This window comes from Paenibacillus terreus, from assembly GCF_042138595.1.
Lineage (GTDB): Bacteria > Bacillota > Bacilli > Paenibacillales > Paenibacillaceae > Paenibacillus > Paenibacillus terreus.
The window spans coordinates 1-115343 of the sequence record NZ_JBHIRX010000017.1 but is presented as its reverse complement, the minus strand read 5'-3'; the positions used below and the strand labels follow the sequence as shown (position 1 = coordinate 115343).

108 protein-coding genes, 1 rRNA gene, 2 pseudogenes and 2 riboswitches (1 of these 113 running past the window's edge) are annotated in these 115343 nt (G+C 50.3%); of the genes and pseudogenes, 61 read left to right on the top strand and 50 right to left on the bottom strand.

Annotation, left to right across the window (positions count from 1 at the left end):
• On the top strand, positions 1–141 hold the final stretch of the coding sequence (locus ACE5KN_RS24490) for a sensor histidine kinase (RefSeq protein WP_375525531.1). Its footprint begins 1656 nt before the window's first position; 141 of the gene's 1797 nt are visible here — the last part of the coding sequence; the start codon falls outside the window, past its left edge; its stop codon occupies positions 139–141.
• A gap of 175 nt (positions 142–316) precedes the next feature.
• Here the strand turns inward: ACE5KN_RS24490 and ACE5KN_RS24485 are convergent, their stop codons facing one another.
• Complete coding sequence (locus ACE5KN_RS24485; protein ID WP_375525530.1) at positions 317–1810, bottom strand: DUF4832 domain-containing protein; 1494 nt, start codon at positions 1808–1810, stop codon at positions 317–319.
• A 24-nt stretch (positions 1811–1834) separates the two neighbouring features.
• The gene (locus ACE5KN_RS24480) at positions 1835–2857 is read right to left on the bottom strand and encodes a LacI family DNA-binding transcriptional regulator (RefSeq protein ID WP_375525529.1); all 1023 of its coding nucleotides are present in this window, start codon (positions 2855–2857) and stop codon (positions 1835–1837) included.
• Positions 2858–3334: 477 nt separating this feature from the next.
• On the opposite strand from ACE5KN_RS24480, the gene ACE5KN_RS24475 reads away from it, so the two are divergent.
• From ACE5KN_RS24475 to ACE5KN_RS24450, 6 genes are all read left to right on the top strand, one after another.
• Complete coding sequence (locus tag ACE5KN_RS24475) at positions 3335–4621, top strand: ABC transporter substrate-binding protein (protein WP_375525528.1); 1287 nt, start codon at positions 3335–3337, stop codon at positions 4619–4621.
• A gap of 156 nt (positions 4622–4777) precedes the next feature.
• Positions 4778–5674 carry a carbohydrate ABC transporter permease gene (locus tag ACE5KN_RS24470; RefSeq protein WP_375525565.1) on the top strand — a complete coding sequence of 299 codons (897 nt, stop codon included), beginning with the start codon at positions 4778–4780 and terminating at the stop codon, positions 5672–5674.
• Entirely contained in the window at positions 5667–6491 is an 825-nt protein-coding gene (locus ACE5KN_RS24465) for a carbohydrate ABC transporter permease (protein ID WP_375525527.1), read from the top strand. Before ACE5KN_RS24470 ends, ACE5KN_RS24465 begins: the two co-directional genes overlap by 8 nt.
• A 28-nt stretch (positions 6492–6519) precedes the next feature.
• Positions 6520–9567: a beta-galactosidase, LacZ type gene (lacZ, locus tag ACE5KN_RS24460; protein WP_375525564.1), complete on the top strand. Its 3048-nt coding sequence runs from the start codon at positions 6520–6522 to the stop codon at positions 9565–9567.
• A gap of 350 nt (positions 9568–9917) precedes the next feature.
• Complete coding sequence (locus ACE5KN_RS24455) at positions 9918–11237, top strand: transcriptional regulator (RefSeq protein ID WP_375525526.1); 1320 nt, start codon at positions 9918–9920, stop codon at positions 11235–11237.
• A 290-nt stretch (positions 11238–11527) separates the two neighbouring features.
• Positions 11528–12208: a winged helix-turn-helix domain-containing protein gene (locus ACE5KN_RS24450; RefSeq protein WP_375525525.1), complete on the top strand. Its 681-nt coding sequence runs from the start codon at positions 11528–11530 to the stop codon at positions 12206–12208.
• A 47-nt stretch (positions 12209–12255) separates the two neighbouring features.
• Here ACE5KN_RS24450 and ACE5KN_RS24445 read toward each other — a convergent pair whose 3' ends face one another.
• Positions 12256–12969, bottom strand: coding sequence for a hypothetical protein (locus ACE5KN_RS24445; RefSeq protein WP_375525524.1), 714 nt, complete (start codon positions 12967–12969; stop codon positions 12256–12258).
• A gap of 117 nt (positions 12970–13086) precedes the next feature.
• Entirely contained in the window at positions 13087–13569 is a 483-nt protein-coding gene (locus ACE5KN_RS24440) for a hypothetical protein (protein ID WP_375525523.1), read from the bottom strand.
• 375 nt (positions 13570–13944) lie between these two features.
• Here ACE5KN_RS24440 and ACE5KN_RS24435 point away from each other — a divergent pair, with 375 nt between their 5' ends.
• Both ACE5KN_RS24435 and ACE5KN_RS24430 read left to right on the top strand, forming a co-directional pair.
• A complete protein-coding gene (locus tag ACE5KN_RS24435; protein WP_375525522.1) occupies positions 13945–14124 on the top strand; it encodes a Spo0E family sporulation regulatory protein-aspartic acid phosphatase in 180 nt (59 codons plus the stop codon).
• Between the two features lie 250 nt (positions 14125–14374).
• Positions 14375–14695, top strand: coding sequence for a hypothetical protein (locus tag ACE5KN_RS24430; RefSeq protein ID WP_375525521.1), 321 nt, complete (start codon positions 14375–14377; stop codon positions 14693–14695).
• 440 nt (positions 14696–15135) lie between these two features.
• Here ACE5KN_RS24430 and ACE5KN_RS24425 read toward each other — a convergent pair whose 3' ends face one another.
• The 4 genes from ACE5KN_RS24425 to ACE5KN_RS24410 all read right to left on the bottom strand — a co-directional run bounded on the left by ACE5KN_RS24425 (position 15136) and on the right by ACE5KN_RS24410 (position 18638).
• Positions 15136–15861 carry an ABC transporter permease gene (locus ACE5KN_RS24425; RefSeq protein WP_375525520.1) on the bottom strand — a complete coding sequence of 242 codons (726 nt, stop codon included), beginning with the start codon at positions 15859–15861 and terminating at the stop codon, positions 15136–15138.
• Entirely contained in the window at positions 15858–16784 is a 927-nt protein-coding gene (locus ACE5KN_RS24420; protein ID WP_375525519.1) for an ABC transporter ATP-binding protein, read from the bottom strand. The genes ACE5KN_RS24425 and ACE5KN_RS24420 overlap by 4 nt, the downstream gene beginning before the upstream one ends.
• Positions 16785–16899: 115 nt before the next feature.
• On the bottom strand, positions 16900–17967 hold the full coding sequence (locus ACE5KN_RS24415) for a sensor histidine kinase (RefSeq protein ID WP_375525518.1): 1068 nt from the start codon (positions 17965–17967) through the stop codon (positions 16900–16902).
• Entirely contained in the window at positions 17964–18638 is a 675-nt protein-coding gene (locus ACE5KN_RS24410) for a response regulator transcription factor (protein ID WP_375525517.1), read from the bottom strand. Before ACE5KN_RS24410 ends, ACE5KN_RS24415 begins: the two co-directional genes overlap by 4 nt.
• Before the next feature lie 203 nt (positions 18639–18841).
• Between ACE5KN_RS24410 and ACE5KN_RS24405 the strand changes: the two genes are divergently transcribed.
• Positions 18842–19432: a TetR/AcrR family transcriptional regulator gene (locus tag ACE5KN_RS24405; protein ID WP_375525516.1), complete on the top strand. Its 591-nt coding sequence runs from the start codon at positions 18842–18844 to the stop codon at positions 19430–19432.
• Between the two features lie 92 nt (positions 19433–19524).
• Positions 19525–19719: pseudogene (locus tag ACE5KN_RS24400) on the top strand (rhamnogalacturonan lyase family protein); the annotation flags it as partial.
• Between the two features lie 76 nt (positions 19720–19795).
• Here the strand turns inward: ACE5KN_RS24400 and ACE5KN_RS24395 are convergent.
• From ACE5KN_RS24395 to ACE5KN_RS24360, 8 genes are all read right to left on the bottom strand, one after another.
• Positions 19796–20914, bottom strand: coding sequence for a GerAB/ArcD/ProY family transporter (locus tag ACE5KN_RS24395; RefSeq protein WP_375525515.1), 1119 nt, complete (start codon positions 20912–20914; stop codon positions 19796–19798).
• Between the two features lie 22 nt (positions 20915–20936).
• Positions 20937–21170: a hypothetical protein gene (locus tag ACE5KN_RS24390; protein ID WP_375525514.1), complete on the bottom strand. Its 234-nt coding sequence runs from the start codon at positions 21168–21170 to the stop codon at positions 20937–20939.
• 5 nt (positions 21171–21175) lie between these two features.
• Entirely contained in the window at positions 21176–22369 is a 1194-nt protein-coding gene (locus ACE5KN_RS24385; RefSeq protein ID WP_375533171.1) for a Ger(x)C family spore germination protein, read from the bottom strand.
• Positions 22370–22380: 11 nt separating this feature from the next.
• Positions 22381–23907, bottom strand: coding sequence for a spore germination protein (locus ACE5KN_RS24380; protein ID WP_375525512.1), 1527 nt, complete (start codon positions 23905–23907; stop codon positions 22381–22383).
• Positions 23908–24328: 421 nt separating this feature from the next.
• The gene (locus ACE5KN_RS24375) at positions 24329–24796 is read right to left on the bottom strand and encodes a hypothetical protein (RefSeq protein WP_375525511.1); all 468 of its coding nucleotides are present in this window, start codon (positions 24794–24796) and stop codon (positions 24329–24331) included.
• A gap of 393 nt (positions 24797–25189) precedes the next feature.
• The gene (locus ACE5KN_RS24370; RefSeq protein WP_375525510.1) at positions 25190–26368 is read right to left on the bottom strand and encodes an MFS transporter; all 1179 of its coding nucleotides are present in this window, start codon (positions 26366–26368) and stop codon (positions 25190–25192) included.
• A gap of 72 nt (positions 26369–26440) precedes the next feature.
• Positions 26441–26719, bottom strand: a complete 279-nt coding sequence (locus ACE5KN_RS24365; RefSeq protein WP_375525509.1) for an ArsR/SmtB family transcription factor — start codon at positions 26717–26719, stop codon at positions 26441–26443.
• Between the two features lie 195 nt (positions 26720–26914).
• Positions 26915–27934, bottom strand: a complete 1020-nt coding sequence (locus ACE5KN_RS24360; RefSeq protein ID WP_375525508.1) for an alpha/beta fold hydrolase — start codon at positions 27932–27934, stop codon at positions 26915–26917.
• 144 nt (positions 27935–28078) lie between these two features.
• On the opposite strand from ACE5KN_RS24360, the gene ACE5KN_RS24355 reads away from it, so the two are divergent.
• The 3 genes from ACE5KN_RS24355 (at position 28079) to ACE5KN_RS24345 (ending at position 29554) form a co-directional block, all read left to right on the top strand.
• A complete protein-coding gene (locus ACE5KN_RS24355) occupies positions 28079–29011 on the top strand; it encodes a LysR family transcriptional regulator (protein ID WP_375525507.1) in 933 nt (310 codons plus the stop codon).
• Between the two features lie 72 nt (positions 29012–29083).
• The gene (locus tag ACE5KN_RS24350) at positions 29084–29209 is read left to right on the top strand and encodes a hypothetical protein (protein ID WP_375525506.1); all 126 of its coding nucleotides are present in this window, start codon (positions 29084–29086) and stop codon (positions 29207–29209) included.
• Positions 29210–29554, top strand: coding sequence for an SDR family oxidoreductase (locus tag ACE5KN_RS24345; protein ID WP_375525505.1), 345 nt, complete (start codon positions 29210–29212; stop codon positions 29552–29554).
• A gap of 335 nt (positions 29555–29889) precedes the next feature.
• On the opposite strand, the pseudogene ACE5KN_RS31130 reads toward ACE5KN_RS24345, so the two are convergent.
• From ACE5KN_RS31130 to ACE5KN_RS24330, 4 genes and pseudogenes are all read right to left on the bottom strand, one after another.
• Positions 29890–30220: pseudogene (locus ACE5KN_RS31130) on the bottom strand (IS1380 family transposase); the annotation flags it as partial.
• A gap of 493 nt (positions 30221–30713) precedes the next feature.
• Positions 30714–31382: a hypothetical protein gene (locus ACE5KN_RS24340; RefSeq protein WP_375525504.1), complete on the bottom strand. Its 669-nt coding sequence runs from the start codon at positions 31380–31382 to the stop codon at positions 30714–30716.
• Positions 31383–31882: 500 nt separating this feature from the next.
• Positions 31883–33286: a transcriptional regulator gene (locus ACE5KN_RS24335; RefSeq protein WP_375525503.1), complete on the bottom strand. Its 1404-nt coding sequence runs from the start codon at positions 33284–33286 to the stop codon at positions 31883–31885.
• 429 nt (positions 33287–33715) lie between these two features.
• On the bottom strand, positions 33716–34612 hold the full coding sequence (locus ACE5KN_RS24330; RefSeq protein WP_375525502.1) for an AraC family transcriptional regulator: 897 nt from the start codon (positions 34610–34612) through the stop codon (positions 33716–33718).
• Between the two features lie 264 nt (positions 34613–34876).
• Between ACE5KN_RS24330 and ACE5KN_RS24325 the strand changes: the two genes are divergently transcribed.
• Genes ACE5KN_RS24325 through ACE5KN_RS24315 form a run of 3 tightly spaced genes read left to right on the top strand, consistent with a single transcriptional unit; the run spans position 34877 to position 37953 of the window.
• Positions 34877–36178 (top strand): ABC transporter substrate-binding protein, encoded by a 1302-nt coding sequence (locus ACE5KN_RS24325; RefSeq protein ID WP_375525501.1) that lies wholly within the window; start codon positions 34877–34879, stop codon positions 36176–36178.
• 19 nt (positions 36179–36197) lie between these two features.
• Positions 36198–37070, top strand: a complete 873-nt coding sequence (locus ACE5KN_RS24320) for a carbohydrate ABC transporter permease (RefSeq protein WP_375525500.1) — start codon at positions 36198–36200, stop codon at positions 37068–37070.
• Positions 37060–37953, top strand: a complete 894-nt coding sequence (locus ACE5KN_RS24315; protein ID WP_375525499.1) for a carbohydrate ABC transporter permease — start codon at positions 37060–37062, stop codon at positions 37951–37953. The genes ACE5KN_RS24320 and ACE5KN_RS24315 overlap by 11 nt, the downstream gene beginning before the upstream one ends.
• A gap of 77 nt (positions 37954–38030) precedes the next feature.
• Here the strand turns inward: ACE5KN_RS24315 and ACE5KN_RS24310 are convergent, their stop codons facing one another.
• Positions 38031–38438, bottom strand: a complete 408-nt coding sequence (locus ACE5KN_RS24310; RefSeq protein WP_375525498.1) for a carboxymuconolactone decarboxylase family protein — start codon at positions 38436–38438, stop codon at positions 38031–38033.
• Between the two features lie 123 nt (positions 38439–38561).
• On the opposite strand from ACE5KN_RS24310, the gene ACE5KN_RS24305 reads away from it, so the two are divergent.
• The gene (locus tag ACE5KN_RS24305) at positions 38562–39035 is read left to right on the top strand and encodes an Lrp/AsnC family transcriptional regulator (RefSeq protein ID WP_375525497.1); all 474 of its coding nucleotides are present in this window, start codon (positions 38562–38564) and stop codon (positions 39033–39035) included.
• 47 nt (positions 39036–39082) lie between these two features.
• Here ACE5KN_RS24305 and ACE5KN_RS24300 read toward each other — a convergent pair whose 3' ends face one another.
• On the bottom strand, positions 39083–39238 hold the full coding sequence (locus tag ACE5KN_RS24300; protein ID WP_375525496.1) for a hypothetical protein: 156 nt from the start codon (positions 39236–39238) through the stop codon (positions 39083–39085).
• Positions 39239–39386: 148 nt separating this feature from the next.
• Complete coding sequence (locus ACE5KN_RS24295; RefSeq protein ID WP_375525495.1) at positions 39387–40217, bottom strand: helix-turn-helix domain-containing protein; 831 nt, start codon at positions 40215–40217, stop codon at positions 39387–39389.
• A 161-nt stretch (positions 40218–40378) separates the two neighbouring features.
• On the opposite strand from ACE5KN_RS24295, the gene ACE5KN_RS24290 reads away from it, so the two are divergent.
• The 5 genes from ACE5KN_RS24290 (at position 40379) to ACE5KN_RS24270 (ending at position 45247) form a co-directional block, all read left to right on the top strand.
• Positions 40379–41662: a Gfo/Idh/MocA family oxidoreductase gene (locus ACE5KN_RS24290; RefSeq protein WP_375525494.1), complete on the top strand. Its 1284-nt coding sequence runs from the start codon at positions 40379–40381 to the stop codon at positions 41660–41662.
• A gap of 114 nt (positions 41663–41776) precedes the next feature.
• A riboswitch (purine riboswitch) is annotated at positions 41777–41888 on the top strand.
• Between the two features lie 121 nt (positions 41889–42009).
• A complete protein-coding gene (locus ACE5KN_RS24285; protein ID WP_375525493.1) occupies positions 42010–42963 on the top strand; it encodes an EamA family transporter in 954 nt (317 codons plus the stop codon).
• A gap of 157 nt (positions 42964–43120) precedes the next feature.
• Complete coding sequence (locus tag ACE5KN_RS24280) at positions 43121–43573, top strand: XRE family transcriptional regulator (RefSeq protein ID WP_375533170.1); 453 nt, start codon at positions 43121–43123, stop codon at positions 43571–43573.
• A gap of 17 nt (positions 43574–43590) precedes the next feature.
• A complete protein-coding gene (locus ACE5KN_RS24275; protein WP_375525491.1) occupies positions 43591–44421 on the top strand; it encodes a hypothetical protein in 831 nt (276 codons plus the stop codon).
• Positions 44405–45247, top strand: a complete 843-nt coding sequence (locus ACE5KN_RS24270) for a hypothetical protein (RefSeq protein WP_375525490.1) — start codon at positions 44405–44407, stop codon at positions 45245–45247. Before ACE5KN_RS24275 ends, ACE5KN_RS24270 begins: the two co-directional genes overlap by 17 nt.
• A 35-nt stretch (positions 45248–45282) precedes the next feature.
• Here the strand turns inward: ACE5KN_RS24270 and ACE5KN_RS24265 are convergent, their stop codons facing one another.
• Complete coding sequence (locus ACE5KN_RS24265) at positions 45283–45684, bottom strand: hypothetical protein (RefSeq protein ID WP_375525489.1); 402 nt, start codon at positions 45682–45684, stop codon at positions 45283–45285.
• A gap of 813 nt (positions 45685–46497) precedes the next feature.
• Between ACE5KN_RS24265 and ACE5KN_RS24260 the strand changes: the two genes are divergently transcribed.
• Positions 46498–46845 carry a type II toxin-antitoxin system RelE/ParE family toxin gene (locus ACE5KN_RS24260; protein ID WP_375525488.1) on the top strand — a complete coding sequence of 116 codons (348 nt, stop codon included), beginning with the start codon at positions 46498–46500 and terminating at the stop codon, positions 46843–46845.
• Positions 46842–47225 carry a helix-turn-helix domain-containing protein gene (locus ACE5KN_RS24255; RefSeq protein WP_375525487.1) on the top strand — a complete coding sequence of 128 codons (384 nt, stop codon included), beginning with the start codon at positions 46842–46844 and terminating at the stop codon, positions 47223–47225. Before ACE5KN_RS24260 ends, ACE5KN_RS24255 begins: the two co-directional genes overlap by 4 nt.
• A gap of 221 nt (positions 47226–47446) precedes the next feature.
• Here the strand turns inward: ACE5KN_RS24255 and ACE5KN_RS24250 are convergent, their stop codons facing one another.
• The gene (locus ACE5KN_RS24250; RefSeq protein WP_375525486.1) at positions 47447–48229 is read right to left on the bottom strand and encodes a helix-turn-helix transcriptional regulator; all 783 of its coding nucleotides are present in this window, start codon (positions 48227–48229) and stop codon (positions 47447–47449) included.
• Positions 48230–48334: 105 nt separating this feature from the next.
• Here ACE5KN_RS24250 and pyk point away from each other — a divergent pair, with 105 nt between their 5' ends.
• The 5 genes from pyk (at position 48335) to ACE5KN_RS24225 (ending at position 51627) form a co-directional block, all read left to right on the top strand.
• Positions 48335–49750 carry a pyruvate kinase gene (gene pyk, locus ACE5KN_RS24245; protein ID WP_375525485.1) on the top strand — a complete coding sequence of 472 codons (1416 nt, stop codon included), beginning with the start codon at positions 48335–48337 and terminating at the stop codon, positions 49748–49750.
• 132 nt (positions 49751–49882) lie between these two features.
• A complete protein-coding gene (locus ACE5KN_RS24240) occupies positions 49883–50176 on the top strand; it encodes a hypothetical protein (RefSeq protein ID WP_375525484.1) in 294 nt (97 codons plus the stop codon).
• Positions 50143–50970: a mechanosensitive ion channel family protein gene (locus ACE5KN_RS24235; RefSeq protein WP_375525483.1), complete on the top strand. Its 828-nt coding sequence runs from the start codon at positions 50143–50145 to the stop codon at positions 50968–50970. The genes ACE5KN_RS24240 and ACE5KN_RS24235 overlap by 34 nt, the downstream gene beginning before the upstream one ends.
• Positions 50971–51152: 182 nt before the next feature.
• A complete protein-coding gene (locus tag ACE5KN_RS24230) occupies positions 51153–51362 on the top strand; it encodes a hypothetical protein (RefSeq protein WP_375525482.1) in 210 nt (69 codons plus the stop codon).
• Between the two features lie 61 nt (positions 51363–51423).
• Positions 51424–51627, top strand: coding sequence for a hypothetical protein (locus ACE5KN_RS24225; protein WP_375525481.1), 204 nt, complete (start codon positions 51424–51426; stop codon positions 51625–51627).
• Between the two features lie 750 nt (positions 51628–52377).
• Here the strand turns inward: ACE5KN_RS24225 and ACE5KN_RS24220 are convergent.
• Positions 52378–52761, bottom strand: coding sequence for a hypothetical protein (locus ACE5KN_RS24220; RefSeq protein ID WP_375525480.1), 384 nt, complete (start codon positions 52759–52761; stop codon positions 52378–52380).
• 252 nt (positions 52762–53013) lie between these two features.
• Here ACE5KN_RS24220 and ACE5KN_RS24215 point away from each other — a divergent pair, with 252 nt between their 5' ends.
• A complete protein-coding gene (locus tag ACE5KN_RS24215) occupies positions 53014–53967 on the top strand; it encodes a C40 family peptidase (RefSeq protein ID WP_375525479.1) in 954 nt (317 codons plus the stop codon).
• Positions 53968–54054: 87 nt separating this feature from the next.
• Here ACE5KN_RS24215 and thiE read toward each other — a convergent pair whose 3' ends face one another.
• The 3 genes from thiE to thiM form a co-directional block, all read right to left on the bottom strand.
• Positions 54055–54666, bottom strand: coding sequence for a thiamine phosphate synthase (gene thiE / locus ACE5KN_RS24210; protein WP_375525563.1), 612 nt, complete (start codon positions 54664–54666; stop codon positions 54055–54057).
• Between the two features lie 65 nt (positions 54667–54731).
• On the bottom strand, positions 54732–55553 hold the full coding sequence (gene thiD / locus ACE5KN_RS24205; RefSeq protein WP_375525478.1) for a bifunctional hydroxymethylpyrimidine kinase/phosphomethylpyrimidine kinase: 822 nt from the start codon (positions 55551–55553) through the stop codon (positions 54732–54734).
• Positions 55554–55558: 5 nt separating this feature from the next.
• A complete protein-coding gene (gene thiM / locus ACE5KN_RS24200) occupies positions 55559–56365 on the bottom strand; it encodes a hydroxyethylthiazole kinase (protein WP_375525477.1) in 807 nt (268 codons plus the stop codon).
• A 211-nt stretch (positions 56366–56576) separates the two neighbouring features.
• A riboswitch (TPP riboswitch) is annotated at positions 56577–56681 on the bottom strand.
• Between the two features lie 427 nt (positions 56682–57108).
• Here thiM and ACE5KN_RS24195 point away from each other — a divergent pair.
• Both ACE5KN_RS24195 and ACE5KN_RS24190 read left to right on the top strand, forming a co-directional pair.
• Entirely contained in the window at positions 57109–57309 is a 201-nt protein-coding gene (locus ACE5KN_RS24195; protein WP_017813974.1) for a cold-shock protein, read from the top strand.
• A gap of 107 nt (positions 57310–57416) precedes the next feature.
• Positions 57417–57632: a cold-shock protein gene (locus ACE5KN_RS24190; protein ID WP_355318760.1), complete on the top strand. Its 216-nt coding sequence runs from the start codon at positions 57417–57419 to the stop codon at positions 57630–57632.
• A 73-nt stretch (positions 57633–57705) separates the two neighbouring features.
• Here the strand turns inward: ACE5KN_RS24190 and ACE5KN_RS24185 are convergent, their stop codons facing one another.
• The 7 genes from ACE5KN_RS24185 to ACE5KN_RS24155 all read right to left on the bottom strand — a co-directional run bounded on the left by ACE5KN_RS24185 (position 57706) and on the right by ACE5KN_RS24155 (position 66362).
• Positions 57706–58524, bottom strand: a complete 819-nt coding sequence (locus tag ACE5KN_RS24185) for an alpha/beta fold hydrolase (protein WP_375525476.1) — start codon at positions 58522–58524, stop codon at positions 57706–57708.
• A 117-nt stretch (positions 58525–58641) separates the two neighbouring features.
• Positions 58642–59061, bottom strand: coding sequence for a TM2 domain-containing protein (locus tag ACE5KN_RS24180; protein ID WP_375525475.1), 420 nt, complete (start codon positions 59059–59061; stop codon positions 58642–58644).
• The gene (locus tag ACE5KN_RS24175; RefSeq protein ID WP_375525474.1) at positions 59062–59433 is read right to left on the bottom strand and encodes a TM2 domain-containing protein; all 372 of its coding nucleotides are present in this window, start codon (positions 59431–59433) and stop codon (positions 59062–59064) included.
• A gap of 87 nt (positions 59434–59520) precedes the next feature.
• Entirely contained in the window at positions 59521–60741 is a 1221-nt protein-coding gene (locus ACE5KN_RS24170; RefSeq protein ID WP_375525473.1) for an anaerobic sulfatase maturase, read from the bottom strand.
• A gap of 240 nt (positions 60742–60981) precedes the next feature.
• Positions 60982–61824: a hypothetical protein gene (locus ACE5KN_RS24165; RefSeq protein WP_375525472.1), complete on the bottom strand. Its 843-nt coding sequence runs from the start codon at positions 61822–61824 to the stop codon at positions 60982–60984.
• A gap of 119 nt (positions 61825–61943) precedes the next feature.
• On the bottom strand, positions 61944–62915 hold the full coding sequence (locus tag ACE5KN_RS24160) for a LacI family DNA-binding transcriptional regulator (protein ID WP_375525471.1): 972 nt from the start codon (positions 62913–62915) through the stop codon (positions 61944–61946).
• An 81-nt stretch (positions 62916–62996) separates the two neighbouring features.
• Positions 62997–66362, bottom strand: coding sequence for a GH36-type glycosyl hydrolase domain-containing protein (locus ACE5KN_RS24155; protein WP_375525562.1), 3366 nt, complete (start codon positions 66360–66362; stop codon positions 62997–62999).
• Positions 66363–66812: 450 nt separating this feature from the next.
• Between ACE5KN_RS24155 and ACE5KN_RS24150 the strand changes: the two genes are divergently transcribed.
• Genes ACE5KN_RS24150 through ACE5KN_RS24140 form a run of 3 tightly spaced genes read left to right on the top strand, consistent with a single transcriptional unit; the run spans position 66813 to position 69854 of the window.
• Positions 66813–68066, top strand: a complete 1254-nt coding sequence (locus tag ACE5KN_RS24150; protein ID WP_375525470.1) for a sugar ABC transporter substrate-binding protein — start codon at positions 66813–66815, stop codon at positions 68064–68066.
• 34 nt (positions 68067–68100) lie between these two features.
• Positions 68101–68982 carry a carbohydrate ABC transporter permease gene (locus ACE5KN_RS24145; protein ID WP_375525469.1) on the top strand — a complete coding sequence of 294 codons (882 nt, stop codon included), beginning with the start codon at positions 68101–68103 and terminating at the stop codon, positions 68980–68982.
• Between the two features lie 23 nt (positions 68983–69005).
• Positions 69006–69854 carry a carbohydrate ABC transporter permease gene (locus ACE5KN_RS24140; RefSeq protein ID WP_375525561.1) on the top strand — a complete coding sequence of 283 codons (849 nt, stop codon included), beginning with the start codon at positions 69006–69008 and terminating at the stop codon, positions 69852–69854.
• A 64-nt stretch (positions 69855–69918) separates the two neighbouring features.
• On the opposite strand, the gene ACE5KN_RS24135 is transcribed toward ACE5KN_RS24140, so the two are convergent.
• Complete coding sequence (locus ACE5KN_RS24135) at positions 69919–70626, bottom strand: DsbA family protein (protein ID WP_375525468.1); 708 nt, start codon at positions 70624–70626, stop codon at positions 69919–69921.
• A 344-nt stretch (positions 70627–70970) separates the two neighbouring features.
• Between ACE5KN_RS24135 and ACE5KN_RS24130 the strand changes: the two genes are divergently transcribed.
• The 9 genes from ACE5KN_RS24130 (at position 70971) to ACE5KN_RS24090 (ending at position 80625) form a co-directional block, all read left to right on the top strand.
• A complete protein-coding gene (locus ACE5KN_RS24130) occupies positions 70971–73076 on the top strand; it encodes a BglG family transcription antiterminator (RefSeq protein WP_375525467.1) in 2106 nt (701 codons plus the stop codon).
• 26 nt (positions 73077–73102) lie between these two features.
• Positions 73103–73558: a PTS sugar transporter subunit IIA gene (locus ACE5KN_RS24125; protein ID WP_375525466.1), complete on the top strand. Its 456-nt coding sequence runs from the start codon at positions 73103–73105 to the stop codon at positions 73556–73558.
• 25 nt (positions 73559–73583) lie between these two features.
• On the top strand, positions 73584–73850 hold the full coding sequence (locus tag ACE5KN_RS24120; protein ID WP_375525465.1) for a PTS sugar transporter subunit IIB: 267 nt from the start codon (positions 73584–73586) through the stop codon (positions 73848–73850).
• 18 nt (positions 73851–73868) lie between these two features.
• A complete protein-coding gene (gene ulaA, locus ACE5KN_RS24115) occupies positions 73869–75167 on the top strand; it encodes a PTS ascorbate transporter subunit IIC (RefSeq protein WP_375525464.1) in 1299 nt (432 codons plus the stop codon).
• Between the two features lie 68 nt (positions 75168–75235).
• On the top strand, positions 75236–76228 hold the full coding sequence (locus ACE5KN_RS24110; protein ID WP_375525463.1) for a phosphotriesterase family protein: 993 nt from the start codon (positions 75236–75238) through the stop codon (positions 76226–76228).
• Between the two features lie 13 nt (positions 76229–76241).
• Positions 76242–76988 carry a creatininase family protein gene (locus ACE5KN_RS24105; RefSeq protein ID WP_375525462.1) on the top strand — a complete coding sequence of 249 codons (747 nt, stop codon included), beginning with the start codon at positions 76242–76244 and terminating at the stop codon, positions 76986–76988.
• 6 nt (positions 76989–76994) lie between these two features.
• The gene (locus ACE5KN_RS24100) at positions 76995–77729 is read left to right on the top strand and encodes an SIS domain-containing protein (protein ID WP_375525461.1); all 735 of its coding nucleotides are present in this window, start codon (positions 76995–76997) and stop codon (positions 77727–77729) included.
• A 512-nt stretch (positions 77730–78241) separates the two neighbouring features.
• On the top strand, positions 78242–79759 hold the full coding sequence (gene arfA, locus ACE5KN_RS24095; RefSeq protein ID WP_375525460.1) for an arabinosylfuranosidase ArfA: 1518 nt from the start codon (positions 78242–78244) through the stop codon (positions 79757–79759).
• A gap of 125 nt (positions 79760–79884) precedes the next feature.
• Positions 79885–80625: a glycerophosphodiester phosphodiesterase gene (locus tag ACE5KN_RS24090; protein WP_375525459.1), complete on the top strand. Its 741-nt coding sequence runs from the start codon at positions 79885–79887 to the stop codon at positions 80623–80625.
• Between the two features lie 201 nt (positions 80626–80826).
• Here the strand turns inward: ACE5KN_RS24090 and ACE5KN_RS24085 are convergent, their stop codons facing one another.
• From ACE5KN_RS24085 to ACE5KN_RS24065, 5 genes are all read right to left on the bottom strand, one after another.
• Entirely contained in the window at positions 80827–81651 is an 825-nt protein-coding gene (locus ACE5KN_RS24085) for a class I SAM-dependent methyltransferase (RefSeq protein ID WP_375525458.1), read from the bottom strand.
• 85 nt (positions 81652–81736) lie between these two features.
• On the bottom strand, positions 81737–82630 hold the full coding sequence (gene galU, locus ACE5KN_RS24080; RefSeq protein ID WP_375525457.1) for a UTP--glucose-1-phosphate uridylyltransferase GalU: 894 nt from the start codon (positions 82628–82630) through the stop codon (positions 81737–81739).
• The gene (locus ACE5KN_RS24075; protein ID WP_375525456.1) at positions 82627–83040 is read right to left on the bottom strand and encodes a GtrA family protein; all 414 of its coding nucleotides are present in this window, start codon (positions 83038–83040) and stop codon (positions 82627–82629) included. The genes galU and ACE5KN_RS24075 overlap by 4 nt, the downstream gene beginning before the upstream one ends.
• A 5-nt stretch (positions 83041–83045) precedes the next feature.
• Entirely contained in the window at positions 83046–84146 is a 1101-nt protein-coding gene (locus tag ACE5KN_RS24070) for a glycosyltransferase family 2 protein (protein WP_375525455.1), read from the bottom strand.
• Positions 84147–84166: 20 nt separating this feature from the next.
• Positions 84167–86551 (bottom strand): glycosyltransferase family 39 protein, encoded by a 2385-nt coding sequence (locus tag ACE5KN_RS24065; RefSeq protein ID WP_375525454.1) that lies wholly within the window; start codon positions 86549–86551, stop codon positions 84167–84169.
• Between the two features lie 270 nt (positions 86552–86821).
• Here ACE5KN_RS24065 and ACE5KN_RS24060 point away from each other — a divergent pair, with 270 nt between their 5' ends.
• Together ACE5KN_RS24060 and ACE5KN_RS24055 are read left to right on the top strand one after the other, a co-directional pair.
• Positions 86822–87508 carry a response regulator transcription factor gene (locus tag ACE5KN_RS24060; protein ID WP_375525453.1) on the top strand — a complete coding sequence of 229 codons (687 nt, stop codon included), beginning with the start codon at positions 86822–86824 and terminating at the stop codon, positions 87506–87508.
• A complete protein-coding gene (locus ACE5KN_RS24055) occupies positions 87505–89046 on the top strand; it encodes a sensor histidine kinase (protein WP_375525452.1) in 1542 nt (513 codons plus the stop codon). Before ACE5KN_RS24060 ends, ACE5KN_RS24055 begins: the two co-directional genes overlap by 4 nt.
• Positions 89047–89157: 111 nt before the next feature.
• Here the strand turns inward: ACE5KN_RS24055 and ACE5KN_RS24050 are convergent, their stop codons facing one another.
• The gene (locus tag ACE5KN_RS24050) at positions 89158–93480 is read right to left on the bottom strand and encodes a S8 family serine peptidase (protein ID WP_375525451.1); all 4323 of its coding nucleotides are present in this window, start codon (positions 93478–93480) and stop codon (positions 89158–89160) included.
• 348 nt (positions 93481–93828) lie between these two features.
• Here ACE5KN_RS24050 and ACE5KN_RS24045 point away from each other — a divergent pair, with 348 nt between their 5' ends.
• Positions 93829–94761, top strand: coding sequence for a manganese-dependent inorganic pyrophosphatase (locus tag ACE5KN_RS24045; RefSeq protein WP_375525450.1), 933 nt, complete (start codon positions 93829–93831; stop codon positions 94759–94761).
• Between the two features lie 90 nt (positions 94762–94851).
• Here ACE5KN_RS24045 and ACE5KN_RS24040 read toward each other — a convergent pair whose 3' ends face one another.
• From ACE5KN_RS24040 to ACE5KN_RS24015, 6 genes are all read right to left on the bottom strand, one after another.
• Positions 94852–95394: a DinB family protein gene (locus tag ACE5KN_RS24040; protein WP_375525449.1), complete on the bottom strand. Its 543-nt coding sequence runs from the start codon at positions 95392–95394 to the stop codon at positions 94852–94854.
• A gap of 63 nt (positions 95395–95457) precedes the next feature.
• Positions 95458–96405, bottom strand: a complete 948-nt coding sequence (locus ACE5KN_RS24035; protein WP_375525448.1) for a helix-turn-helix transcriptional regulator — start codon at positions 96403–96405, stop codon at positions 95458–95460.
• A 58-nt stretch (positions 96406–96463) separates the two neighbouring features.
• Positions 96464–97435, bottom strand: coding sequence for a helix-turn-helix transcriptional regulator (locus tag ACE5KN_RS24030; RefSeq protein WP_375525447.1), 972 nt, complete (start codon positions 97433–97435; stop codon positions 96464–96466).
• 102 nt (positions 97436–97537) lie between these two features.
• Positions 97538–98035 (bottom strand): DinB family protein, encoded by a 498-nt coding sequence (locus ACE5KN_RS24025; RefSeq protein ID WP_375525446.1) that lies wholly within the window; start codon positions 98033–98035, stop codon positions 97538–97540.
• 132 nt (positions 98036–98167) lie between these two features.
• A complete protein-coding gene (locus ACE5KN_RS24020) occupies positions 98168–98941 on the bottom strand; it encodes a hypothetical protein (protein WP_375525560.1) in 774 nt (257 codons plus the stop codon).
• A gap of 206 nt (positions 98942–99147) precedes the next feature.
• Positions 99148–100101 carry an ATP-dependent DNA ligase gene (locus ACE5KN_RS24015; protein ID WP_375525445.1) on the bottom strand — a complete coding sequence of 318 codons (954 nt, stop codon included), beginning with the start codon at positions 100099–100101 and terminating at the stop codon, positions 99148–99150.
• Positions 100102–100472: 371 nt separating this feature from the next.
• Here ACE5KN_RS24015 and ACE5KN_RS24010 point away from each other — a divergent pair, with 371 nt between their 5' ends.
• From ACE5KN_RS24010 to ACE5KN_RS23995, 4 genes are all read left to right on the top strand, one after another.
• On the top strand, positions 100473–101315 hold the full coding sequence (locus ACE5KN_RS24010; RefSeq protein WP_375525444.1) for a basic amino acid ABC transporter substrate-binding protein: 843 nt from the start codon (positions 100473–100475) through the stop codon (positions 101313–101315).
• A 135-nt stretch (positions 101316–101450) separates the two neighbouring features.
• The gene (locus tag ACE5KN_RS24005) at positions 101451–102101 is read left to right on the top strand and encodes an amino acid ABC transporter permease (protein WP_375525443.1); all 651 of its coding nucleotides are present in this window, start codon (positions 101451–101453) and stop codon (positions 102099–102101) included.
• A 1-nt stretch (position 102102) separates the two neighbouring features.
• On the top strand, positions 102103–102834 hold the full coding sequence (locus tag ACE5KN_RS24000; RefSeq protein ID WP_375525442.1) for an amino acid ABC transporter ATP-binding protein: 732 nt from the start codon (positions 102103–102105) through the stop codon (positions 102832–102834).
• Positions 102835–103024: 190 nt separating this feature from the next.
• Positions 103025–103828, top strand: coding sequence for an NAD-dependent epimerase/dehydratase family protein (locus tag ACE5KN_RS23995; RefSeq protein ID WP_375525441.1), 804 nt, complete (start codon positions 103025–103027; stop codon positions 103826–103828).
• Between the two features lie 71 nt (positions 103829–103899).
• Here the strand turns inward: ACE5KN_RS23995 and ACE5KN_RS23990 are convergent, their stop codons facing one another.
• Entirely contained in the window at positions 103900–104328 is a 429-nt protein-coding gene (locus tag ACE5KN_RS23990; protein WP_375525440.1) for a chemotaxis protein CheW, read from the bottom strand.
• A 400-nt stretch (positions 104329–104728) separates the two neighbouring features.
• Between ACE5KN_RS23990 and ACE5KN_RS23985 the strand changes: the two genes are divergently transcribed.
• The 9 genes from ACE5KN_RS23985 to ACE5KN_RS23945 all read left to right on the top strand — a co-directional run.
• Entirely contained in the window at positions 104729–105292 is a 564-nt protein-coding gene (locus ACE5KN_RS23985) for a DUF420 domain-containing protein (protein ID WP_375525439.1), read from the top strand.
• 901 nt (positions 105293–106193) lie between these two features.
• A complete protein-coding gene (locus ACE5KN_RS23980; RefSeq protein ID WP_375525438.1) occupies positions 106194–107312 on the top strand; it encodes an AbrB family protein in 1119 nt (372 codons plus the stop codon).
• Positions 107313–107471: 159 nt separating this feature from the next.
• A complete protein-coding gene (locus tag ACE5KN_RS23975; protein ID WP_375525437.1) occupies positions 107472–108749 on the top strand; it encodes an ABC transporter substrate-binding protein in 1278 nt (425 codons plus the stop codon).
• Positions 108750–108786: 37 nt separating this feature from the next.
• Positions 108787–109677: a carbohydrate ABC transporter permease gene (locus ACE5KN_RS23970; RefSeq protein ID WP_375525436.1), complete on the top strand. Its 891-nt coding sequence runs from the start codon at positions 108787–108789 to the stop codon at positions 109675–109677.
• Positions 109678–109778: 101 nt separating this feature from the next.
• Entirely contained in the window at positions 109779–110570 is a 792-nt protein-coding gene (locus ACE5KN_RS23965) for a carbohydrate ABC transporter permease (protein ID WP_375525559.1), read from the top strand.
• A 13-nt stretch (positions 110571–110583) separates the two neighbouring features.
• Positions 110584–112176: a DUF4127 family protein gene (locus ACE5KN_RS23960; protein WP_375525435.1), complete on the top strand. Its 1593-nt coding sequence runs from the start codon at positions 110584–110586 to the stop codon at positions 112174–112176.
• A 78-nt stretch (positions 112177–112254) separates the two neighbouring features.
• Positions 112255–113172 (top strand): ROK family protein, encoded by a 918-nt coding sequence (locus ACE5KN_RS23955; RefSeq protein WP_375525434.1) that lies wholly within the window; start codon positions 112255–112257, stop codon positions 113170–113172.
• A 49-nt stretch (positions 113173–113221) separates the two neighbouring features.
• A complete protein-coding gene (locus ACE5KN_RS23950; protein WP_375525433.1) occupies positions 113222–114802 on the top strand; it encodes an FAD-dependent oxidoreductase in 1581 nt (526 codons plus the stop codon).
• 468 nt (positions 114803–115270) lie between these two features.
• Positions 115271–115343 (top strand): 16S ribosomal RNA (locus tag ACE5KN_RS23945); the annotation flags it as partial.

The window sequence follows — 115343 nt, the reverse complement described above, 5'->3', positions numbered from 1 at the left end:
ATTCAGAATGTGCACAACCGGATTACCCTGTTGTACGGCGAGGAATATGGTGTGAGCATCACGAGCACCAAAGGCGAAGGCACGAAGGTGAGAATTACACTGCCTCTGATCGAAAAGCTGCCAGACGACACAGAAGCATAATTTTATCAGTGGTGACAAGAAGACCCCTTCCACAAAAGCAACCAGCTTTAGAAGAGGGGGGATGAGAACTGTAGCGGCTTTGGCTTGCAAGCCCCCGAAGTCGGCAAAGTCCCTGGATATCCTATCCAAGGGCTTTGCCTTTTTTTCTTAACATATGTTGGATACTTTCCTCTTTCTAACGCTTGGTCCACGTACCTATTTTATAAGCTCCATCCGCAAGCCGGTCCGTATTGGCAAAATCAACCCCCGGCTGGTTTGTGTTTGGATCAAGGATCGCAATAGCCAGGTCATAGGTGCCGCTTGGCAGTGAACCGGTAGTGAGAGTGCCGGATACCGTATGCAAACCGGTTTTCCACGTTCTTAAATCTGCGGATACGGACTGACGGGCCACGATATTGTTCCCGCTGCGCAGCTGAATTTCAACAGGCCAGTTGAACGGGAAGTGCTGAACCCCTTTATTTTCCACATCGATGGATACATCCAGGGTGCCTCCGGTATTGTTTTGTGGATACGCAGCCTTGTTCACAACAAAGTGGTAGCCCATCCGTTTCTTGAGCCGGTCGATATTGCCTTGCAGCGGATTACCCTGCGCCAGGGAAGCCGGGGAATTCGGCCCCAGCCAGCTCGGCTTGCTGAGCTCGGTCTGCCGAAGCGTTTCATTGAAACCATTGCCTGTTGTGAGAGCGGCATTCATACCGGAGGCACCGCCGTAAAACTCCCCGCCAGAGATACGGATGTCCCAGAAGTTTGCATGATCCGGCTGCCGCTGTCCAATATCATCCCAATAACCGTTCTGTGTGCCTGTATACCAGCCCCATTCGGAATCGAAGCTTGGCTGATCTCCGAATACGTCATTATACATGCCGAGAATAAGACCTTTGTTATTATTTTTGGCCAGCTCCACGCTCCGTCTGATCATTAACTGCGTATGATCCTCCTGAGCGGCGAATGCGTCAATATAGTGTTGAATGTACTGGTTGGATATTTCGTTCGGAGGAAACACGCCTGTATAGTTGCTTTCCCCATTCGGTCCTGCATAGGGCCAGGTGTGGAATTCCGCCCAATGGCCGAGCGAGCCGATTTGTACAAAAGCGATCGGGCTGTCAGGGGTGTTGTAATGCTCAGCAATCGCTTCGATTGCAAGCTTGTGTCTGGAGATCAGATATTCGGAGCTGTAATTAGGAGAAAAGCCCGTATTGTTGCCTGTTCCCATACCGCCGGTATCATCCCGATAGGCTGTCCCCGGCGATTGCCCCATATTGACCATGTCGTTATACAGCCAGTCAGGAATATCCCGGTGAGGCGTACCGGAAGGACTGTCCATAATAAAGCGCAGCACCACATTGACTCCTTGGCTTCGCCAATAGTCAAAGTGATTGGATGCTTCGATCGCACTGAAATCATACTTGCCCTTTGTTGGTTCAAGCTCTTTCCAGGTGACGCCGGCATACACCAGGCGGTGTTTCTGCGGATAGCCGGTAGATTTCGCTGAAGGCGCCCAGCCCTTAAACGGGTTATTGAGCGGGTCATCCAGCTCGGTCGGGTGGAATTCGATCACGTCGCCTGCTGCAGCCGAAGTAAAGGCGGGAAAAGGGAATAAGGTAAGGAGCAAGGCCATCATGGTAAAAACGATCAACGTCATTTTCGTTTTATTGCCTCGTGTTCTCATTTCAAACCTCCTCTATACATCTTTCTAGGTAGAACTGCGCACCACCAGGCGGGTGGGCAAAATAATTTTCTTGGGCAGCAGCCGGTTTCCGTTGATTCTATCGATCAGGTTGTCAACAGCGACCATGCCGATTTCCCTGGTCGGCACCTCGATTGTAGATAGTGGAGGATTGGAATACTTGGATACCTCAATATTGGATAGACCTATAACAGCCACTTCATTGGGAACGGAAATGCCGTTATTATACAAGCCGTTAAGGGCGGCCATGGCCATCAAGTCGCTCCCGGCAAAGAAGGCGGTTGGGTAATTGCCGGTTTTGCATAAATGATTGATTTTGTCGATACAGACTGCTTCATCCCACAGGCAATCAATCACCCAATCGGGATTGACGGACATTCCGGCAGCATGCATGCTGGCATAATACCCCCGATAGCGGCGGCTGTCCTTCAAGTTGCCCGTTAACCCGCTTCCCCCGATATATCCAATTCGGGTGTGGCCTTTGTCAATGAGATGGTTTACGGCCATTGCAGCGACATTGTAGTGATCATAACCCACATTATCGATATCCCCGCGTTCTGTATCGACACCCACGATATGGGGAACCTGCTTGCATATATACTCGTAGGTTTCGCTTTTCAAAGATTCCATCAGAATCAGGCCGGTAATGGGTTCGCTGAAGGTACTGGATAAGATTTTGTGATCATTCAGTTCGATTCCGGTCCGAATAAAGAAAATGTTATATCCTTTACTAAGCAATCTCTCTTCCACGCCGGATAAGATGGACATGAAATAAGGATCGTTGTACTTGTCTTTTGTCACACTTAATACACATCCGATTTTGATATGCGGCTTGCTTGCGGTCTGGCCCTTCTGTGCAGTTTTTCGCTTTGGGCGCGAACTGATTTTATAATGAAGCTGAGTAACCGCTTGCCAGACTCTTTCTTTGGTTTCTTCCGTGATTTTATAGGTGGTGTCATTGTTTAAAACTCTGGATACGGTGGCTGTGGATACATTCGCTAATTTCGCAACATCCCGGATCGTACTCATGGATAAACACTTCTCCTTTGAAAATACTGGTGATCACCATTTAGAGTGTATAGGAATGCTGCATTGTTCAAACAATATTAGCCCTGAGTTGCTGATTGTTGCGTTGCTTTGTTGCGTGGATTTGTTTCGTAATTAAAATGTACAAGTATTTGCGGGTGAAATCAATATGAAATGACTAAACAAAATACGATTTTTACGCAACAAACAACGTAGATGGGAATGCAACAAAAACTGTGACCATGCGTTCAAAGTGACGTCCTGTTGAACAGGATGCTGCTAAAAAAAATGCCAAAATCAAAAGAAAGTACCATATGAAAGCGTTATCCAGCTGCATGACATAATAATAAAACAAATCTTAGCAAAGATATTTATAGCTGGCCCAAAAGCGCGGGTGGTAAGATGATCATGCTGAAGGGAAACGCTTTCAGTAAAGGGTTTCAAGGAAACTTACACTATATAGAAACAGGGGTTGAACACATGAAAAAAATGCTTTTGCTCTTGTTGGCATGCGTATTTGTATTGTCCGCTTGTTCGAGCGGCGGGGGCGCAAAAGAAGGGGCGGCTTCGGATCCCAATAAAAAAGAGATCACGGTCTGGGCCTGGGACCCTAACTTTAATATCGCCGCACTGAATATCGCGAAGGAATTGTACACTGCCAAAAATCCGGATGTGAAGATCAACATCGTGGAATATGCGCAGGCCGATATCGTGCAAAAGTTGAACACCGGCCTGAACTCCGGTACAACGAAAGGACTGCCAAACATCGTGCTGATTGAGGATTACCGGGCGCAGAACTTCCTGCAGGCTTACCCGGATGCATTCCATGACATGACGAACACGATTGATCCTGCAGCCTTCGCGGATTACAAAATCGGACCGACCAGCGCGAACGGCAAGCAGTATGGCGTTCCGTTCGACTCCGGTGTTACCGGATTGTATGTAAGAACGGATTACCTGGAGCAGGCAGGCTACAAGGTTGAAGATTTGACGAACATTACATGGGACCGTTACATCGAGATCGGTAAAGACGTGAAAGCGAAAACGGGCAAGGACTTCCTGTCACAGGACCCGAACGACCTCGGTCTGATCCGTATGATGCTGCAGTCCGCAGGCTCCTGGTATCTGAAGGAAGACGGCAAGACGCCTAACATTGCCGGCAACCCTGCGATGAAGGAAGCGCTGGAAACTTACAAGAAGCTCATGGATGCCAACATCGTGACCATGACGTCTGACTGGAGCCAATTCCTGGCCGCCTTTAACAGCGGTAATGTGGCAACCGTTCCGACAGGCAACTGGATCACACCTTCCATCAAGGCGGAAGCTTCCCAATCCGGCAAATGGGCTGTTGTACCGTTTCCGAAAATGGCCGGCAATAACTCTGTGAACGCTTCGAACCTTGGCGGCAGCTCATGGTATGTCATGAACATGGACGGCCAGGATACGGCGGCGGACTTCCTGAAGGAAACCTTCGGTTCGGACACCCAGTTGTATCAACAAATGGTTACGAAGATCGGTGCCATCGGCTCGCTGAAAGCAGCAGCCACCGGACCGGCTTATGATGAAGGACAGGAATTCTTTGGCGGACAAAAAATCTATGCTGACTTCGCCAAATGGTCGGAGCAAATTCCGAATGTCAACTATGGTCTGCATACGTATGCCATTGAGGATATCCTGGCTGTTGAAGTTCAAAACTTCATGAATGGCAAGGATGTTGACTCCGTCATCAATGATACCCAGGCACAGGCGGAAGCGCAGCTGAAATAACGCTGGCAGGCGCTGAAAACGAGCCATAGACAAAGAAAACAGGCACGCGACCCCTTGAGGAATGCTGGGCAGGGATATCGCGTGCCTGTTTAAACAAGGAGCTGAGTGTACATGAGAGAAGCCAAACCGGGTCTCGCCGGACCCGCCAAATCACAGATGGGAGCCCCCAAGTCCGGCCTGTCCGGACGGGTCAAAGCGGGCCTGACCGGCTGGCTGTTCATCGCCGCTGCGGTCATTATGATCTTCACTTTTTATTTTTATCCGATGCTGCGGGCTCTGATCCTGTCCTTCCAGACAGGAACGGGAACCAACCTTACGTTTACCGGCATTGACAACTATACACGGCTGTTTACGGACTCCATGTTCCTGACCGCCGTCAAGAATACGTTTATTTATCTTATTTTCCAGGTCCCGCTGATGGTGATTCTGGCGTTATTCATTTCCGTACTGTTGAATGATAAAAACCTGAAATTCAAAGGATTTTTCCGCACGGCGATCTTCCTGCCCTGCATTACGTCGCTCGTTGCTTACTCTGTCGTATTTAAATATCTGTTCTCCGGGGACGGGCTGGTGAACTCATTCCTGCTGAATCTGCATATTATTGGCGAGCCGATTCAGTGGATTACCGATCCGTTCTGGGCCAAGGTAACGATCATCATCGCGATTACGTGGCGCTGGACGGGCTACAACATGATTTTCTACCTGTCGGGTCTGCAAAATATCGATTCATCGATTTACGAGGCGGCCCGGATTGACGGAGCATCGTCGATACGGCAGTTTTTCAGCATTACCGTACCGCTGTTGAAACCAATCATTCTGTTTACGTCCATTACATCGACGATCGGTACACTGCAGCTCTTCGACGAGGTTGTGAATATTACCAAAGGCGGTCCCGGCAATGCCACGACAACCATCTCGCACTACATTTATAATCTATCCTTCAAATATTCGGCCGACTTCGGTTATGCGGCAACCGTGTCTTATTCAATCGTCATCATGATCATTATCTTGTCATTCATTCAGTTTAAAGCGGCAGGTGAGCGAAATGGGTAAAACCAAGACGGTTTTCACATATATATTTCTGAGTGTGGCGGCGTTTGTGTCCATTTTTCCTTTTTTGTGGATGCTGGTCAGCTCCACGAATACTTCGGTGGATGTGACGAAGGGCAGGCTGCTTCCCGGCTCCTTCCTGGGCGAGAACATCAGCAAGCTCCTGGGGCAGGTGGATATTCTGACGGCGCTGGGCAACTCGGCCAAAATATCGATCACGACCACCGTACTGGCTCTGCTCATTTCCTCCCTGGCGGGATATGGCTTTGAAGTGTACAGAAGCCGGGCGAAGGACGTCGTTTTCAACATTCTGCTGTTATCCATGATGATCCCTTTTGCGGCGCTCATGGTTCCGCTCTACCGGATGTTCGGGTCGATTACGAATTTCGTTCCAGCGATAGGTATCGATACGCTGGCGGCGGTGGTGATTCCAACGTTTGCGACGGCGTTCCTGATCTTCTTCTTCCGGCAAAGCTCCAAAATGTTCCCGAAGGATCTGCTGGAAGCAGGCCGGATGGACGGCCTGTCGGAGCTGGGCTTGTTCTTCCGGGTGTATGTGCCGACAATGAAGACGACCTATGCTGCCGCTGCCATCATTACGTTCATGTCGAGCTGGAACAATTACCTGTGGCCGCTGATCGTGCTGCAGACTCCTGAAAATCAGACGGTTCCGCTGCTCATTTCCAATTTGGGCTCAAGCTATTCGCCTGACTATGGGGTTATTATGATCGCGATTGTCATCTCGACGCTGCCGACCGCGCTGGTGTTCTTTGTGATGCAGAAGCATTTTGTAGCTGGCATGGTGGGATCGGTAAAATAATCTGCTTACATGGGAGTGAATTTCTTTGGTGGGAGTAAAGAACGCAAGAGTGAAAGAGTGGAGTCTGGACTGGTTGTCGGATGTGAGTGTGTTCGCGGTCAACCGGCTGCCCGCTTATTCGGACCACAAATACTACAGAACAGTACAGGAAGCGGAAGCGCAGGGGCCCATGGAAATGCGCCACAGCCTGAACGGTACGTGGAAATTCAACTATGCCGCAAATCCGGCCAGCCGTCCGCAGTCTTTTTACCAGCAGAATTTTGACGTGAGCGGTTGGGGCTACATTACCGTACCCGGGCATATCCAGACGCAGGGCTACGGGCAGATGCAGTACGTGAACACAATGTATCCGTGGGATGGACATCATGAGCTGCGGCCGCCGCAGCTTCCGGAGGGAGACAATCCGGTCGGCAGCTATGTGACGAGCTTCCGTCTGCCGGATTCCATGAAGGACCGGCCTGTTTTCATCTCCTTTCAGGGTGTGGAAACGGCGTTTTATGTATGGCTGAATGGTCATTTTGTCGGTTATGGGGAAGACAGCTTCACCCCTTCCGATTTCGAGCTGACTCCTTTCCTGCAGGAGGGGGAGAACCGGCTGGCGGTGGAGGTGTATCAGAGAAGTACGGGCGCATGGCTGGAGGATCAGGATTTCTGGCGTTTTTCCGGTATTTTCAGAGACGTGTACCTGTACACCATTCCTGACATCCATGTCCGTGATGTGAAAGTGCAGGCCGGGCTGGATGATTCCTATACGAACGGTACGCTGCAGCTGGATTTGACGCTGGAGCAGGAAGCAGCGGCTCGGGTGCGGGTGGACGTCAAGGATGCGGACCAGCAGATTGTTGCTTCGTTGGAGGGGGCTTTCTCGGGCGGAAAGTTGTCTCTCTCAGGAAGTATTGAGCAGGTCAGCCCGTGGAGCGCGGAGCAGCCTTACCTGTACACCTTGTACATCCATGTCTTTAACGAGGCTGGCGAACTTGTGGAAGTCATTCCGCAGAAAGCAGGCTTCCGCCGCTTCGAAATGATCAATAAAGTGATGTGCCTGAACGGCAAACGTGTCGTGTTCAAAGGCGTAAACCGCCATGAGTTCAACTGCCGCACGGGGCGGGCCATCACGAAGGAAGATATGCTGTGGGATATCAGGACCTTGAAGCAAAATAATATGAATGCGGTCCGCACCTCCCATTATCCGAACCAGACGTTGTGGTATGAGCTGTGCGATGAGTACGGAGTTTACGTCATTGATGAGATGAATCTGGAGACGCATGGATCGTGGCAGAAGCTTGGAGCAGTCGAACCATCCTGGAATATTCCGGGCAATCTGCCGGAATGGCAGGATATTGTCATGGACCGGGCGGTGTCGATGGTGGAGCGGGATAAGAACCATCCGTCCATTCTGATCTGGTCCTGCGGCAATGAATCGTATGCGGGCGAAGTGATTTTGAATGTAGCGAATTACTTCAGAGCGGTGGACCCAAGCCGGCTGGTGCATTATGAGGGTGTCTTCCACAACCGCGAGTACAACGACACAAGCGATATGGAAAGCCGCATGTATGCCAAGGTGGCCGATATTGAGCAGTATCTGAACGATAACCCGCAGAAGCCATATATCAGCTGCGAGTATATGCACGCGATGGGCAACTCTGTGGGTGGCATGCACAAGTATACGGAGCTTGAAAATAAATACGAGATGTACCAGGGCGGATTTATCTGGGATTACATCGATCAGGCTGTGGTGAAAAAGAACCGCTACGGCAAGGAGTACCTTGCCTTTGGCGGCGATTTCGACGACCGGGCGACGGATTATAACTTCTGTACGGATGGCATTGTCTACGCGGACCGGAAGCTGTCCCCCAAAATGCAGGAGGTTAAATTCCTGTATCAGAATATCAAGCTGTTCCCTGACCGTAGCGGAGTGACTGTGAAAAATGAAAACCTGTTCACGGGAACGGAAGCGTACGATCTCGTGTACAGCCTGCTGCATGAAGGGCGGGAAGTCTATCGTGGCGTTGTGCAGCCTGAGGTGGCCGCGGGAACTGAGGCATTCATCGCGTATGAGCTGCCGGATGTGGCTGCTGCTCCGGGCGAATATGTCGTTCATGCTTCGCTCGTACTGCGCGAGTCTGCGCTGTGGGCGCCTGCCGGACATGAGATCGCCTTCGGCCAGCATATTTTCCAGGTGGAGGATTCGGCACTTGCGCAGCTGCCTGCGGGTGAGCTGAAGGTCGTCCAGGGAGACGTGAACATCGGTGTACATGGCAGCAATTTCACGGTGATGTTCTCGAAGGGGGCCGGCAGCTTGACCTCGCTCCGTTACGGCGGACGGGAGATGATTGCCATGCCGCCGGCGCCGCTCTTCTGGCGGGCCACCACCGATAATGACAAAGGTTTTTCCTTGGGGTACGAGGCGGGTGCCTGGTTCGCCGCAAGCCTGGCGCGCAAATGCACGGATATTGTGCTTGAGGAAGGCGAGGGCAGCGTGACGGTTACTTTCCGTTACAGCTTCAGCGTGCATGCCGGGATTGAAGCGGCCACGGCTTATACGGTGTATGCGGATGGCAGTGTGCGGGTGAAGACTGCGTACAAGGGTGCTGCCGGGCTGCCGGATTTGCCGATTTTCGCCCTGACGTTCAAGGTACCGGCGGACTACCGCCATCTGGATTGGTATGCAATGGGGCCGGAGGAGAATTACGCGGACCGCGCCTTTGGGGCAAGGCTGACGACCTTCCGCAACGAAGCGGCGGACAATGTGTCCGGTTATGTCGTTCCGCAGGCATCCGGCAACCGCACCGGGGTGCGTCGTGTGGACATCACGGACGATCTGCAGCACGGCATCCGCATTACGGCACCAGCATCGGCTCCGGTCGAGGCCAACATCTCGCCGTACACCGCGTTTGAGCTGGAGAGCGCCTATCATCTGTATGAGCTGCCCGAGGTGCACTATACGGTGATCACGGTAGCAGGCCGGCAGATGGGCGTGGGCGGAGACGACAGCTGGGGAGCTCCGGTTCATGAGGAGTATCGTATTAAAGCGGACCAGTCGCTGGCGTTTGAATTTACGATTCAGCCGCTGTAAGCGTAGGCAGAAGAACAGCACATCCGAGTTCAGTCGGTTCTCGTATAATGGGACCGACCGAACATCGGATGTGCTTTTTTGTGTAAGTCGGGCTTTCCTAGTTCGTTTGGTGAAAGATATATTCTGTTTGCTTCTCATACGATTTGACGAAGTTGTATGAAGGTATTGAAGGAGCAGATACAAATCTACAAATAATAATTCACTTCATAAATACTGGTCATATATACTATAATATATGTATATAGTTTCCATAGATATATAAAAATTGAAATATAGAAAGGAGGATTCCATTGCACACAGCTACGATTCGGACGGAAGTCAGAAGCTATTTGCAGGAGCATCACCTGAACATGAGTGAATTTGGCGCCGTGGCCGGACTGAATCCGGGGACGGTGAGTGGCATTGTCATGGGTAACCGCTCGATAGCTGTACATCAACTGGACTGCATCACGAAAGCGATGGACAAGCCAGAAGATTATTTCTATAACCGTTATGTGCAAGAATATATGCTAGATGCGCCTTTGAATTGGCGGAGAGTCAAGCCTTTTTTGCAACGGTGTATGGAATTGAACAGATTGGACTGCATAGCAAAAGTCGTGGATGTGTTAATGGAGAACGTTACATACTATGCTCCACTGGTGTTTGAACTGGCAGAGGATTTTTTTGCCCAGGAACGATATGAGGCAGCGGCATTGCTCTATAAAAATGTTGCGTTTAGCGAGAAGCATCAGCATTCGGAACGACTGGCGGTGTGCCAATACAGGCTGTTCAAGATTCGGATTGGTGACGATCAGGTGCAGAATCTAAAGGCAGCAGTGGAATTCGGTCCTTATGCGGAACGACTCGATGAGCTGGAGCAACTGGACGCCTTAAAGGACTTGGCGAACCTGTACCGTTCAATGGGGCACTGGGATAAGGTATTCGAGCTAGCTCAGGATATGGGTCGTAAGGCGAGAATCTTATATGATCTTCGACATAATTCCGCCCGTTTAGATCACGATGTTTCCCACAAACTGAGCAGGCCGTTCTTCTTTTATGTAGCCTACTCGGATTTTTTAATGGCAAGTGCAAGTGATGAAAAAGGTGATTATGCCAAGGGTCTGGAGCATATCCGAGCTTATGCTGATTTGAGCTGGGTAAAGGAGCAGGATGAGGACACCAGGCAGTGGATGGCTTCTTTTCAGCAATGGGCTAATGTGAATACATGCGTAAATAGGCTAATGTCAGGAGACATCAGTGTGTTGCCAGAATATATTGAGTATATCGAAGGAAAGAAAGAAGTATTTGCAGAGCTTCTGAATGTAGTGGAAGTTGCCAATAGGCATAATCTAGATATCGATCCTATCCTAGAACGATTTGAGCATCAGCTTAAACAGGAGCGGGATCGGGAATCGGAGGATATTTACTCTTATCAGGTTCTTAATGAAGAAGAGGCTAAATACTGGTATGAGTTATCAAAATATCAGCTACATAGAAAAAATTACTCTCATGGTTTTAAAAATTTGATCGATTGTTTGCAAAGAGCGGATAAAATTAATAATAAGGTACTTATGATGAATTGTGTAGGCTTGTTTGAGTATTTCAGATCAGTTGCAACATCAGAAATCAAGACACAGTACAATGTTCTTATAAGAGAGGTGTGGGAAAGGAATGGTCAAAAAGGCGACTAATTACTTAGTAAGCTTAAGCCTTGTTCTAGTCATCTTTGTAGCATTACCTATCATAGATCAGATTCAGTTACCTAATATTATTCAGCCTATGGGCCATATAGGTGGCGGCTGATGCACAACTTATTAATGTTACCTGTTCTAGCCAGCCTTTTCGCTGGCTTTTTTATTTGCCCATATTCCAAAGTTATAAAATGACAAACTTTTTCATATGAGTACAAAATAAATACTAAACTATTGAAAAAATAGGTATAATTTCTTGTTTTTTGTCGTGATATGGAGGGATATCAGGAATGAATGTTGCTCTTTGTACAGATGAAGAAAGCATAATTCGATTTCTTAGTTATCTGCTTAATAATGCTCCTTTCACAGTGATTTCAAGAGATAATCTGACTTCTTCTAACTACGAAATATACAGTCATATTATACTTGGTGTAGATCAGATTAATGCGAAGGATTGGGAATTCCTTCGGATTGCTATAACAAGTGGGGCAAGAGTATATTTAATGATTCAGAACGATATTGCAATAAGTGAGGAGTTACGTGCTAAACGAATGGGGATCATTAGTGTACTAAAAAATCCTAATTATTATCTCATGCAAGATGATGTAAAGGACTTAGATAAGGTACTTTCTCAGTTGTCATATTCAGTACATACAGTTAGAGAAGATAAAAATACAGTTCCTATTCATATCGGGCGGGATACTTTTTTTCATCCCGAACAGCTTTGGGTGCAGTATGGTAACATGAAAAACGATTTAACGGAAAAGCAGGCAAAACTGCTCCAGTATTTTCTGGATCACGAAGGAGAAATTGTGTCTAAGTTTGATTTGGCAGACTACATATGGGGAGGATACATTAAGCCTGAAGGGATTCCGAAAGTCGTAACTCGTTTGAAGGATAAGCTTGGACCAGCAGCCGCTCTTATTAATTCCAGGGCTGTAGGTGGATTCATATATATCAGTGGGAAGTGACTCATTAGAGTAGATGTTATCTGTATGAGTCACTTTTTTGTCCCTCCCTAGGGATTGAACTCGTGGCTTTCGAGTAATAACAAATCTATCATCGATATGCTGTCAAGCCCGGCAATAGCTTGAAGATCGAATCTTGGCTTTTGTAATCTGACAGAGGTAAACCATACTTGATCGTGTTTGACCAAGGCGGTAACACATATACGATCAAATGCCGGCTGGAAATACTGCACAATGCTCACCCGCAGCTTGTCATCCAGTTTGCAGATAGGTGTGGCAAATACTACGAAATCAAGACCGTCTTTCTGTCCCTCCCAATAACGCATTAGCAGTAATTTAATAAGCGGGTTACTCAAGCTGGCAGGAACAGACTTGTGCCCATGATCCTCCTTTTCTCTATCGTAAATAACAATATCTGCGTACCTATCGTCAAAAGGATCATAATCCTCTAGCGTATCGAACAGTGTAAATAACTCAGCCCAATAAATATATTCTTCAGGTAGCTGTCTGGAACGAACCAGCTTTTGAATATCCCACCTTGGGCCAAGCTCCAAATTAATCAAGCTAACTTGATAATAATCTTCGTGCTTGTGTACCTGCACGTTCTTGAAGAAATTCTCGTACATTTTTAAATCCAGCTTGTGAAAATCATCCAAATCAATGTACAAAGCCGTGTTGTATTCATAGGTTTTATTGTTAACGAAATAATGGCTCATGATGATGTGTAGCGGGTAGGAATAGCCAGAAAAGATGGTAGTATCCATACAGATATCCTCCTTATTTGACTAAATCACAGCTATTATACCTCATTATGATACTAACAAAAATACCCAACCCCATCTTTATAAAAAGTAGATGAGGCTGGGATGGCTAATCTTAGTTTAAAGGACAACTGCTACATTAGCTGGTGTTACGTTAATTTGCTGCCACGTACCGGAGGTTGTTCTCACTTGAATGTTAACCGTAGGTTTGTATACCCCTGGTGTTGCGTAAACTAAGGTAAAATCGTCGCTCCATGTTTTTTTACCTATGGCGTCTGATCCTGAACCAGTAGTATACGCCCCGTCTCCCCAGTTTACACGGTATTGCAAATCAGTAATAGTCTCCGGCATCCATAGGATAACAGACAATTCAAATACATTGCTACTCCCATCAACACGCGATAGTGTGATTTGTCCGACTCCTATTGCTTGCGGACTAACTTCTGTATTCGGAGTTACAGCAGAATCTTGTTCAACTACTGTTGATTGAGAAGGCTCGGTGTAAGTTATCCCGGTTACAGATTGTTCACTGGCGAAAACTGAGAGCGCATTCATAATGGATAATGCTAATACAATTATGAAGCTAAAAAGTTTCTTTTTCATAAACAACCTCCCTGATCCAATTATTCATGCCGAAAAGCTGGGTTCTGAGTTCATATCCCTGTTGTTTATTAGTTTTTTCTTGTGCTTCCTGTCTTCGACAGACTTGTTTGGCTTGAATGTAATGACTTGAGGTTATTGATACATGTGCAAGCCTCCTTTGATTGTTAGATTATGGTATGGTCTTTATGTATACCATACTTTGATTTTATTTCATCTATTATCCAGTAGATACAGTCAAAGCAGGGACAAGTTGCAAGCAAAATAAGGACAAAAAGAAGACATATCATGGACACAGTATTTTCCAAAAAAAAATATGATAATAGAATTTTTCATAACCCTCTACTTTGAAAGCTAGCAAGGGAGGGGACGAAAATCATGATGACAGCGATCATGCAACAGATTGAAAAGGAACGTCAGAAATTGCATGACTTGCAGGCACAGTTTGGTACGCTTGATGAACGGGTACTATTGCAATCGATGCTACTCGATGAACTGATCAATAAGTACTACCGAATACGGACTGCAGAGCAACGTCGTTGCTCGTATAATAAGTAAAGACTATGCCTAGCTTAGAGGATTAAACCTAAATTCATGGAAATGAGCCAATGAAAAGTTTGGAAATAAGGACTGTGCTATATTGGGAAAAGCAGGGTTCAGAATCATATTAGCCAGGCTGCTCTCGATCTTTGATTCTTTACGGGTGACATACAAACAGGGTAAGGTTCATGTCCAGATCACCTTGTCAAGTACGGATTCAATAACGGAAATTAATAAAATATATCAAAAGTTGCATGAGGAATCCTGGTTGAACCCATTCATTTTATCCCTTTTAAGCAAAGGAAAGGGCCGTCACTCGGAAGGCATTCCTTATGTCGCGTACCAGTATCAGCCAGATGTAGCCGAACTTACTGGAATTGAAGTTAATGCGGAAGAAAGGATTTTCATAGTTTTCGTTCAACAACAACTTGAACTATCTCCCTATTTTCTATTCTACTGTGTAGGCTGGAGCGAAGAAGATATTACGGAAAGTAAGGAATTGAAGAAATTAGCCAAGTATTTCAAAAAGATATGTTTTCTTTCAACATCCAATCCTTTTCTGTCGCAGATGCTGATCATATACAACTAAATGGCAGGGATAGCCGAAATCGGAGCTTAACAAGAACAAGGCGGCGTACGTGATCATCTTAACGGACTGCAATGCCCTTATTTCGGCAAAATCAAGCGTTTATGGAATGTTAACGGACCCCATAGCCTTTATTTAGCATTTACAAGAATGCTATGGGCCATTTTCAGGCAAATAAGATCTTCCCGGTCCGTTAGGGCAATGATATTCCGCCTTTTGAGGTAAATAAGATCAATCGAGTCCGTTAGCGGTAAGGATGACGATTCCTCGCTTCATCAGTTTGTTGTTTCAGGTGGTTCATCACGTGCACAGAAAATTAACATGACCCAAAGAAGAGGTGTTTTGATCCCATTCGTTGTGGTCATGTTCTGTACACGCTTGAACGACCTTTTTCCACTGAGTGCAGACTTGTGATGTTTTTTAAGTTATATTTTTTCCATAATTTATCTCTGATCTGTATAACGCCACCATGCCAAGGTGCCGGCGAATCCGACAGCTCCGGTCACTAAAAGAATGGTATAGCTCGCACCATGCAATATTCCGACACCTGCCATCCCCGTTCCCCCAGAACTGAAATGCAGCGTTTGCAGCGCCGGAATGGCCCATGGTACATAGGGACCGACCGGGCTTGGCCCAAGAATTAACGCCGATACTAATGTCAGGAAAACAAACCCGATCGGAGCCAGCCACCCGCGTGACCAACATGCTATAAAAGCGACAAGTGTGCACAGCAGCATATTGAAAACAGCAGTTAAGCCGAACACGCCAAAGGCTTGCCAAATCATATCCACTGATAATCCGGGCAGTCCCACAATCATTCCCAAGCCAAGCACATAAACAAATAAGACCACTGAGATCAACACACAGCTCACGAGAACCGCTGCATATTTCGCCAGCACCATGTTCAGGCGCGACACAGGCAAGGCCAGCAGATCTTTTAGCGTGCGATCCGCATATTCGCGGCCGAATAACCAGCTTGTCAGAAAACCAAAGCCGATGGAGCCCAAAATCGTAAACCGATAGACCGCACCGCTCAGATAGGAATGCCAATCCGGTTGTCCTACTTCTTGTGAAACGACGGCCATGACAAACAGAAGTGTTAACCAGGGAACTAAAGAACGGCGTAATTTGTAAATTTCAACCCTGAGAGCAGCAATGAAATAGTTCATTTCGCATCTCCTCCAATCATCCCGACACTTCTCAAAAAGTACGACTCCAGACTTTCTTCTTCAACCTTCAGCAGCGATGGCGGCAGATCAGCATGCACTAACAGCTGCGCAATCTGTTCCGGATGCCGGATGGCATGCTCACTTGTGACTTCAAGCCATCCATTTTCGGACAAATGAACGGTATATCCCTCGTCCGCCAGCTTGGCTCTTGCCGCTTCTGTTTGCTGCGTATCTACCCACAGGCGTCTGTGGAATGCCTGGTTCAGCTCTCCTGCGCTCATTTCCTGAATCAAGCGGCCTTGATGGATAATGCCGATCCGAGACACCATCTTGGACATCTCCTCCAGAATATGACTGGATATAAAGATTGTGACGCCATGATTGCGGGCCAGATCCTGAAGCAGTTGCCTGACTTGAACAATGCCGGCCGGATCCAGGCCATTGGTAGGCTCGTCCAGGATCAGAATATCCGGATTATGGATCAGCGCTTTCGCGAGGCCGAGTTTCTGCGCATTTCCCAGGGACAGGTCTTTCGCCTTCGTGTGCTCATAGAAGGTCAGCTTCAGCTTCTCCAAGACTTCATCAATTGGTTTCGTACCGGAAAGCCGCCGCAGACGGCAGATGATCTCCAGGTTCTCCCGCACGGTGAATGAAGGATAAGCGTAAGGCGTCTCTACAAGGTACCCAACCCGCTGCCACAAACTAGGATCGCCGGCATCCACCGGTTTACCGTTCAGCAGGACAGTTCCGGAAGTAGGACGGATCATGCCCAGCAGAAGCCGAATGATCGTCGTTTTCCCTGCGCCGTTGAGCCCCAGAAAGCCATAGATTTCACCTTTTTTGACAGAAAGGGAAATGCTGTCAAGCACCTTCCGATCTCCATATTGTTTAATCAAGTTGCGTGTTTGAATCATTTCTGACATCGATCAGCACTCCTTGTTTTTAAGGTATCTCTCCTCGGAGTTATCGTACAACAAGTGAGTAAACTGAATTTAAATCGAAAACCCCAAATAATTACATTTTATATGCGTGTGGTGTCTAATTCGGCAACGTTACAGTAAAAGTTGTCCCCGCACCCGGAGTGCTGCGCACACGGACACCGCCGCCGTGCAAATCCACAATTTTTTTGGCGATGGACAGACCGAGCCCGCTGCCTTGATTCGAACGGTCTCTTGATTTGTCCGCTTTATGGAAACGCTCGAAAATTCGCTTTTGATCTTCCTCTGAAATACCTATTCCCGTATCCGATACGTGAACCTCGATCGTTTTGCCATGCTGGTGCAATTCAACCCGTATCCTGCCGCCCTTAGGTGTAAATTTAATGCTGTTGTGAATCAAATTGATCCAAACCTGGCTCATCCTGTCTTCATCCAGCATGCAGGTTACTTCGTCCAGGAAAGCCTCCACATCGACTTTTTTTCCTCTCCATTGCGGTTCACAGGCCAGAATCAGGTCCCTGATCTGCTTGTCCAGACGGTATGGCCGCTGCTGCAGGTTCATACTCTCCGATTCGAGAACGGCAAGCTGAAGCAAGCTGTCGCTTAGCTTGGACAGACGTGCGCTTTCGCTTTCAATAATGCTTAAATAGAGCTTTCTCTCTGCGATGCTTAATAGATCATTGCTCTGCAGGACCTGGGCAAACCCCCGGATGGATGCAAGAGGGGACTGGATTTCATGAGATACATTGGAGATAAACTCCTGCCTCATATTCTCCATCTGCTCTAAATCCGCAGCCATGTTATTCACGCTCTTCACCAATTCGTCGAACGATTTGTGTTCATTGAATGGTTCCTTCAGTCTGGCTTTGTAGTCGCCTTTGGCGATTCTCTCCAACACGTGGATGACGGCGTTAAAGGAATCGATATATTTTGCGATGTTTCCGTATTTCAGGTAGTACCTTGCCAGTAATAAGAGGGCTATCAAAATCAGCCAAGTGAGGCCCTGGCCATAAATAGATTCTTCTGCCGGAGCATGCCCAGTGGTAAAAAGAATGATGCGTGCAAAAAGTCCGGCCAGCGCGCCGCAGCCAATGATAATTGCGAAAATGACAATGAATAAAACGAACCCTCGAAGTATCGTATCTTTTCGCGAAAGCCCTTTTTTCACGAATAGACCTCCAGACAATAGCCAAGCCCCCGCACGGTTCGGATGGCAAACGAATGATTGGTTTCCGGAAAACGCTGCCGCAGCCGGTTGATGTGCACATCCAGCGTCCGTTCGTTTCCATCGAATTCATATCCCCATATGTCCGTTATGAGCTGTTCCCGCGAAAATGTTTTATTTGGATGACTGGCCAATTTGAACAAAAGCTCGAATTCCTTGAGTGGCAGAAAAACGATGGCTTTATCCACGGTAACTTCATAGTTTCTACGGTTGATAAACAATTCACCAATTTGCACCGTTTGGGACGATACAATTTGATAACGCCTCAACAATGCCTTGACCCGCACCACTAATTCCAGCGGCTCGACAGGTTTAACCAGATAATCATCGGTGCCGAATTGGAATCCCTTCACTTTCTGAGAGATTTCACCTTTAGCCGTGAGCATAAGCAACGGAAGATCATAGTGAGTCCGCAGTTCCCGACACAGCTGCCAGCCATCCATATTCGGCATCATCACATCAAGTATGACCAGATCAACTTTTAAGGTCTCCAGCAGGGAAAGAGCTTCGATTCCATCGGAGGCTTCGTACAGGTCACAGCCTTCGTTGTCCAAAATAGCTTTCACCAACTTGCGAAAGTGGGGATCATCATCGACGACCAATATTTTATTCATGATGACTTACAGCTCCTTTCCGGCAATGGACATCACAACTGTCAGGATACTTGAGACAGAAAAGCCGAATTGATAAACCGAAGTTATAAAGTGCATTTTGTATGTTATTTCGAATGGATTATACACTCCAAGTATATAAAGTACAAGTTGTACGCTAATTTGTGATATTCTTATTAAAAGAGATCAATCGGGAGGAAATACTGATGGCCATGGAACGAAGAAGAGGAGAAAAACTGGAAGTGGCAATTCTGGAAGCAGCATATGAAATTCTTTCAACAACAGGATATGAGCATATGACCTTTCAAAACGTTGCAAAACAGGCGAAAACGAGCAGAACCGTAATCTACGGGCGTTATCATAACCAGGCTGATCTCCTGTATGCGTTGGTGCAATACAGATACAGGCAGGCGCTCGGCGGGAAATTGATTGATTTGGTGCAGGAACAAGGGAGCCTGAGAGAGGATTTATTGGCTGCTTTAGAGCTGTACCAGCAATTTTTGGAGGCGGTGGGTCCGGAGCTTACGAGCGCTATTTTGTTTGAGTTAAGCCAGAAAAATGAACACTTCCGGGAGCTCTCCATCAGGGGACGTGAAAGCAATATGGACATGATGAAGAAAGTACAGGAGTTTGCCAGACAACGAGGGGAAATCAAGCATGAATTTTCGGTCATGCAAATGAGTTTGCCGTTTGATATTCTGCGTTTTGAGAATATGGTGCGTGGCGGGAACGTATCGAAAGAGTACCTGAATCAGTTGGTTGATGAGGTGTTAATGCCGGTTTATATGAATGAATGATAATTTTTAGGCTCAACCTAGAAATGGGGAGCTTGGTCCGTTAGATCATGAGGTATGCCGTATTGTCAAGCGCCGACCGGGGTGTGGCCACCAGCAGCGCGCTGAGAATTTATTCAACCACCGATATAGCGGATTACCGAATTCGTACGTTAATGCATGATCCGGTATATCGCCTTGCAATTGCGTGGCAGAATACAGGTTACAATCAGCCCCCGCATACCGGCTTCTACCTGGGAACAGGCATGGATACACCGTCGCGCCCGAACATCTACCTGACCAGCGACTAATCTTAACAGAGAGTTGAATGTCGGCTTTCGATGCTTCCGGAAGCCGTCTTTTTCTCAGCAGGAGGGCTTGACCCGACTATTGCTGAGTCTGGGGCTGTTTATTCCGCTTGCCGGATTGCTTAAGCGCATTTACTCCAAGAAGCAGCAGCGGAATAACCAGGCTGAGCGTGATATTCCAGCTGACCCAAAACGGCGGAATCGTTTTAATGTAAAAGATCATATCAGGAGATAGCAGCTCCACCAATCCGAAGGCCAGCAGGCCGGTTGGCAGAATCAGCAAGCGGCGGCTGTGCAGACGGAACAGCTGGGCTGTGCCAAGCGTGAAGCCGTAAAAATATAATAAGGTTTTGAAATAGGTGGAGATGAACCAGGCAAAACCCATCAAGGCCTCAATCCGCTGCAGAAATTCCCCGATGTTGATCTTCTGGGCAAGCACGTAGGCTGCAAAGAAATGCTGCTCTGTGAGATAGACGCCCAGCACCGTAGCGGAAAGCAGCACAATCAGGTTAAGTCCAAGAGCGCCCAGAATAACCCCGAAGAGAATGTCCCGGTTGGTGTGCTTCTGAACGCGTGCGTAAGGATAGATCATCAGAATGATCAACACTTCTCCAAAAGGGTAAAAGACGCCGAATTTGACAGCTTCCAGCAAGGTAGGAACAGGAGTGTCCATCATCGGCAGCAGCCGGTCCCAGTGTGCTTGCGGCAGCAGCAGGACAAGCAGCCCCACCAGAAAAAAGATAAACATCGGCAGAAAGACCTCGGCGGATCTGCCAATGACCTCCAGACCCAGATATACACCACAGACGACCAGAAACAGCACCATAAACCGGATCACGCTGCCTGGCGTGCGCTCATAGATCTGCGTACCTGTAAAATCCTCGATTTCTCTAATGTAAATGCAGCCTGCAATTATAAAATACTGCAGATAAAACAAGGCGACAGCGCCACCCGCCCATTTTCCCAAAATGGTTTGTACACTTTCGATCAAAGTCAATCCAGGGTGGAGACAGTACAGCTTGAGCAGCAGCCAGATCAGGGCAGTGCCCAACGGTATGCTTACCACAGCGGCAATCCAGGCATCCTGCTTCGCAATATAGCACATAATTTCAGGGTATACGAGCGCCATGTCCCCCACGAGTGTCAGCAATACCAAAATCGTCAGCTGCCTTGTGTTAATCCTCCCATTTTCCAACATCTGATATACCTCCGCCGTTTCATCATTGGAACCATGAGCCAAGCCAACTGTTGACGGGTCCGTACAGCCATAACAGAAAATTTAACAGGCTGGGAGTCCGCCTTTGCGGTGCTGCCAGCGATGTGCTGATTACGCCGGCTGCCAGGATAACGCCATAAACGAGCCAGTCCCTTTTGTGACGGGTACGGTTCAGTAAAGGTAAATCAAGCAGGAAGAGACATAGCGCCACCGCGAGGACTAATATCCAATATTTCAAGTCCATTACTCCTTCATGTCGCGTATGATGGAATTGCCTGTGACTCCTATTCTGTTGATCAGAACATTCGCGGCGTAATGGACCTCGATGTTCTTCAGATAGTCGGTGGCACCTTCTTTTCTGAGCTCACGCCATGCCTTGGGATCGTCCTTATAGATGAGCTGCCCGAACCCAAGCGCGTCCGAATTGTATTTATCGATCAAGGTATCCACAGTGGTTTCCATTAACCGGACCACCCGTTTCTCGCCTTCCTGCTCCAGCTTGGCAAGCGCCGAAGGGGTGGTGATATCCATGCCGCTTTGCACAGCCTGAATATTGGCAACCAATGAAGCATGAAGGTAAATATGCGGTTTGCCATTTATGATTTTGACCTTGCGCTTCGTATGACTGGATAACGCCTCCACCACAATTTTTTTGCCGTCGTTTCCGAAAATAGCCCCCGAATTGGTATACACCCGGTCCATTGCATAACTGAAGCCAATGCTTTCCAACTCATTCAGCCAACCGACAAGCCGATCCTTGCGGAATACCGCCACGTCGCCAAAATGCAGCTTGGTTGCGGGCTGAATATTCTGAATGTTTTTCACTTGACCGCCTCCGGACTTGCCGATAATCTCTACTCCTGTCAATACCGGCTGCTGGCCTTCCGTGACCAGGCTGTTCATGAATTCGTCCATCTGAACGGTAATGGTGGCGGCTGTAGCTTTATCGGAGGCCTTGGCAGATTTAAACATACTATTGGCTGGAATCTTCTCAAGCGGTGTGAACACACTGAGCACCTCGGAGGCTTTCGCGTGCTTGGCGACCAGGATATAATAATCCGTCCGCATCTCCCGGCTGCGCTTCAGGACATCAAGCGTTTCAGCCATTCCTGAACGTGCAAGCTCTTCACCGATGATCAGAACCCGGACGTGACCGAGATAGCTTTGCCGGGGACTTTTTAATGTGAAATTTCGAAAGGCTTCGTATACGGTTGGAACTTTGTAGGTGTACAAGGTTACGGGGGTTCCCCCGCCACCGCCCGCGGATTCAATTTGAGATGGGATCACCACCTGCATGGATACCTTGTAACCGTCTTTGGCTTTATCGATCCCGAGTCCGAGCACAAAAGCAATTTCGTTAAGCTCCTGGTTTTCCCAGCAGCCGGATAACAGGGGCAGGACGGTAAGAACGGCAAGCAGACGGAGGACAAGTCGCATAAGCTTCCCCTTCATGATTCCGAATCTCCTTTTCTGCCCCACTGCCGCTTCAAGGTCTTGGGTTGGTTTCCCTTGGGATATGTCCGCAAGGATGTCCAGGGGAAGCGGAACAGGGAATCCTTGAGATCATTGGGTACAATGGGGCCCAGAGGACTCATGTACGGCACCCCGAACGAGCGCAGCGAGGTAAGATGCAGGACCAGCAGAATCAGACCGAACAGAATGCCGTATAAACCGATAAACGCTGCCAGTGCCATTAAAATAAACCGGATGATCCTGGCGCTGATGGACATGCCCATCTCCGGAATGACAAAGCTTGCAATCGCGGTAATGGAGACGATGATCACCATGGCTGAAGAAATAAAGCCGGCATCCACAGCGGCCTGTCCGATGACAAGCGTTCCTACAATGGAAATGGCTTGTCCGATGTTTTTCGGAATACGCACGCCTGCCTCACGCAAAATCTCGTAGGTTATCTCCATGAACATGGCTTCCACAAATGCCGGAAATGGAACCCGTTCTCGCTGTGCCGCCAGACTGATGACCAGTGTGGTCGGAATCATCTCCTGATGGTAAGTGGTCAGCGCGATATAAACGGCTTGTGCGAGAATAACAATAGTGAAAGCCAAAAACCGGATGAATCGCAACAGGGTTGCGATATCCGAGCGTTGGTAGTAATCCTCCGCAGATTGCAGGAACGTAATGAAGAAGGTTGGGACCAGCAGCACAAAAGGAGTGCCATCCACAAGTATGGCAACCTTGCCTTCAAGAATATCCGCCGCTGCCGTATCGGGCCGGTCGGTGTTGTATATTGTGGGGAATGGAGTAATCCTTTTATCCTGAATGAACTCTTCAATGTAGCCGCTCTCCAGAATACTGTCCGTGTCAATGGCATTCAGCCGCCGGCGCACCTCTTCCAGCACCTCCGTGTTCACCAGATGCTGCAGATACATGATGGTCACGTTGGTTTTGGTGGTACGGCCGATTTCAAAGTTCTCCATCCACAGCCGGCTGTCTTTGATCCTGCGCCGGATCAACGTTGTGTTGGTCCGCAGATTCTCCGTAAAACCCTCCATGGGACCCCGGACAACCGCCTGCGAATTGGGTTCGCTGACAGCTCTCTCTTCCCAGCCCGGTGCTGTGATAGAAATAAACTTTGCGCTCCCTTCCAGCAGGAAAACGGCGCTGCCGGAAAGCAGGTTTTTCAGCAGGCTGCCGGAATCGGAAGCGATGTTTACATCAGCGGCCGCAAGCACGTGCTTCATCAAATAATCCAACTGCTCATCGGGGGATTGGGCTTTGAATACCTCGGCTGGCGCTTTCCCTACCAGTGCTCCCAGAACGGACTGATGCAGTACCTGCATGTCTACCATTCCATCCACATACAGCAGGGCCGCGCCTGTATGCTCTGCCAGAACGAGATGGCGGATGACCAGATCCGGGCTGCAGCCCATTGAGCCGCGGATCCCAAGGATATTTTGTTCCAGCGATTCTGTTAGCTCCGTAAACTCTGGGGTTCTACCGTCTGATGATCTCATGCCAGCCTCCTTGGAAGGTGGAGTTGTCGGTAGATTACCCCAAATTACGGTAATTATGCAGGAGATTTCTGATCAGGGAAATGAAAGAACAAACCGAATGGCATAAGATATGAGGTGCGAGCTTTGGGAGTGTGTGTTCAGGAGTATTAAGTGGGGACATAGCTCTTTTTATTCGACCATTAGGGAGATCCATATAAGTAGAATGTAAAAGATAATAGGGATAGCAATTTTATCCGCAGCCCAGCCAAAGAATGTAATCCCGAGCCTAAGAGCTACATCGGGTCTGGTGACAGGGCAAACTGTTTGTGTCCCCCCATACATACAAATGACAGGCCCGGTTTGGACCTGTCACTCTTGTCGCTTTATGTTTATAACCACCATTCTCTACATCAGTTACATCTTCCGGAACAGGAGGTATGTATTAATCTATGTCTTTGTATACTGTTCCACTGTAGGTTACTCTGACATAATTACTGTATTGGACTATGTTTGTTCTTTGCAGTGTGCCTCCCCAACGTCCATCTGAACCATTGTCTTCCGCATACACAATCGAAGAGGGGATGCTTTCATTTAAACCAAAATCTCGATATACCGAAACAAATTTTTGCTGATTCATAGTTGTAAAGCTGCTTTCTGAGGAAGTTTCCACCTTAGTAACATCGTTTTGCGTAAAGTGGGGAATCGGTGGAACTGGAGGCTCTGTAATCTCAAAGTTGGGAGATTCAAGTGACGACTCGGCTGTTTCTGCTACAAAAACGTATTCCGATGATGGCTGCAGACCTGATTCATCAGATGCCCAGGCTACTCCGCCTGATACGGAAACAGCAAGCAAGGATACGGCTAGTAGGCTCTTGGATGTTTTAATAGTACGTTCGCGTAGAAACTTCATAAAACACCGCCTTATATTAGTATGAACTACATTCCAGATTGTATGCCATAATTTATATAAATACAATCTTTTTTTCTACTTTTTTGGGTTAAAATATACTGATGTTCTTCAAATTCATATTTTAAAGGGGGAAGTAATTTATGATTATTGGCGCAATTATAATATTCGTTGCAGCTATGGTGCCCGTTATCTATCGAATAAACAAAAGACTTACGAATCTGGAAAATAGATTAAAAGAGCTTGAAAAAAACAATGAATAAGATGAGGAGAATCCGGAAGCCCAGGCAAGGTTCATCCCTCCCGGGATTGTCAAAAAAATAAGAAGCCCAAGAGAGTAGGATTCTAATCCTTCCTTGGACTTCTTATTAGCTATCTCCCGTTAAAAGGGAATGCTCATTCATTTACGGTACTGGTGACTGATCTGCCGGACAGCATGCGGCTCAGTATCATGACGCCCACTGCCGCAATTGCAACGCCAAGGGCTGCAAACCAGGTTACCGAAGCAAGTGATACCTGCTCTATAATAATTCCCCCCAGCCCGGCGCCGACGGCCATGGACAGCTGCATGGTGGACTGGTTCAGGCTGAGCATCACCCCGGAGGATTCAGGCACGAGTGAAGCAAGGTTATACTGCTGCGTAGGCCCGGTCGTCCAGGCTGCAAGCGACCACAGGATCAGGAAAGCAAAGATGCTGACGACCGAGTGAGCCATCGTAAGCAGAATCAGAGAGATGATGTGCAGCGTCATGCCTCCGAGCAGGGTAAAAGAAACTCCTCGCTTATCAGCGGAATAACCGCCTGCCTTCGAACCGACCAGACTGGCAATCCCGAACACCAGCAGGGCTACACTGAGCAGCGATTCACTTAATTTGGACACCTCAAGCAGATAAGGTGAGATGTAAGTATACGCCAGGGAATAACCGCCCAGCCAAAAGAATGTAATCCCGAGCCCAAGAGCTACATCCGGTCTGGCAAGCAGGGCAAACTGTTTGCGAAGAGGAACAGGCTCATCCCCTTTGATCCTTGGGATTGTCAGGGCAAGGACGATCAGGGCGAGAATACCCGCGAGCGCGATGCCCAGGAAGACCGCCTTCCATCCAAACTGAGACGACACCACCCGGCCGATAGGCACACCGATGATCAACGAGGCTGTAAAACCCATTACCACAGTAGCGAGAGCGCTGGCCTGCTTGCCGGGAGCAGCAATCTTGGCGGCAATGCTCAGTGCGGTGACCACGACAACTCCCGCTCCGAGCGCCATTACGATACGAGCTGCAATAAACATCCCAAATCCGGGCAGAACAAAGGAAAGAACGTTAGCCACAATAAACAGGCCAAGGGCGTACAGCAGCAGCTTGCGCCGGTCCAGCTGCGCGGTTATAGCCATCAGGATCGGAGTTCCGATCGCGTATGTCAGGGAAAACACGGTGATGAGCTGACCCGCCGCGGCAACGGATACGCCCAGCGTCTCTGCAATCTGATCCAGAATACCGGAGATGATATACTCCGAGGTTCCTACCAAAAAGCTGACCAACGCCAAAATGTACACCTTCCATGTGCTGTGGTTTACCACGTTTTCATTCACTCCTTCAAAATGTTGGAATAAGTATATTTCTAAAAATATCGAAATATTAACGAAAAAAATTTAGTTTAACAGGTAAGGGGCGTATTTCGCCGCCGTTTCTCTATCCAGACTGTAATATATAAAGGTTCCCTCTTTACGGAATGTGAGCAGTCCGCATTCAGCCATCTGCTTCAGATGATGGGACAGTGTGGAGATGGCAACCGTTTTAAGCTTGTCACCGAGCGCGGAGCAGCATTGGTCGTCTTCTTCTTTGAGCATGAGCGCAATTTTGAGGCGGGTAGGTTCTCCAAGTGCCTTATATATTTTCACGGCTTGCTGCATGTCGGCTGGTTCGTTCATAGTGTTGCCCTCCTCGCTAATATTTCGATATTTGCAGAAACATAATATCACATCCATCCGCAGCAGTAAACCCCTGATGTGGGCATCACGCATGATTTTTTCCTTCCACACAGAAAAGAGGTCGACCAGTAAATTCTGGTGACCTCATTATATGATCGGACAGGACAAATATTCCCACATTACCCGGAAATAAAGTTATGCTTTTGTACCAAGCTCCAGCAAGTGTTTCAGGTTGTCATCAATGAATTTATTATCGGCACGGTTGATTCCGCGGCCGGCAAAATGGCCCCAGATCGACTTGATCGGACTAAAAACAGCATTAGGTATACGCTTAGCCTCGTATTCATTATCGTCCGCCTTGCAGAAGAGATCCGTGCTCCCAGGCATAACGCAGGCAAGCGCTTTAATGCTTTTGAGCGCCTTATCGAAATCTCCGTTATAGGCGGGATTTGCACTGATATCTGCATTTTGGCCTGTCCATAACATGGCGAGGACATTGTGCGGATCCATCTTCATGAAGCTATCTTCCCAGACGCCGGCCATAAACCCTGCCAATGAGTCAAATCCCAGCTCACGATAAAGCTCCTCTCTGTAAAACGCATCCGATAAGCCCCATCCCGCATAGACCCGGCCAACAGCACGCATGTCTGCAGAAGTCAACTGGTTTAGTTTGCTTGAATCAAAGCGGACAGCAGCCATGAGCGCAGCTTTCATTCCGTCCAGGACCAGATACGTCTGGGGCCAAGTCTTGGCAACCCCGGCGAAAGGTGCAATTCGTTCCACCATATCCGGATAACTTGCCCCCCATTGGAAGGATTGAATACCTCCCATTGACCATCCTACTACGAGAGCGATCTTGTGAATGCCGAATTTCTCGGTCACCAGCCGATGCTGGAATTGAACATTGTCATAGATCGTTACCTGCGGAAAATGAGCCCGGTCGAATGGGGGAGGCGTATTCGTAGGAGACGAAGATAATCCGTTGCCCAGCAGATTGGGTACGATAATGAAATATTTCTGCGGATCCAGCGCCATGCCGTTTCCAATCAACCATTCATTTTGCACATGTGTGTCGCCAAAAGCCGTTGGATAGACGATGACATTATCTTTCTTTTCATTCAATGTTCCATAAGTCTTATAAGCAAGAAAAGCGCCCGGTAACGTCACTCCTGATTGTAGGGTTACGTCACCCAAATCGAAAATCTCATAATCCATCGTATTGTCGCTCCCTTCAAAATGAAACCACACAATTAAACATGTATTTCTTGTACTTAGTATAGGCCTGTGGTACTCTCAATAAAAGTGAATAGAATTCAAAGTAGTATTCAAAAATATTGAAAGTAAAAGGGGGATCGTATGATGGAATTGCGTCAACTCCATACGTTCCGCATGGTTGCCTCAACGTTAAATTTCAGCCGTGCTGCGGAAGTGCTGGGCTATGTCCCCTCCAACGTCACGATGCAAATCAAAGCATTGGAGGATGAGCTTGGTGTTCGTCTCTTTGACCGCTTGGGCAAGCAGCTCGTTCTCACAACGGCGGGTAAAAGCTTTTTAACTCATATTCAAAGCGTTCTGGACAAACTGGACGAAGCTCGCAGCGCCGTTCATGACAATGAAGTTCTAAGCGGCACTCTAACGATCAGTGCCAATGAGGTGATTTGCGCCTATCGGCTTCCCGTTGTATTTCGCCTGTTTCGTTCGCGCTATCCGGGAGTGCGTCTCATTTTCCGCTCCGTTCCCAATCAAGAGCTCAAGCAAACCCTCTTTGAGGGAACCGCAGATGTCGTCTTTATGCTGGACGAACCCATTCGCTCAAGCAGACTTGCCGTGGAACCGTTGGTGGAAGAAACCTTCCGCCTTTTTGCTGCTCCGGATCACCCGCTCGCACAACGAACTGAGCTGGAGCTGGAGGATTTTCACGGAGAAGTGTTCCTGACGAATGAAAAGGGCTGTCCCTACCGAACCATGTTCGACCGGTCATTTGAGAAAGAGGGTATAGATAGTATTACGTATCTAGAGTTTCAAAGTGCTGAAGCCATTAAACAATGTGCAATTTCGGGAATCGGCATTGCCTTTCTTCCTGAAATCGTGGTGGAAGCCGAAGTCGAACGGGGCGAGCTCGTTGCTCTTCCATGGCAAATTCCGGACCTGCACGTATATACACAGATGTCATGGCATAAAGACAAGTGGCTTTCACCAATCATATTATCTTTCATAGAAGCAGCAAGGGAGGTTATGGCTGTAGAGACACCTGATCCGCAACTGTTGGAGAGCAAGAACATAGCCCGATGAAGTATAACAGCCCAGCAATGAGGAGAGAGATTTTGAAGAACTTTCGAGGAATTGAAATTGTTGAAATGACTTTTGATCAATACTTGCCGCACGAAGTTGAGCCGGGACCGGATCGATTATCTCTTCAATAATGCGGGGCTTGGCGTGAGCATCCTGCTTGCGGACGCGACGGAAGAACAATTCGACAGCCTGATGTAAGTGCATTTCAAGGGTGTCTTCTTCCTGATCCAAAAGTTGTTTCCGTACATTACCGATAAAGGCTGCATCGTTAACCCTTCCTCTGGTCTGACCCGCGTTTCCTTTGAAGGCGGACATGGCACGTATACCGCGATGAAATGCGCGATCGAGGTGTTGACACGGTATATGACGAAGGAATGGGGTTGTAGAGGCATCAGGGTTAATACAGCCGCTCCGGGTACCATTGAAACAGACTTTGCCGGAGGAGCCAGTCGGAGCGCTGGAGTGAACGCGTCCGTCAGTTCGCAAACGGTAGTGGCAGAGTCGGCGTACCCGACGATATCGGGGGCGTTATCGCCTCATTGAGCACAGAGGAATTTAGATGGGTTAATGCCCAGCGGATTGAAGTTGCCGGCGGTATGGTGATTGAGATTGTGAAAATCCGATTGGTCTGGCCGCTCCTGCAGTTCTCTGTGAGGCGGCCGGAGGCATGAATAATGGACGTACCATAATAGGATTTCATGGAACGATCTTTGAGGCTGATTTTAAGCCATATCGAAATCGGATGGAGGTTAAAGAAAGAGGTTTGGGGGAACGGATACGTCATCGGAGGGTGCCAAGGCCTGTTTGCTGTATGGTTTTGGCTCATTGGGCTTTAATGATGTCTATAGCTTTGTCGCAGATATGAACCAATTGTCCCGAAGAGTTGGACAGGACCGACCCAGTCTGCCCAGTTCCTTGTACAACTGACTGTAACACGGGCATAGCCCGCCCAGAAATCAGCTGAGCAGCGCGTCATACTGCAGCTTACGAAAATGAAAAAATCCGCTCGCAACCAAGCATCCAGTCGATGATGAGGTAGGGCAAGATGCGATGAGAGGGAACAAAGCGTTATGTGGTTTGCCATCCGAGAGGTAGCGCATGGCCTAGGCAAACTTTTCGAAATAGTCAAGAAAGAGCTTGATGTCGCCGAAAGTCGCCGAAACTTGTTACGTTTTGTAGAGAAAATTCACTCTTAATCTTGCTGCTCATTGTGGTAGACAAAAGGTACTCCTCTCATTGGGTGATGTTGTTCGGACAAACACCATTCTATCAAAGATTTGGAGCCCTTTTCACGTGTTTAAGTATTTTTGCTTTCGCAATTCAGGATTAATTTAAAAAACCCACTGATAATCCAGTGGATTTATGGGAAGAATCATCATTTATAATAATTTTTGAAACCATCATATATCACGAGTAGACCAACTATTCCAGCTAAAGTTCTGACAGTAAACTCGACAGATAATAAATTGCCAATAAGACTTGTAATATCGTACCATCTTCCAGTTATTATAACGGGTACTAAAAAAATTACAATTCCTATAATAATACTTGACCACAATCGTTTCTTCATTTCAATTAACACCTCTTTCGCTTTTTCTAAAATTTAGGATACCATAAAGTATTTATTTGTAAATGTCTGGGGCTATAAATAAATTAAAAAGACCAAGACTAGAAAACAATCTTGATCTTTTTTAATAACAAATTAATAAAGGAAGTCCCCATCATCATAAAAATATGTGAAGTGGTTGGCATCACCTGAAATGCTAAAAGTAATCTCCCCCATACCTTTAAGGCCGATCGAGCCACCGCCTGAAATATTTGTATTCCCATTATGATAGAAGTCCCCATTCACAATCCAGTGTATTTTATTTGCATGTTCAAGATGGGCGAAAAGTGTACCGGAAAATTGCTTGGTAACATTACCATCTCGTCTGTCCATTTGATAATTAACTATTTGTACAATTCCTCTAAAGCTCCCGCCGCCTTCTGTAGTTTCACAATAAAATTTTATTTGGGGTTGGTAGACGGGACTAACGTCAAGATATTTGCTAAAAGTTCTATAGGTCGCAGCTGCCAACTGGGCGTCGCTTAAGGAATTCATACCATTACTATTTTTCACTATACTCGAAGCTTCACTTATAGAAATATTCATATCTTCGGACATTTCCTTAACAATCTCATCAAACGTCATTACATCACTAATAATTACATCGTCAGAACGGTTTTCTGGATCTAATGAAATAGTGCCATTAGAGGATATTTCCTCTGATGTAGTTCCGTATAGAGTAGATTCGTTTGCAGAGACTGGAACAGTAGCAGCTGTAGTAGCAAACAATGCGGCTGCCAGAAACGTGGTAGCAGACTTCTTCAAAGTGATCATTCTCCTTTGTTATTAGAATTAATTATACAAACAGAAATATAACAGATGATTACAAATTTTGTGGATATACATAAATGGAAACATATTCATAATGTGAAATATATAAAAATATAAATTCTGCACATACGGGCGACCGATAATTTATCGAGTTAATGACGAAGAGGTCTGCTCGACAGTTCCGTAAAGAAATCTTTTATTAGCCGTAGTTTATCTTAGGCAACCAGCAACTCATGCCAATAAAGACCCTTCTATGTGATGAATCAATGGGACTAGGTGAAATAGGGGAGAAGGGAGTTTGAAAAGTGCCAACTCGAACATTTAATAGCACAGAAGAACTTATAATGTAGAACAGTGCGCAGTAAAAAAGACAGGCTTTAAAAGCTGGCCTGTCCGCTGCGATTATGTAACATTTCTGTTAGGCTCCACCGGCGTGGTCATCTAACGTGTGGTAAACTGGCCCCGTCTCGTGTACCCCAACAGTAAATACAAGGCTAAAGGCGAGTAGAAGTAAGACGATTATTTTTTTCATTCTGGTACACCTCTCTAAAAAGTTTTTGATATTCTGACTGCATATCGGGGCCTGCATAGTCCCGATAAGTTTCAAATAACCCCACGCATTTCACCGTGTTGTTATCATAGTTTATTGTAGCCGATTTTGCTAAACTATTTAACAAATATTTAAATCCAGCCTCATACTCGCCTTTATGCAAGTAATATTCAGATAATCCATTAAGTAAACGTGTAAGCCGTTCTGCTTTCAATCTGTCATCATAATAGTTTCCCGGTGTGCTTTCTCCTTCTGTTAAATCCTGTATTTCCGACTTGAAATGTTCAAAAATTCCATCGACATTGATGTTAAAACGGTTAGCCAAGTCAGTAATGTTAAGTAACGACAAGAGGATGTCATCCTTTATTGTTTCCATATACGTTACATATTCCGGCAGCACGCTTAAATCCCCGGAAAACAATTTGGTTACATACGTATTCGTTTTTGCCCACTCGTGAAATAGACCCTTCCAGTGTAAAACCTCTTCATCATTTTCCTGAACCCAGTCCAAATCCGAATAGTTTAAAATAAATTGCAGAGCCTGCCCATATTCTCCACGCTTATGACATACCTCGCCACGAAGTAAATCACTATAAGCAATATACACAAACAACGGTCTGCTCAGCTTGGAATAAGGATTTTCTCCTCTACGATTGTGCCGGTTCTCTGCATAATAATGGAATCTTGCTTTGATTCCCATCTGTTCGGAAAACTTATCTACCTTGTCCCACTCGCGCAGGGATCGATAGACATTTGCTAAATCCTTGAGCGCATCAAGCTGCAGGATTTCATCCAATCGGTCTACATATAGCTCTAATTGGGCCGCTGCCTGTAAATTTTGCGCCTGATCGTCACCCAGCTTGATCGTAAACAAACGATATTGGCAGAGAGCCAGACGTTCGGAATGCTGGGAATGCTCGGTTACGGCCACACCTTCATATAAAATGGCGGCGGCCTCCTTTTTTCCTTCCTGCAGCAGCTCTTCCGCCGCATCAAACAGCACGGGGCAGTACACGATGTTGTCCAGCAGCCAACTCGTAACTTGTCGGATACAATCCAGCTTGTTCAATTCAGCGCATCTGAAAATAAAGGGTCTAAGCCGTCTCCAATTTGGCTGGGCTGCAGCCATATTGTCCTGTATGTATAGGTCATAGAAATGGCCTTCCGGGAGCTCCATCAGGCTGGTGATCCGGTCAAGCTGGTTCACCGACATGATCCTTCCGCCTGTGATGATCGAGCTGAGGCTTCCTACATTGAGTCCTGTTTTACGCCCTAAGTCACTAAGCGAAAACTTTTCACGTTCCATATATTTTTCGACTTCTGACCGTATTGTGGTTGTATTCTCCAAAGGGAACCACTCCTTCATCAGTTGACATTTCCTGCACATTCTTGATGTCAAACAAATGATAAAAAACCTATAGTAAACAAGGCTAGAATTTTATTCCTAATCAAGCTATTATACTACTTTTTCGTATGTATGTGTATGACACACTGAGCATAGAAAAGTAAAAAAAAACCAGCTCCAAAAGCTGGCCACAAAATAAGCATGTTCTTTATGCTGAATTTTTGTCAACCTTCTTTAAAAGCTTTGTTTTATGACGACTTCAAGCAAATGATCAAATAGCCCTCTTCCGAAAACAAGCCTAGTATATTATTCCTATCTGGAACAGTATACTGCTTTCTGACAGGGATGTGTATATTTATGAGGTGCATTTTAGATTAAAATTTGATTAAAATCTCGCAAGTCATCATCACTTCCACACTGCACCGTGCCGGGTTAGTCGAAAATAAAGCGGTTGGCAGAGGCCAGATCTTTGCCAAGCCGGAATTCGCCGGGAGAAAAGCCGATCCAGCGCCGGAACACCTTAATAAAATAGCTGGCATTCGCATATCCGACCTGCTGCGCAATCTCCTCCAGCGTAAGCTCTGTCTCACGGAGCAGCCGCACGGCTTGGGCCATGCGGATTTTGGTGAGGTATTCCATGGGGGTTGAGCCCGTCGCGCTTTTAAAAGCCCGGGTAAAGTAATATTTCGAAAGACCGGCCTCGTCCGCAATTTCCTCCAGGCTTTGCAGCGTGTTATAACGCTCCTCAATGGACAGAACGGCCTGCCTGATTTTGGGCGGCCACATCTCCTTCTTCTTTCTGTGCGGTGCACTGAACCGGTACAGCTCCATTACAAATTGATACACGATAGACGACGCGCGGAATCCGTCAGTGATATGATTTCTGGCTGCTGCGTAATACACTCCCTGAAGCAACTGCACGACAGAGCTGTCCTGGGGGATATGCACCACATGGCCCATGCGGGACATAAGATCAAGCCATTTCCCTTGCAGGTTGGCCGGACGGATTAAGATGAAATAGAACTCCCAGTGATCGCTGGACGAGGGAAGATAGTATTCGTGGGCGCTGGGGATATCGACCATGAAGGCCTGGCCTGGTCCGACCCGATGCAGCTTGCCGCCCAGCTCCAGATGACCGTATCCTGACACAGTGTATTGAAATAGATGCAGCGGTCCGTCGATCCGGGTCAGGCCGTTCCAGTAGTAGGCATGATCCGTTATTTTATCGAAGCCTACAGCTGAGAGCTGGCAGAAGGCGTCATTGTGAGTTTCAAAGAAACGAAATCCGTAGGTATCATATTTGGCAGATTTCCGGCTTTGTCCGCTCATCTTTTTCTCCCCCAAAGTTATTGGCAGTGCAATCGAGGACAGGGAAAGGAAAAACGTTACAATCCTCATCATAAGCGAACAAAGCTGGGCTTACCACCGCAAAAAATTGCGCGAAATGCCCTGATTTTCAGCCGTCGAGGGCAATATTTTACACCTCAGGGCAAAACATTATCATGGTCTCGTTCATGGAACAGCCATAAGATGGAATTATTGAAAGCGCTTCACCAATTAATAAAACGAAAATTAATGCGAGGAGGATCAGAAATGAGGCAATGGAGCAAGGCTGCTAGCAAGGCAATTCTGGCTGCAATGGTGCTGCTGCTTGCCGCGGGATGCGGTTCCTCGCCTTCGTCGGGGGACAACGCAGAAGGGGAGCGTGTGCAGTTGACGATGCAGGCGTGGGGGAACCCCGCCGAGTTGAAGGTTTACCAGAAAGCGCTGGACGCTTTTACGAAAGAGAATCCGCAGATCCACGTCAAGCTGGTGCCTGTGCCTAGCGATCAGTATGAGCAAAAGCTGTTGACTTCCCTTCAGGGGAACCGGGGGCCGGACGTATTTTATTCCAGTGAGCCGACCATGTCCCGTTTGATCGAAGCAGGCCAGGTTGAGCCGCTGACCGAATTTTTGCAGAGTGAAGAAAGTTATGTCAAAGTCGATGAATTTCCGGAAGGGCTATGGGGCCCCGCCAGGAAAGAGGGGGAAATATACGGGCTGCCGCCGGATATCAACCCGATTGTCCTTTATTACAACAAAAAGGTGTTCGAGGAAGCAGGCGTCAAATCGCCGCAGGAATATTACGATGATGGCCGCTGGAACTGGGATGCATTCAGGGAGGTTACCGGGCAGCTGAAGGCTGCGGGCAAGCAGGGCTTCATCATGGAGAACTGGTGGGCACACTGGTACAGCTGGGTGTGGTCGAATGGTGGGCGCATTTTTGACGAGCAGGGCAAGTTTGTGCTGAATGAAAACGAGCCCGCCAAGGAAGCGTTCACGTTCATGCATGATCTCGTGCAGGATGGCAACGCGGTGTACGCAGGCTCGCTTCCGAAGGGACAGGGGGCGGATGCGATGTTCATGTCGGGCCAGGTCGGCATGCTGGCTGCCGGACGCTGGCTGGAGCCGCTCTTCACCCAGAATAAAAGCATAGAGTTTGATTATATTGCCTTCCCGTCGAATACGGGGAAAAAGGAGCCTGTAGCTGTGCCCGCTGCCTATTTTGCGGTCAACAGTAAAAATCCCCATGTGAAGGAAGCCATGAAATTCGTCTCCTTCTACGTATCCAAGCAAGGGCAGGAAATCCGCCTGGCGGATGGCGGAAATGCGATTGCTGCGATTTCCGGGGCGGACGAGGCCATTATGAGCAAGAGCACGATCGAGCATACGAGTTACCTGTCCGAAGCGCGTGATGACGGGTTCACCCATGGTTCGAACATGGCCTACGACGCCCAGATTCCAGGATTAAATAAGGATATAACAGAGATTATTGACCTGATGTTCCTCGGCAAGCAGGATGCGCAAACCACTGTGGTCAAGGTCACGGAGAAGATCCGTGCCGCGCTGAAATAAACGGAAGGAGGTAAAAGCCATGCAAAGGAAGCATCACGCGTTATGGGGCTACCTTTTTATTGCCCCCCAACTGATCGGTCTGCTGTTCTTTTCCCTGCTGCCATTGTTGTATGCGTTCTCCTTGAGCTTTATGAACTGGGACGGCTTTGGTACTCCTTCCTTCGCGGGCTTGTCCAACTTCGCCGGGCAGCTTGCCGATCCGGATTTCTGGAAGGCCATGGTCAATACCGTGTATTATATGGTACTTGTCATTCCCATCGGGATGCTGCTGGCACTGCTGGTGGCGCTGGCGCTTAATAACACGGCAGGCAAAGAGCTGTACCGTCTCTTTTTCTTCATGCCTGTTGTTACAAGCTCCGTATCCGTCGGGGTGATCTGGATGTGGATTCTGAACGGGGAGTTCGGCATTCTGAATCAACTGCTGGGGTATATCGGCATTACCGGACCGCAATGGCTTACCGATACCCGCTGGGTCATCCCGTCCATCGCCCTGCTCAGCATCTGGTGGGGGCTGGGGAACAATATGGTCATTTTCCTGGCCGGTCTGCAGGGGATATCGAAAAGCTATTATGAGGCCGCCGAGATTGACGGAGCAACACGTTTTCAGCAATTCCGGCATATCACCCTGCCGCTGCTGTCTCCAACGACGTTCTTTGTAACGATCATGTCGATCATCGGCTCCTTTCAGGTGTTCGACCAGGCCTTTGTCATGACCAACGGAGGTCCGGCCAAGGCCAGCTATACGCTTGTATATCATATCTACGATCAGGCCTTTATTGATTTTACAATGGGCGAAAGCGCGGCGGCGGCCATGATTCTCTTCCTGATCATTCTGGTGTTTACGCTCATTCAGTTTGGCATGCAGAAAAGGTGGGTGCATTATGGCGACTAAAAGCGTGAATATTCACAGCGGGGATACCGGGGTGAAGGATCGTTCCGCCACTCTGGCCTCGTCTCTCGGAGTGAGCGTTTGGCTGCGGCATCTGCTCTTGATTGCAGGCTCTCTTCTGATGATTTTCCCGTTCCTGTGGACGATCCTCAGCTCACTGAAGGATCTTTCGCAAATTTTCGTTATCCCGCCGCAGTGGATTCCGAACCCTGTCGTCTGGAGCAACTACCCGGCTTCCCTGCAGGCGATGCCGTTCGTTCAAGCCTATGCGAACAGCTTCTATATTACGGCCATCGTTGTGCTTTCGACCCTGTTTACGGCCTCGATGGCTGCATATGCCTTTGCGAAGATACGGTTTCCGGGACGCCATGTCTTGTTCATTCTCTTTCTGTCCACGATGATGATCCCGAAGCAGGTCACCATGATCCCCCTGTATCTGGTCATGAATAAGGTAGGGTGGCTGGACACGCATTGGTCGATTATCGTGCCGGGGGCCCTGTTCAATGCCTTTGCCGTTTTTCTCCTGCGCCAGTTTGTCATGGGCATTCCGCGCGATCTGGAGGAAGCGGCGGTGGTGGACGGAGCGGGGCATATCCGGATTTACTGGAGCGTCATTCTGCCATTGATCCGTCCTTCGCTGGCGGCGGTCGGTATTTTTACTTTCCTGGGCGCCTGGAACAGCTTCCTGGATCCGCTCATTTACCTGAATACGCCGGAGAAATTCACCGTTCCCCTGCTGCTGAACAGCTTCAAGGGGCTGTACACCGCGGACTGGGCCCTGATGATGGCGGGCACGACCATTTCCGTGATTCCCGTGCTGGTGGTGTATATGTTTGCCCAGAAGCAAATTATTGAGGGTATAACGATGACGGGCATTAAGGGATAATTAGCGGCAAAAGCGAAAGAAGCTCGGGGAAGACCAAACCTTTCCCGGGCTTTTCGTTTGTGTTTAATTGCTGTCTTCTATGGCTGCAGATCCATGAGTGCACCGAACATTTGCGACCCTGTAGTAAAACAAATATAAGAACACAGCTCTGCTATTTCGGCTTCAGAAAACTCCTCGGCTAATACATCGAATATATCTTGATTAATGGACATGCGGTCTTTCAGAAATAATTCAGCGAAGGCCGTGGCAAGACTGATTCTCGAATCCTCATGGCTCAACGCGGGCCTGCCTTTGGCCTGGCAGTACTTGCATCCGTTCCCGAAAGCAAGCGTGCGGCGAACCTGTTCCTTCAACTCAGGGCTTAAGCTTCCTGTTTGGTAAAACGTCTCCTCAAGCTTTCCCCACTGCTTCTGGATTTCTTTGTTGTGACCCAGCAGTTTCTGAAATGCTGTCTCTCCTGTGTTCGAGTACGATATTCTGGCCAAGGCAATTCCCTCCTTCTATAAACTCAATTATATAAGCCTAATGGAGCAAATGCCTTTACATTCGAGATAAAATGGGTATGATAAATTTGCAAATATTACGTATTTCTAAGGTAGGGGTATCATATGAAAATAGACGATATCGATCTTTTGATCATCGACGAACTATCGCGGGATTCAAGGCTTTCTATGAGGGAATTGGCTAAAAAGGTAAACTTATCCGCTCCATCCGTCACCGAACGAGTCCGCAGATTGGAAAGCGAAGGTATCATTACGGGGTATACCATCGAAATCAACCGGAAAAAGCTTGGGTTTGAAATGGAATGCATTATGGAGGTCACGGTAAGGAACGGGGATTTCAATAAATTAAAGACGTTTGTACAGAATCATCCACGTGTTCTGGGGTGCTGGAGAACGGCAGGGAAGGCCTGTTACTTCGTCAGAATCTGTGCAGGAGACCTGGGGGAGATTGAGGATTTTGTGGACAGTATCGCTTCGTATGCTTCGCCTTCGACTAATATTATATTTTCTGAAGTCAAAATTCACACAAGCTTAAAGCAGCAGCTGACCAAAAACCTTCATGATGTTACGAGTGAGTAAGTCGAGAAAGGTGAGGCTGTTATAATATGTTGATGATTTTTATATCTTTATTCCAGTCCATCGAATCGTTTGTCCAAGTTATCGGCCTTTTTATTTGTTTCGCCTACAATTCCGATGAGTTGAGTTAACATGTCTTCCATACGGTCAAACCTTGCATCAATCCGTTTTTCCATTTCATCGAGACGATTTTCCAACTCCTTCAAATTCGTCACGCTCCATTCACAGCCTTTGACAGTATTTTAACATCTGACTTGTCCTCTGCTCAAGTAGCAGCTTTATCAGCATCGTTTTCCCACGGACGGACAGCGCCCTTTTCATCGAAATTAACCACAAAAGGTTCGATGAATAACGCTAATTCCGTTTCCGTTCATACTGCTTCCGGTACTGCAGCGGGGAGCGCCCGGTCAACTGTCGGAATACACGCCCGAAATGGGCGATGCTGTCAAAGCCGGTCTGCTCCGCAATGCGGGTGACCGGCCAGCGTGTCTCTCTCAGATACTGCTGGGCTTGGCGGATTCTCACATAACGGATGTACTCCACGACGGTGAAGCCGGTGGTCTGCTTGAATATTTTACACAGGTACGTGCTGCTGATGTAGAAAGCGGAGGACAGCTGGTCCAGTGTCAAACTCTCGATATAATGAGCTTCAATATACTCGATAATGGCATATACCCGCTGTTGCTTGCCGCTTCCCTCGGGAACGATGGGCATATACTGCACGTTGTGAAGGCGCCGGATATACACCAGCAATTGTACAAGCAGGGAGCGCTGATAAATGTTCCGGAAGGGGTCATTCCGGTCCTTCTCTTCCAGCAGGGCTTCCAGCATGCCAAGGATCACCACCCGCTCCCGCTCGCCAGGCCGCAGCAGAAAATGCTGCTCCACCAGCAGTTCCCGTGTCTCCTGTATATCGAGGGAAGGGGAGATAAAAGCTTCATCAAAGTTAATCAAAATCCGCTCATGAGAGGCGTCACCTTTATTGGTCGTACGGTGCAGCCCGTGCTTATGAATAAAAATCAGGTCACCGGCCTGAAGAGCATACAGCCTGTTGTCGATGTAATAGTACCTTTCGCCGGATAACAAATAATAAATTTCATAGGAGTCATGCATATGATCGAAGGCCATGCTGAAGGGCTCCGTCCGTCTGATCCGTTCGATTGAGAAGTGGGGCTCGGCTGCCATGAGAAGCGCTCCTTTCCTAAGCGCAGATTCAATTCTGTAAGCGCAATCAAAACAGGATAAAATATGCATAGTTTCATGTAAAAAGGTCAATAAATGCTTAGAATTTGATAATTTCTATACTATATCATGAAAGCATCCGATGAAAGGGTGTGAACCGTGAGATGAGCAAAAAATATGCACTTGTAGGCACCGGGGGACGTGCCGAGTTTTTTTACAGAGAGCTGGCCACCGTGTATAAGGATACGTCCGAGCTGGTCGCTTTTTGTGATGTGAATCAGATTAGAATGGATTATGCCAACCGGCTGCTGAAGGAGAAATATAGCTACCGCGAGCTGCCGACCTATAAAGCGCATGAGTTTGACCGGATGATTGAGGAGACCAAGCCGGACATTGTTATTGTCACAACCGTAGATCGGGTACATCACAAATATATTATCCGCGCCATGGAGCTCGGCTGTGATGTTATATCCGAGAAGCCGATGACGGTAGATGAGGAGAAGTGTTCGGACATTCTGGACGCGATCGAGCGGACGGGGAAAAAGCTGCGTGTGACGTTCAACTACCGCTATGCTCCCCATAATACGAAAATCAGGGAGCTGATCATGGACGGCGCCATTGGCGAGGTCATTTCGGTGAATTTCGAATGGCTGCTGAATACGCAGCATGGCGCGGACTATTTCCGGCGCTGGCACCGTGATAAGCGCAACAGCGGCGGGCTGCTGGTGCACAAATCCACGCACCACTTCGATCTCATGAATTTCTGGCTTGGCTCCAAGCCGGATACGGTATATGCCAGGGGGGACCTGCGTTTCTACGGCAGAGAAAATGCCGAGAGTCGCGGCGTTACCGAGTTCTACCAACGGGCGTACGGCAGCAAGGCAGCGGAAAATGATCCATTTGCACTGCACCTGGATCGCAACGAACATTTGAAGCAAATGTATCTTGAGGCTGAAAAAGAGGACGGGTATCTGCGCGATCAGAGCGTGTTCGGCGACAATATCAGCATTGAGGATACGATGAGTGTGATGGTGAAGTACCAGAACAAGGCTGTCATGAACTATTCGCTGAACGCCTTCATGCCATGGGAGGGCTTCATCATTGCCTTCAACGGCACCAAAGGCCGGATGGAGGTGAAGGTGACGGAGCAATCCTACGTGAACTCCGGAGGCGACAAGGATAAAGAAGGAGCGCTCAAGTCCAAACAAATCCGCGTTTTCCCAATCCATGCAGCTCCTTATGATGTGGAAATTGAGGAGATGTCCGGCGGCCACGGCGGCGGAGACCCGTTGATGCTGCGCGACATCTTCGACAAGCCGGTGGATGACCGCTTCAAGCGGGCCGCTTCACACCTGGACGGCGCCTGGTCGATTATGACAGGTATTGCCGCGAACCGTTCGATACAGACAGGATTGCCTGTAAAGATTAACGATTTGATCCAGCTTTAACATAGTAGGGGAGGGGCGGAGCACTGCAACAGAAGAGAAAAAAGAGAGTTGACAGCATCTAACCTGCCATGTAATATATGAAACGTTGTCACATGAGCAATTACGCTGCGGAAACGCATGATTCCATATTCCATTCGTATAACCTCGCAGGCCGATAGGTGTACACAGGGCGAGGGTTTCTACAGGGAGCCTTAACTTCCTAACTACGAAGCCATGAAACGAGCTTATGCCCGTTTCAGGTGACGGAGTTAGGATTTTTTGTGTTCAAGCCGACATGTGACCTTGAGGCATGGACGACACGTGCGTCAAGTAACGCATTTCTGGATAGCAGGGGGTTAGTAAAAGCAATGAAATATTATGTGGCCGTTCTCGCGGGAGCCATGAGTTACGGCATATTATCGACGATCGTGGTTCTGGCTTACGGGCAGGGCTATCAGCTGGGCGAGGTTGTTGGAAGCCAGCTCCTGACGGGATTTATCCTGTCGTGGCTATTCGCTCTATATACGAAATTCAAGCATAGCCGCAAGGCACGCGAAGCAGGCCTGAGCCAAGGCGCGGCTGCCCCGGCTCAGGCCTTCCAACGGCTGACTTGGAAGCATCGCCTGCTTCTGATGGCTGCGGGCACGCCAACTGTCATCACCGGACTCGTCTATTATCAATCGCTCCGGTACATTCCGGCATCACTAGCCATCATCCTGTTGTTCCAGTTTACCTGGATCAGCGTACTGATTCAGGCGGTGAGCAAGCGCCAGCGGCCGGATAAAGTTACGTTGCTAACGCTCCTGATCCTGTTCGGCGGCACGCTGCTTGCTGCGGGTTTCCTGGAGCATGGGCTTCGCGAATTCAAAGTTTGGGGCATCGCACTGGGCCTCCTGTCGGCGGTAAGCTACTCGCTGTTCGTCCTGTTTAGCGGCAAGGCCGTACCGGCTGCGCATCCCGCATATAGAAGCGCCTGGATGGTAACGGGTGGCTTGATCCTGCTGTGTATTTTGTTCCCGCCAACGTTTCTTTTTAACGGATTGATCTGGAGTCAACTGCTCGTGTTTGGCTTGCTGCTTGGCTTTTTCGGAGCATTCATTCCTCCCGTGCTGTTCGCAATCGGCGTACCTCATATTGGCGGAGATATGGCGGGCATCATCGGCGCGGCCGAGCTTCCAGTGGCGGTGCTTATGTCTTCCATCGTGCTTCACGAGCATGTAAGCGGATTGCAGTGGACCGGCGTGATTATCGTGCTCATCGGCGTGGCCCTGCCTGAGCTATATAAATACCGGCTCTCGCGGTCAAAGACGATTTACTCTTGAGAGCGCCTGGTCGTGTAGTTAAAAAAAGGGAATGAATAGGGAGAGATAAAATCTGTCTCGCCCATTCATTCCTTTTTTTGTGTTCAAATTCCTGTGTCTATTTTGCAAAGGTGGAAGGCATATTATATTTTTTTACTGGTTATACTAGGAAAGTTCATTGAATGTAAAAAATATTTTTACAATCAATCGAAAAAGGCTTATAATGAAGGATATTGGGGAGTGGGGTGTAAAATATATTATGAATATTAACTTTTTTGAACATCGAAAAACAATTGCTCAGAACTTGATTAGTTTTATCAGAATGAAAGGCTACTCAAAATTATCATTATCCAAATTAACAGGAATCTCTAGACCGACCATTGACCAAATATTGAAAGCTGAGAGTCCAAGTCAAACCACATATAATTCACAAATTCGAAAAATAATCACAACATTTGATTTACCTGAAGATTATTTCATTACTTTAACTCAAAACATGCCCGAGCAACCCCCTTCACTCGCATACGCCTATTCGGATCATGGAGCAGACCTGGAAAAAAGTGCAGTAGCACAGGAAATGTTAGATGGTTTAGACAATATACTGGACATTTATTCAATGTACCTTAAGTGAGGAGGCATACCATATAAGTGAGAATTACTAGTCAGAATTTAGACGAAACCGTCAAACGTAATGATCAGATTGATCGCCAAGTCCAGGAGCACATCAAGTATATTGAGAAACGTATAATTAAATGGAAGGCCCTATCGATTGAAGAGCAAGCTTACGAGATTTTGAAAGAGCATCATCTTATCGAAATTCCAATACCAGATAACAACTGGGGTGGAGCCATACGAAAATTTCCTAACGGAACAAAAGTTCCGATTATCAACACAGCTCAACCTCGCATCTATCAATACTTTATTTATTGGCACGAGATTTATCATTTAACAGAAGATCAGGAAATGAAACAACATGAAGAAAAAAGCTATGAAATCTCAACTGAATTTGATTTGAATGAAAGAAAAGCTGATTATTTTGCAAGCCAAATGATTTTTGGTTATCTTGATTTGTATGATTATTTTCATTCATTGAAGCTGAATGATTTTGTGGTTAAAATCGCTCATTGTATGAAATCATTTAAAGCTCCATATAAAGCGGTGTTAATTCAACTGTATCAGATGGCAAAAAAGAATCACAATGATCAACTCCAAAGCCAAATAAAAGCTCATTTTGATCTACAGTTTTCCCTTCGAGAATGGTATTCTCTTTTCCAAGAACATGCATTGGATGACTCCTTAATTAAGCCTTCATTTGTTACAAACCTAAATAAAATTATTGAAACAATTAATAATGAAATTGAACAGCATCCTGATGTTGAATTGTTCAAAGATAATTTAAAGGTGGTGAAAGATTGGGAATTTAAATATAAAACATTGCAAAAGCAGTTAAAGGAGCGTTCGCATGGCTGGTTACCGTGACATCGAAGGATTTATTAGGCCCAGAAGAGGCCTTAAAATATTAGTACTGGATACGAACAATATTCAGTTTTATTATCAAAACGTGCATCTTCTCCCGCCGGAATACATTTTCAAGCCATATTATGATATGGTTATCATTCCTGGATGGGTTCATTCCGAATATGCACATCATGAAGGGAAGTCAGCTTATATTTCCAGCCTTCCTCTACCCATTTTTATTGTTGAGGAGTCTGAAGACTATTTGCCGATGTTAGGGTATAGTGATAAGCGACTAATGGAACTGTTTCGAGTTTCCTCCCTTTTAGGTGAATCGCAGCAATTTTTCAATCGGCTTCGTAGACTTGAGATGGAAGACTTCCCGGATGACTGGATCGATCAATTTTACGAGTATGGTTTTCCTACCAAGCAAAGCGGAAACTTAGTTACCAAGAAAAACGCTGGTGAAGTATCGATTCTGGCCCTAACCATGTGTCTTCTTTCTCACTATCGTTCCCAAATTTCAAATATAAGCATTGCTTCAAGCGATTATGGAATCGTTCGTTTGAAGCAAAAAGTATTGAAAGAAGCAAATGCATCGCCTTTAGAGCTTGGTATATCCAACGCCCCTCCAATTTCTTATTTGACAACGGATGTATCCTTATTCAATGCTTTTAAAACAAGACTTATCCAACCACATCAAGTGTCCTCATTACGTCCTAATCCGAAATCCTCGCAGTATATTGAACTTTTCAACGATGGAACATCAGCACTCCATGAACATGTACTGGATACAACCACCTTTTTAGCCATTTGTCAGAACCATGAGAAATATAAGATCTTATTTTAATTTTGAGGGGCTGGTTTCAGCTCCTTTGCCATTTGTTATAAGGATCTAAGTTCCTTCATATGAAGGTGTAAGCTTTCATTAGGCTTAACATTGAAAAATATATCATTGGCAACCAAAGTGTGTAACTCAGAGATAAGAAACCCCAGTGCATTCATCGTGGTGAGTTTGTTGTGAACTTTAATTAAAAAATCATCGTCTAATTGTGTAATATTTGAAGCCAAAATTAATCCGGCAGCACTGGGATCGTCTATATACAGACCGTTATGTTTGGCAGCTTGATCAACCTTGCGAAGCCATAAATAACCTTCAGCTACATACATAACATGGTGATCATCTACCAAAAAGCCCCGGGTCAGATTATAACAAATCTCATCCTCATCATACGGGCCTAAAACAATACAAACGGGTTCTAACGTAACTTCAACGTTCTTCGTCATTACATAACACCCCAAGCATATGATTTGTGATATTGATCGTTACTCATAAGCTTACGATATAATCATTCCAAATGACGTACGCATAGACGTACACTGCGCATAAAGATTGAAAATTTATCAAGGGTATGTCTTTCGCTAAGACCCCTTTTTGAAGGGAAAAGATATTTCCATGAATGAATCAGCCTTGAAATCGGCGGTCCGAAGGGCAGCGATTTCCGAGTTGATTAGTGGAAAGCGGGACATATTGAACGGATTGTAGGGGCATTAGACATCACAGACATCCGAGAAATCATTACCATTGTTGATAAATAAGACAAAGAAGAGTAAGGGGGGATTGCGGGTAACACCGCCGGGTTTGCTCTGGGAAGAAAGGACTGGGCATCGTTACTTAATCTGCGCAGGAATATTTGACTGGGAATAGCTTCCCGGGTGTCCCTGCTGCCCCTTGTCGTCGCAGGCCCGTCCATGCTGGAAGGTTGGGCCTTGTGACAGTTACGTGCTGTGCGTCGAGCTGACTGTAGCGCTGATTGCGGCGGTATGGAAGCGGGGAACAGGGTGAAGATCACCCTAAAGTCGCTCCTTTCGGGCGGATTAGAAATACGGGAATATATAATTCGGCTAAAAGGCGATGGGAAACCCGTCTTCCTTTTTTCTATTTCCATAGCGTGCGCAGCCGAATCTTTAGCGGTTCGAATCTGCTATGCACAATTAGCGATATTTATCCAAAACGCCTTGTGATTTTATATCAAGAATGATATATTTATATCAAGGGCGATATCAAGTCCGATAAATTATAGAGAAAGGATTCACTGCATGACTGATATTATGTTTTATCGAACTGGGAAAGGAAACTCGGAGGTAGAGAAGTACATCCTATCGCTGAACGAAAAGGCGAAGAATGGTAATAAAAAAGCCGAACGTGAAATGGATGACATCTTATACGCCTTGGAGAGAGTAGAAGATGGGATGCCGCACTCCCGGAAACTGAAGGGGGCGCTCTACGAAATACGAGCTGGGCGTTATCGAATTCCCTACTTTCGTTGGAAGGGGAGGCTGGTGCTGCTGACTATATTTAGGAAGAGTACTCAACAGACCCCGAGTCATGAAATTGACCGAGCAGAGGAAAGAATGAAGGATTGGATAAGGCGAGATGGCGAGTGAACAGGGTGGATGGGGGTGCTGCCAAGCTTCCCTATCCGACTATACCGGAGGTGAAAACAATATTGGATAACAATTTTAAAAATTCTTGGTCCGATCTTAAGGGGAAATTGGATTATAAAACTGACCATGAGAAAAAAGTGATCAGTGAAATGGCTCGTATGGTGAACAGCATCGTACGTAGAAGAAAAGCTCTGGGGCTTACTCAGCGAGAAGTAGCCGAAAGAGCGGGGATAACCCAAGCTCAAGTTGCCAGACTTGAGAATTCTACCTCTGTTCCGTCGATGGAGACGGTGATGAAAGTTGCAATTGCTCTTGATCTTTCTATTGGGTTTAAGGAAGCTGAGGAAGAGCAATCTGCAGCTCGCCTGGTTCATACCTAAATTTGTTTGATTCAATTACAAAATATCAGTCATGCTTTAGGGAGCCGAGAGGCTCCTCTTTATTTTTGTTAGGAGGAGGACATTAAAAGCAGTAAAACGCCCTCTTCCTATACTGGCCAGCTCACCGTTGCAGCCGGAGACACAACTGACGAAATTACCCTGACAATTCTCGCAGATGATAAAGGGGTCTAAACAAAAAGTTTAGAAAATCGGCTACATTGTTACTTAATCCGCGAACGCTCATGCAGAAAGTCCGACGGGGAGGCCCCGGTCATCTTTTTAAAAATACGATGAAAATACGTGGCGTCCCGGTAGCCGAGGTACTCCGACACCTCCTGCACAGTCAGCTGCGATTCCGTGAGCATATACATGGCCGTCTTCATCCGGCGGCTGTGCACATATTCGCTGATCGTCTGGTTCGTGACGCTGCGGAAGAGGGTGGCGGCATAATTCGGCGTTCGCTGGATCACCTCGCCCAGCTCCTCCTTGGTCACTTTTTCCCGGTAGTGCGCCTGAATGTACTCTTTCATTCGCTCCACATGCCTGTGTTTCTCATCAGCAATCATTCCGCGATCCCATTCCTGGTTAATATAGATCATGGCCTCTGTCAGCAATGCATTGATCATATGTTTGTAGTATGACGGTTTATCTTCCCACTGATGAAGAATGCTCCGCAGCCGTTCCCGAACCAGCTCATAGCAGCCCAGCTTCAGATTCACGATTTTGGTGCGGTCCAGCAGAGGCAATCCATCTTCGGCACATGAATTACGGAAGAGAATCACATACTTGCTATGGAACAGAGTGGGGATGCTTTTTCCATAATAGGCTAAATGGGGCGGGATCAGCAGCATGCTGCCTTTGTCGACGATTGTCTTCTGCCCCTCCACCCAATACACGCATTTGCCGTAGGTGACGAGACACAGCGTATGGCTGTTCAGGCTTGTGGCGCTCTCCGCGTACCAGTCCATTCCCTGATGATGCTGTACTTCTGCAACTGTGATCATATGACCGCTCCCGTGATTGTACTATAGTCTATTTACTATACTATATTTCATAGTCTCATCGTAATGGAAACGCTACAATGAAGAAAAACGGAGGAGAGATCAATCATGCTGAAAACGAAAATTATTTGTACCATCGGCCCTGCAAGTGATTCGGTTCCGGTGTTGAAAGAGATGATTCAGGCGGGGATGACGGTGGCCCGCTTGAATATGGCGCACGGGGAACTGGATGAGCATGTGCAGCGCATGAAAAATGTGCGTCAGGCGGCGTCCGAGCTGGGAACGTTTGTGCCGATTATGATGGACATCAAAGGACCTGAGGTGCGAATCGGCAAGCTGAAGGAAGATTCCTGTGAGCTGAAAACCGGGGAAGAACTGATTTTGACAACGGAAGAGATTCTGGGGGATGCCAAGCGCATCGGCGTGAACTACCCGGATTTGACCCGTGACGTAAAGGCGGGAGACCGTATTCTGATCGATGACGGCCTGATTGATCTGACCGTAATTGCTGTGGAAGGAACGGAAATTCGCTGCCGTATTGTGAGCGGCGGGAAGCTGAAGCCGCGCAAGGGTGTCAACCTGCCGGGCATTCATACCTCTCTGCCTGGTGTCACGGAACGCGATGTAAAGCATATCGAGTTTGGCATTCAGAATCAGGTGGAGATTATTGCGGCGTCATTTGTGCGTAAAGGTGAGGACATTCTGGAAATCCGCCGTATTTTGGAGAGCCATCATGCGGGACATGTGCAGATCATTTCCAAGATCGAAAACCAGGAAGGTATGGAAAATCTGGATGCGATTATCGAGGCCTCTGACGGAATCATGGTAGCACGTGGCGACCTGGGGGTAGAGGTTCCGATCGAGACGGTGCCGATGCTGCAAAAAGAAATGATCGATAAGTGCAACCTGGCGGGCAAGCCGGTGGTCGTGGCTACACATATGCTGGAGTCGATGCAGGTGAATCCTCGTCCAACACGGGCTGAGGTAAGTGACGTGTTCAATGCGGTCATCCAGGGCGCAGACGTAGTCATGCTCTCAGGAGAATCGGCTGCGGGCAAGTATCCCGTTCCATCCGTGCAAACGATGGCTTCCATCGCCAAACAGGCGGAATCTATTATCGATTATATGGAGCAGTTCAACAAGAAAAGAGCGGGTCAGCTCACCAATATTACGGAGGTCATCAGCCAGAGTGCCGTAAGCGCGTCGCTTGAGCTGAGCGCCAGCGCCATTATTATTGCGACGGAAAGCGGCTTTACCGCGCGGATGATCTCCAAGTACCGACCGCAGGCGCCGATCATCGCAGTCACTCAGCATAAAGAGGTGCTGCCAAAAATCTGCCTGCTGTCCGGCGTGATCCCGGTCCTGGGCGGCAAAATGACAACAACGGATGAAATGTTCGAAACGGCAACACGCAACGCCATTGAAACGGGATATATTTGCCCGGGAGACACGGTTGTCCTGTCCGCAGGAGTACCAATCGGTCAAACAGGCAATACGAATCTGATCAAGGTCCAGCAGGTATAGTACAGAACAATAGAATGTCTTCTCAAAAAGTCGCCGCAAGGCGGCTTTTTTGTGTCTTTGCCCCTGACGGCATGTTAGACAGGAAAATGGCACTGTGCTAAAATGAACCATTATTTTTCCCGGAGGTTATACATGATTTTGGAATGGTTCACACAGCTGCCTGATCGACTAAGATGGGTTGACCTATTGGCGGCAGCTGGAATTATGGTGCTGTTTCTGGTTTTTCAGAGAGTGTTCACGCGGTATTTGTTTTCTTTTCTCATGAAAAAGATCGGTGAAGACAGAGGAGTTGCCAAGTGGGCGGCGGCGTTTGAGAAGCCGCTGCAGTATATTTTTCTGCTGGTTGGCGCCTATCTGCAGTCGTCTATTATGTCCCTGAACAGTGGGCGTGGATGGGCGTTTTTAACCGGCTTGTGCGCAGTATAGGCATTATTTTGGCGGGATGGGGAATTTATAATGTATCTGCCGCTTCTTCAGTCATGCTGGAAAGCATCAGCAAAAAGATCGGACTGGATGATGCGAGCATGCTCATTCCTTTTCTGTCCAAAGTGATCCGCTTTGTCGTCATTGTGCTGATGGTTACCGTTGTCGGGGGTGAATGGGGCTTCAGCATCAACGGTTTGGTGGCAGGAATGGGACTAGGCAGTTTGGCCGTTGCCCTGGCTGCCAAGGAGACGCTGGGGAACATCCTCGGCGGCATTGTCATTATCACAGAAAAGCCTTTTGCCAAAGGAGACTGGATACAGACGCCAAGTGTCGAGGGAATTGTAGAAGATATCACGTTTCGGAGCTCGAAAATCCGTACCTTCGCCCATTCGTTGGTGACGGTCCCCAACGCCACGCTTGCTGATCAGCCTATCACCAACTGGAGCAGAATGGGAAAAAGGCAGATTACCTTCTCCCTGAAAGTTGCTCTGGACACGGACAGGGAACGGTTGGCCGCGGCTCAGCGGCGGCTTGAGCGCATGCTGCTCGAAGATGACCGGATAGACCCCGGTACGATAATTGTTCGCTTCAGAGATTTTAACGACAGCAATCTGGGCATCTTTTTCTACTTTTTCACCAAAACCACGGTCTGGACCGAACACCTGGCAGTTCGGGAAGACATTAACCTGGCGGTTCTGCAGGTCCTGGATGAAGAAGGTATAAGTCTGGCTTATCCAATACAGCGGCTGTTCATTGAAGAGGAGGACAAACGGTTGGAAGTGGCTGGAGCATAGAATATATAAGAAGGCACAGACCTTGAATCGGTCCGTGCCTTCTTGCTGTTTAAATACCGTGCACACTGCGTGTCACGATTTCCGTCAATTCGGATTTTTGCGTTTCATACTGCTTGAATGCCGACTTTACTTGGCTTGATTATATGGTATACTTGTTTTAGATATGAATGGAGGTTTTGGACATGAGCAATATCGTATCATTTCCTAACCGTAATGTCGAAGAGACAGATCCCATGGCTGGCTTAAAAAAAAGAATTCAAGAACGTTTTGGTGTTACGCTGCATGAATACATCGGACCTGAAGGAAAACGATCACCCGAAATCCAGGAAAAAATTAATAAAGCAATGCAAAAAGAAACCATTCGAATAGCATCGAACAACATAAAGCGTTGACAAAATCCACATTACATTCTGTGGATTTTTTTATTTAATATATCAAGGGGGAAGCCAACTAATGGACAAGTTTAAGCGTGGCTATGTCGCATGGGGCACAATACCGGAGGTAATACATACAACTGAAACGCCAAGACCCGGTTTTTTCTTAACAGGTAAGCATTTATACATAGCTTTACACGATTATGATTTCCCGGATATTAGACCAGAAAGTGTTTTAGTAGTTCCTAATAACTCAACTTTCGCAGAGCCCAAATCCACTTAAACCTTTGTAGCTACTGGGTTGGACTCCGCCTAATCATCCGTGCTTGACAGTCAAGCCGCCAGCCGATTGTGGCAAGGCATGTGAACCTGCTGTCCGGGGGCTTTGCACGATTATCCCATTCGATCAGGTAAAGAAAAACAGAAAGCCGGGAACCGAAAATATACTTTAAGGAGCGCTAAAGAAAATAACGGATCAAATGAGGTGCGAAAATGCCTGTTGTTATGCGATCAGGACAAACGGATGGGTCTATTATTTTTGGGATCATGTCTTATGGGGAAGCAGATCGGTTCGAGATGATGAGGCGATCTTAGGAGAAGACAGAGCGTTTAGGTGATGTGAAGCAAACCGAAAGAGAAAGAGCAGGGGAGCAAGGCACCGCAACCTCAACCCCCGTCTTCTGATCAAAAGGGATAATCGTGCAAAGCGGTATGAAGAGGCAGTAGGCAACGGACACCCGACACCACACCTCTATAGACACCCATCTCACTCTGGCTACTAGACTCTGAGGGGGGCGATCCCTTTCTTCCAAGAAAGCGGTCTGCTTTGTTTCAGCGTCAACCCCGGCAGTAAATCTCCGTTTTACCCCGTTATATCAGAGCATGTTTGCCGATTTAACGCTGCGAAAGTTGAGTAAGTAATAGTTATCCTCGGTTTGCGGTGCAAGCTCAATAAAGTTCAGACGACAACTAGGGGGAAATAAGAAAAAGGCACGAACCTTCTTCAAAAGAAAGGTCCGTGCCTTCTTGCTGTTTAAATACCGTGCACACTGCGTGTCACGATTTCCGTCAATTCGGATTTTTGCGCTTCATACTGCTGCCGTGTAATACTGCCTTGGGCAAGGCGTTGATTGAGCTGGTCTGTCAGCTCCGCCACTTGCAGGCGGATAGCCCGGTTCACATCGGCACCGGTCTCACCTGCGATATCGGCCATTGTTTTGCCGTCATACAATGCATTATATAATTCTTCGTCTGAGGAAAGACCCAGTACCTGTACAATGTCTTCTTTAACAGCCTTGGCTGACAGCTGCTTGGACTTCACGGCCGTGCTGGCGGACGCTGTGCTGCTGCCCATGGTTTCGCCGATAGAGATGGCAAAGGCGAGTGTGCTGAATATAAGTATCCTTTTCAAATTCATAAGTAATCTCCTTCTTCTTTTCATGAACTTCATGTTTATGATGGCATGTGTCCATTAATGATGCTGGAGTGGAAGGCGGCTTACATGTTGTATTGTAACAGCCCAATCTTAAATGAAGCTTAAAGCAACTTAAAAATCTACCAAACTGAACCCGGCCCGGTCTAACGATACAAAATTACACTCAAACGGGCGCATAAAGTTCATGCCTTTGTCCAACCTATCCTTAGCGCAAAAAGGAAAGGGGTACAACGCATGTTATTTCGATCAGGGTGCATGTGCATCGGGAAGATGATGATTGCGGGAGCTGTCGTTGCCTTGCTGGGCAGCGGCTGTGCAAGCTCCGCCAATCAGCAGACCAGCAAGACGGAGCCTGCCAGGCTGGGGACCAAACAGAACGGCGCCAGCCATATCCGGATGATGGCCGCTGACGGCAGTACGATGCATGATATTCGCGCCTACAAAGACGGGCAGAATAAAGTGTGGCTGCCTGTCAAGGATACGATGCAGTCCTTTAATTACAAGCTGCATCAGGGCAAGGATGGAGGGTATTTGATCGGGGACACCGATCCCGTATATGCCGTTCACGCGGGAAAGAAGGAAGCAAGGGCAGGGGACCGTATCCTGCAGCTGCCCGAAGCGCCTAAACAAATTGGCGGCAGACCTTATATAACAAGCGAGTCATTATCCCAACTGCTCGGCACCAATGTGCAATGGGATCAGGGGCGCTCACAGGTGCGGATTTATCCGCCGGACAATCCAGGCCAGCAGGAAACAAAGGCTTCGGGGAAGGGTTCCCTCAAAGAGCTTTCCTTGACAGCGTCCGACCGGACCCAACTCATCAGTTATTGTGAAAAATTTTCAGGCACTCCTTACGAATTCGGAGCTCCGGATTATGCAGAGCATCACACTTTTGATTGTTCTTCTTTTGTACAGCATGTGTTTAATCACTTCAATATAGAGCTGCCCAGGTCGTCCATCTCGCAATCCGGAGTTGGCACAACGGTGGCGCAGCAGGATTTGCAGCAAGGGGATTTGATGTTTTTTTACACGCCGGGACGATATGCAACGAACCGCACCGTCGGTCATGTAGGCATCTATGCGGGAAATAACAAAATCCTGCACACCTATGGGGACCCTGGCGTGACGGTTACCGACTTTAACGATTATTGGAAGGGACGCTTTCTGTTTGCCAAAAGAGTTCAGTGAAAAAGAAAGCTGTACTCACGGGACTGCCCAGCCCGATAGCCTGGCGGCTTGGGACAATCCCTTTATGCTGTTTGCTTCATTCGCTTGCTAGGTGGCCCTGCCATACAGAGCGGTAAAAGCCGCTGCCGCCAGTCCGGGTTCTTCGGCCTGAGAAATCGCTGAAATGACGGATACTCCATCCGCTCCGGCGGCAAGAACAGGCGGTGCTTTCTCGGGCGTGATCCCGCCGATACCAACAAGCGGAATGGTGATGCCGTGGCTGCGCAGCTCCTGAATAAGGAGCGGCCCTTGCACGGGGCGGGCGTCGCTTTTGGACAGGGTCGGGTACATGGGACCGACGCCGAGATAATCCGCCCCGTCGGCAATGGCGCGCCCGGCTTCTTCCACCGAGTGTGCGGACACCCCGACAATGGCCTCATGCCCAAGCCTGCTGCGCAGGGAAGCTGCGGGCGCATCCTCTTGTCCGACGTGTATCCCGTCGGCACCGAGGACCGCTGCCATGTCCACATCATCATTGACGATGAAGGGTACGCCTGCTTCCCGGCACACAGCCTGCAGCTCCCGCGCCAGCTCGTAAGCCGCCTGCCCGGTCAGAGAGCCAGCTCCCTTTTCCCTGAATTGGAACATGGTGACGCCGCCCGCGATTGCTTCACGCAGAACTGTCACGGGATTTCTGCCAGCACAGTTGACACTGCCCATAATGAAATACACGGCAAGCTGTCGACGCAGCCAGCCCGGGTCGATGCGCACGTTATAGGAATCGTTCAATTCAGCACACCACCGTTCTGTGAGCGTCTTTGCCGGTAAGCAAAATGGTTCGTCGGTCCATGGCCTGAGCCGATGCCGAGGCTGTCCTCAATCGCTGCCTGAATGAAATCCTTGGCGACCCGAACAGCTTCAATCGCGGACAGCCCGCTTGCCAGACCGGCCGTAATCGCTGCGGAATAGGTGCAGCCGGTGCCGTGTGTCGCCTCTGTGCGTATCCGCAGACTTTCAAACACCGTAAATCCAGTGCCGTCATACAAAAGATCCCTGGCCAGTTCCCCGCCGGCATGCCCGCCCTTCATGATGACCATATCCGGCCCCATGTTGTGGATGCGCCGTGCCGCTTCCCTGATATCTTCGGCTTTGTACAGCTGCATACCGGTGAGCATTTCCGCCTCGGGCAGGTTCGGGGTAATGATTAGTGCGAGCGGAAACAGGTCACGGATCAGGGTCGTTACGGCGTCAGCCTTTAGCAAGGACGCCCCGCCCTTGGCGACCATAACGGGATCAATGACGAGATTGCCCCATCCGTAATGGGCGATTCGATCCGCAATCGCCTCAATGATATCCGCACTGAACAACATGCCGGTCTTTACGGCATCCGGCGTGAGATCTTTGCCGATCGAATCAAGCTGGCGGGCGACCGCTTCGGGCGTGAGCGGGAAGACTCCCTGCACACCCAGTGTATTCTGCGCAGTAGCTGCCGTGAGGGCGGACATGCCGTAAACGCCAAGCTCCTGGAAGGTTTTGAGATCCGCCTGAATGCCTGCGCCGCCGCCGCTGTCGGAACCGGCGATGGTTAGTGCTTTCGCTATCGTCATACCGCTCACCCTAAGCTTTCCGGCACCCGGGTGATGGAGGACAGCCGGCGCAGGCTTTCTTCATCCACCAGGGACAGCTGGTTCAGAAATTCGATCTGAAAGCTGCCCGGTCCCTGGCCTTCTGTGCGGGCTGCTGCAAGTTCCGCAGCAACGCCATAGAAGGATACGGCTTCAGCCGCCGCTTCCAGCTGCCGCTCGCCGGCCACAGCCAGGAATGCCGCTACGACCGAGCTGAGCAGACAGCCGGCTCCGGTCACCTTGGTGAGGAGCGCATGTCCATTGGCAATGAGAAAGGTCGTGGATCCGTCGGTGACGATGTCTTCCTTTCCGGTGGCAATGACGATACAATCCAGCTTGCGGGCGGCTTTACGGGCGAGCTGCAGCGCATCTCCCGAACCTTGACCGGCGTCCACGCCTTTAACCTCCCAATGATCGCCGGCGACATTGGCGACTTCAGCGGCATTGCCGCGCAGCGCGGTAATATTTATATCGGAGACCAGCTGATGGGTGGTTGCGGTACGGAAGGGCGTCGCTCCCGCCCCGACAGGGTCCAGGACGACAGGAATACCTTGTGCATTGGCAGCTTGCCCGGCAAGGGTCATCGCCTTGATGGAATGGGGGTTCAACGTGCCGATGTTCAGCGAGACGGCACCTGCCATCGCGGCGATATCGGCCACCTCCTCGTGCGAATCCGCCATAAACGGCGAAGCTCCCAATGCCAGCAGCCCATTGGCAGTAAAATTCGTGACCACGATATTAGTGATGTTGTGAATAAGCGGATTTTGTTCCCTTACTTTAGTCAGGAATTGCATATCTTATTCCTCCCTCAATAAATTAATGCTGTCTACGTTTTTCTGGCGGGCATCCGGTGTTGCTGCAAAGTGACGTAACCTTCCTCGGTTTGCGCGCGTGGAGGATGATTTCTCCGCGGTCGGGCTTCTTTTACACGCAAAAGACCCGTCCATTTCCGGAGAAAAGGACGGGTCCACAAAAAATAATTAATACGGGCCAATTAATGCCGCTGGACGTTTCGTCTCACTTTCCTCCGCTGGTATGATCCAGATCAGGTGCAAAGGGTCCGAAGCGTACAGCTTCGTCTCAGCCTGGAAGGCTCCCCTAGTGATTGAACAAGTCTCTATTCGATTCATGACTGCATATACTATATACATGTTGAGCGCAGATTGTAAAGGTTCAAAAATAAGCGGAACATTTTTTTCAGCAGGGGGTATAGAAACGGAAAAGCAGGAAATAAATAAGATAGGCAAGTGTCCCCTAAAACTTGATAATGACCAGACACGATGGCGATACAGGGAAAAAGCAGCGTTACGTAAGCATCTCCGCTTAAGCGAATACATAGGAGAAAATGTTATTTTTCGCTAGCTGGTAATTGTATTCTAAGTGTGCTATAATGAAATTACTGGAATACGACGGACCTGCATTCGCATATTGTAGAGGGTTATTGTCTTGGGTTAAGGGTAACCTTGTACAATATGTGAATTTTTATTTTTGCACAAAAATAAAGGTCATATAAATATTTATTTGGAGGTATTTCCACATGCAAACAGGAACAGTTAAGTGGTTTAACGCAGAGAAAGGCTTTGGTTTTATTGAGGTTGAAGGCGGTAACGATGTATTCGTACACTTCAGCGCAATCCAAGGCGACGGTTTCAAAACATTGGACGAAGGCCAACGTGTCGAGTTCAATGTTGTTGAAGGAAACCGCGGACCACAAGCTGAGAACGTTGTAAAACTGTAATTCTGCCCTGCTGCCCCGAACTCTTGTTTGGGGCTTTTCTTTTCTGGCGGAGGGACAGATATCTTTAAATCGCTTTATAACAATTCATGGGAAAAGAGGGGACTTTCATGTACAATTCGCGCAAAAAACCAATGGAAGAGACTCCAGAGGAGATCACTGTAATTTGGTCTTGCACCAGTGATACGTGTAAGGGCTGGATGAGAGATAATTTTGCATTCTCTGCTCAGCCAACCTGTTCTCTATGCGGTTCCGTGATGGAGAAAAGCGAGAAAAAGCTAGTCGTGCTTGTCAATACCGCCTTCCCGCCAGCCAAGAATAGTTAAGATTACAGCCATTATCCGTTTTAATCAGGGGCACCGACCAAAGGTCGGTGCCTTTTCATGTCTGCCGAATGGACTAAGAGGACTGAGGATACTGCAAAATATGCAGGAGCGTACGGTTGAACAGCTCCAGCTCATCGTAAAACACCGCATGACCGCTGTGAGCGAAGCGGATCAGGCGTGACCCGCGAATGCCCTGCTGCATTTGGAGGGCCAACGGATACAGGGCGATTTGGTCAAGCGCGCCATGCAAAATCCAGGTTGGCGCCTGAATTTGTGCAAGGTCAGGACGCAGGTCTTCATCCCTGAAGGTGCGGGCAGCCATGGCGGTGCCATGCAGTGAAGCCTGCAATCCGAGGTTTTGCGTCCATTCCCTGAAGTAGGGGCTGATCTGGCTCGCGAAGAATTTCTCCCCGAAGTCGTGAAGCATCTGCGGTCTGTCGCGGTAGGTCTGCTCAATGAGCTGAGTCACCTCCGAAGCCGGCAGCCCGTAAGGAAAGTCGGCTCTTCGGGTCAGGGAAGGAGCGGCGGCATCCAGCAGGATAAGCTGGGATACGCCATATCCCTGGTGTCGGCTCATGTACCTGATCGCAATGGCTCCTCCTATGGAGAACCCGACCAGCCGGATGCTGCGCAGGCCGAGCACGCGGATGATGGCAAAGACATCATCAGCCAGACGGTCGTAATGGTAGCCGTGCCAAGGGTGATCCGACTGCCCGAACCCCCGCATATCCGGCATAATACAGCGAAACCCGTAATTCGGCAGCAGGGAGCTCTGATATTCATACATACGGTGGTTCAGCGGCCAGCCATGCAGCATCAGCACAGGCTGCCCCGCCCCTATATCCTCAACAAATACCTTGACGTTCGGCTCTACAGCGATATAATACCCCATGCAATTCAGCCCTTCCGCTATAAAAAGTCACTTTCCCTATGATACATATGTCGAAGAAAGGCTCCGCAGACAGTAAAAAAACTGTGCGCCCGAGTTTCCTCAGACGGACAGTTTTTTTTACACCTCTGCTCCCGGATGTTTGGCGCTCAGGCGCAGCTGGTATATTTGAGCCATGATTTCCTCTTCCGCACGTTGGTTCCATTCACGCACCATTCGGGGCATCAGGAACAGGTCGACGATGACCCACACCGTCAGCGTCCCGCCGAACAACACCAGCAGAATCCCTGACAGCATCATGAACGCCCCGCCTTCTACTTCCGCTGCAACAGCGAACACTACATAAAAGATAAATGCCAGAATAAACAGGACAAGCTGAACAACAGCTGTGGCAACTCTTTTCAGATAAAAGCGGTGTACGCCCAAATGCCCTCCGATCAGCATGAGATAGGCGAGTGCAAGGGACTTTTCCGTATCCCGCATGGCCGAATTTAAAATCAGCATCTCATTGACGGTTAACTGGTGTTTGGTCAGCTTCATTTAGAACACCACATGGTTATCATGGTTGTTATAGTTATTATAATTATCAAAGCCTCTTCTGGCCGTAATTTCGTGGATCAGCCGGTCTTCCACTCTTTCGTTGTGCTCTTTAACCCATGTATGGATAAGGAACGCATCCACAATCCACCAGATCGAGGTAATAATCAGTCCGACCATGGTGATTGAAAGGATCAGTTGCGCGACGGCGCTGCCGGTTCTTTTCATGTAAAACCGATGAGCTCCGAAAACGCCAAGGAAATACCAGAGCACGTATGCGACGACCATATTTTTCCCTTGGGCTTTGACTTCGGATTCCAGCAGCATGAGCTCTCTGGTATCCAGTTGACTTTTCCTAACAATATTGTAGTTCAATCGACATAACCCCCGTTGTTGATATGACAGTAAAATCAAATCCATCTTATCAGATTTTGTAAAGGGTGGCGAGGTAATTTATGTATTTTATGCCCCACAGCATACTTTGGATTTTTTGCCGCTTCCGCACAGGCAAGGCGCATTTCTTGGCGGCCGCTTGACTCCTTCCCGTTTGAGCACCTTCGTGGCCAGCTTGCGCATCCGAGCTTCACCGTAGGAATACACAAGGGAATAGCTTTCACAGAAATAATCTACTCCTGCTTCACGCGCGCTTCCCGACCCGACCCGATTGCGCGGGCATCCGCCCTGACAATAATGAAGAAAACGGCACTGTCGGCATTGATCGTTCACCCGGCTCTTGGCTTGAATAAAGCTGCTCCATTTCTCCCGGGTCATCAATTGCTGAAGAGTATCGGTCCGCATATTTCCTAACCTGTGCTCGGGGTCCAAATAGAAATCGCAGGGATAGGCGTCCCCGTTCTGCTCCAGCACCAGCATGGAAGAGCAGGTGCTCCTGTGCGTGCATAACTCCGGTTCAAGACCGACAAGCTTTTGCAGCCAATTATCAAAAAAACGGATCGACAGCGTGGGATCTCCGTCCTCATACCAAATATCAAAAACCTCGCATAAGAAATGCCCGTATTGACGCGGGGAGATCAGATATCTGCCTTGCGTGGTGGCATCCTGTGAGCGAAAATCCATACATGGGATAAACTGAATGTGAGAAAAATCGTTCTCCGCGATCCAGCTCATGAGTTCCCCTGGCCTTTCAATATTATCCTCATGCAGCACCGTTAGAATATTATATGGAACCCAGGCTTGCCCCAGTTCCTCAATTCCGGCCATCACTCTGTTGTAAGAGCCGGCCCCGGAGCCGGTTATGCGGCGCTTGTCATGAATAGCCCTGGGTCCGTCCACACTGACACCGAGCAAAAATGAATAGCGCTTGAAAAAAGCGGCCCACGCTTTGTCCACGAGCGTTCCGTTCGTTTGCACAGCATTGCTGATAATTGTATGGGGAAGGGCATACCGGGCCTGAAAGGAGACCACCTGCTCAAAGAATGACAACCCTGCCAATAAAGGCTCTCCTCCCTGCCACACAAAGGATACCCCGCCTGAGCCTGCCTCCATCATCTGGCGGATGACCGTTTCCAGCAAATCGCGGTCAATCGTCCGGATTTTCTGCCCTGGCGTGCCCTTGCAAGTACTGTAATAACAGTAATCGCAGGCCAGATTGCAATCTTCGGAGACGGTTTTCCACATCAGTGAGCGGGGAGCGCGGGGGAGGGAAGCGGATTCAAAATTCATGAGGGCCAGCTCCTTCTCATCATAAGATCAACACATTTTAGTAAAGTGAGCCTGTTTGTGCAATGATCGATATTATAGACAGAACTGTGGGTTGATGCAGATGGGGCGTATGCCTGAAATAACAAAGAAGCTGTTTCGCAGCCTGCTCCTGCTTGCGAAACAGCTTCCTTTATTTTTAAGAGGGAGTTGTGAGAAAAGTGAAAATACGCGCTGTTATTCTCGCTCGTGCTGCTGTGGTTGTTACTCGGACTGATCTTCTGCTTTTGCAGGCTTCTCAGGGTGCTCGCCATTCACCATCTGGGTAACCCGGTTTTCCAGCTCAGTCTTCCGTGCTTCATACTGTTCGTCTGTCAGTTTTCCTTCTTCAAGCTGTGCGTTAAGCTTCTCGGTCATGGAGGATACCAGCAGATCAATGACATCATCCACATCTACATTTTGCTCTTCCGCGATGTTGGCCAAAGAGGACCCTTCTTTGATTGCCGCTTTCAGCTCGTCGGTGGTCAGACCGAAGAGATCTGCAAGCTCTTCGCTGTCTCCGAACATGCCGCCACCCATCATGCCGCCACGGCCATGTCCCATGCCGAATCCGCCTTTGCCTTCAAGCATTTTGGCAGCCATGTCCGCAAAGTCGGGAGTCTTGGCAGTCTGTGAATCTGTGCTGCTATCATTGCTGCTATTGTCAGAAGTTTCTTTGGCTGGCCGATTCGCCGGTATATTCTCCTCCAGCCATGCTTGCAGCTTGGACTTCAGGTCTTCAGTGGAAACGCCTTGCTCATCTGCTATTTCCGCCAATGTCTTTTCTTTCAGCTCAGACTTGAGTGTGTCCGCATCCAGGGACAGCCACTCCTGAAGCTGGGTCTGCAGCTCGTCCGAACCGAAGCCGAAGCCTCCTCTCGGACCGTGCCCGCCGGCTCCCCGGCTGCCTTGATCAGCCGATTTGTCTTGAACTGCAGCTGTCGCGTCAGCCGCCTGCGCCGGTTGGGTAAACCAGATGCCGGCCCCTGTAAGTACGGCAAGCGCCATGCTTCCTGCCAGAATAGCTTTTTTCGTATTCCTGCTGTTTGGTTTTGAAATGTTATTCATGCTGTCTGATCGCCACCTTCCCGTTTTGTTTTGTGGTACAGGACCTATCATAAAACAGGAAAATGAGTCCAGTCTTAAACCCCGCTGAACGTTTGCTGAATGTCTTTAGAGAATCCGGTTTATGGCTGTACCTTTCTTGCAGAATCCCCTTTGACCAGCGTGACATAAATCCGTTCATGCTCCACCGGCTGCCCTGCCAGAATATCGAGCAGCTGCCCGGCGGCTACCGCCCCCCATTTTCGTTTCGAGTAATCGATGGTAGAGAGGCGCGGCTGCAGGTAATGGGCCAGCTCGATATTATCGAATCCGATCACATGGATATCGCGTCCGATTTCAAGCTCCGTGCCGGCCACTCTGTTGTAGAACCCGACGGCCATTTCGTCATTGAGGCAGAATACGGCGGCTATTCCTTCGAACTCCGAGAGCACCCGCTCGGCAGCCTGCTCGCCACCCGATTTCTCGAAGTTGCCCTGGATCTCGATGCACTCCGCTATCCCGCTGCGCTCAACGGTCTGTCTGACCGCCTGCATCCGCTGCCAGGAATCGTAGGAGCCCTCGGGACCGGTAACGACATAAAAGCGGCGGTGCCCGAGCTCGAGCAGATATTCCACGGCCAGCGTGGCGCCCGCTTTGTTGTCGAGCAGCACCTGGTTAACATTCGGGTGGTTCAGCTCCCGGTCGAGAACGACGATTTTATGCCCGCGCTCGGCATACTGCAGCAGCTCCTCGCTGGAGAAGGTCTGATCCAGCACGATCGCTCCGTCAATCATGCGCTCGGGTAGCATGCGGTGCGACTGCTTGCCGCTGCACACGATCAGATCGTATCCCTTCCGGTTCAGAATCTCCTTGATGCCGTACAATAAATCTCCGTATACGTCACCGCTGAAATCGGTCAGAAACACACCGATGATGCGGGTTTCCCTTTTCTTCAGGTTGCGTGCGGCTGCATTGGGCACATAATTCATTTCTTTAGCGATGGCCAGAATTCTGGCACATGTTTCCGGCGTCACCTTGTCACTGCCGTTCAGGGCATACGAGACGGTCGAGATGGAGACGCCTGCCTTCCGGGCAATATCTTTAATGCTGACCATGGGTGTTCCTCCTCTACTTCAAAAAAAGGAAATGGCGATCATCAAAAGATCGCCATCCTCAGCCAATCCGCAGGATGTTGATTATAGTATGATTTCAATCCGGTTGCCTTCTGCCAGACTGCCTTTCTCAAATTGCAGCCGCGCGATTCTCATGCCGCCTTCGCGGTAACGGTTGCCTTCCGGCGTCCATTCCAGGGGACTGCCATTCAGGACCACCAAGCGCTCCCCGCCATGCAAGCGGTAAAAGAAGGTGACCGGTGTTCCTGCATAGGCAAATCGGAACTCCAATCCGTCCAGCTCGGCGGGCAGCACCGGATCGATGACGAGATCGCCTTCGTGCTGGCGGATGCCCAGGCAGCCGGCGATCAGCTGATTCATATAGATGCCGGGACCGCTGGAATAAATCCGCCAGCCGCCTTTAACCGGAACGGAGCCGTCTTTCAGCTCTGCGAAGCGGTCCTGCGCTTCATATCGGGTCCGGAATTTACCGTCCGAGCTGCTGAAGTACGCGTTGCTTTGCCGCAGCTCTGCATGCGCAACCGTATGCCGGATGCCCACCGGGTTGATGACGCTGAGCCCGTGCCAGGCCTCCTGTGCCCGTCCGAGCTTCGCCATCGCTTCCACGTAGCGGATGTGGGCATGGACATACTGCAGCCCGATTTCCCGTCCGAAATTGGCGGCCTGTTCCGCCCGCTTGAAATGCGTGCTGACGCCGCCGGCATAGAATGCCGGGCGGTTCATAAGGCGCACGCCGTCCGGGCAGAGCAGCTGCTCGCGGATCAGCGCTTCGTGGGCGAGCGCCTGCTCTTCGGTCAGCAGCTCGCTGATCATACTGCGCGTCATCGGCAGCAGGCGGTAGGAGATGCCGGTCTCCGTGTCGGAGGGATGCAGCATCAGCTTCGGTTGGTCCGGATCTTCAAGATAGACGAAGCCGGGGATCACGTCCGAGCCGAGCATGTAGCGTTCAAAATCGCGGCGGATGCCCTCAGCCATATCGTACAGCGCAGCCGCAGCTCCGGCTGACGGGGAAGCGTCCAGCACAGCGGCGAAACGGCTGACGGCCTGATAGGTCAGGGCAACCGTCCAACTGCTGGCCATGTACTGCTTGAGCTGCGCATTGGCAGGCTGCAGCGTATCATCCCAATCCCCGTCCCCGTAGGCGGACAGATGGGTATCATGCAGGAAGTGCTCCCGGATATATTGGATTTCTTTCAGTGCATGCTCCAGTACAGGAGCTCTCTCTTGAGTGAATTCGAAGGTATGCCGGTCCGTGTAGGGCACATTTTCCTCCAGAATACTGTAGTCCCGTGTTGCGGTCAAATAATCCCCGAGCACTTTGAGCGGCCATACGATAATATCTCCGTGACTTTCTTCCTGCTGAATTTTTGCATAGTTGTCGAACATGAACCACTGCGGCCAATTTCCCGTATCCTCGTACTGGTGGCTGAAGACTGTCAGCAGAATGCGGCGGACCTCATCAAAATGCTGGGTCGACAAAAAGTATTCCACAGGACCCTGGCAGACGTCCCGTGTTCCCCAGGCCGCTCCTCCATATTGCTCCAGGCCATGAGGAACGGTGTAATGGACAAGCATGTTATGCGTATACCACCAGGCAAGGGCGTTAAAACGGAAGAGATGCTCCGTTTCTCGTCCGTTTTGCCGCAGCTTGAAGCCGTTCATGAGCGAACCCAGGTAGCGCCGGTATTTTTCCCGCGCTGTTTCCCAATTCTGTGTCTGGACAGCGGCTGTTCGCTTGCCGTACAGCATGGCTTGAACAGTGAGCGTCCATTCGGGAACGCTGTCCAGCTTAAGCACAACAAGGGAAGCGCCGCCGGGCACTGCGCTGCTGTTCAGTACGCGTTCGTCACCTGCTTCAAAGGCTGCCCCCTGCACCTGCATGCTGTACTGCAGGTCGGGATAGACTTCCGCGCTAAGCGCGCCCTGGTCGGCACGGAAGGTGAGGCAGTCGGCGAATTGCTCCATGCGGAATGCCAGTTCGTATTCGTTTACATGCATGGAGATCTGCTGGGTGACCAGGAAGCGGTAAGCGCGTCCGCTTGCGGAGCTTACATGCAGTTGTACATCAGGAGAATCTGTATTTGTACTGTTCGTTATAACCAGCGTATCCTCTTCCAGTTTGTAATACCAGCGTACGTAATTAAAGCCGATCTCAAACAGGGAAGGGAGGGAGAGCAGCCGGTAAATGCCGTCCAGCTCAACGTAAATGCGCTGACCGGAAGTTTTTTGGGCATTCAGTGAGTTTCTGGCATGAGTGATCATTTTATTGAAATTCGTATTGCCCACCACGAGCTGGGAATTGAATACCCCGTACATATAGGAGGTGGTTGTGACGATTTCCTCCCTGGAGCCGAGGTGCCCGCCCATCAGGATATGGCCGTGAGGGCGTTCAACGCGCAGCTCTTTGGCTGGCAGAACGACATGCTCATAGGTATCTGTAAAAAAGGAGAGCAGCTCGTCCTCTTCGCGTTCTTCTTCACGGCGTTCCGGGAAGAGGGCGTTTATCTCCTCTTCGCTCAGCGGGAGCGCAGACAGCGGCGCCCCTTCAGCAAGTGCTGCTCCGGACGAGGCTGTAGCCTGGGACATATCCGCAGGCAGTGCAGCGGCCAGGGTGAGAGAAGCGCTCACCTCTTCGCGGGCCTGGGCCAATACGTCTGTGAACTCGAGCGCCGTCACGGCTGCCGGATGGTCAGCTCTGTACAAGCCGTAAAATACAAAGCTCGCTTTTCCATTCAGGGAGACACGCCCGGATTGAAGCGCCGTATAGGCAAATTCATATTGATAGACTTCATTCGGCAGCGAGTCCCTGAGCAGGGCTTCCGGCTGATCCGTCTTTTTATAGGAAAGGCCGAAGAACTGGAATCCGTCCGTGGAGAAAGCGGCCGCTCCCGTCAAGGAGCCCTGCTGCAAATAAGGGAAGGCCCCCTCCTGCGGCATATTCTGGCGTGAGCATACCGCATATCCCTTCATTTCATCATGATAGACAGTATGATCAATGTACTGGGACAAATACGCCTCATTGCTGCGCACGGCTCCTATGTCGGCTATACCGACATCCTGTCCATAAATCAGATCAGCGGCCACCCCGCTGCCTTCGATTTCAACGTCCCAGAACCAGACATCGCGGCTGCTCAGGCTGAAAATCACTTTATATCCGACATCTTCCGCACAGCCTTCCCACACGATATGATTCCGGTGCTTTCGCATCCGGCTGGCCGAGTGGACACCGAGCAGGGGGAAGGAGCGGATACCGTCAGGTCTATGAAGACGGAGATACAAATTGTTGAGAGAACCGTCAATCTCATTGGATAACAGCTGGTTGATCATCATGCTGCCGGAGCGAATCTGATAAATATCTCCACTGTTCAGAAATTCAAAGCAGAGATTGCCTGCCTGCAGGCGGATTCCGGAGTCGGTGTACATAGTCATGAGCTCATTCCTTTCTTTATTTCTCAAAGCAAAAGCTTCCTCTCGGGCAGTCCCTGCTGTCAGGCACCGCATAAACAGATAACAAGAAATCGAAACGTTTCTACAAAGGGGTTAAGTGGATTATATCTGCTTCCGAAAAGGGAGTCAAACGGAAGATGAGTGGCTATTTCGTCGAAAGTTAAGCGTTTTCAGGCTGATATATGTGTATATCCGATCATTTTTCCATGCGTTAAAATATTCCCGAACCCTATTGAATACGGTTTCATTTTGCTTTATAATGACAATCGAAACGTTTCTATAACAAATCATCACAATATACTGTACATGGATTTGGGGTTGTGAAAAACGGCAAACCTGTAAGCGGTGTATTCTGCTAATAATTATGTTGGCGGGCCTGCATACAAGCATTTCCGGACATATTACTTCAAAGCACAATCGGGAGGAATGGATATGTGGAAAAGAAAATTGGGGATTGTACTGGCCGGTTCCATGCTGATGATGGGAGCGCTCGCAGGCTGCTCATCCGGGAATTCGTCTTCGGGAGCGGAGAGCGGCGGGCAGACGACGCTCACCGTATGGGGGATGGGCGCGGAAGCGCAGGCGCTGCCCGGTATCGTCAAACCATTTGAAGAGGAGAACCCGGACATCAAGGTAGAGGTACAGGCTCTGCCATGGGATAACGCCCACGATAAGCTGCTGACGGCGGTTGCTTCGAAATCAGGTCCGGACGTGGTGCAGATGGGCACCTCCTGGGTCCCTGAGTTTGCCAGCGCAGGCGTGCTGCTTGATCTTTCGAAGTATGCCGGCCAGTATCCCGAGCTCGCGGAGGGCAATTTCTTTGACGGGGCGGTTTCCACTGCCAAATTTGAAGACAAGATGATTGCCGTGCCGTGGTATACGGAAGCGCAGATTCTGTTCTACCGTACCGATCTTCTTGCAGAAGTCGGCTATCTGGAAGGTCCGAAGACCTGGGAAGAGCTGTCCGATGCAGCGCAGAAGCTGGCTGCCCGTGGCAAAGGCAAATATGGCATTTCGTTTAACCCGAAGGAGCAGTCGCTTTCCTTCATGCTGGCACGGCAAAACGGTGCGAAGCTTATTGACGAGCAGGGGAATCCGCTGTTTAATCAGCCGGAATTCGTGGAAGCCGTCGAGTATCTGAACAGCTTCTTCCAGAACGGCTCCAATGCGACCGATCTTGGCATCGACTCCATTCAGGGACTCAAAGGGGAGGGCATTGCGCCAATGTTCATCAGCGGACCGTATATGATCAAGCAGATTGAGGAGCAGGCCCCCGAGCTGAAGGGCAAATGGGCGGTCGCACAGCTTCCGGCCAAAGAGAACAATACCTCCGTGCTGGGCGGCTCCGATCTGGCGATCTTCCAGTTTAGCGAGCATCAGGATGAAGCTGCCAGATTTTTGGCATACATGAGCAAGCCTGAAACCCAATTGAAATGGATGGAGCTGGCGAGTGTGCTGCCGGCGAACAAGAAAGCATGGGAAGATCCCGGCCTTCAGGAAGACGCGAACCTGAAAATTATCCGTGAGCAGCTGGATCATGCCGAGCCTATGCCGCAGATTGCCGCATGGGAGGAGATCGCCCAACAGTATCTGAAGAGCTTTGAACGCATTTACCGCGGCGGGGCTGACGTGCAGACAGAACTGGATGCATTCAACGAGCAGGCGGCGAGCATTTTGAAAAAGTAGGGAAGTATCCGGACTAAGCAAAGGAAGTGAAAGTATGAGAGGGAGCTCGAAATTAGCGCCATATTTGTTTATAGGCCCTTCGTTAATACTGCTTACCGTGTTCTCGCTGGTGCCGATTCTGCTCGCGCTTGTCATCAGCTTCACGGATATGGATCTGTCAGGATTGGTCGATTACGGCAATATTCAGTTCATTGGACTGGAGAACTACATCAATGTTTTGGCAGATCCCGCTTTCCATAAAGCAATTTTAAATACGCTGTTTTATGTGGTCATAGGCGTACCGCTGGTGCTGCTGTTCTCACTGGCCGTGGCCATCCTGATTAATATGGGGGAATCGCGGCTGTTCAGCGCATTCCGCGTCGTATATTATCTGCCGTCCGTAACCAACGTGGTCGCGGTGGCAGTCGTTTGGAGCTACCTGTACAACCCTACACTCGGGCTGTTCAACTATCTGCTTTCGGAGTGGAATCTGGGAACGGTTCCGTGGCTGACCGATCCGACGACGGCCAAAATATCGCTGATCATTCTCGCGGTATGGCGGGGGATCGGCTTGAACATGATCATTTTCATCGCGGCGATCAAGGGGATTCCGAAATCCTATTATGAGGCGGCTCAACTGGACGGGGCAAATAGCTGGCAGCAAATCTGGTATATCACGCTGCCGCAGCTGCGCTTTGCGATCTTCTTTGTCTCGATCACCACGATGATCGGCTGGCTGCAGTTTTTCGAGGAGCCGTTTGTCATGACCGACGGCGGACCGCTTGACGGCACGATCTCGGCAGCTCTGTTTATTTACAACAACGGATTCAAGTTCAGCCAGTTCGGTTATGCGGCGGCGGGGTCATTCGTGCTGTTCTTTGCGATTATCGCAATCACACTGATCCAGTTCCGTCTGCAAAATAAAGCGGAGTCCTGAGAGAAAGAGGTGATCCTGTGAAAATGGCAATCGAACAGTCCGGCAGTAAAGCCGGAAGCGGAGAAAAAGCGTTTCAATGGACGATCGGCATTCTTCTGACTCTTGGAGGACTGCTGATGCTGCTCCCCTTTGTGTGGATGATCCTGTCCTCTTTCAAGCTGGAAGCAGAAGTCAAGCAGATTCCGCCGACGCTCTGGCCGCAGCAATTCACGCTGGAGAATTTCCGTAATTTGTTTGACAATATGGCATTCGGGGTTTATCTGAAAAATACGCTGATCATCGTTCTATTCTCATTCTTCGGCCTGTTCCTGAACGCAATGGCGGGATACGGCTTTGCCAAGTTCCAGTTTAAAGGAAGAAGAGTCCTCTTTTATCTGGTGCTGGCTACGATGATGATCCCGGGACAGGTGACCATGATCCCTGTATATCTGATCCTCAATCAGATGAATCTGACCAATACAATGACAGGTATCGTGCTGCCGGGGCTGGTGGGGGCGTTCGCGATCTTTTTGTTCCGCCAGTTCATGATGACCATTCCGGACGAGCTGCTTGAGGCGACACGCCTGGATGGGGCCGGGGAATTCCGCACCTTTCTGCAGATTGTGCTTCCGATTTCCACGCCGATTCTGGCGGTGCAGGCCATTCTGACTTTTATCGGGGGCTGGAACAGCTTTCTGTGGCCGCTCATTATTGCGAATGATGAGAAACTGTATACCCTGTCGGTCGGCCTTTCCCTGCTGAAGGGCCAGAACGAGAGCCAATTTGCGCTGCAAATGGCTGGTTCAGCCTTCATGGTCGTTCCGATTATTATCATTTTTATTATTTTTCAAAAATACATTATCGACAATTACACCATTTCAGGCATCAAATAGAGTGGACGGTCAAGAGGCGGCATCCCTTCAAGGCGGTGCCGCCTCTTTCTGTCGGTTTAACGGATTACAACTCCGGAGCGGACAGCAGCTCCCGGTTGATCGCCGCCTTTAATTCCTCATAATCCATGCTTCTCAATATTTTGCCGTTCACGAAAAAAGCGGGAGTGCCATTCACGCCGTAATACCCGCCGATTTTGTAATCTTCTTTTACGTCTGCAAGATAAGTATTGCCCCTCAGATCGGCCTCAAACTGCTGATAGTCAATGCCTGTTATGTTTTTCTTCACAAAGTCGATCAGGAACTCGTGAGTGGCCCAGATTTTGCTTTCCGACTGCTGGTTCTCATAAAGCTCACTGTAGTAGTCCCAGAAGGCCTCCGGATTTTGCCGGTAGATGGCTTCCCCCGCGCTGCCCGCAAGGATGGAGTCCCTGTCCAGAAAAGCATAGTTCATGAAATAGAACTGCACTTTGCCGGTGTCCACAAACTCCTCTTTGAACTGTGGATACACGGTGGCATGCCATTGCTTGCAGGCCGGGCATTTAAAGTCCCCGAACTCGATGACCTTCACCGGAGCGTCCGGCTGCCCGATAAAGGGCTGCTTCTCGTCCTTAAAGCCGTCCACCGTGATTTTGCCTTTCACATCCGTATAATTGGGCAGATCTTCGATGCCTGACGCCTGCTTTCCGTACCAGGTCAGTCCTGTCAGAACAAGCAGCAGAATGACAAGCGCTGCGCACCACCAGACGGCATTGAATCCCTTTTTCCGTTTCATCATCCATCTCCCTTCCTTTTCAAAGGTAAATATCCAATTCTTTTAGATATTTTTTTTGTTATACCAGAAGAGAGGTGATAGATAGAATTACATTTGTCATAAGTTATGCGGCCATTTCTTTAGTTTTAATGAAGCTTCCGAACGTCTGCGATCCGTATAATTTTGCAAATACGGAAGAGACAATAATTGCGCTGTTGTATACGAAATGCCTTAAGTATAATGGGCTGCAAAGAGAGAGACTTTCTATAGTTCGAGTTCAAATAGTTTTCTTCAAAAGATAACTTATTGAACTACCTCTAAAGGAAAGTAGGTGGTGAAGCATACTTGATGAGCGCAGTTCCTCGATGTTTGCACTGCTCCAGAAGATCAATGGTTACATGTCTGTGCAAGAGTTGATGGATATCTTTCATATTTCCAAGCGCACTGTTTATTACGACATGGATAAAATCAATGGCTGGCTGCGTCAGAACAGTCTGCCTCCCGTCGAATACGTTCGCGGGACGGGGTTCCTGCTTCCCGATGCAGCGCGGTCCCGGCTGCCGGCCACAGCGCAAGCCGTGCAGCCGCAGCACTACTATCTGTCCGGCGGCGAGCGCAAAGCCTTGCTTTGCCTGCAGCTCGCGAGCAGGAGCAGCCCTTTGTTTTTGCACCACATGGAGGATTTGCTGAAGGTCAGCCGGGGCACAGCCCATTCCGAACTGAAGCGGCTTAAGGTTGAACTGGCCGGATATGGATTGACTGTCCGGTTCGACCGCAAGCAGGGATATTTCATCCAAGGGAACGAAAAAGACCTGAGAGCGGCCCTGTCACATTTCTTGTTTGAACTTCTACCTTATGGCAACTGGAGTCATTTTTCCCCGACGATTGACAGCTTGATTCATGCGGATCTGTTCAAACGCCATTTTCCGGCTTTCCGGGCAGAGCACCTGGTCTCCGTATACGGCATGATCGTTTCCGGAGAGCAATTGATCGGCATGGAGCTGACGGACGAGACCATCCTGCATCTGACCGTCCGGCTCTGGCTTTCCGCCACCCGGCTTAAGCAAGGCCAAACGGTACACATGGACAAAGAAGAAAAATCGGCATTACGGAAAACGCTTCAATTCAAGGCTGCCGCGCAAATAGCCGCAGAGCTTGGCGAACTGTTCGGCATCGGTGTACCAGAGGATGAAATTTGTTACATTACCGTGTACTTGCTGGCGGCGAAGGTGAACAGGGTTGAGGTGGAGTCCGAAACGCTGGAGACCAAGCGTCTGCGTTCAGCGACGGAGGAAATGATCAGCCTGTTCGAACAAAATGGCTGCGTATATTTTCAGAACCGCGAAGCACTGAAAAAGCAGCTGTTTCTTCATGTCAAATCGGTTTTTTACCGCACCAAATATGGGTTGAACGTCGAAAATCCGCTGACAGGCAAGATTATGGAAGAGTACCGGGAAGTGTTCGAATTGACCCGAAAATCGATTCAGCCATTGGAAAAGGTGATTGAAAAGCCGGTCAATCAACATGAAATAGCCTACCTGTCCATGCATTTCGGCGGCTGGCTCAGGCGTGAGCAGACTAAACCCGTGCCAAGGAAGAGGGCGGCCGTCGTTTGCGTCAATGGTGTTTCGGCTGCGCGGATGCTGAAAAATCAACTGGAGCAGCTGTTTCCCTCCATCGACCTGATCGCCGTGCTTTCGCTGCGCGAATTCGAGAAATTCAAAGGCAGGACGGATTTTATTTTTTCTACGGTTCCGCTTCCGGGGTGCAAGGTTCCCGTGTTTATAGTGAACGCGATTTTAAGCGATACGGAGAAGGGGCATTTGCTTGGACAGGTGGGCCAACACCTCGGGGTCATGGGAGGGCAGCAGACGGGCCTTTCCGCGCAGGCGATCGTCGAACTGGTTGGCAAGCATGCGGAAATCGTCAACAAGGAAGCGCTCCTCGAAGACATACAACGCTATTTGAGCGCGGCCAAAGGGCAGACGCCAAAGCCGGAGCCGAAGGAATTTAAGCCGACGCTTGCCGAGCTGCTGACTCCTGTGCGCATTGCGATCCGGGAAGACATCTCCCATTGGCGGCTGGCGATCCGGACTGCCGCCAAACCTTTGCTGCACGACGGCTCCATTACCGACGGCTATGTTCGGGCCATGATCGATAAGGTCAATCAATACGGTCCTTATATCGTTGCCGCACCCGGCGTGGCGATCGCGCACGCCAGACCGGAGGACGGAGCCGTACGGGCGTCCATGTCCCTATTGACTATCCGGAAAGGGGTTGCTTTCAGCAGCCAGCCCAGGCACCTCGTTCACCTGCTGTTTGTGGTCGTCGGCATGGATGGACAGTCCCATCTTAAAGCTCTTTCACAGCTGGTAGATATGCTCAAGGACAAGAGAAATAGAAGAATGTTGGGGAATATTGAAAAAAAGGCTGAAATCATACGCCTCATTTTACAATACTCATCCATTTGATCGATAGCTTAAGGAGGATTTTAAAGATGCGTTTTTTGGAAAAAAGCCTGATATCGCTTGATATGGAGGTGAAGGATGCGGAGGAAGCGATACGCGCGGCCGGACGTCTCCTGGTCGATAGCGGGGCAGCGGAAAACAGCTACGTAGAGGCCATGCTGGCCGCCTTTCGGGACAAGGGGCCCTATATTGTGATCGCCCCGCGCATCGCACTGCCGCATGCCAAAGCGGAGAACGGCGTCAATGAGGCCTCCGTTTCCTTTGTCCGGCTGCGGCGGCCGGTTGCGTTCGGGCATCCCGAGAACGACCCGGTCGAGTTGGTATTCGCGCTCGGCTCCTCGTCCAGCTCGGACCATATTGCACTGCTTCGCAAGCTGACCACTTTGTTGAATGAGCCGACGAATGTCGAGGCGCTGAAGTCGGCCCAAACCGCCACAGAGATCGAAGCTTTGCTCCAACGGCCGGGGGTCCGGCAGCAAGAATAACCACATGATTTCAGGAGGGATCGTTATGAAAATTTTATGTGTTTGCGGATTAGGGCAAGGAACAAGTTTGATTTTGCGGATGAATGTAGAATCGGTTTTAAACGAAATGGGGGTGCGGGCTGATGTGGAACATACGGATGTCTCTGCTGCTTCCGGCATGGCTGCCGATTACATTATTACCAGCAATGAGCTGGCTCAGAGCCTGCAAGGGCATGCGGCCAAAATCGTGATCGTCAACAATTACTTCGATTTGGAGGAAATCGGACAAAACTTGAAAGAAGCCATGTCATAGACGAGGGGGAGAGGCTGAATGAACGTTGTTTTTTGGATAGCCACCAATATTTTCGGAACTCCTGCGATTCTTCTCGGATTTATCGTATTGATCGGATTACTGCTGCAGAAGAAAACGGCCAGCCAGGTCATCAGCGGCACGTTTAAAGCGGTGATCGGCTTTCTGATTATCTCGGCCGGTTCCGGTGTCATTGTGGGCGCGCTGAACGTATTTGAACCGATGTGGAAGGAAGTCTTCGGCCTGCAAACGGGAAGCCTGGGCCAATTTCTTGGCCAGGAGGCGTTTAACGCCAAATTTGGCAGCTCCGTCACCATGGCGATGCTGCTCGGTTTTCTGATCAACGTCCTGCTGGCCCGCTTTACGAGGTTCAAATATATTTACCTGACCGGGCACATGATGTTTTGGACCGCCACCATTTTTGCCGGAATCGTCGTCCATACGGCGGGAGAGTCTGTTTCTCAATGGAAGCTTGTACTTTTCCTGGCGGTCATCCTTGGTCTTTACTGGACGTTCCAGCCAGCGCTGACGCAGCCGTTCATGCGTAAAATCACCGGTAACGACAATATCGCCCTTGGGCACACCTCGGCTTCGGTCGCCTTGCTGAGCGCATGGTTGGGAAAATGGCTTGGAAACAAAGAGAATGATTCAGAGAAAATCAAAGTGCCGAAAGGGCTGGAATTTCTGCGTGACTCCAACGTGATCACGGCGCTGAGCATGGGCATTTTGTTCTTCATCGGCGCGGTGGTCATCACCATGAAGGGAACTCCCGGAGCCCAGGAATTAATCGCGAAGGCCGGCGATCAGAACTTCATCATGTATTCTATCATTCAATCGCTCACATTTGCCGGCGGGATTGCGATCGTGCTGCTGGGCGTGCGGATGTTCATCGGGGAACTGGTTCCGGCCTTTAACGGGATCGCGACCAAAATCGTACCCGGGGCCAAACCGGCGCTTGATTCTCCCGTCACTTATCCGTATGCGCCTAACGCGGTCATTCTCGGTTTTATCGGAGCTTTTGCCGGTGCGTTGATTTGGCTGGTCGTGCTTGGCAATACGGTTGCCTATATTTTCGTACCAACGATGATTGTCCTGTTCTTCCACGGCGCTACTGCGGGTGTATTCGGCAATTCGACCGGCGGGGTGCGCGGCGCGCTGCTGGGCGGATTTATCACCGCCACCGTCGTTGCTTGGGGCCAATTCATCATGGTCCGCTTCCTGATTGCTTCCACCGTGCCGGATACGGCAATGTGGGCTGCCGATTCCGATATGTTCATTCTCGGACCCATCATCCGGCTGTTGGCGCAGCTGCTGTTCTAACGGATCAAGCTATACAAGCTGAACTGAAGAACGAATATTGCAGATTTATACTTGGGGAGGACATCACCATGACTTTCGTACGAACACTTGACGCGGACATCGCGCCGGAACAGCTGGGCTTCACCTATTCCCACGAGCATATCGTGTGCCGCCCGGCCTACTGGTCGGAGCGCGGCGGGGACGATCTCTTGCTGGACGATCCGGAGAAATCCAAACTGGATGTGCTTGATTTTAAAAAACATGGCGGCCAGACCATTGTTGACGCGACGGCGGTCGACTACGGCCGGGATGTGCCCGCTGTCTACAATATCATGCAGGAAACCGGGGTCCGCATCATCGGTACCGCCGGCTTCAACAAAAGTTTTCTCTGGGACGCGAAGGTCAAAGACGGGCTGAAACCGGTCATTGGCAGCTATGAGACTTACTATGAATGGATCGAGGCCAAGAGCATCAACGAACTGACCGATTTCGTCATTCGCGAGGTGGAGGAGGGCCTGGAGGGCACGCCGTTCAAAGCCGGCCAGGTCAAATTCGGAACAGGCTACAACCGGATTACACCGCTGGAGGAAAAAACGCTGCGGGCCGTCGCTCGCGCCCACCACGAGACGAAAGCGCCGATCCATTCTCACACCGAGGTTGGCACGATGGGGCTGGAGCAAATCGAGCTTTTGCGCAGCGAAAATGTGAACCTGAGCTTCCTTAGCCTCGGCCATATGGACCGCAATCCGGACCCGTACTACCATGAGCAAATTGCCAAAACCGGTGCGTTCCTGTCATTCGACGGTATCGCCAAAATCAAGTACGCTCCCGAAAGCACACGGATTGGGCTCATTCTTGAGCTTGTCAAGAAAGGTTATGAGGATCAGATTCTAATCAGCGGAGATACGGCACGTAAAACCTACTATAAGCACTACGACTACGGACCGGGGCTGGAGTATATTATCGCCAAGTGGGTTCCGCGGTTTGTGGACGAGGCTAACCAGGCTGGCTTTGACGGGCTGAAGCTGATCCGTAAATTTTTCGTGACGAATCCGGCAAACTGCTTTGCCTTTAAAAAGTAGGGAGGCGTGAGGAATGATCTTTCAAGACGAAAATGCCTTCGACATCGGGGAGAAAATCAAAAAAACGCCCTGTGCCATCCTGCCGATCGGAGCAGTGGAGGCGCATGGTCCCCATCTGCCCCTGGGCACGGACAATGTGCTGGCCGAACGGCTGGCCCGCCGGCTGGCGGAACGCACGGAGAGCTTTGTGCTCCCGACACTTCCTTATGGCCAGGTGTGGAGCCTGCAAAACTTTCCCGGCAGCATCAGCGTGTCGAATGAGGCGTTGATCCGGATGCTGTATGACATCGGGGAAAGCCTTTACCGCCAAGGCCTGCGGATTTACGTGATGCTGAACGGGCATCTCGGCAATGCTGTGGCGCTGAAGGAGGCGGCCCGCTTGCTTTATAAAGACTATCCGGAGCTGAAGGTGTACTATTTCTTCTATCCCGGATCGAAGCAGGCGATCGAGCGGGTGCGGGAAACAACGTCTTCTCACTCTTCCTACTTTCACGCCTGTGAGCTGGAAACCTCGTACATGCTCTATTTGGCCGGTGAATATGTGAATATGGACAAAGCGTTGGACGATACGCCGAACATCGGCGTTGAGGCCGATTGCACGCCGACGCCTTGGGAGGAATTCACCACGACGGCCGTACTCGGAAATGCGGCACTTGCCACTAAAGAAAAGGGCAAGGAAGTTATCGAAGCGACCTTAAACACAATGACGGCTATGATTGAGGGGGCCAAGCAGCGCCTGCAATACGGGAAGGAGCAGTGATCTCTGATGCTTCAGACTTATTTTGACCATATCCGCCGCATGCTGGACCAAGTCCAGGAGCGGGAAGCGGAGCATATCGGGCAGGCGGCCCGCAAGACGGCCGAAACGATTATGGAGGGTGGCATTATTCATCTGTTTGGCTGCGGCCACTCCCACATTTTGACCGAGGAAGTGTTCTGCCGGGCCGGGGGACTGGCACCGATCCATCCGATTTTCGTGGAAAAGCTGATGCTGCATGAGGGCGCGGTTCGCTCCTCCGAGCTGGAACGCCGGAACGGGCTGGCGGAGTCGTTTATGAACGGACAGGATATCCGTCCGGGTGAGGTCATGTTCATCCTGTCGACCTCCGGCCGCAACCCGGTTCCGGTGGACGTCGCGCAAATCGCCAGACAAAAAGGGGCGTTCACGATCGGCATCACCTCGCTGGAATACTCGCAAAGCCAGCCGTCCCGGCACGTGAGCGGCAAGCATTTATTCAATTCTGTCGATCTGGTTATCGACAATTATTCCGTGAAGGGGGACGCCGTGTTAACCCATCCGGGGCTGCCCGTCCCGTTCACACCGACGTCTACGGTGACCGGTGCTTCTATCCTTAACGGCATTTTCGCACAGGCGATCGCCATGATGATTGAACAGGGCTTTGAGCCTCCCGTCTTCTTAAGCGGCAATATCGATGGTGCCGACGACCACAATCGGCGGCTGATCGAGCGCTACCGGGACAGAATCCCGCTGTTATCCTAAGCAACGCCCGTTCAACCATCGCAAATAGTCCCAGAGATGTTTGATTCATTTTGATTTATGGCGAAGGAAGCCCCTATTTAAGAGTGATGCAGACGTGATGCAGTAGCTTGGTTAGGCAAGCGATCACGGATACTTTTACGGGGCCTAGCTTCGCTTTTTTTCTTGTCATAATACTCTCCAAGACGTGTGTTTATTCCCGTTCTCCACCTGCATATCTCCGCTAAATTTGCCACACTTCTCAGCCTTTCAGACTCAAGAATTCGGTAGTTTACTGCCCAGCTATGACTGAAATATATTTGAGGAAGGGGCTTCTAAATCCAGCAGCATTTAATAACAAGTTTCAGAGCCGAAGGAACTGAATGGTTTAACCGAATACAAATGATAATAAAATTATTAACTATTAATGTATATATTGACGATAATGCGGCCGTATGCTATATTCGTTGTGCGTGAAACGGTAATGATCAGGTTAGCATATTCCGAATTTTTCTTATTGAGAGAGGATGGTATCCATGGCAACAACAGGTCTGAAAGCCAGAATGATCGTTGATAAATTTTTCCGCATTGCCGAGGTGGATAAACGGATTTACGGCTCCTTTATTGAGCATTTGGGCCGCGCGGTGTATGGGGGCATTTACGAGCCGTCTCATCCGTCTGCCAATGAAAGCGGTTTCCGTAACGACGTGAAGGAACTGGTCAAGCAGCTGAATGTGCCGATTATCCGTTACCCTGGCGGGAACTTTGTCTCCGGTTACAATTGGGAGGATGGCGTCGGTCCTGTTGAATCCCGCCCGAAGCGGCTGGAGCTTGCCTGGAGAACGGTGGAGCCGAATGAAGTGGGCACAAATGAATTTATAAAATGGGCCAAAGAAGCCGGGTCTGATGTCATGATGGCCGTCAATCTCGGCACACGCGGCATTGACGCCGCCCGCAATCTGGTGGAATACTGCAACCACCCGGGAGGCTCCAAGTACAGTGACCTGCGCCGCAGTCATGGGGTGGAGCAGGCACATCGGATCAAGACATGGTGTCTCGGCAACGAAATGGACGGCCCGTGGCAGATCGGACACAAGACGGCGGAGGAGTACGGCAGACTGGCTCTGGAGACAGCGAAGGCGATGAGGCTGATCGACCCTGATATTGAACTGGTGTCCTGCGGCAGCTCAAGTTCCGCCATGCCAACCTTCCCGGAATGGGAGGCCACGACTCTTGATCATACGTACGATGCGGTCGATTACATATCCCTGCACCAGTACTACGGCAACAGAGACAACGATACGGCCAACTATCTTGCGCGTTCCATGGATATGGACCATTTTATTCATACCGTCATTTCCACATGCGATTACATCAAGGCGAAGAAGCGCAGCAAGAAAAAAATGATGCTCAGCTTTGACGAATGGAACGTCTGGTACCACTCCAATGAAGCGGATACGAAGATTGAACCGTGGACGATCGCTCCTCCGCAGCTGGAGGATATTTATAACTTTGAGGATGCGCTGCTGGTCGGCAGCATGCTGATTACATTCCTGCGCCACGCGGACCGTGTGAAAATGGCCTGCCTGGCACAGCTCGTCAACGTCATCGCTCCGATCATGACGGAGAACAACGGCCGCGCCTGGAAGCAGACGATTTTCTATCCATATATGCATGCTTCCCAATTCGGGCGTGGTGTGTCCTTGATGCCTGTGGTGGATTCTCCGAAATATGATGCCAAGGATTTCACGGATGTTCCGTACCTGGACAGTGCTGTCGTGTATGATGAAGCGGGAGAGACGCTGACCATCTTCGCGGTGAACCGCCACCTGTCTGAAGGGCTGGACCTGACGTGTGATGTGCGCAGCTTCGAGGGATACAGCATTGTGGAGCATATTGTCATGGAGCATGAGGATCTTAAAGCGGTGAACGGTCCTGGCGAAGAAAAGGTAGCTCCCCGCAGCGGCGGAAGCTCCAAGCTGGACAGCGGCATTCTGACTGCCCGTCTGAGCAAAGCATCCTGGAATGTGATTCGCTTGCGTAAAGCACCGTAATTTTTTTATGCATAGAGCCGTGCCTGTTGGATTCGGGCATGGCTTATATTTTTGGCTTTTTAACATCCTTCGTACACAGCCGGGGTACAATGAGTCCAGGCAACAGAAATGAGGGAGGGCTTGCAATGACTAACAAAGTGATCAATTTTGCCCATCGCGGGGCTTCAGGGACCTGTCCCGAGAATACGATGGCCGCTTTCCGGCGCGCGCTGGAGCTGGGCGCAACAGGGATTGAGACGGACGTACAACGGACGCGTGACGGGCGGCTTGTCCTTATCCATGATGAATATCTTTTGCGCACGACTGGAGATGAACGTCTGGTTGAGGAGGTTACGGTGGAGGAAGTGCGTGAGCTGGATGCGGGATCCTGGTTTGGTGAAGCTTTTAAGGGGGAGAAGCTGCCTTTTCTGGAGGAGCTTTTGGACCTCGTGTCAGGTACCGACATCATCCTCAATCTGGAGCTGAAGAACAGCATCCGTCCCTATTCCGGTATGGAAGAGCAGGTGATTGCTGCCGTTAAAAAGGCCGGTTTGGAGGAGCAGGTTCTCATTTCGAGCTTCAATCATTATTCGCTGGCAGAGTGCAAAAAAATCGCTCCCGAAATCCAGACCGGGGTTCTGTATATAGAAGGGTTATATCAACCGTGGGAATATGCGCGCACGTTTGGCGCCACAGCCCTCCACCCTTATAAAGAAGCTGTCACCCCCGAGTGGGTTGCCGCCGCTGCGGAGGCGGGCATTGTGTACAACCCGTTCACAGTTAATGAAGCTGAAGAAATGAAGTCGTTGATTGCAGCGGGCGTGAACGGAATTATTACGGACTACCCTGAACTCCTTCATGAGCTGCTTACGGCCAGTATGTCCTAAATCGCTATACGGCCAGACGGATCTTAGTTATCTTTCGGTAGGGATATAAGGATCGTTCTCTTCTCTTGCTACAAGCAAAAAGGTCAAGGATTGTGAGGGATTTCCCCACGTTCTTGACCTTTTTTGCAATACCAGGAATGCTTCGTTCTCGGAGCGCCTCACTAAGCACCAAAAGCAATCTCTCAGCTCAATAGATCCTGCCTACTTGATTCCCAGCCTCATCCGGTAACTGAACATCAGCTCCAGCGTTTTGCCCGCGAAGGCTTTGCCGGCCAGCGCGCTGAAGCGCACCAGATCTTCGTCGAGCTCGGAGGAGCCGAGCTTGAAGACGGTTTGAACGCCTCCCTGACTGAGGGCAAGCCGTACATAGCGGTCTGCGTCAAACGGCTCATGGTGGTGGAATACGATTTCTTTGGTGAACCGGAAGACGCCGCTGGCCGCCATCCTATTCAAATGACTGTTTTTATCCCATTTACGTGCTTGCTGCTGCTCTGGCGCAAGCCGTTGGATAATGTCATCTGCCTTGGTCAAAATTCGGTTATAAGCATCCTCCGTCTCCCACTCCAGCGAGGGAGGCCAGTCGCAGTCATAGGCGGCAAATACACCGCCCTGTACGAGCACGCGCCCGAATTCCTTCAGCGTACTGTCAGGGTCCATCCAATGAAAGGATTGGGAGCATGTGATGACATCAACGGATTGGGCCGCAAAGGGAAGAGCATTGGAAAAACCGTGTTCAAATGAAATGTTGTCCGTGTCATCGGAATCAGCCAGCTTCTCTCGCGCAACAGCGATCATATCGGCATTGGGCTCAATGCCAACAATCCGGTCCGCCCAGCTTCTCCACAGCATGGTGGATAATCCGGTGCCGCAGCCGACATCCGCCACAAGCGCGGGCCTGCGCCCTAAATAGCGGAGGATCAGCTCCGGGACGACGGATGGCGCTTGCGGCCGGCTGCGGTCGTAGCCTTCTGCAAATCCTGTAAAGCGTTCAACATTGCTAAGCAGGTTTCCTTCCGGGATACTCATGGGACTCCTCCTGACTTGTATTTTCGTGGTGGCTTATAAGTCCATTCTATTGCATATCCCGTGAGAAAAGGAGAGGAAGACCGGGTTAAATGATTTTTTTATTTGAGGCCCCTGAGAATTGCGCAAAACGTTCACGCAGCGATGACAAGGCTGGGTAGAGGTCTTCACGCTGCATGCCCATCTCCAGCACGGCCTCCAGGTAACCAGCCTTATCGCCGATATCATAGCGACGGCCCTCCAGCTCAAGCGCGAGCAGCCCGCGCTGCCATGCAATCTCATGCAGCGCGTCGGTCAGCTGGTACTCGCCCCCTGCACCGGGCTTCATGTTCTCCAGTATGGAGAAAATGGAGGGATCAAGCACATAGCGGCCGATGACCGCGCTGCGGGAGGGCGCCTGTTCAGGGGCAGGCTTTTCCACAAGCCCGGTGACTTCCTGGACAGAGATAGCGGAAGAGGCGGTTGCGATAATTCCGTATTTGCTGACATCCTCCTGCGGTACTGTCCGAACCCCGACCACCTGCTTGCCGGTCGTATCGTACACATCCATCAGCTGCCGGATGGCAGGCGGGCGGGATACCATAATATCGTCGCCGAGCAGGACAGCAAAGGGTTCATTGCCAATGAAATGGCGGGCGCATAATACGGCATGACCCAGTCCGAGCGGCTCCTTCTGCCGGATGTAGTGAATGCTGGCGGTGCCGCCGATGCTCTGCACTTGCTTCAGCAGCTCCGACTTGCCTTTATCCTTCAGCACCTGCTCAAGCTCGACCGACTTGTCAAAGTGGTCCTCGATGGCTTTTTTATTCCGCCCGGTTACAATGATGATGCTTTCGATGCCGGACATGACCGCTTCCTCTACAATATATTGGATCGCCGGTTTGTCGACGATTGGCAGCATTTCTTTGGGAAGCGCTTTGGTTGCCGGAAGGAAACGGGTTCCGAGACCTGCGGCGGGAATGACAGCTTTTCTGATTTTCATGATGCATCACGTTCCTTTCCTTGTCTGGAGCCGAATACCCAGAATCGGCTGCCTGTATAGTTGATGGCCAGTCCGGCGAGCGTTGCAATCAGCTTGCAGGCGGGGAGGGACCAGGAGGTTTCATGCAGGAGCCCTTCCAGCACCGCTGACGTACAGGCCAGTGTAATCAAATTTACAATGATAAAAGAGATCAGCTGCCTGGATTGCGGGGACTGGCCGCTGCTGCCGCGAAAGGTCCAGCCGCGGTTCAGCAGATAGCTGTTGGCCGCGCCGCACAGATAAGAAATGATCTGTGCGGGCAGAGGCAGCATACCTCCCCAGGTCAGTACAATGAATACTATATAATCGATGCCGGTATTCAGCGCACCAACCGTGCCGAAGCGAAGAAATTGACCGATGAAGGCTCTCATCGCTATCACGCGCCCTTGCCGGGATTACGGCCCGCATAAGCGCTGCCGCTTGCCCGGGACATTCTGACGGTCGCCGCCGTTTCCGGGCGATCCCGCCCTGTGGATGTGCCTGGGTCCCCGAGCGAATAGGCCGGGTTTTGCGGATCGTCCAGGCCGCCGCCGGTTACACATTCGCGTACGATGTACAGCGGCCGCGCTTTGGTCTCATCATAGATCCGCCCCACATATTCGCCAATGATGCCCAGCATGATCAGAATGACGCCATTGAAGATGAGCTGCAGACTGATCATGGAGGTCCAGCCCTTGGCCACCGTATCCGTGAACAGCTTTACACCAATCGCGTAGATGAGAAACAGGAAGCCGGCGAACGAAAGCAGTGCACCCAGATAACCTGCAAGCTTGAGAGGCTTGTAGGAGAATGAAGTGATTCCGTCCAGGCACAGCTTGATCATCCGCTTGAGCGGGTATTTCGTCTCGCCTGCCAGTCGCTCATCACGTTCGTATTCGACAGCAGTTTGGCGGAAGCCAACCCAGCTTACCAATCCGCGTACGAATCTGTTGTTTTCCGGCAGCCGTTTCAGCTCCTCGACGACCCTGCGGTCCATCAGGCGGAAGTCTCCGGTGTCGACCGGGATGGAGATTTCAGTGGAAGCGCGCAGTACACGGTAGAACAGGCTGGCTGACCATTTTTTGAACAAGGTCTCCCCGTTACGTTTGGTCCGCTTGGCGTAAACCACCTCAAAGCCTTGCTTCCACTTGGCCGCCATATCCGCAATCAGCTCCGGAGGGTCCTGAAGGTCGGCATCGATCACGATGACCGCATCCCCAGAGGCATAATCCATACCGGCCGTGATGGCCAACTGATGGCCAAAGTTACGGGAGAGATCAAGCAGCATGACCGTGTCATCGCTTTTGCCAAACTGCCGGATCAGCGCCGCGCTCCTGTCCTTGCTGCCGTCATTTACAAAAATCAGCTCATAGGATTCGCCCATCCCGTTCATGACCTGCTTCAACCGCCGGTAGGTCTCGGTAATGACCGCTTCCTCGTTATACATCGGTATGATTACGGAGTAGCGCACCTGCTTTCTGTTCCGTTGATCCGTCATGGTGATTCCTCCTTTGTAATTCACTGAAGTGTCACTTCGTACAGAGTCAGGCTTCCGCTTCGTCCGCCCTGTGAGGCGTTGGAGTCCGCGTTATCTGATGATGACTGCCATTCCGAAGCAGGAATTTCGGTTCCGTTCTGCCGGATCCATTCGGTCAGCTCGGAATTGCCGCCACCCGGGCCTCCTTGGCCGCCTTCGGAAATCAGGAAATATTTAACCTTCCCGCTCTTCACGAGAGTCTCAAGCTTTGCAGTGTCATAGACAGGATCCGATTGCACGAACCCGTTTAAAATGACGACTTTTTCGCGCTCATCGATCATATAAGGAGCCGCTGTACCGTAGTTCATCGTTGCAAATAAATATTCTTCACCAGTGTTGTGATCGCGCAGATATTCCAACAGCTGTTCGTTCACGCTCTCTGAGCCGCCCGGACCGCCGCCCCTCATGGAACCGCCCTGGAAGCTGCTACCGCGACCCATGCGGCGACTATCATCTGCTGCTGTGGCAGTTGTATCGTTTGCGGAATCTGCCGCCGCTCCCGTATTAGAGGCGCCGTTTTCTCCGAAACCGTGGTCTTCCCGCATCATCATGCTTTCCCCGCCGGGGCCACCACCCATGCCGAAGCCGCTCTGCCCGGGCCCGGCCTGGGGAATCATGCTGTTGCCGCCGTATACAATGGGGGTGAAAGCCCAATATACCGGGCCGATAAATACGGCGAGCAGGCTGATGACAAGAGATGTTTTTACTTTGGCAGGAGCGCCGTTGCGGAATAGCGCAAGCAGAACCGTGCCAATGATGCCAAGGGCCAGCGTGCCGATAGACCAGTAGCTGCCGATCGTATCGTTATAGGCCTGCATGATGTACCATGCGAAGACGGCTGTGACGAGCACCGCCGCCGGCAGCAGCCAGCCGAGGCGCTTCTCGCGGTCGCGGTACAGCCTCCACATCTCCAGCGAGCCTGCGCCGAACAGGGCAGCGATCGGAGGAGCAAGCATAATCAGGTAATAATGATGGAAGAAACCCGCGATACTGAAAAATGCCGCTACCGGCAGCAGCCATGCCAGCCAGAAAAGAGTTTCCTTATGCTTCATGGTGAAGCTGCGCCATCTGAAGCTGGCAAGCAACGCTATGCTGGCCAGAGCGACGAACGGCAGCAGCCAGCTGGCCTGGCCGGAAAGCTCCTTCTGGAACAAGCGCAGTGGGCCGGGATCGCCGGTGCCAAACATGCCGCCTCCACTTCCGCCGCCTGGACCACCGCCCATGCCGCCTCCGGGGCCTCCGTTCGTTCCACTAGCGTCGTCTGTGCCTGTGCCGCCCGGACCACCGTTCGCATTGTCGCCAAAGCCGCCCGGAGGCACTTGCATTTGGCCGCTCGCATTGCTTGAGCCTCCTGAACCGCCCGAACCTCCGGAACCGCCTAAGCTTCCTGAACCATTCGAATCGCTGCCGGAACTGTTATCTCCGGTGGAGCTTCCTGCTTCCTTCTGCTGCAGCGTTGAGCTTGAGTCTGTGCCCGTACCGTTAGACTGTGAGCTGGTTTCTGTGGACGTTTGATCCTGCCGCATCATACCGGTTTTATTCATATTGTCGTCCTCGCCGGACTGGCCTGTGCTGCGGTCTCCCGTTAGACGAGACACGCCATTGTATCCGAATGCCAGATTCATGACGGAGTTGGTGCCGCTGCTTCCGACGTAAGGGCGCTCATCCGCGGGGGTTGAATCCACAATGAGCGGCCACGACAGGGACACCAGCAGCAGTGCCGCAGCTGATCCGGCCAGTACGGCTGTTTTACGTTTCCAGTTCACTTTGCCGGCCAATACATAAATGAGAATAAAGGCGGGCAGAACCATGTAGGCCTGAAGCATCTTCATATTAAAGCCGACGCCTATAATGGCGAATGCCGCGATGACGCTTGCGATTTTACCTGTTCGGATACCGCGGAACAAAGACCACGCTGCCAGCAACAGGGTGAAAACGAGCATGCTGTCAATGTTGTTCGTTCTCGCCACGGCCACCGCCACCGGTGTACATGCCATGGCAAATGCCGAGAGGCGTGCGGCCGCAAGACCGAAGGTCGGCTTAACGAGCAGGTAGATCAGCAGCACCGAGCCCACCTGGGCAAAGGCCTGCGGCAGAATGACGCTCCAGCCGTGCAGTCCGAAAATGTAGGCGCTCAGTGTCTGAATCCAGAACGTGACAGGAGGCTTGTCAATGGACACCGATCCTGCCGAGTCCAGGGAAGCGAAGAAAAAATTATGCCAATTTTCCAGCATGGCCGCGACAGCCGTCGTGTAGTAGGTATTGGCGTATTGGTCCTGCCAGATGTTATATCCATTGAGAAATGCGGATAAAACCATAATGAGCACTAGCGGGATGTCCACCCGGCTTCGCCATGTTTTGTTCATGTGCATCAATCACTCCTCGTGCTTGTTAGCTTATTGGGTACCTCCATCATGCCCCCGCTACCTGAATCAGCTATGAAGCCTGGCTGAATGTTCGCTGAAAGAGGTTGTTCAAAAGTCATCTCTGCCGTCATTTTCAGCCAAATTTCAGGTATGGGCGGCATAATAGTGATAAGTTAAATGCCAGAAAGAATACACCTCGAAGCATGGCTTCGGGATATTGCAAGGAAAACTGCCGCCAGGCGCGGTCTGACTTGAAAGGATGAAAACGGGATGACTACGCTGAACAGCGTGAAAATATTAATTGCGGATGATGAACCGCATATATTGCAGTTTTTGGAGTTTGGGCTGGCGAATGAGGGATTTGAGGTCAGGAAGGTCTCGAACGGTGAGGAAGCGCTGGAGGCTGCGCGGGAATTCAGGCCCCATGTAGCGGTGCTGGACGTTATGATGCCGGAAATGAACGGCTTTGAGGTCTGCCGCAGCCTGAAGGAGACGGGGGACAATATTGCCGTAATTATGCTGACAGCCAAGGATGAGGTCGATGACCGGGTGAAAGGGCTCAAGCTGGGTGCCGACGATTATTTGGTCAAGCCATTTAATTTTGAAGAGCTGCTGGCCCGCATCGAAGCACGGCTGCGCAATCAGTTTCCCGATTTGCTGGGCGAGGTGGCTTACGGACCGTTTTGCATCGATGACCGGCGCAGGGAAATCAAATATGCCGACCGTGTGCTGGAGCTGTCCCCGACCGAATATGAGCTGCTCAAGCTTCTGGTGCTGAATCATGGACTGGTGCTGAGCAAAGCCCGGATATTGGACCGGGTATGGGGTTATGACTTTGGCGGGGAAGACAACATTGTGGAGGTCTATGTCCGCTCCCTGCGCGATAAGCTGCAGGACAAGGAGCATAAATTGATCCGGACACTGCGCGGTGTCGGCTACCGGATGGATTTGCCATGATACGGAGAAAAAAAAGCTGGCGGGACGTTCTTACGCTTCGTTCCCTGCGATCACAGCTGCTGGCGAGAACGATCCTTATCGTGGCGGTGCTGCTGGCGTTTATCGGTTTTCTCCAATATGTATTGATGAAGGATTTCCTGTACCGCAGCCGGGTGGACACGATGGAAGCCCAGCTCCGCACGATGCCGGTGGAGCTGTTCGCCAAATGGCGGACGCCCGCGGAGAACGGCGCACCGGATACGAGAGGTAAGGCGGGCCAGATGCAGCAGCAGGAACGGCCTCGCTTTCTGTTTATGCCGGACACCTCCATTGCCGTGATCGGAAAGGATGGAACCTTTACGGATCTGTCTGCTGAGAACGGCCTTTCCTCTCCGCGGCTGTCGGCTGAGGTGTACGTGGAAGCGCGCAATACTACGGATGTGCCTGGCAGGAGGGGAGATTATCTGCTTGTTCAAGATGCGCAAGGAAACGAGCAGCTTGTCATTGTCAGGCCAAGCAGAGGCCCAAGAGGGAACGGTAGTGACCTTGTACAGATGGGTTACCGTATAGGTCCCCTGCGTGACCTGCTGTTGAGACAGCTCCTGATCTTTATTTCATTGGCATTACTGGCACTGGCCGGCGGGCTTGCACTGATGCTGCCTGTACTGCGGCGGACGCTGGTTCCTCTCTCCGAGATGGTCAGGGCGGTAAAGAGAGTCGATGCCGGGAATTTAACCGAGCGCTTTGAATCGAACCAGGGACAATATGAAATCGACCGGCTGGCGGTGTCCTTTAACGGGATGCTTGGCCGTCTGGAAGCGGCTTTTGCTGCCGAAAGGGAAGCACAGCAGCAGATGAGGCGGTTTATTGCCGATGCCTCGCATGAATTGCGTACACCATTGACGTCGATCCACGGTTTTCTGGAGGTGCTGCTGCGGGGGGCCGCGTCCAATCCGGCCCAGCTTCAGGCTGCGCTGGAGAGCATGCACGGGGAATCCAGGCGAATCAACAAGCTGGTGGAGGATTTGCTGCTGCTGGCGAAAATGGACCGGAGGCCGGAGATGGAGCTGAAGGATACAGCCCTCGACCTCCTGCTGCTCTCCATGAAACCACAGCTCCGGATGCTCGCGGGCGACCGGGAAGTGACCTTTAATCTTACAGGGGCGGTGCATGTACTTGCAGACCCGGATGCCATCAAGCAGGTCATTCTAAATCTTTTCCATAATGCAGTTCAGCATACGGACCCCGAGTATGGGATCATTGCCATCACGCTTTCGGCGGGCTCCAGGACAGCCGAGCTGTCGGTGCGTGATAACGGAGCCGGGATGAGCAAGGAGCAGCTGGGACGTATCTTTGAACGTTTCTTCCGGGGTGACTCGTCCCGCACGCGCAGCTCCGGCGGCGCCGGATTGGGTCTGGCCATTTCCCAATCCATTGTGGAGGCGCACGGCGGTATGATTGAGGCGGAAAGCGAGCCCGGAAAAGGCAGTGTCTTTCGGGTAAAGCTGCCCTTGCCGGGACAGCCACCCGGACGGATTGGAGAACTGCCGCAAGCTTAAGAAAAACGTCTATCGACGTACCACCAAAGAAGCCAGACCGCATTTAGTTCTAAGAAAAAGCTGCAGCCGGAGGCGAACCTCCGCTGCAGCTTTTTTTGACCTGTCAGATTATCAGTTGATGAGCTCGCCTTTCCGCAACAACAGGTAAAGTACCTTTGCCGCTGCCTCACGAGTGGTTGGGGCCTGCGGTTTGAAGAAGGAAGAGCCGCCCGCTATTTCGCCGTTCATCAGCCCGGCTGCCGTTACTTTCTCGATGCTGCTCTGCGCGTAGGCCGCGGCCGAGGAAGCATCGGCGTAAGGGGTACGGACCGAACCCTGAGCATCAGGAGTGATTTTCAGCAGGTCGATGGCCTTGTCCAGCATGACAGACATTTCCTGACGGCTGATGTTGGCGCCTGGATCGAACGTGCCGTTCGGCCGCCCGGTGATCAATCCGGCCTGGTAAGCCGCCCCGACATCGCCGGCGTACCAGGTGCTTGAGCTTACGTCGGAGAACGGCGTGCTCGCTGCCGCCTGCAGTCCGAGCGCGCGTGTCAGCATGGCCGCAAACTCGGCGCGTGTGACGTTTTTCTTCGGAGAAAACGCCGTTTCCGAGGTGCCGTTCACCAGCAGTTTGTGCGCCAGAGATTGAATTTCGGATTGAGCGTACGATGACGAGATATCATTGAAATTCACTGCTCTGGAAGCTGCCGCATAGGTCGAGAAGCCCGAACGGCTTACTTTCACAATGGTCGTTCCGTCCGCCTGACTGCTGAAGACGGAAGGGGCAGGATACACCTTGCCGTTGTTGGTATACAATACGCCGGCCGTATTGGCTTCGAGCTCGCCCGGAACGGTGAAGGCGCGGAGAATCCGGACTCCGGCCGGCACGGTAATGGGCTTGCTGGTCGAACCGGACAGGACATTGACTTCAAACGCTGTCGGCGTGCCGATGACCGAAGCCCCTGCAAAGCCGTTTGTGAAGTCAGATGCCGCCTGTGCTTCGCTGCTGACGATCAGCTCAAGGCTGGCGCCGGAAGTCACGGAGCTTAACAGGGACAGCGGAAGAGCCAGCGAAGCTCCGTTGCTGTTCAAAATCAGGCTGCTGTCCGCGGCTGCGCCTTTCAGCACTTCAATCTGTGCAGCTGTAAGCGTCAGCTTGGTTGTAGCCGTGCCCTGATTGTTGGCTGAGACTACGATGGCTGCCGGTGACTGGCCGGCTGCGGTCAAAGCAGCTTGCAGGTCCACATCGGTTATGGTCAATGCCTGCGCCTTGCCGCTGACAATCGCGGAAGCTGCCACAGCTTGGGCAGTTTGTCCTTGCTGCACAACCGTCTGAATGCTGCCGGCGCTCACAGGGGCAGGCTGAGTTGGTGTCGGTGTCGGTGTCGGGTTCGGGCTTGTGGAACCTCCGCCCCCACCGCCAGATCCACCGCTGCCGCCGGACCCTTTGTCATCATCGTCGTCATCGTCACGACCTCCGCCCCCACCGCCGCCGTTACCGGGGGTGGCTGGCGTGTTATCGACACGCAGTGCTTTGGATGCGTAGTATGCGTCCAGAGCGCCTTCATAGAAGGTGTAGTTTCCGTTTTTGTCCAGCTTCGGTGCAAGAAGCGTTATTTTATAGACTCCATCGGTCAGGTGTCGGTATACCGGGTTCCCGTTCTCATCCGTTTCCAGGTTGCCGTAGACATCGAGCCCTACATAGGAACCGTCGAAGTCTTTAAACTGGTAGGCACCCTGCTGCAGGAAGCCCGAATCGGTGGAAATCGCATCTACTACCCCGACCAATTGGTCATCTACACCGTAAATCTGAAGCTCGATGTAGTTGGTATTGTCCGCGGTCAGGCGGAAGGAGATGTCGGTTGTATCCTGCTTGCCGTCACCGTTAGGAGTGATGACCGGATTCGACAGGGTCATCTCCTGCAGGCCAAAGCCGGTGGCCGGCTGCTCGTCCCCGACATGGACGGAGAATGGCATGTGCAGGGTAGGAAGAGCTGCGCTTTCCAGGATGACTTCGCCTTCATACACACCGTCGGCAGCTCCTGCCGTTGGCTGTACGGACAATGCAAAGGACTCCGTGCTGCCAGCCGCTGCCGAAATCGTTCCTCCGTCGATTCCCTGCAGCTCTACCTTGATGTTGTTCACATCCGGTGTCGGCACAGCTCCTTCAACGTAAGGGTCCAACGTCACATCAGGATGCATCACGATGGAAGTATTATACTTCACGCTGCCTGAGGATACGTTTTTCAGCTGAAGCTGGATTTGCTTGGCTGCACTGCCTGCCGGCATAACGCCGAAGCTTGCGGAAGAGCCGTAGTTGGTCACATTTTGGTAATTCAGATCCTTATTCAGAATGGAAATTTGCTCAACCGTCTGCAGCAGGGCAGGGGTTTCGATGGCTTTGGCGATATTGACCCGGCCTGCACCCTGCGAGTAGACGTCATAAAGCGTGCCGTCCTCGTCATGCAGGGCATCGGAGGTATTGGCCAGGGCTGCGCGCACATCGAATGGTGTCCAGTCCGGGTGCTCCTGCACGAGCAGAGCCGCCAAACCGGCTACGTGCGGGGAAGCCATGCTCGTGCCGCTGCTGCGTTCGTAGGCCTCCTCATAGGAAGCATCTTCAATATATTTGCTCCATTCAGGGTATGACGACATAATATTTACGCCCGGTGCAACCACGTCCGGCTTGATTCCAAGCAGCTCGTCGCTGTTCGGCCCACGGGAGCTAAACGAAGCGATGGTGTCACCGGCAACATCGTACCGCGGATAATCGTTACCGAACGTAACGGATGCGAACTGTCCTCCGCTGGCGAGAATGCTGCGCGCAAGGGCGCGGCCCTCACTGCCTTTCATATCAAACGTCGGAATAAAGCCCAGGCTGTCCCCGAGGCTGACATAGCTGTAATCATTCCGATTCGGAATGTCCTCGGACAGGTCCGCCTGATTGATGTCCTGGCCGCTTACATTGCCGTTGAAAATGATGGCTGCCTTGGCGCCATGCTCCTTGGCGATAGCGATTTTGTCCACAAAAGCCAGGTTGCCGCGGGAAATGAGTACCACTTTGCCTTCCACGTCAAGGCCTTCATAGTCCTCTACCTGACCCAGATCCACATATACAAGATCCAACGGATCGATGCCGAGAATGCTGGGAAAATCCTCGTCGCTTGTTCTCCAGCCCATCATATTGAAATCATGATAGGTGGTATCGGTGACCGAGCTGTACGTATCTGCCGTTACGAACGCCGATGCTTCGAATGTATAACCCGGCGACGTTGCCGCACCTACGGAAATCCCAAGCTGCGAGGAGGCGGGAGATCCCATGGAATAAAAATAGGAGCCGTTTGTTGCATCTGCCGCGTTGCCGTTCGCAATGACGGCTACCACACCGGACAGCACCGCGTTGTTGATGGCAATGGAATCCGGTGAGTTGGGGTCCTTCTCCTGGTCGGAGCCGAGGGACAGGTTGATGACGTCCATCCCGTCCTTGACGGCCCGTTCTATGCCGTCGATGACCTGAGCCGAGGAGCCGGAAGCCCGGGATGAGGACCCGTTGCGGCCAAGCACCTTGTAAGCATACAGATCAACATTGTAGGCGATGCCTTTTTGCACAATGTCGGATGTGGTATTTTTGGCCTGTCCGGCTATCGTACCGGCTACGTGCGTGCCGTGCGAGGTTCCGGAGAAGCCGACCCCGTAAGGGTCTTCACTCACCGTAAGCGGAGGCTCCTCATACGGGTCTTTGTCCTGATAAAAGGAATCGTAACCGCCTTTGTAGGCATCCTTCAGATCGGGATGGTTGTAATCAATGCCTGTATCAATGACGCCGACCTTGACGCCTTCACCCGTCAGTCCCTGAGCCCAGGCATCCGGCACACCGATCTGCTTCAGCGGCGCTTCATCAAAGAGGATATCATAAGTCGCTTCTTCCGCTGTAAGGGCAGCAGGTTCTTCAACCGGGATGGAGAAATAGGTTTTGTTCTCATACACGGATTTCACTCCCGGCAGCTTGGCCAGGGCAGGGATCTTATCGGCAGGGACCGTGACTTCCATACCGTTAAGCACCGTATTGTACTTATAGTTGACGGTTAGCGGAATGCCCTGCTGTTTGGCGAGTTCGACCAATGAGGTCTGTTCCTTGGAGATGGAGGATTCGGCAGAACGGGCGGAGAATGTTCCTAATCCCCTGGTGGCGAATCTTTTGACAGCGATTGGTTCGCTGCTGAGCTGAACGATAACATTTACTTTCTTGGCAGAAGAGGTGTCCAGTTCCGGTGAAATGTAGGCAGGCTCCGGAGCGGCCTGCAGCTCTGAACGCGGAGCATCCAGTTCTAGCCCGGTCTGTGAAGGATCAGCTGGAGAAGCCAGGCCGGTGGATGGCAGAGAAAGTCCGGCAGCAAGAATAAATGCAAGTGAAACAGCTGGTAATTTTCGTAGGAAAGAACGCTTTTTCAACAACGATTCCCCTCTTTTCATCCAAAATATAATTCTTTGAATTGCATCGAGTTGGAGCGTCTGCCGGGTTGTGCTTGGCCTCCTTCCTTTGGGAAATTACACCATGATGACTGGGTGAATATATAGTTTTGAGCCATATGTTACCATATCAAATGACGGTTTACTATCATTTTTTTAATAGGTTTGGGATAAAATAGAGAATTGCGGTTAACGCCCTGGTATGGAGGTAGAGAGAAATATTTTGAGGAAAATGCGCTTTCGGATGGCAAAGCTGTAAGCATTAATGATATAATCTGCATTGGAATTGTTGACTTTGAAATATACACTCTTACTAAGGAGTCGATTGGAATGGCAAAAACACTCATTTTCGGGCATAAAAATCCGGACACGGATACAATTACTTCAGCGATCGCCTACGCTGCTTTGAAGAAAGAGCTGGGAGCTGACGTTGAGGCTGTACGGCTGGGAGAAGTGAACGGAGAGACGCAATACGCTTTGGACTACTTTAAAGTAAGCGCTCCTCGCCTTGTGGAGAACGTGTCTGAAGAAGCGCAGGAAGTAATCTTGGTTGACCATAACGAGCGCCAGCAGAGCGCCAATGATATTGATAAGGTCCGCGTTACCGAGGTGATCGATCACCACCGTATCGCGAATTTCGAGACAGCTCAGCCGCTGTATTTCCGTGCCGAGCCTGTAGGCTGCACAGCTACTATTTTGAACAAGCTTTACAAGGAAAATGGTGTTGCGATACCGAAAGAGATTGCGGGGCTGATGCTGTCCGCCATCATTTCGGATTCCCTGCTGTTCAAATCACCAACCTGCACGGAGCAGGACGTGGCTGCAGCGCGCGAGCTGGCCGAAATTGCCGGTGTGGATGCGGAAAGCTACGGCTTCGACATGCTGAAAGCAGGCGCTGACCTGAGCAAGCATACCATTGAGCAGCTGATCAGTCTGGATGCCAAGGAATTCGATATGAACGGCCGCAAGGTGGAGATCGCCCAGGTCAACGCGGTTGACGTCAATGACGTGCTGTCCCGCCAGTCCGAGCTGGAAGCCGCTTTGAACAAGACGATCGCTGATAAAAACCTGGACCTGTTCCTGTTTGTGGTAACAGACATCATTAACAGCAACTCCGTGGGCATTGCGCTGGGCAGCCAGGCACAGGCCGTAGAGACAGCCTACAATGTGAAGCTGGACGCCAACAGAGCAGTGCTCGAAGGTGTAGTTTCCCGTAAATCGCAGATCGTGCCTGTGCTGACCGAAACTTTTAACGCAAAATAAGCGGGTTTAAATAGCAAGGCACCGAGGAAAAAGCCCTTGTCCTGTCGGACGAGGGCTTTTTGGGATCTTTTTGGGATTTTCACCTTACGCTTAAGCGCCGCACAACTCAATATGCTTTTTTAGCCGGTCCATTTGCAGTAAGTGGTGGCGATAGTGCATCTCCACAAGCATAAACCATTCCATGGTGTTCAATGCGCCAAAGCCGGGATGAGCAATGGTATGGTGCAGAGAAGCTGTTTTCAGAGACGGCACAAGCTCTTTCATCCGGAGAAGGACGGAGTTCAGCCCTTCTATGATCTGCTCTTTACCGGCAGGCTGCTGCGGAGTATATTGAGGGGACGCCGGAACCTTTATTCGAACGGGGGGAAAGCTGCCCTGACTGAAGGCGGCTTTGCCTGCTTCTGTTTTCTCCGCTGCTTGTCCGGCAGTATCGGCGTGCTTTTCCATGCATTTCACGGCATTGGGCAGATGCATGTAAAGAGCGGACTGGATAAGATGCATGTACATTTGTCCAAGGGACCATTCATCGTCACCGGGCTTCAGCCGCAATTCCTCCATACTGTATCCGTCCAGCTCCTGAAGATAGTGGACAAGGACTTTTTCAAAGCGCTCTACAACTTCGGTTGTATTCATCTGATCAACAGCTCCTTTAATGAACTGTTTTCAGTATATATAAGCGCTGCTGACAGCATTATGTCAGTAGTGATCCAACATTCGTTTGGCTTCTTCACAGACACGCTGCCTGAGCGATTCGGGCTCCAGAACAACGGCATCCGCCCCCCAGCCGAGCACCCACTGTAATATTTCCTCGGGCTGCCTGACACGTAAATGGGCAATGTAGCCCTCCCTATGCTCAAGGAACTCCTCTAAATAAAATCTGCCCGTTTCTTTTACCCTATCTGCTATTCGGGACTGAACAAAAATACGGACATGAACGTTTCTGTCATCCGGCGGCCGATATTCCTGAAGATTAAAATGCTCCGGGCGTATAAACGATTCCTCAAGAACGGTAAGTTCGCTTATGCGGGACAAACGGAAATGCCGCAGTTCTTGTCTCAAATCGCAGTGGGCAAGTAATGTCCACGAACCATTGACAAGCACCAGGCCATAAGGCGAGGCCGTCCGGCTGCTTTGGCGGGTGCCGTCAGCATAGGGGACTTTTTTGGAGTACCCGAACCTTACCTTTTTTTGCTCCAGTACAGCTTGTCTGAGCAGTTCAATCCATTTCAGTTCAAATTCGTTAACCGCCACATCGCTTGGATTGACCAGTTTTGTGGACATTTGTACCCGGTCTGCATCCTTACGAATGTCTTCAGGCAGGACAGCTTCGATTTTGGCCCGGGATGACTGCGCGCTCTTAACATAGGGGATTTCAAACTTTTGTTCGACAAAGTGTGTTCCGATCAGCAGGGTTACCGCCTCTTCCATAGTAAAGCTCACGGGAGGCAGAAAGTATCCCTCCATTAACGAATATCCCGTACCGGGAGCCCCGGCGATCGGCACCCCAGCTTCGCTCAGGGCCTGAATATCACGGTAAATCGTGCGGATGCTTGTTTCAAACCTATCCGCCAAGTCTCCGGCTCGTACTACGCTCCTGCGCTGCAGCTCAAGCAGGATAGCCAGCATGCGGTCTGTTTTGTTCACACGGTAAGTTCCTTTCTTCGCAGCAGTCTCGGACGCCGGTTATTTTTCCCCATTGCAATCAACCCCTCATGCTGTGGTAGTATTCCGCCATGACAGACGTAACCTCGGCCATTTTCTCGACTAATATTTGCGGTTCTGCAATCCGGATTGCCCTTCCGTAAGGGAGCAAGTAATAGGGGATATAAGTCAGCATCGAATCCCGATCTGCTTTGAATACAGCCTGTCCCGACTGACGGAGAACCTGGGTGTGGCCGAACAGCCAGTGCTTAGACAATTCATCCAGCACTTGATCAGGGCCCTGGATGACAATCGTTTCCAACTGCGGGTCTTCCAGCGATTTTGGAAGCAGATTGCCCATAAGGAATTGTTTGGCGGAAAATTGCTCTGGTCTCTCGAAACAGATGCCGGTGGGCTCTGCCTGAATGATACGGTCCACGCGAAAGCTGCGCAGTTCCTTCCTCAGATGGCAGTAGCCCGCAGCGTACCAGCTTCCTTTCCAATATACGATACCGTAAGGGTCGATCATTCTTTGCTGTGGCGCCGGATTTTTTCTGCTCAGATACAGGATCTTCAGGGATTCCCCGCTGCCGGCCGCCAGCTCAAGCATTTGCAGCACATCCTGCTTTTCCGGATCTGCGGGCGGTTCGAGAACCGACAGCCTGTCCGCATGCCGTTCAATATGATTCAATTGCTCCTCGTTTGCATATCTTCTTAATTTATCAATTGCCCTTTGCAGTGCATCCGTAAACGGGTATCCGGCTTCTTTCGCGAAGATGGAAGCATGAATGAGCGCTTTTTGTTCATCCAAATCGAAAAATAACGGGGCAGCGACTGCATCGTGCAGCAGACGGTATCCGCCGTTATGGCCTGCATCGGCTATGATGGGCACACCGCTGGCACACAATGAATCTATACAGCGGTAGACGGTCCGGACATGGATTTCCAGCTCATCCGCCAGCTCACGCGCCGTCATCTGTCTGCCGGATTTGAGCAGCCATAAGATCGACAGCATGTTATCTGCTTTGGCCATCCCCAAGAACCCTCCTTAAAATCAGCATATGTACTGTTATTTTAGAGGAGGGATGCCGGATGTTCCATATATTTTCGTTTCAAATTATACAAATCTGTGCGGTTATGCGAGCGGTTCGCGGCCCATCTCAATCCATCCTTCATAGGTTGGGCCGTAAACGCCTGGAATGGGTAAGCCGGCCTGCCGCATAAGAACGGTCATTTGTCCCCGGTGATGCGCCTGATGCATGATTACAAAGTGAAGAGAGGCTCCTTTGGTCCATACTTCTCCGCCGATTTTGGTATCTGTCAGCAGCTCCGCATCCGTCCATTGTGTCTGCACCGCATGGAGCATTTCCCCGCTTAGCCGGCGATATTCATCCAGGATGTCCCGTGCAGAGGCCGGGATTTCTGCGTTTTCTTTCAATCCTGGAAAAGAAAGGCCCATAGCTGTGATGTAGTTCAGCGATTCGACCAGATGCCAGGCTACCTGTCCCAAGGTCCGGTATTTCGTGCCCATGCTTTGTGAAAGCGAGGCGTCGGTCAAATGGGACAGCACCCGCTCCGTATTCGCGCTCTCCTCCAGCCATTCGGCGGCAAAATCTTTAATGGTTACAAACATTCCAATCCCTCCATAGTCAATTCGTAAGTGTCTGTAAGCATTATAGACATGCTTCACTGACATTTACGGTCAGTGAAGTGCCGCTTCAATAATTAAATTCCGTTGGGCTGCCAAAGCTGAAGCCGATGCTTTTTACGGGAGTTTTGCCTCCGCGGCCTGCAGCCCTTGGGTGATCTTATTCTCCCAGCTGTTAGTTTTCTGCAGGGAGGCATGAATGCGGGCCAGCTGATCATACACCACCATCATTTGGGCCAGAGCTGTTACCGCATCGCCTGCTTTAATGGCACTGCGGTATTTTTTGTTGGCCGCTGTTTTGCTTTTGCGGGCAGCGGCGATCGTTTTGTTTTCCGCTGTAATTTGCTTTTTCAGCGTTGTAACGGGGCTGAGAGCGTCCTTGACCGCTTTTTTCTTGGCCGCTGCCTGCTTCTTGGCCGATGTCAGCGCATCCTTCTTGGCCTTGATCTCCGCCTTGGCCTGGGTGTAGGAAGGCTTGAGCTTGTTACGCTGCAAATCAAGAAGGGCGGCTTTTTTGGTGTTCTTCTGCTTTCTTGCCTCAGATGCCTGTTTGGTGAGGGACGAGTATTGCTTCAGAAGAGCCGCGTGCTTCTGTTCGATCTGCTTGACTTCAGCAGTCAGCCTGGACAGCAGTGCCGCATCAATAGCCTGAATATTTTTATTAAGAGCCTTCAGACGTACATTATTCTTCTGCCGCAGGGTCTGGATCTGCTTGCTCTCCAGTTGGATCAGTGTCTCGAGCTCTGTAACGTCATCATATACGGCATCGAGACCATCCAGCGCGGCTTCCCAGCTGCCGGCCTGGGCGGGGAGTGCGCTTCCCCACCATAACGCTGCAATCAGCAGCAATATCAGCATCCTGTTCCAGCTTTTCATGCTCCCTCTGTTCACCAATGATCTTCTCTCCTTTGTTCAAAAATGCGCTGCATAACGGGCCAAACGCAAAAAAGCACCCCGCAAGAAAGGCGCAATGGCCTATCCTGCGAGGTGCTTCACCCGCACAGCATGTTAATAAAATTGTGACTCTACCATACCTCACAGCCATGAATTTGTCAATGAAGAAGCGAGCTCCTGCAGGCACCGGGCATCCGGTCCGGCTATTTCAATTGCTCTGTTGTACATTCCGCAGGCGTTATATGCTCCACAATGCTTTCGATGCTCGGGTGCCGCATGGTCCCGCCTGGCGTCCACTCCAGAAAGGCCACTTTGACCACCAGCTGCGGCCGGATCCAGGTCGTGTCCCGCAGCAGGGGAGGCTTGGCGTTAAAGGGGATCGTACCAATAGCCAGCGGCTTCACTCTTTCGGTAAGGCTTCTCCAGTCGTTGACGGTAAGCTGCCCTGTACCGGCATGACCGATATACATCAGCTGGCCTTCCGGCGTATAAAGACCCAGCAGCAGAGAGTTGACCACCTTGTCCCGGAAGGTCACCCCGCCGATCACGGCATATAAATCACGGCTGATTTTCCGCTTCTGCCACCGCTTGTCCTTCCCGTTGATGAGGTAGGCACTGTCTGTCCGTTTCAGAACAACACCTTCAAGCCCCTGCTCCGATACCGCCTTGAACAGCGCATTTCCGTCCGGAAAGCTCTGCACGACCTGCACCAGCCGCTGTTCAGGCTTGATCATGTCCTGCAGTAAGGCCTGCCGCTGTGAAAGAGGCAGCTCCGTTACCCAGCGGTCATCGGCCATCAGCACATCAAATACCATATAAACGACAGGTATAGTGCTGACCGCCTGCTTAATGGACTGCTGCTTGCGCAGACTGTCTCTTTTCATAATCTCGTGAAAAGAGGGCTTCACCCCGTCAAAAGCGACCAGCTCCCCATCCAGAATGAAGGAGGAGGCAGTGCAATATTCGGCAGGCTGCAGCAGCTCCGGGTATTGCAGTGTTCTGTCATTCAGCCTCCGGTTGACAAGGCGTACCTGCCCCTCGCTGCAGTAGGACAGCATTCTTACCCCATCCCATTTCAATTGGGCAATCCATTCCGGGCCGGCAGGAATATGCTCTGTTCTGACCGGTTCGAAGGGAATAATCGGCTGCAGTTCCATCGCTATCTCCTTTTACAGACTTTAAACGATCAGGATTTGAAGTACGTTTTAGGATGTGGATTTTTTCCATCTGTCATACATTTCAATTTCCTTATTTTGTATGAACTCTAGCCATCTCAAACATGATGTCATGCAATCTAATCATTGTATTTATGCATATCTATACAAAATATATTAAAAATATTAATTTACCACTGGTGTTTAATTGAATTCTTTAGTATAGTAACGTAGAAACGCAATTGATATGACTGGCCTCCGTCGAATAACAATATGTAAAGAATATTGACATATCCGAATTTATTTATTGAGCTTCAATCAACTTCTTGATAGAATTTTAATTAATTAAAAGAATAAAATTGGGGGTTGTAACAATGAAAAAGGTATACTTGTCAGCAATGCTGACGCTGGTTATCGTGCTGCTCGCCGCCTGTGGAGCTCCGCCTGCCAAAGATCCCGCTCCGGCAGCGTCCGGAAGCACTGAAGCGCCTGCAGCAAACGGTGTGGTGAAATTTGCAACAGACGCATCCTATGCGCCTATGGAATTTATGGATCTGGACAAAGTGACCGGCTTTGACATCGACTTTATCGACGCGGTGATGAAGGAAGCGGGGATGGAGTATGAAGTCAGCAATACCGGCTGGGATACGATGCTTGAGAGCGTAAAGCAGGGGACAGAATATCAGGCTGGCATTTCCTCGGTATCCATTACGGATGAGCGCAAGGAGACCTATGATTTCTCCCTGCCTTATTTTGAATCTACCAATATGATTTTGGTTAAAGAGGGCAGTGACGTTAAAAATGCCCTTGATCTGAAGAATAAGACTGTTGCCGTTCAGAACGGGACCACAGCTGACATCCTGATGTCCAAGATCATGGGACAGAACAGCACAAGCCTGAAGAAGTTTGACAGCAACGCGCTGGCGCTGCAGGAAATGGTCAACGGAGGCGTTGATGCCGTCGTTGCTGATATCGCGATTGTACGGGAATATATCAAAAACAACCCGAACAGCAAGCTGGTAGGTATTACGGATCCCGAAAACTTCGATTCCGAGTACTATGGTATCGCTTATCCGAAGAACAGCGAGCTCAAGGCGAAGCTTGACCCTGCCATTCAAGCGGTCATTGATAACGGAACCTATGCAGAAATTTATAAAAAATGGTTTGGCGAAGAGCCGGACCTGACAAATCTGAAAGCCGAGATGGCGAAGCAGTAATGCCTGTGAGTTAACCCGCCTTCGAATGGCGGGTGAGCCCCGCAAAGAAAGCATGCGCATGGAGAACCCGTCGCATGCTTTCTTTACATCAAGGCGAAAGCTGAACACTTTTGGATCAGGGAGAGGAAGACCGTTATGGATTTCAAGTTTGATATTATTGCGTATTACATACCACTGTTGTTAAAAGGAACGCTCGTGACCATTGGCATTTCTCTGGCCGCGATTCTGCTGGGGGCGATTCTCGGGCTCGCAGTCGGGTTCGGCAGAATGTCCAGGCATGCCTGGGTTCGATATCCGGCGGCCGGGTACATCAACTTTTTCCGGGGCACTCCGCTGCTGGTGCAGGTTTTGATGGTCCACTTCGGGTTAATTCCGTTATTAATCGGCCGCACCGATCCTATTATTGCTGCTATTCTGGCACTTACGCTGAACTCCGCGGCTTATACGGCGGAAATCTACAGAGCGGGAATTCAGTCTATCGAAAGAGGCCAGACCGAAGCGGCATTATCGCTCGGTATGACCCGCCGTCAGGCGATGAGACATATCGTGCTGCCTCAGGCCATCAAGCGCATGATCCCGGCATTTGGCAATGAATTTATCGTTCTTATTAAAGACTCATCTCTAGTAGCATATATTGCAGCTCCAGAGCTTATGTATTACAGCAACAATATGAGAGGACAGTACTTGCGGGTGTGGGAGCCCTATTTGACGGCATCTTTTATCTATCTGATTTTGACATACTCGCTCAGCAAGCTGCTGCAGTATTGGGAAAGGAGAATGAAATAGTATGGAGCCGGTCATCCAGGTCCGGGGCTTGGGGAAAGCCTACGGTTCTCATGTCGTTCTGAAGGAGATTAGCACGGAGATCAGCCGCAGCGAGGTGGTGGTTGTGATCGGTCCGTCCGGTTCCGGCAAGTCCACCTTTCTGCGCTGTCTGAATCTGCTGGAGGAGCCCAATCAGGGGGATATCCTGTTTGAAGGCAAATCGCTGATGGACAAGACTACGAAAATTACGGAAATTCGGGCGGAAATGGGAATGGTATTCCAGTCGTTCAATCTCTTCCCGCACATGAAGGTCATCGACAATATTATGATCGCCCCGATCCGGGTACGAGGGTGGTCTCCCGATAAGGCGCGCGCCAAGGGAATGGAGCTGCTCGCGAAGGTCGGACTGGCGGAGAAGGCGGACGCTTATCCTGCTTCTCTGTCGGGAGGACAGTCGCAGCGGGTGGCGATTGCGCGGGCTTTGGCCATGGAACCGAAAGTGATGCTGTTCGACGAGCCGACCTCGGCGCTCGATCCCGAGATGGTGGGTGAAGTGCTGGGGGTCATGAAGGAACTGGCAGCTGAAGGGATGACGATGGTCATCGTAACGCATGAAATGGGATTTGCGCGTGAGGTGGGCGACAGGGTGCTGTTTATGGAAGACGGAGTTGTCGTCGAGGAAGGACCTCCAAAACAGATTTTTGAACAACCATCCCATGAACGTACGAAGAGTTTTCTCTCCAAGATCTTGTGACGACTCCCCGTAGCAAAAGAAATTTTTTCGGTCCAGTTGTAAAAATGATAGTGTGCTTTCATCAGGGCGCCCTTTGCGGCGCCTTTTTGGCATTTCCTCGTTTCACGGAAGGAAGAAAGGGGGAAACTATTTGCGTCGATAGAGTTTTTCTTAATACATATTTAGATTGAATTGTGGGAGGATGGCCTGTATGAAACGAAAGGTTCTGATCACGGGAGCGGCCGGCAGGGTCGGGGGTTGTCTCGCTGCCGGATTGAGGGATAATGGGCGCTACGACATTGTGGCCGCAGACCTGAAGGCTAATGCGGACAGAGGCATCACAGCTCTTGATGTAACGGATGTTGTACGCCTGAGGGAAGTGACCCGCGGGGTGGATACCGTTGTACACTGTGCCTGGATGAAGGATGAGGAGGATTTTCTCGGCAAAGTGCTGCCTGTCAATGTAACGGGGGCTTACCATTTGTATGAAGCCGCCCGGCTGAACGGGGTGCGGAGAATTATGTTTGCGAGCTCCAATCATGCGACGGGGTTTTACAAACGGGGTGAAAGGATTGGGCCGGACGATCCTTACCGGCCGGACAGTTTTTACGGCCTTAGCAAGTGTTATATTGAACTGCTTGGACGGTTATATGCCGATAAATACGGGGTGTCCTCCTTCAATGTCCGGATTGGCAATTTCGCAGGCGACAACCGTCCGCATTCACAGAGATCGGCGCGCATCTACATTTCTTGCCGTGATCTGGTGCATTTGGCGGAGTGCTGTATTGAGGCGGATGATCATATGAAGTTTCTGTCCTTATACGGGACCTCGGCGAATGAGGAGAATTACTATGATATCGGATATTTGAAGGAACTGATCGGTTACCATCCCCAGGATAACGGTGCGGAATGGCTGCATGAGGCGGAGGCGAGCGGGCAGCCGCTCAGACAGGATGAGACGGAATATCAGGGCGGGGGCTCGCTGAACAAGCGGCAGCCGATGGAACGGGGCTGACCATGCTTGCAGGCGCTCAAGGGAATCAAACCTTCCTCCAATCGCTGCTGCCCCCCGAATTCCTAGTGTTTTTAAAATTGTATATCCTTTAATATGTCGCCCAGGTTTAAAATACCGACAAGCTCTTCCTCGGTGGGAGCCAGACTGCTCAAATAACCTCCACCGTTCCAGCCTGCTTTGACAGGCTTGACTTCACCGTAGGAAGCAACGCCCACCACTTCGTCCACAATGAGACCGACCATTCCTTCGGAAGAAGGAACAATTACGATTCGCGCAGCGTCGTCAGGTTCCTGATCTGCGAGCGCGAACAGATCGCGCAGGCTGACAACCGGCACGATTTCCCCGCGTAAATGAATGACACCCTTGGTGCCAAAGGAAGCATCGGGCAGGGCTGTCAGCGGCTGCATGCGGAGAATTTCGCGGGTATCTTCTATAGGCAGCGCGAATTTTTGATGATCCAGTGTAATCTCGATATAAGTTGCTTGGTGAAAGGCTGACATTCGTCTCACATCCTGTTGTTCTTTTTTGTCCGGTAAATTCGTTGACCTTTAGGGGAGATTGATTGACCATCTCCATAATATGTCGGAAAACTTCCTCTGTATGATTAGACTGTAAAACGGTCTCGCTGACAATACCGGCGCTTTTTTTCCTATTCTGCTGCAAGGGAGAAATGAAGAGGTTAAACCATGAATTTACATAAAAACGGAAATTATTTTTTTGGCTATGTAATTTTCTAGTTAGATGAAGTTATCCTAATAGGAGAAAACAGAGGGGATGTGAAATTGTTCATAGTGTTGTCACTTCACAGAGGAACATTGTGTTCAATATAATTGAATTATAGGACAACAGGTTAAAACGACTGGTTTAACCAATATAATTTATGATGAAGGAGAAACCAACATGAGCAAAGCGACCAAGGACGAGCAGTATGTCCCAACCAGCCGCCGTAATTTTGCCGGGCTGATTGTTACGGTTTCCATTGTGGCGAATATTATTATTCTGCTGCTGTTCTTCTCGCCGATTGGATATCAGGGAGAGGTTCATTTTGATTTGAGCCTGCTGCCGAGAATGAATGCGATATTCAACAGCTTTACCTTTATTTTCTTGCTTGGAGCCTTGATTGCCATACTGAGAAAAAATGTGAAGGTGCATAAGGCGCTCGTTTTGGCGGCATTCGCTTCCACATTGCTGTTCTTGATCACCTATCTGACATTTCACTACATTTCGCCGGAAACGGCGAAGTTCGGCGGACAAGGCATTGTACGCCCGATTTACTTTTTCATCCTGATTACGCATAGTGTGCTGGCCGCGGTTATCGTGCCGCTTGCGCTGTTCTCCGTAGTATGGGGATGGACCATGCAGGTGCAGAAGCACCGCAAAATCGCGCGGTGGACGATGCCGATCTGGCTGTATGTCAGCCTTACCGGGGTGCTGGTGTACCTCTTTATGGCTCCTTACTATTAAGAGCGTATCCGGATTGTCCTTCCGATCGCTGTTGTCCCCGGATTTCCTGATTAAAGCGGACAGTGGTAGAAATCCGGGGACAAAGGCGAACGCTCCGCTTCTCCAGAACAATTCCGGGCACTTGGCAGGGTAGTATCCCTTGAACGCTTCGCGTGTTCAAGGGATTTTTTTGTTGGCTCATTCGAAGGTGTGATGAAAAATGAAACATGAAACCGGCCTCCCGCGGGACAGGAGAGGCTTTAATTCATTGATTTGGCTATAGACCAACAGCATTGCAACAAATCTGACAATGTACACTTCTAACCACAAAACGATTCTAACGGATGCCACAACCGCTATTGGTTCCAAGAACGTTGATTTCTAATTATAGCGGTTGCCATAGCGCTTATTTCACTTAATCCGAATATTTTCGCCTGAATTAAGGCAAATAACGTCGATCACGACCGTTAGAATATGAAAAAGTCCTTTTTTCGAAAAATAGCAGCTGCTACACCCGTTAGATTCCGAGGGGTGCACGATCGGCTCGAAATCCTGAACCATTACTGGAATTAGAAATGCTGGCATCATGGCTCAACTTAAATTCACGATCCTTTATAACATCCATAGTTCAGTTAACCGCATGTATTCGCTATGCTATTTTGCTATCCTGCCCTTGGTTCAATAATTGAGCCGGAACAAAAGTAAGAACGCTTACACGGCAGCCCCTTTTCCATTGCCTTGCCAATGGTACCAATAAGAAAATCCTCCTGAAACCCCGTCTCTCTGCAGATGTGATGTATAATAAAAATAACTCTACGAGACGGGTGGGAAAAGGGCAGAGGCCATTCTGCCGCAGAATAAGGAGGAATATTTATATGAAGATGAATGGGAACCGGAACGGAATGCCGGAAGGAATGCGCAATTGAGGCTGCAGGCAATCCGGCTGACCCAATGGGGGCGTTTTTTGCTGACATGTGCCGTCTCGTTGATCGGAGGCTCCCTTTTTACAATTCTGCATACCCCGATCCCCTGGCTGCTTGGGCCCATGACGGCGGCGCTGATTGGAGCTAAGGTGTTCAAGCTGCCTTTGTGGTGGTCTTCCGCGGTCAGGGATACGGGGATCGGAATCGTCGGGTATTCTATCGGATTGACTTTGACATTGGATACCCTTGTGCAAACGGCCTATCAGCTTCCGTCCATGCTGCTGATGACGGTCATTCTAATCTCATTTTGCGTACTGGTCGCCTACTTGTTCTACAAGCTCACAGATGTTGACTTTCCGACCTTGATGACAGGCAGCATTCCCGGCGGGCTTACACAAATGGTGGTGCTGGCGGACGAGGTCAAAGGTGTGGATGTAACCATCGTTACTTTCATGCAGGTCACACGACTTATCATGATTACGTTTTGCGTGCCGTTCTTGCTGTTCAGTCCCGTGTATGGAGGTGCGGAAGCCGCAGCGGCTGTGGAAGCTGTCCGCCAGTCCTCGGCTGCCTGGTCCGGACTCTTTCCGGGTGTGTTTATATTTGTGCCCATTTGTGTCGTCTGCGCTTGGGCGAGCAAAAAAATCGGGCTTCCAACCGCGGTTATGCTCGGTCCCCTGATCGGAACGGCCGCCGCTCAGATTGCCGGCTTGAAGGGGCCTGCCCTTCCGGACGGTCTGCTGAACGCCTCTCAATTTATGATCGGGACTTATATAGGGCTTCTGCTGCATCCCGAGAATCTGAAAAACAAAACCAAAACGGTAATTATGGCCGTAACCGGCGGCTCTATCCTGATCCTCGGAACGATGGGACTGGCCAAATGGCTGGAAGCCGTTCACCACGTCAGCCCGGCCACAGCTTTTCTCAGCATGGCCCCCGGAGGCATGGATCAGATGGGGATTATGGCGCATGAAGTGGGGGCGGACCTGCTGTTTGTGTCCGGATATCAGCTTTTTCGGGTATTGTTTATTTATTTTGTGGTGGCCGGCGCCCTGAAATTCGGCTTTCAGTGGTACTCCCGCCGCCAGGCGGGAAAAGCCATGACAAAAGCCAAATGAGGCGTGTTTTATGGTGTGTGCTGTTTTATTACACAAAGGTAAAGAAAATGATTCTTTTTGTAAAAATACGATGTTATAATTTTGGGTATAAGAGGTTTTTTACCCATTTTATTACCTGTGTGATCTGTAATCCAAAATTCAAGCTGAGGGGGTTGCGCTGTGCCAAAGAAACACAAAGGCCTGCTGTTGACATTTTGCTGTATTCTGCTGCTGTCCATCATAACCGCTGGCTGCGGCGGGGGACAATCCGGGTCGACGGATGAGGCGGGGAATGAACACATTACGCTGGAGTTTTGGACGATTGCGCTCCAACCGACATTTAACGATTATTTCAATACTTTAATCGCCGAGTATGAGAAGGATCATCCGAATGTCAAAATCGAATGGAAGGATTACCCTTATGATGCCATAACCGACAAGCTGTTGACCAGTATTGCCAGCGGCGGCAGCCCGGATGTGGTTAATCTCAACACGGAATTCGCCAGCCAAATGGGCTCCAAGGGAGCAGTTGTCGATCTGAATGAATATTTAAGCGATGAGCAGAAGGGCGCTTATTTTGAAGGTATATTTAATTCCACAGTCATCGATGGCAAAGCGTACGCCCTTCCGTGGTACACGGGTACCGAGGTGCTGTTCATCAACACCAAAATCGCCAAGGAAGCCGGACTGGATCCGTCCAATCCTCCAGCGACCCGGGAAGAGCTGGCGGAGTGGGGGCGCCAGGTGAAGGCCAAGACCGGCAAAGCCGGTTATGCCCAACAGCTTGTATCCAAGCTGTTCCCGATCGAGGGGGTTTCCATTTTGACGGAGGATAAAACGGCAGCTGCTTTTAATACACCTGAAGCGGTGGCTATGATCAATAACATGAAGAAGCTGATGGATGAAGGGGTAATCATTAAGGAAGATGCTAATTTCACCAAACAGATTCAATATTACTCCGGGGAACAGACTGCGTTCCAGCTGGGCGGGCCGACGTTCATCAATTTCATCAAAACAGCGGCTCCCGATGTGTATAAAAATACGATTGCGGTTCCGCTTCCGACAGGCCAGGGGGATCTGCGTCTTTCCAATTCGATGAATCTGGTTGTGCCTGCAAAGTCGGAGCATCCGAAAGAGGCGGTGGAATTTGCGGCATTTGTGACCAATGCGGAGAACCAGACATCCTTCTCCAAGGCAGCTAATACGCTTCCGTCCACCAAGGCCTCCATACAGGACCCGTTCTTCAGCGAGACGGACGGTTCGCTTGAGGCTCAGGCGAAGGTTGTATCGGCACAAAGTCTTGCTAAAGCCACGGACTATATGGTGGGTGTGCCAAATGCGCAGGATGTGAACTCGGCTATTGCGCGCGGCCTGCAAAATATTCTATTGAACGGTCAGGATGCACAGAAGACGCTGAACGAGGTCGAGCAGGAAGTGAACGGGATTTTGCAGCAGTAGTAGTCCATGATATCCGCCAAACGGGAGGTGAACCGTTATGCATAAATGGCTGCGCACGGAGTCCTTTGCGGCCTGGGCGTTTATGGCGCCGGGGCTGATCCTTTTGGCCGTGTTTGTATTTTGGCCGATTATTTACGGGATTCCCTTGTCACTGACGAATTATTCGGTCATTTCGCGGACGGAATATGTCGGGCTGGATAATTTCAGCAAAGCTTTTGCAGACCGTAATTTCTTGATCTCGTTGTGGAACTCGCTCGTATATGTACTGATCGTTCCGTTTATTCAGGTGTTCTCTATCCTGATGGCTGTGCTAGTGAACAATACCCGTATTCCGGGCATCAAGGCTTTCAGAACAGCCTACTATATTCCTGTAGTAACGTCGATGGTGGCGGTGGCACTGATCTGGAGCTGGCTGCTTGGCAATAACGGCGTGGTGAACTATTTGCTTTCCCGGGCGGGCATCCTCAGTGAACAGATATACTGGCTGTCCAACAGCTCCACGGCGCTGTATGTCATGATGTTCATTACGATGTGGAAGGGTCTTGGCTACTATATGATGCTCTATCTGGCAGGGCTGCAGAACATTCCGGCTGATTTGTATGAAGCGGCCCGAGTTGATGGAGCAGGCAGGTGGCGTCTGATCCTGGCGATCACGATTCCGCTGCTCAGACCTTACATTCTGTTCTGCACCTTGATCTCATTGATGTCTGCTTTGCGGGTGTTTGATGAGGTGTATATCCTGACCAATGGAAATGGAGGGCCCGGCACTGCCACCTTAACGTCGAGCCTGTATATTTTTCAAAAAGGAATGCAGCAGTTTGAGTTCGGCTACGCTTCAGCGCTTGGCCTGATCGTCAGTGTGGTTCTCGCAGTTCTGAGCGTCATTGTGTTCCGGCTGAACAGGAAAGGCGGTGTCAATCCCTACTGATGGATACTACGAACCCGAAGCTTCGTACCCGTGAGCCGTCTTATTCCGGAACTGTTGTTAAGAAGAGGCGTCAAGTCAGAAAAACCTTTTACCTGATCCTCATGTATGCCCTTCTGATCCTGCTCGCCTTGTTCATGACCGGGCCTTTTCTGTGGCTGTTAAGTGTATCTCTGATGCCGGGGCGCAACGTATTTTCCACCCCGCCTGCCATTTTTCCGACCTTTATCGATTTCGATAACTACGTGCAGGTATGGCAGTTCATGAATTTTCCGAGATATGTGTACAACACGGTCGTTATTACTGTCCTTGGCGTTGCTTTAAATATCATTTTGGCCTGTATGACGGGGTATCCGCTGGCGGTATTCCGTTTCCGGGGCAGGAATGTCGTTTTTGGTCTGCTGATCGCCACCATGATTATTCCGGCCTCGACGGCTATTATTGTCCATTATCTGACCATTCAGGCGCTGCATCTGGGCAATTCTTATTTGGGGGTAGTTCTTCCGTCCGCTGTATCTGTCTTTAATATTTTTCTGATGAGACAAACCTTTTTGAACATTCCTGCGGATGTAAGGGATTCAGGGAAAATGGACGGGGCCTCCGAATTCCGCATCTGGTGGCAGCTTGTGCTGCCTCTTGTCAAACCGGCCATCGCCGTCATTGCCCTGCTGGAGGTGATGGGCTACTGGAACAGCTTTATATGGCCAATTGTGATTTTGGATGATCCGGAGCTGTACCCGCTCGCGGCTGCACTGACCTATCTGAACGGCCAGTTTGCCTATAATTTCGGATGGATTGCCGCCGGTACAATGATTTCGGTGCTGCCTATTATTCTCGTCTTTCTTTTTACCCAGAAGTATTATATGGAAGGCTTGGCGGGTGCAGTGAAGGGCTGAGCTCTGAAAAGGGATGTCAAACCGTAGAGAGGCGGGCGGACTAAACGTGGAGAACGGCAAACGTATTCTATTCATGCCGCTGGATGAGCGGCCCTGCAATTATGAATTTCCTTTTTTGCTGGCTATGGGGACGGATTATATGCCCGAGCGTCCTCCGCTGGATATGATGGGCCACAAGAAAGCGCCAGGCAACACCAACCGTTTGTGGGCATGGCTGGAGCAAGCCGCCGAAGGCGCCCACGGGGCTGTTTTGGCTCTGGATACACTGCTGTATGGAGGCATTGTCCCTTCCCGTCTCCATGAGATGAACGAAGAGCAGCTGCTTGAACGCTTGGCCAGGCTTCGCGGTTTGAAAGCGGATCATCCTGAGCTTAGAATTTACGCTTTTCAGCTAATTATGCGCTGTCCGCAGTATTCATCGGCCGATGAGGAGCCGGATTATTATGAAGACTGGGGCCGGGAGATTTTCCGCAAAGGCTTCATTAGCCATAAAAGGGATCTCGGGTTAGCAACTGAAGATGAACTGGCGGAGCTGGAGAATATTGATCGGCGGCTTCCTAAGGAAGTGCTGGACGATTACCTTGGAAGGCGGGCAATCAATTCTGCCCTAAACAGGGCAGCCCTGGAACTTGTTGCGGAGGGAGTCATCGAATTTTTGATTATACCGCAGGATGACTCCGCTCCATACGGGTACACCGCCAGGGATCAGGAGGATATCAGGGAGCGGATTTCCGAACTGGGGCTGGAGCTTCGCGCTTATATGTATCCGGGTGCGGATGAAGTGGGATGCACGCTGTTTGCCAGAATGGTAAACAGGGATACAGGCTGGATACCCCTGATCTATCCGCGGCTGTCATCGTTGCAGGGGGCTTTTGTTACCCCATTGTATGAGGATCGCTATTTTTATGAGTCGCTGAAATATCAGGTGCTGGCCGCAGGTGGGCTGCTCGTGTCTTCTGCTTCCGAAGCGGATGTTGTGCTGCTCGTGAACACGCCGGGGGATACCATGTCTGAAGCGGCTGTGCAGGGGCGTCCAATGCCCGGATATGATGTCCTGAGAAATATTGTCGAGCTTACCGAATTTGGTGCTTACATGCTCTTCCATGAGGGCAAGCCGGTGGCGGTTGCGGATGTCGGATATGCGAATGGGGGCGACTTGAAGCTGATCCGGCTGCTGCGCCAGAAAAACATGCTGTTCTCCCTGGCAGGTTATGCCGGATGGAACACCAGCTCGAACACGCTGGGAACGGTTATTGCGCAGTCCATGCTGTTCCTTCACTATGGCCGCACCCCGGAACATTTGAACTTCCTGGCACTGCGTTATGCGGAGGATGTCTGCTACTGCTCACTCGTTCGCACGGAGATGAACAACGGGATCGTTGAGTCGATGGGGCTGAGTAAATTCATGCTGGATGGGCAGCGCGGGCAGGCCGCAGCTCTGATTCGGACCAAGCTGAATCAGGCTATTGAGGAACGGATTAACGGAGAGGATGGCTGGGTCGAAATTATGGACTGTTACATGCCCTGGAACCGTACTTTTGAGGTTGGACTGAGCGTTAGCTATCATCCTGTGTCGGCAAAGCATACCGCTGGGCAAACCGTTTGAATTTTGACAGAATTAGGGGTCGATTTGCTTGAAAATGCGTGTAAGCCATACCGTCAGCTGCATGGGAGTGGATTAGGCATGACCAACAAGATCATTGGTATTGATATTGGCGGCACATCCGTAAAAGGCGCAGTAATCGGGCGGGATGGAACCTTGTTTGAGGAGTTCTCTTTTGCAACGGATGCCGAACAGGGGCGGGATGCTTTGCTGCACCGCATGGAGGAGGGAATGCGTCCACTGCTGAATACCTGGCCGGAGGTGCGATGGCTTGGAATTGCTTCGGCGGGCAGGATCAACTCCGATACCGGTGAGGTGGTATATGCCACAGATAATCTGCCAGGCTGGCAGGGGGTTCGGCTGTTTGATTGGGCTTGGGAGTCGTTTGGCCTGAAGGCCGCAGCTGATAACGATGCCAATGCTGCTTTGGTAGGGGAAGCCTGGTGCGGTGCAGGAACTTTCCGGGAACAGCTGGTTATGCTCACTCTGGGGACGGGAGTCGGGGGTGCCTACATCAATAAAGGGGAGCTTTGTCGGGGAAGACGCTGGAGCGGGGGAGAATGGGGACACAGCATACTTGTGCCTGGCGGGCTGCCATGCAACTGCGGGAAACGCGGCTGTGTCGAGCAGTACGTGTCCGGGACCGCGCTGAACCGTCGTGCCTGTGAAGCGTCTGGAGGACGATATGTGTCAGGTCTTGAATTGTTGGCGGCTGCACACCAGGGAGATCCTGTGGCTTTGAAAGAGACCAAGGCATTTTTACAGGAACTCGCTGTTGTAATCGTTAACATTTATAGCACTCTTGATCCGGATGCAGTCATCCTTGGGGGAGGCGTTGCGGATTCATCTGGTCTATGGTGGCAATGGCTCGAAGAGGAGCTGAACGGCTGTGATCCGGGAATGAAAATCCGCAAAGCCTCTTTGGGCAACAGAGCAGGCTTCATGGGAGCAGCCAAATTGGCGTTTGATAAAGAAGAGCATGTTTCATGCGGTAAGTAGTCGATTCTTTCCACAATTCATCATTTTAAAATCGAATGGAGGAGGGGCCGTGAACCAGCGGTTGTATGAAGCGGATATTGTTATTGTTGGAGGCAGTCTGGGCGGAACCGCAGCAGCTCTGGCAGCAGCTAAAGCAGGCATGAAGGTGGTCATGACGGAGGAGACGGACTGGATCGGCGGCCAGCTCACATCCCAGGCGGTTCCGCCCGATGAGCATCGCTGGATTGAAAGCTTTGGGTGTACAGCATCCTACCGTGAATTCCGCAACCGGGTGCGTGATTATTACCGAGTAAATTACCCTTTAACGGAAGAAGCGCGCCAAAATCCGGTGCTTAATCCGGGCAACGGCTGGGTCAGCCGCCTTTGCCATGAGCCGAGAGTCGCCCTGCGTGTGCTTGAAGATATGCTGTCCCCTTATATTCATTCGGGCAGGTTAAAGATTCTCTATCATACCAAAATACATAGATCAGAAGTATGTGGAGACATGGTTACTTCCGTTATTGTTCGTGATCGGAAAGGGGATGAAATCCTCCTCCGTGGGGCTTACTACCTAGATGCAACGGATTGCGGGGATTTGCTGCCGCTGGCGGGTGCGGAATTCGTGACCGGGGCCGAATCGATTGCGGATACAGCGGAGCCGCATGCTTTGGCGGAAGCCAATCCGCTGGATATGCAGTCCATTACCCATGTCGCTGCAGTGGAGTATATTGAGGGCGGCAATTTTGTGGTCGATCGTCCGGATAACTATTCTTTTTGGGAAAGCTACAAGCCCGAGTTCTCCCCATTTCCAATCTTGAGTTGGTATGCTTCCGACTCAAACGATATGACGAAAATGAAAAAGTTCACCATGTTTCCGAATAACTGCGGCATTGCGTCTCTATGGGATTACCGGAGGATTTTGGACCCTTCCCTGTTGTGCGGGCGGCTTTATGATGGAGAGATCACTTTATTAAACTGGCCGCAGAACGATTATTATCTCGGCCCTGTTATAGGAGTGTCTGCAAAAGAAATGGACTACCATTTGCAGTGCGCACGTTCCCTTACCCTATCCCTGATTTATTGGCTGCAAACCGAGGCTCCGCGTATGGATGGTGGAACAGGTTATCCCGGGGTCAGGCTTTGCGAGGGAGCACTCGGGACGAAGGATGGCTTGGCCAAAATGCCTTATATCCGCGAGTCGCGCCGTATCAAAGCGCTGTACACCGTTACGGAGCATGATGTAAGCAAGGAACTGCGAGGGGAAGCAGGCATCAAAAGATATAAGGACAGTGTCGGTGTGGGCAGCTATCATCTGGATCTTCATCCGACGACCGTATCCCAGCGCTCCTTTTATATTCCGAGTTACCCTTATGAAATCCCGCTCGGTTCGCTGATACCTGTCAGAATTAAAAACCTGCTCCCTGCCTGCAAAAATATCGGTATGACGCAAATTGCCAACGGGTGCTACAGACTCCATCCTACGGAGTGGAATATAGGGGAGTCGGCAGCGCTGTTAGCGGCATATGCTATAGGCAGCAAACAATTCCCCTATGAGATAAAGGAATCCTGCGAGCATCTGAATCGATATCAAAGGATGCTTCAAGAGCACGGAGTGGAACTGCACTGGCCTGACGGTCTGGAAGGCGTTTAATGTTAGTCAAGTTTATAAGGGAGTTGAGGTTCCATAATTTTCAATAAAGAAAATGTATAAAAAAGCTTGATTAAGGTAAGTTTATTGTGATATATTATTACGGCTGACATTGAAGCAGCGGTTGGCAAAAATGAAATGCAGAATGATATGGATTGAAATTCTTGAAAAAAAGTTCTTGCAATTCACTAGCTGACATGTTATGATCTTATAGCTGTCACAAAACGACAGATTATAAAGTTTGATCTTTGAAAACTGAACAACGAGTGAGTAGGTTTTACATCGTAAAACCAACCCGCGAAGTCATTTGGTTCGTGTCTGTGACAGAATAAATGATGGAGCGAAATGAGATATGATATCTCGTCAGATTCAAATGAGCTTAATCGCTCTTTCGATAGTGCTCACCGAATTTGATTCACTCAGCCGAGTGGAACCCAAATCCGGTGAGGTCGATGTTACTTCGTAACATCTTTATTGGAGAGTTTGATCCTGGCTCAGGACGAACGCTGGCGGCGTGCCTAATACATGCAAGTCGAGCGGACCT

Excerpts from the sequence above, each read along its gene's own strand:
- ACE5KN_RS24485 (WP_375525530.1), bottom strand. The coding sequence starts at position 1,810 with ATGAGAACACGAGGCAATAAAACGAAAATGACGTTGATCGTTTTTACC.
- ACE5KN_RS24480 (WP_375525529.1), bottom strand. The coding sequence starts at position 2,857 with ATGAGTACGATCCGGGATGTTGCGAAATTAGCGAATGTATCCACAGCC.
- ACE5KN_RS24475 (WP_375525528.1), top strand. The coding sequence starts at position 3,335 with ATGAAAAAAATGCTTTTGCTCTTGTTGGCATGCGTATTTGTATTGTCC.
- ACE5KN_RS24470 (WP_375525565.1), top strand. The coding sequence starts at position 4,778 with ATGGGAGCCCCCAAGTCCGGCCTGTCCGGACGGGTCAAAGCGGGCCTG.
- ACE5KN_RS24465 (WP_375525527.1), top strand. The coding sequence starts at position 5,667 with ATGGGTAAAACCAAGACGGTTTTCACATATATATTTCTGAGTGTGGCG.
- ACE5KN_RS24455 (WP_375525526.1), top strand. The coding sequence starts at position 9,918 with ATGAGTGAATTTGGCGCCGTGGCCGGACTGAATCCGGGGACGGTGAGT.
- ACE5KN_RS24450 (WP_375525525.1), top strand. The coding sequence starts at position 11,528 with ATGAATGTTGCTCTTTGTACAGATGAAGAAAGCATAATTCGATTTCTT.
- ACE5KN_RS24445 (WP_375525524.1), bottom strand. The coding sequence starts at position 12,969 with ATGGATACTACCATCTTTTCTGGCTATTCCTACCCGCTACACATCATC.
- ACE5KN_RS24440 (WP_375525523.1), bottom strand. The coding sequence starts at position 13,569 with ATGAAAAAGAAACTTTTTAGCTTCATAATTGTATTAGCATTATCCATT.
- ACE5KN_RS24435 (WP_375525522.1), top strand. The coding sequence starts at position 13,945 with ATGATGACAGCGATCATGCAACAGATTGAAAAGGAACGTCAGAAATTG.
- ACE5KN_RS24425 (WP_375525520.1), bottom strand. The coding sequence starts at position 15,861 with ATGAACTATTTCATTGCTGCTCTCAGGGTTGAAATTTACAAATTACGC.
- ACE5KN_RS24420 (WP_375525519.1), bottom strand. The coding sequence starts at position 16,784 with ATGTCAGAAATGATTCAAACACGCAACTTGATTAAACAATATGGAGAT.
- ACE5KN_RS24410 (WP_375525517.1), bottom strand. The coding sequence starts at position 18,638 with ATGAATAAAATATTGGTCGTCGATGATGATCCCCACTTTCGCAAGTTG.
- ACE5KN_RS24405 (WP_375525516.1), top strand. The coding sequence starts at position 18,842 with ATGGCCATGGAACGAAGAAGAGGAGAAAAACTGGAAGTGGCAATTCTG.
- ACE5KN_RS24395 (WP_375525515.1), bottom strand. The coding sequence starts at position 20,914 with ATGTTGGAAAATGGGAGGATTAACACAAGGCAGCTGACGATTTTGGTA.
- ACE5KN_RS24385 (WP_375533171.1), bottom strand. The coding sequence starts at position 22,369 with ATGCGACTTGTCCTCCGTCTGCTTGCCGTTCTTACCGTCCTGCCCCTG.
- ACE5KN_RS24380 (WP_375525512.1), bottom strand. The coding sequence starts at position 23,907 with ATGAGATCATCAGACGGTAGAACCCCAGAGTTTACGGAGCTAACAGAA.
- ACE5KN_RS24375 (WP_375525511.1), bottom strand. The coding sequence starts at position 24,796 with ATGAAGTTTCTACGCGAACGTACTATTAAAACATCCAAGAGCCTACTA.
- ACE5KN_RS24365 (WP_375525509.1), bottom strand. The coding sequence starts at position 26,719 with ATGAACGAACCAGCCGACATGCAGCAAGCCGTGAAAATATATAAGGCA.
- ACE5KN_RS24360 (WP_375525508.1), bottom strand. The coding sequence starts at position 27,934 with ATGGATTATGAGATTTTCGATTTGGGTGACGTAACCCTACAATCAGGA.
- ACE5KN_RS24355 (WP_375525507.1), top strand. The coding sequence starts at position 28,079 with ATGGAATTGCGTCAACTCCATACGTTCCGCATGGTTGCCTCAACGTTA.
- ACE5KN_RS24330 (WP_375525502.1), bottom strand. The coding sequence starts at position 34,612 with ATGAGCGGACAAAGCCGGAAATCTGCCAAATATGATACCTACGGATTT.
- ACE5KN_RS24325 (WP_375525501.1), top strand. The coding sequence starts at position 34,877 with ATGAGGCAATGGAGCAAGGCTGCTAGCAAGGCAATTCTGGCTGCAATG.
- ACE5KN_RS24320 (WP_375525500.1), top strand. The coding sequence starts at position 36,198 with ATGCAAAGGAAGCATCACGCGTTATGGGGCTACCTTTTTATTGCCCCC.
- ACE5KN_RS24315 (WP_375525499.1), top strand. The coding sequence starts at position 37,060 with ATGGCGACTAAAAGCGTGAATATTCACAGCGGGGATACCGGGGTGAAG.
- ACE5KN_RS24305 (WP_375525497.1), top strand. The coding sequence starts at position 38,562 with ATGAAAATAGACGATATCGATCTTTTGATCATCGACGAACTATCGCGG.
- ACE5KN_RS24295 (WP_375525495.1), bottom strand. The coding sequence starts at position 40,217 with ATGGCAGCCGAGCCCCACTTCTCAATCGAACGGATCAGACGGACGGAG.
- ACE5KN_RS24290 (WP_375525494.1), top strand. The coding sequence starts at position 40,379 with ATGAGCAAAAAATATGCACTTGTAGGCACCGGGGGACGTGCCGAGTTT.
- ACE5KN_RS24285 (WP_375525493.1), top strand. The coding sequence starts at position 42,010 with ATGAAATATTATGTGGCCGTTCTCGCGGGAGCCATGAGTTACGGCATA.
- ACE5KN_RS24270 (WP_375525490.1), top strand. The coding sequence starts at position 44,405 with ATGGCTGGTTACCGTGACATCGAAGGATTTATTAGGCCCAGAAGAGGC.
- ACE5KN_RS24265 (WP_375525489.1), bottom strand. The coding sequence starts at position 45,684 with ATGACGAAGAACGTTGAAGTTACGTTAGAACCCGTTTGTATTGTTTTA.
- ACE5KN_RS24260 (WP_375525488.1), top strand. The coding sequence starts at position 46,498 with ATGACTGATATTATGTTTTATCGAACTGGGAAAGGAAACTCGGAGGTA.
- ACE5KN_RS24250 (WP_375525486.1), bottom strand. The coding sequence starts at position 48,229 with ATGATCACAGTTGCAGAAGTACAGCATCATCAGGGAATGGACTGGTAC.
- pyk (WP_375525485.1), top strand. The coding sequence starts at position 48,335 with ATGCTGAAAACGAAAATTATTTGTACCATCGGCCCTGCAAGTGATTCG.
- ACE5KN_RS24240 (WP_375525484.1), top strand. The coding sequence starts at position 49,883 with ATGATTTTGGAATGGTTCACACAGCTGCCTGATCGACTAAGATGGGTT.
- ACE5KN_RS24235 (WP_375525483.1), top strand. The coding sequence starts at position 50,143 with ATGGGCGTTTTTAACCGGCTTGTGCGCAGTATAGGCATTATTTTGGCG.
- ACE5KN_RS24230 (WP_375525482.1), top strand. The coding sequence starts at position 51,153 with ATGAGCAATATCGTATCATTTCCTAACCGTAATGTCGAAGAGACAGAT.
- ACE5KN_RS24225 (WP_375525481.1), top strand. The coding sequence starts at position 51,424 with ATGGACAAGTTTAAGCGTGGCTATGTCGCATGGGGCACAATACCGGAG.
- ACE5KN_RS24220 (WP_375525480.1), bottom strand. The coding sequence starts at position 52,761 with ATGAATTTGAAAAGGATACTTATATTCAGCACACTCGCCTTTGCCATC.
- ACE5KN_RS24215 (WP_375525479.1), top strand. The coding sequence starts at position 53,014 with ATGTTATTTCGATCAGGGTGCATGTGCATCGGGAAGATGATGATTGCG.
- thiE (WP_375525563.1), bottom strand. The coding sequence starts at position 54,666 with ATGGGCAGTGTCAACTGTGCTGGCAGAAATCCCGTGACAGTTCTGCGT.
- thiD (WP_375525478.1), bottom strand. The coding sequence starts at position 55,553 with ATGACGATAGCGAAAGCACTAACCATCGCCGGTTCCGACAGCGGCGGC.
- thiM (WP_375525477.1), bottom strand. The coding sequence starts at position 56,365 with ATGCAATTCCTGACTAAAGTAAGGGAACAAAATCCGCTTATTCACAAC.
- ACE5KN_RS24195 (WP_017813974.1), top strand. The coding sequence starts at position 57,109 with ATGCAAACAGGAACAGTTAAGTGGTTTAACGCAGAGAAAGGCTTTGGT.
- ACE5KN_RS24190 (WP_355318760.1), top strand. The coding sequence starts at position 57,417 with ATGTACAATTCGCGCAAAAAACCAATGGAAGAGACTCCAGAGGAGATC.
- ACE5KN_RS24185 (WP_375525476.1), bottom strand. The coding sequence starts at position 58,524 with ATGGGGTATTATATCGCTGTAGAGCCGAACGTCAAGGTATTTGTTGAG.
- ACE5KN_RS24180 (WP_375525475.1), bottom strand. The coding sequence starts at position 59,061 with ATGAAGCTGACCAAACACCAGTTAACCGTCAATGAGATGCTGATTTTA.
- ACE5KN_RS24170 (WP_375525473.1), bottom strand. The coding sequence starts at position 60,741 with ATGAATTTTGAATCCGCTTCCCTCCCCCGCGCTCCCCGCTCACTGATG.
- ACE5KN_RS24165 (WP_375525472.1), bottom strand. The coding sequence starts at position 61,824 with ATGAATAACATTTCAAAACCAAACAGCAGGAATACGAAAAAAGCTATT.
- ACE5KN_RS24160 (WP_375525471.1), bottom strand. The coding sequence starts at position 62,915 with ATGGTCAGCATTAAAGATATTGCCCGGAAGGCAGGCGTCTCCATCTCG.
- ACE5KN_RS24155 (WP_375525562.1), bottom strand. The coding sequence starts at position 66,362 with ATGACTATGTACACCGACTCCGGAATCCGCCTGCAGGCAGGCAATCTC.
- ACE5KN_RS24150 (WP_375525470.1), top strand. The coding sequence starts at position 66,813 with ATGTGGAAAAGAAAATTGGGGATTGTACTGGCCGGTTCCATGCTGATG.
- ACE5KN_RS24145 (WP_375525469.1), top strand. The coding sequence starts at position 68,101 with ATGAGAGGGAGCTCGAAATTAGCGCCATATTTGTTTATAGGCCCTTCG.
- ACE5KN_RS24140 (WP_375525561.1), top strand. The coding sequence starts at position 69,006 with ATGGCAATCGAACAGTCCGGCAGTAAAGCCGGAAGCGGAGAAAAAGCG.
- ACE5KN_RS24135 (WP_375525468.1), bottom strand. The coding sequence starts at position 70,626 with ATGAAACGGAAAAAGGGATTCAATGCCGTCTGGTGGTGCGCAGCGCTT.
- ACE5KN_RS24130 (WP_375525467.1), top strand. The coding sequence starts at position 70,971 with ATGTTTGCACTGCTCCAGAAGATCAATGGTTACATGTCTGTGCAAGAG.
- ACE5KN_RS24125 (WP_375525466.1), top strand. The coding sequence starts at position 73,103 with ATGCGTTTTTTGGAAAAAAGCCTGATATCGCTTGATATGGAGGTGAAG.
- ACE5KN_RS24120 (WP_375525465.1), top strand. The coding sequence starts at position 73,584 with ATGAAAATTTTATGTGTTTGCGGATTAGGGCAAGGAACAAGTTTGATT.
- ulaA (WP_375525464.1), top strand. The coding sequence starts at position 73,869 with ATGAACGTTGTTTTTTGGATAGCCACCAATATTTTCGGAACTCCTGCG.
- ACE5KN_RS24110 (WP_375525463.1), top strand. The coding sequence starts at position 75,236 with ATGACTTTCGTACGAACACTTGACGCGGACATCGCGCCGGAACAGCTG.
- ACE5KN_RS24105 (WP_375525462.1), top strand. The coding sequence starts at position 76,242 with ATGATCTTTCAAGACGAAAATGCCTTCGACATCGGGGAGAAAATCAAA.
- ACE5KN_RS24100 (WP_375525461.1), top strand. The coding sequence starts at position 76,995 with ATGCTTCAGACTTATTTTGACCATATCCGCCGCATGCTGGACCAAGTC.
- arfA (WP_375525460.1), top strand. The coding sequence starts at position 78,242 with ATGGCAACAACAGGTCTGAAAGCCAGAATGATCGTTGATAAATTTTTC.
- ACE5KN_RS24090 (WP_375525459.1), top strand. The coding sequence starts at position 79,885 with ATGACTAACAAAGTGATCAATTTTGCCCATCGCGGGGCTTCAGGGACC.
- ACE5KN_RS24085 (WP_375525458.1), bottom strand. The coding sequence starts at position 81,651 with ATGAGTATCCCGGAAGGAAACCTGCTTAGCAATGTTGAACGCTTTACA.
- galU (WP_375525457.1), bottom strand. The coding sequence starts at position 82,630 with ATGAAAATCAGAAAAGCTGTCATTCCCGCCGCAGGTCTCGGAACCCGT.
- ACE5KN_RS24075 (WP_375525456.1), bottom strand. The coding sequence starts at position 83,040 with ATGAGAGCCTTCATCGGTCAATTTCTTCGCTTCGGCACGGTTGGTGCG.
- ACE5KN_RS24070 (WP_375525455.1), bottom strand. The coding sequence starts at position 84,146 with ATGACGGATCAACGGAACAGAAAGCAGGTGCGCTACTCCGTAATCATA.
- ACE5KN_RS24065 (WP_375525454.1), bottom strand. The coding sequence starts at position 86,551 with ATGAACAAAACATGGCGAAGCCGGGTGGACATCCCGCTAGTGCTCATT.
- ACE5KN_RS24060 (WP_375525453.1), top strand. The coding sequence starts at position 86,822 with ATGACTACGCTGAACAGCGTGAAAATATTAATTGCGGATGATGAACCG.
- ACE5KN_RS24055 (WP_375525452.1), top strand. The coding sequence starts at position 87,505 with ATGATACGGAGAAAAAAAAGCTGGCGGGACGTTCTTACGCTTCGTTCC.
- ACE5KN_RS24045 (WP_375525450.1), top strand. The coding sequence starts at position 93,829 with ATGGCAAAAACACTCATTTTCGGGCATAAAAATCCGGACACGGATACA.
- ACE5KN_RS24040 (WP_375525449.1), bottom strand. The coding sequence starts at position 95,394 with ATGAATACAACCGAAGTTGTAGAGCGCTTTGAAAAAGTCCTTGTCCAC.
- ACE5KN_RS24030 (WP_375525447.1), bottom strand. The coding sequence starts at position 97,435 with ATGGCCAAAGCAGATAACATGCTGTCGATCTTATGGCTGCTCAAATCC.
- ACE5KN_RS24025 (WP_375525446.1), bottom strand. The coding sequence starts at position 98,035 with ATGTTTGTAACCATTAAAGATTTTGCCGCCGAATGGCTGGAGGAGAGC.
- ACE5KN_RS24015 (WP_375525445.1), bottom strand. The coding sequence starts at position 100,101 with ATGGAACTGCAGCCGATTATTCCCTTCGAACCGGTCAGAACAGAGCAT.
- ACE5KN_RS24010 (WP_375525444.1), top strand. The coding sequence starts at position 100,473 with ATGAAAAAGGTATACTTGTCAGCAATGCTGACGCTGGTTATCGTGCTG.
- ACE5KN_RS24005 (WP_375525443.1), top strand. The coding sequence starts at position 101,451 with ATGGATTTCAAGTTTGATATTATTGCGTATTACATACCACTGTTGTTA.
- ACE5KN_RS24000 (WP_375525442.1), top strand. The coding sequence starts at position 102,103 with ATGGAGCCGGTCATCCAGGTCCGGGGCTTGGGGAAAGCCTACGGTTCT.
- ACE5KN_RS23995 (WP_375525441.1), top strand. The coding sequence starts at position 103,025 with ATGAAACGAAAGGTTCTGATCACGGGAGCGGCCGGCAGGGTCGGGGGT.
- ACE5KN_RS23990 (WP_375525440.1), bottom strand. The coding sequence starts at position 104,328 with ATGTCAGCCTTTCACCAAGCAACTTATATCGAGATTACACTGGATCAT.
- ACE5KN_RS23985 (WP_375525439.1), top strand. The coding sequence starts at position 104,729 with ATGAGCAAAGCGACCAAGGACGAGCAGTATGTCCCAACCAGCCGCCGT.
- ACE5KN_RS23970 (WP_375525436.1), top strand. The coding sequence starts at position 108,787 with ATGCATAAATGGCTGCGCACGGAGTCCTTTGCGGCCTGGGCGTTTATG.
- ACE5KN_RS23965 (WP_375525559.1), top strand. The coding sequence starts at position 109,779 with ATGTATGCCCTTCTGATCCTGCTCGCCTTGTTCATGACCGGGCCTTTT.
- ACE5KN_RS23960 (WP_375525435.1), top strand. The coding sequence starts at position 110,584 with ATGTCAAACCGTAGAGAGGCGGGCGGACTAAACGTGGAGAACGGCAAA.
- ACE5KN_RS23955 (WP_375525434.1), top strand. The coding sequence starts at position 112,255 with ATGACCAACAAGATCATTGGTATTGATATTGGCGGCACATCCGTAAAA.